The sequence below is a fragment of the Pseudonocardia zijingensis genome (genome assembly GCF_042657305.1).
In the GTDB taxonomy this organism is placed as follows: Bacteria; Actinomycetota; Actinomycetes; order Mycobacteriales; family Pseudonocardiaceae; genus Pseudonocardia; species Pseudonocardia zijingensis.
Map to the genome: position 1 here is coordinate 56594 of NZ_JBHSKO010000013.1, position 114176 is coordinate 170769.

108 protein-coding genes and 1 tRNA gene (2 of these 109 running past the window's edge) are annotated in these 114176 nt (G+C 73.1%); 42 read left to right on the forward strand and 67 right to left on the reverse strand.

The features are described from left to right. The 11 genes from ACFPL3_RS23790 to ACFPL3_RS23840 all read right to left on the reverse strand — a co-directional run. A protein-coding gene (locus ACFPL3_RS23790) for a CaiB/BaiF CoA transferase family protein (protein WP_343945908.1) crosses the window boundary here: on the reverse strand, positions 1-1060 show its 5' portion. 110 nt of this gene lie to the left of the window's left edge; only the first 1060 of its 1170 coding nucleotides appear in the window; it begins with the start codon at positions 1058-1060; its stop codon lies off the left edge, out of view. 94 nt (positions 1061-1154) lie between these two features. Next, complete coding sequence (locus ACFPL3_RS23795) at positions 1155-2552, reverse strand: MFS transporter (RefSeq protein ID WP_379589655.1); 1398 nt, start codon at positions 2550-2552, stop codon at positions 1155-1157. A gap of 48 nt (positions 2553-2600) precedes the next feature. Further along, positions 2601-3092, reverse strand: coding sequence for a MarR family winged helix-turn-helix transcriptional regulator (locus ACFPL3_RS23800; protein ID WP_343945910.1), 492 nt, complete (start codon positions 3090-3092; stop codon positions 2601-2603). Between the two features lie 49 nt (positions 3093-3141). Continuing rightward, positions 3142-5490, reverse strand: coding sequence for an ATP-binding cassette domain-containing protein (locus ACFPL3_RS23805; RefSeq protein WP_343945911.1), 2349 nt, complete (start codon positions 5488-5490; stop codon positions 3142-3144). A gap of 4 nt (positions 5491-5494) precedes the next feature. Continuing rightward, positions 5495-6196 carry an alpha/beta fold hydrolase gene (locus ACFPL3_RS23810; protein WP_343945912.1) on the reverse strand — a complete coding sequence of 234 codons (702 nt, stop codon included), beginning with the start codon at positions 6194-6196 and terminating at the stop codon, positions 5495-5497. Continuing rightward, positions 6189-8387 (reverse strand): phage holin family protein, encoded by a 2199-nt coding sequence (locus ACFPL3_RS23815; protein WP_343945913.1) that lies wholly within the window; start codon positions 8385-8387, stop codon positions 6189-6191. The genes ACFPL3_RS23810 and ACFPL3_RS23815 overlap by 8 nt, the downstream gene beginning before the upstream one ends. Beyond that, entirely contained in the window at positions 8384-8998 is a 615-nt protein-coding gene (locus ACFPL3_RS23820; RefSeq protein ID WP_343945914.1) for a DedA family protein, read from the reverse strand. The genes ACFPL3_RS23815 and ACFPL3_RS23820 overlap by 4 nt, the downstream gene beginning before the upstream one ends. Next, a complete protein-coding gene (locus ACFPL3_RS23825) occupies positions 8995-9804 on the reverse strand; it encodes an MBL fold metallo-hydrolase (RefSeq protein ID WP_343945915.1) in 810 nt (269 codons plus the stop codon). The genes ACFPL3_RS23820 and ACFPL3_RS23825 overlap by 4 nt, the downstream gene beginning before the upstream one ends. 71 nt (positions 9805-9875) lie before the next feature. Then, complete coding sequence (locus ACFPL3_RS23830) at positions 9876-13484, reverse strand: hydantoinase B/oxoprolinase family protein (RefSeq protein ID WP_343945916.1); 3609 nt, start codon at positions 13482-13484, stop codon at positions 9876-9878. A gap of 35 nt (positions 13485-13519) precedes the next feature. Then, positions 13520-13738, reverse strand: coding sequence for a hypothetical protein (locus tag ACFPL3_RS23835; protein ID WP_343945917.1), 219 nt, complete (start codon positions 13736-13738; stop codon positions 13520-13522). A 236-nt stretch (positions 13739-13974) separates the two neighbouring features. Next, positions 13975-15315, reverse strand: a complete 1341-nt coding sequence (locus ACFPL3_RS23840; RefSeq protein ID WP_379589667.1) for an ATP-dependent 6-phosphofructokinase — start codon at positions 15313-15315, stop codon at positions 13975-13977. A 224-nt stretch (positions 15316-15539) separates the two neighbouring features. Here ACFPL3_RS23840 and ACFPL3_RS23845 point away from each other — a divergent pair, with 224 nt between their 5' ends. After that, positions 15540-16964: an MFS transporter gene (locus tag ACFPL3_RS23845; protein WP_343945918.1), complete on the forward strand. Its 1425-nt coding sequence runs from the start codon at positions 15540-15542 to the stop codon at positions 16962-16964. A gap of 31 nt (positions 16965-16995) precedes the next feature. Here ACFPL3_RS23845 and ACFPL3_RS23850 read toward each other — a convergent pair whose 3' ends face one another. The 3 genes from ACFPL3_RS23850 to ACFPL3_RS23860 all read right to left on the reverse strand — a co-directional run bounded on the left by ACFPL3_RS23850 (position 16996) and on the right by ACFPL3_RS23860 (position 18893). Next, positions 16996-17214, reverse strand: a complete 219-nt coding sequence (locus ACFPL3_RS23850; protein WP_343945919.1) for a DUF6199 family natural product biosynthesis protein — start codon at positions 17212-17214, stop codon at positions 16996-16998. A 453-nt stretch (positions 17215-17667) separates the two neighbouring features. Continuing rightward, positions 17668-18033, reverse strand: coding sequence for a VOC family protein (locus ACFPL3_RS23855; protein ID WP_343945920.1), 366 nt, complete (start codon positions 18031-18033; stop codon positions 17668-17670). Next, the gene (locus ACFPL3_RS23860) at positions 18033-18893 is read right to left on the reverse strand and encodes an alpha/beta fold hydrolase (RefSeq protein ID WP_343945921.1); all 861 of its coding nucleotides are present in this window, start codon (positions 18891-18893) and stop codon (positions 18033-18035) included. Before ACFPL3_RS23860 ends, ACFPL3_RS23855 begins: the two co-directional genes overlap by 1 nt. Positions 18894-19009: 116 nt before the next feature. On the opposite strand from ACFPL3_RS23860, the gene ACFPL3_RS23865 reads away from it, so the two are divergent. Then, entirely contained in the window at positions 19010-24646 is a 5637-nt protein-coding gene (locus ACFPL3_RS23865) for an ATP-binding protein (protein WP_379589656.1), read from the forward strand. A 31-nt stretch (positions 24647-24677) separates the two neighbouring features. Here ACFPL3_RS23865 and ACFPL3_RS23870 read toward each other — a convergent pair whose 3' ends face one another. The 7 genes from ACFPL3_RS23870 to ACFPL3_RS23900 form a co-directional block, all read right to left on the reverse strand. After that, positions 24678-25814 carry a glycoside hydrolase family 3 N-terminal domain-containing protein gene (locus ACFPL3_RS23870; protein WP_343945923.1) on the reverse strand — a complete coding sequence of 379 codons (1137 nt, stop codon included), beginning with the start codon at positions 25812-25814 and terminating at the stop codon, positions 24678-24680. 44 nt (positions 25815-25858) lie between these two features. Continuing rightward, the gene (locus ACFPL3_RS23875) at positions 25859-26860 is read right to left on the reverse strand and encodes a glutathione S-transferase family protein (RefSeq protein ID WP_343945924.1); all 1002 of its coding nucleotides are present in this window, start codon (positions 26858-26860) and stop codon (positions 25859-25861) included. A 37-nt stretch (positions 26861-26897) separates the two neighbouring features. Beyond that, positions 26898-27065 carry a hypothetical protein gene (locus ACFPL3_RS23880; RefSeq protein ID WP_343945926.1) on the reverse strand — a complete coding sequence of 56 codons (168 nt, stop codon included), beginning with the start codon at positions 27063-27065 and terminating at the stop codon, positions 26898-26900. Next, positions 27047-27514 (reverse strand): GtrA family protein, encoded by a 468-nt coding sequence (locus ACFPL3_RS23885; protein ID WP_343945927.1) that lies wholly within the window; start codon positions 27512-27514, stop codon positions 27047-27049. Before ACFPL3_RS23885 ends, ACFPL3_RS23880 begins: the two co-directional genes overlap by 19 nt. 197 nt (positions 27515-27711) lie before the next feature. After that, positions 27712-28260, reverse strand: coding sequence for a protocatechuate 3,4-dioxygenase subunit alpha (gene pcaG / locus ACFPL3_RS23890; protein WP_343945928.1), 549 nt, complete (start codon positions 28258-28260; stop codon positions 27712-27714). Continuing rightward, positions 28253-28981 (reverse strand): protocatechuate 3,4-dioxygenase subunit beta, encoded by a 729-nt coding sequence (pcaH, locus tag ACFPL3_RS23895; RefSeq protein WP_343945929.1) that lies wholly within the window; start codon positions 28979-28981, stop codon positions 28253-28255. Before pcaH ends, pcaG begins: the two co-directional genes overlap by 8 nt. Beyond that, positions 28982-30151: a 4-hydroxybenzoate 3-monooxygenase gene (locus tag ACFPL3_RS23900; protein ID WP_343945930.1), complete on the reverse strand. Its 1170-nt coding sequence runs from the start codon at positions 30149-30151 to the stop codon at positions 28982-28984. Between the two features lie 77 nt (positions 30152-30228). Here ACFPL3_RS23900 and ACFPL3_RS23905 point away from each other — a divergent pair, with 77 nt between their 5' ends. Then, complete coding sequence (locus ACFPL3_RS23905) at positions 30229-30981, forward strand: IclR family transcriptional regulator (protein WP_343945931.1); 753 nt, start codon at positions 30229-30231, stop codon at positions 30979-30981. Between the two features lie 12 nt (positions 30982-30993). On the opposite strand, the gene ACFPL3_RS23910 is transcribed toward ACFPL3_RS23905, so the two are convergent. Continuing rightward, the gene (locus tag ACFPL3_RS23910) at positions 30994-31284 is read right to left on the reverse strand and encodes a hypothetical protein (RefSeq protein WP_343945932.1); all 291 of its coding nucleotides are present in this window, start codon (positions 31282-31284) and stop codon (positions 30994-30996) included. 128 nt (positions 31285-31412) lie between these two features. Here ACFPL3_RS23910 and ACFPL3_RS23915 point away from each other — a divergent pair, with 128 nt between their 5' ends. Genes ACFPL3_RS23915 through ACFPL3_RS23930 form a run of 4 tightly spaced genes read left to right on the forward strand, consistent with a single transcriptional unit; the run spans position 31413 to position 34563 of the window. Next, a complete protein-coding gene (locus ACFPL3_RS23915; protein WP_343945933.1) occupies positions 31413-31601 on the forward strand; it encodes a MerR family DNA-binding transcriptional regulator in 189 nt (62 codons plus the stop codon). A gap of 53 nt (positions 31602-31654) precedes the next feature. Next, on the forward strand, positions 31655-32653 hold the full coding sequence (locus ACFPL3_RS23920; RefSeq protein WP_343945934.1) for an acetamidase/formamidase family protein: 999 nt from the start codon (positions 31655-31657) through the stop codon (positions 32651-32653). Positions 32654-32663: 10 nt separating this feature from the next. Continuing rightward, entirely contained in the window at positions 32664-33425 is a 762-nt protein-coding gene (locus ACFPL3_RS23925; RefSeq protein ID WP_343945935.1) for an SDR family NAD(P)-dependent oxidoreductase, read from the forward strand. A 4-nt stretch (positions 33426-33429) separates the two neighbouring features. Then, positions 33430-34563 (forward strand): epoxide hydrolase family protein, encoded by a 1134-nt coding sequence (locus tag ACFPL3_RS23930; protein ID WP_343945936.1) that lies wholly within the window; start codon positions 33430-33432, stop codon positions 34561-34563. Between the two features lie 57 nt (positions 34564-34620). Here the strand turns inward: ACFPL3_RS23930 and ACFPL3_RS23935 are convergent, their stop codons facing one another. Continuing rightward, on the reverse strand, positions 34621-35904 hold the full coding sequence (locus ACFPL3_RS23935) for a competence/damage-inducible protein A (protein ID WP_343945937.1): 1284 nt from the start codon (positions 35902-35904) through the stop codon (positions 34621-34623). After that, positions 35904-36866 (reverse strand): patatin-like phospholipase family protein, encoded by a 963-nt coding sequence (locus ACFPL3_RS23940; RefSeq protein ID WP_343945951.1) that lies wholly within the window; start codon positions 36864-36866, stop codon positions 35904-35906. The genes ACFPL3_RS23935 and ACFPL3_RS23940 overlap by 1 nt, the downstream gene beginning before the upstream one ends. Positions 36867-37545: 679 nt before the next feature. On the opposite strand from ACFPL3_RS23940, the gene ACFPL3_RS23945 reads away from it, so the two are divergent. From ACFPL3_RS23945 to ACFPL3_RS23990, 10 genes are all read left to right on the forward strand, one after another. Next, entirely contained in the window at positions 37546-38532 is a 987-nt protein-coding gene (locus tag ACFPL3_RS23945; protein ID WP_343945938.1) for a 2-dehydropantoate 2-reductase N-terminal domain-containing protein, read from the forward strand. Next, a complete protein-coding gene (locus ACFPL3_RS23950; RefSeq protein WP_343945939.1) occupies positions 38529-39779 on the forward strand; it encodes a glycosyltransferase in 1251 nt (416 codons plus the stop codon). Before ACFPL3_RS23945 ends, ACFPL3_RS23950 begins: the two co-directional genes overlap by 4 nt. Beyond that, a complete protein-coding gene (locus ACFPL3_RS23955; protein ID WP_343945940.1) occupies positions 39776-41989 on the forward strand; it encodes a right-handed parallel beta-helix repeat-containing protein in 2214 nt (737 codons plus the stop codon). The genes ACFPL3_RS23950 and ACFPL3_RS23955 overlap by 4 nt, the downstream gene beginning before the upstream one ends. 208 nt (positions 41990-42197) lie before the next feature. Next, positions 42198-43559 carry a right-handed parallel beta-helix repeat-containing protein gene (locus ACFPL3_RS23960; protein WP_343945941.1) on the forward strand — a complete coding sequence of 454 codons (1362 nt, stop codon included), beginning with the start codon at positions 42198-42200 and terminating at the stop codon, positions 43557-43559. A gap of 503 nt (positions 43560-44062) precedes the next feature. Continuing rightward, on the forward strand, positions 44063-45034 hold the full coding sequence (locus ACFPL3_RS23965) for a 2-dehydropantoate 2-reductase N-terminal domain-containing protein (RefSeq protein ID WP_343945942.1): 972 nt from the start codon (positions 44063-44065) through the stop codon (positions 45032-45034). Next, a complete protein-coding gene (locus ACFPL3_RS23970; protein ID WP_343945943.1) occupies positions 45031-46299 on the forward strand; it encodes a glycosyltransferase in 1269 nt (422 codons plus the stop codon). The genes ACFPL3_RS23965 and ACFPL3_RS23970 overlap by 4 nt, the downstream gene beginning before the upstream one ends. Then, the gene (locus tag ACFPL3_RS23975; RefSeq protein ID WP_379589657.1) at positions 46296-48266 is read left to right on the forward strand and encodes a right-handed parallel beta-helix repeat-containing protein; all 1971 of its coding nucleotides are present in this window, start codon (positions 46296-46298) and stop codon (positions 48264-48266) included. The genes ACFPL3_RS23970 and ACFPL3_RS23975 overlap by 4 nt, the downstream gene beginning before the upstream one ends. Before the next feature lie 27 nt (positions 48267-48293). Next, positions 48294-49646 carry a right-handed parallel beta-helix repeat-containing protein gene (locus ACFPL3_RS23980; protein ID WP_343945947.1) on the forward strand — a complete coding sequence of 451 codons (1353 nt, stop codon included), beginning with the start codon at positions 48294-48296 and terminating at the stop codon, positions 49644-49646. 124 nt (positions 49647-49770) lie between these two features. Further along, positions 49771-50169, forward strand: a complete 399-nt coding sequence (locus ACFPL3_RS23985; protein WP_343945948.1) for an STAS domain-containing protein — start codon at positions 49771-49773, stop codon at positions 50167-50169. An 81-nt stretch (positions 50170-50250) separates the two neighbouring features. Continuing rightward, positions 50251-51621, forward strand: coding sequence for an amidase (locus ACFPL3_RS23990; RefSeq protein ID WP_379589658.1), 1371 nt, complete (start codon positions 50251-50253; stop codon positions 51619-51621). Positions 51622-52999: 1378 nt separating this feature from the next. Here the strand turns inward: ACFPL3_RS23990 and ACFPL3_RS23995 are convergent. The 3 genes from ACFPL3_RS23995 to ACFPL3_RS24005 form a co-directional block, all read right to left on the reverse strand. Next, positions 53000-54373 carry an alkaline phosphatase PhoX gene (locus ACFPL3_RS23995; protein WP_343945121.1) on the reverse strand — a complete coding sequence of 458 codons (1374 nt, stop codon included), beginning with the start codon at positions 54371-54373 and terminating at the stop codon, positions 53000-53002. 137 nt (positions 54374-54510) lie between these two features. Further along, entirely contained in the window at positions 54511-55617 is a 1107-nt protein-coding gene (gene cds1, locus ACFPL3_RS24000) for an L-cysteine desulfhydrase Cds1 (RefSeq protein WP_343945122.1), read from the reverse strand. Between the two features lie 8 nt (positions 55618-55625). Next, positions 55626-56951 (reverse strand): alkaline phosphatase PhoX, encoded by a 1326-nt coding sequence (locus ACFPL3_RS24005; protein WP_343945123.1) that lies wholly within the window; start codon positions 56949-56951, stop codon positions 55626-55628. A gap of 252 nt (positions 56952-57203) precedes the next feature. Between ACFPL3_RS24005 and ACFPL3_RS24010 the strand changes: the two genes are divergently transcribed. The 3 genes from ACFPL3_RS24010 (at position 57204) to ACFPL3_RS24020 (ending at position 59001) form a co-directional block, all read left to right on the forward strand. Then, on the forward strand, positions 57204-58019 hold the full coding sequence (locus ACFPL3_RS24010; protein WP_343945124.1) for a coiled-coil domain-containing protein: 816 nt from the start codon (positions 57204-57206) through the stop codon (positions 58017-58019). A 134-nt stretch (positions 58020-58153) separates the two neighbouring features. After that, positions 58154-58567: an STAS domain-containing protein gene (locus ACFPL3_RS24015; protein WP_343945125.1), complete on the forward strand. Its 414-nt coding sequence runs from the start codon at positions 58154-58156 to the stop codon at positions 58565-58567. A gap of 140 nt (positions 58568-58707) precedes the next feature. Next, positions 58708-59001 carry a WhiB family transcriptional regulator gene (locus ACFPL3_RS24020; protein WP_142105004.1) on the forward strand — a complete coding sequence of 98 codons (294 nt, stop codon included), beginning with the start codon at positions 58708-58710 and terminating at the stop codon, positions 58999-59001. Positions 59002-59066: 65 nt separating this feature from the next. On the opposite strand, the gene ACFPL3_RS24025 is transcribed toward ACFPL3_RS24020, so the two are convergent. Together ACFPL3_RS24025 and ACFPL3_RS24030 are read right to left on the reverse strand one after the other, a co-directional pair. Continuing rightward, a complete protein-coding gene (locus ACFPL3_RS24025; RefSeq protein ID WP_343945126.1) occupies positions 59067-59570 on the reverse strand; it encodes a hypothetical protein in 504 nt (167 codons plus the stop codon). A 232-nt stretch (positions 59571-59802) separates the two neighbouring features. Continuing rightward, complete coding sequence (locus ACFPL3_RS24030; protein WP_343945127.1) at positions 59803-61521, reverse strand: SpoIIE family protein phosphatase; 1719 nt, start codon at positions 61519-61521, stop codon at positions 59803-59805. 81 nt (positions 61522-61602) lie between these two features. Between ACFPL3_RS24030 and ACFPL3_RS24035 the strand changes: the two genes are divergently transcribed. Then, positions 61603-62325: a FadR/GntR family transcriptional regulator gene (locus tag ACFPL3_RS24035; protein ID WP_343945128.1), complete on the forward strand. Its 723-nt coding sequence runs from the start codon at positions 61603-61605 to the stop codon at positions 62323-62325. Between the two features lie 125 nt (positions 62326-62450). On the opposite strand, the gene ACFPL3_RS24040 is transcribed toward ACFPL3_RS24035, so the two are convergent. From ACFPL3_RS24040 to ACFPL3_RS24055, 4 genes are read right to left on the reverse strand one after another with little or no spacing between them, the layout of a single operon-like run. Next, positions 62451-63854 carry an Nramp family divalent metal transporter gene (locus ACFPL3_RS24040; RefSeq protein ID WP_343945129.1) on the reverse strand — a complete coding sequence of 468 codons (1404 nt, stop codon included), beginning with the start codon at positions 63852-63854 and terminating at the stop codon, positions 62451-62453. Positions 63855-63905: 51 nt separating this feature from the next. Then, complete coding sequence (locus ACFPL3_RS24045; RefSeq protein WP_343945130.1) at positions 63906-65414, reverse strand: tripartite tricarboxylate transporter permease; 1509 nt, start codon at positions 65412-65414, stop codon at positions 63906-63908. Between the two features lie 6 nt (positions 65415-65420). Next, positions 65421-65903 (reverse strand): tripartite tricarboxylate transporter TctB family protein, encoded by a 483-nt coding sequence (locus ACFPL3_RS24050; RefSeq protein ID WP_343945131.1) that lies wholly within the window; start codon positions 65901-65903, stop codon positions 65421-65423. Beyond that, entirely contained in the window at positions 65900-66913 is a 1014-nt protein-coding gene (locus ACFPL3_RS24055; RefSeq protein ID WP_343945132.1) for a Bug family tripartite tricarboxylate transporter substrate binding protein, read from the reverse strand. Before ACFPL3_RS24055 ends, ACFPL3_RS24050 begins: the two co-directional genes overlap by 4 nt. Before the next feature lie 155 nt (positions 66914-67068). On the opposite strand from ACFPL3_RS24055, the gene ACFPL3_RS24060 reads away from it, so the two are divergent. Then, the gene (locus tag ACFPL3_RS24060) at positions 67069-68019 is read left to right on the forward strand and encodes a 2-hydroxyacid dehydrogenase (RefSeq protein ID WP_343945133.1); all 951 of its coding nucleotides are present in this window, start codon (positions 67069-67071) and stop codon (positions 68017-68019) included. A 1105-nt stretch (positions 68020-69124) separates the two neighbouring features. On the opposite strand, the gene ACFPL3_RS24065 is transcribed toward ACFPL3_RS24060, so the two are convergent. From ACFPL3_RS24065 to larE, 8 genes are all read right to left on the reverse strand, one after another. Beyond that, on the reverse strand, positions 69125-69508 hold the full coding sequence (locus ACFPL3_RS24065; RefSeq protein ID WP_343945134.1) for a DoxX family protein: 384 nt from the start codon (positions 69506-69508) through the stop codon (positions 69125-69127). Positions 69509-69605: 97 nt separating this feature from the next. After that, on the reverse strand, positions 69606-71381 hold the full coding sequence (locus ACFPL3_RS24070) for an IlvD/Edd family dehydratase (RefSeq protein ID WP_343945135.1): 1776 nt from the start codon (positions 71379-71381) through the stop codon (positions 69606-69608). Continuing rightward, positions 71378-72175: an SDR family NAD(P)-dependent oxidoreductase gene (locus ACFPL3_RS24075; protein ID WP_343945136.1), complete on the reverse strand. Its 798-nt coding sequence runs from the start codon at positions 72173-72175 to the stop codon at positions 71378-71380. Before ACFPL3_RS24075 ends, ACFPL3_RS24070 begins: the two co-directional genes overlap by 4 nt. Further along, positions 72151-73698, reverse strand: coding sequence for a UxaA family hydrolase (locus tag ACFPL3_RS24080; protein ID WP_343945137.1), 1548 nt, complete (start codon positions 73696-73698; stop codon positions 72151-72153). The genes ACFPL3_RS24075 and ACFPL3_RS24080 overlap by 25 nt, the downstream gene beginning before the upstream one ends. Beyond that, complete coding sequence (locus tag ACFPL3_RS24085; RefSeq protein WP_343945138.1) at positions 73689-74996, reverse strand: nickel pincer cofactor-dependent isomerase, group 22; 1308 nt, start codon at positions 74994-74996, stop codon at positions 73689-73691. Before ACFPL3_RS24085 ends, ACFPL3_RS24080 begins: the two co-directional genes overlap by 10 nt. A gap of 58 nt (positions 74997-75054) precedes the next feature. Beyond that, positions 75055-76203 carry a nickel pincer cofactor biosynthesis protein LarC gene (gene larC, locus ACFPL3_RS24090; protein WP_379589659.1) on the reverse strand — a complete coding sequence of 383 codons (1149 nt, stop codon included), beginning with the start codon at positions 76201-76203 and terminating at the stop codon, positions 75055-75057. Continuing rightward, on the reverse strand, positions 76200-76880 hold the full coding sequence (gene larB, locus ACFPL3_RS24095; RefSeq protein ID WP_343945141.1) for a nickel pincer cofactor biosynthesis protein LarB: 681 nt from the start codon (positions 76878-76880) through the stop codon (positions 76200-76202). Before larB ends, larC begins: the two co-directional genes overlap by 4 nt. Continuing rightward, complete coding sequence (larE, locus tag ACFPL3_RS24100; RefSeq protein WP_343945142.1) at positions 76877-77704, reverse strand: ATP-dependent sacrificial sulfur transferase LarE; 828 nt, start codon at positions 77702-77704, stop codon at positions 76877-76879. Before larE ends, larB begins: the two co-directional genes overlap by 4 nt. Before the next feature lie 79 nt (positions 77705-77783). On the opposite strand from larE, the gene ACFPL3_RS24105 reads away from it, so the two are divergent. From ACFPL3_RS24105 to ACFPL3_RS24120, 4 genes are all read left to right on the forward strand, one after another. After that, a complete protein-coding gene (locus tag ACFPL3_RS24105; protein ID WP_343945143.1) occupies positions 77784-78155 on the forward strand; it encodes an STAS domain-containing protein in 372 nt (123 codons plus the stop codon). Between the two features lie 79 nt (positions 78156-78234). Then, positions 78235-78675: an ATP-binding protein gene (locus tag ACFPL3_RS24110; protein ID WP_343945144.1), complete on the forward strand. Its 441-nt coding sequence runs from the start codon at positions 78235-78237 to the stop codon at positions 78673-78675. Continuing rightward, positions 78672-79451 carry a SigB/SigF/SigG family RNA polymerase sigma factor gene (locus ACFPL3_RS24115; RefSeq protein ID WP_343945145.1) on the forward strand — a complete coding sequence of 260 codons (780 nt, stop codon included), beginning with the start codon at positions 78672-78674 and terminating at the stop codon, positions 79449-79451. Before ACFPL3_RS24110 ends, ACFPL3_RS24115 begins: the two co-directional genes overlap by 4 nt. 34 nt (positions 79452-79485) lie before the next feature. Beyond that, positions 79486-80721, forward strand: coding sequence for an NAD(P)/FAD-dependent oxidoreductase (locus tag ACFPL3_RS24120; protein WP_343945146.1), 1236 nt, complete (start codon positions 79486-79488; stop codon positions 80719-80721). A 503-nt stretch (positions 80722-81224) separates the two neighbouring features. Here ACFPL3_RS24120 and ACFPL3_RS24125 read toward each other — a convergent pair. Beyond that, positions 81225-81446 (reverse strand): DUF3618 domain-containing protein, encoded by a 222-nt coding sequence (locus ACFPL3_RS24125; protein ID WP_343945147.1) that lies wholly within the window; start codon positions 81444-81446, stop codon positions 81225-81227. Between the two features lie 81 nt (positions 81447-81527). On the opposite strand from ACFPL3_RS24125, the gene bcp reads away from it, so the two are divergent. Beyond that, a complete protein-coding gene (gene bcp, locus ACFPL3_RS24130) occupies positions 81528-81995 on the forward strand; it encodes a thioredoxin-dependent thiol peroxidase (RefSeq protein WP_343945148.1) in 468 nt (155 codons plus the stop codon). Between the two features lie 3 nt (positions 81996-81998). On the opposite strand, the gene ACFPL3_RS24135 is transcribed toward bcp, so the two are convergent. The 4 genes from ACFPL3_RS24135 to ACFPL3_RS24150 are packed head-to-tail and all read right to left on the reverse strand — an operon-like array spanning position 81999 to position 84761. Next, entirely contained in the window at positions 81999-82403 is a 405-nt protein-coding gene (locus tag ACFPL3_RS24135; protein WP_343945149.1) for a PIN domain-containing protein, read from the reverse strand. Continuing rightward, entirely contained in the window at positions 82391-82657 is a 267-nt protein-coding gene (locus ACFPL3_RS24140) for a type II toxin-antitoxin system Phd/YefM family antitoxin (RefSeq protein ID WP_343945150.1), read from the reverse strand. Before ACFPL3_RS24140 ends, ACFPL3_RS24135 begins: the two co-directional genes overlap by 13 nt. Positions 82658-82680: 23 nt before the next feature. After that, a complete protein-coding gene (locus tag ACFPL3_RS24145; protein WP_343945151.1) occupies positions 82681-84003 on the reverse strand; it encodes a 6-phospho-beta-glucosidase in 1323 nt (440 codons plus the stop codon). Beyond that, positions 84000-84761, reverse strand: a complete 762-nt coding sequence (locus tag ACFPL3_RS24150; RefSeq protein ID WP_343945152.1) for a DeoR/GlpR family DNA-binding transcription regulator — start codon at positions 84759-84761, stop codon at positions 84000-84002. Before ACFPL3_RS24150 ends, ACFPL3_RS24145 begins: the two co-directional genes overlap by 4 nt. A gap of 152 nt (positions 84762-84913) precedes the next feature. On the opposite strand from ACFPL3_RS24150, the gene ACFPL3_RS24155 reads away from it, so the two are divergent. From ACFPL3_RS24155 to ACFPL3_RS24170, 4 genes are read left to right on the forward strand one after another with little or no spacing between them, the layout of a single operon-like run. Next, positions 84914-86056, forward strand: coding sequence for a carbohydrate kinase family protein (locus ACFPL3_RS24155; RefSeq protein WP_379589660.1), 1143 nt, complete (start codon positions 84914-84916; stop codon positions 86054-86056). Between the two features lie 11 nt (positions 86057-86067). Beyond that, entirely contained in the window at positions 86068-87435 is a 1368-nt protein-coding gene (locus tag ACFPL3_RS24160; protein ID WP_343945153.1) for an extracellular solute-binding protein, read from the forward strand. Then, positions 87428-88315: a carbohydrate ABC transporter permease gene (locus ACFPL3_RS24165; protein WP_343945154.1), complete on the forward strand. Its 888-nt coding sequence runs from the start codon at positions 87428-87430 to the stop codon at positions 88313-88315. The genes ACFPL3_RS24160 and ACFPL3_RS24165 overlap by 8 nt, the downstream gene beginning before the upstream one ends. Next, entirely contained in the window at positions 88312-89112 is an 801-nt protein-coding gene (locus ACFPL3_RS24170; protein ID WP_343945155.1) for a carbohydrate ABC transporter permease, read from the forward strand. The genes ACFPL3_RS24165 and ACFPL3_RS24170 overlap by 4 nt, the downstream gene beginning before the upstream one ends. Positions 89113-89122: 10 nt before the next feature. Here the strand turns inward: ACFPL3_RS24170 and ACFPL3_RS24175 are convergent, their stop codons facing one another. From ACFPL3_RS24175 to ACFPL3_RS24195, 5 genes are read right to left on the reverse strand one after another with little or no spacing between them, the layout of a single operon-like run. After that, entirely contained in the window at positions 89123-89917 is a 795-nt protein-coding gene (locus tag ACFPL3_RS24175; protein ID WP_343945156.1) for a DeoR/GlpR family DNA-binding transcription regulator, read from the reverse strand. Between the two features lie 58 nt (positions 89918-89975). Next, positions 89976-90992, reverse strand: coding sequence for an NAD(P)-dependent alcohol dehydrogenase (locus ACFPL3_RS24180; protein WP_343945198.1), 1017 nt, complete (start codon positions 90990-90992; stop codon positions 89976-89978). Between the two features lie 25 nt (positions 90993-91017). Beyond that, positions 91018-91932: a carbohydrate ABC transporter permease gene (locus ACFPL3_RS24185; RefSeq protein ID WP_343945157.1), complete on the reverse strand. Its 915-nt coding sequence runs from the start codon at positions 91930-91932 to the stop codon at positions 91018-91020. Next, positions 91932-92831 carry a carbohydrate ABC transporter permease gene (locus ACFPL3_RS24190; protein ID WP_343945158.1) on the reverse strand — a complete coding sequence of 300 codons (900 nt, stop codon included), beginning with the start codon at positions 92829-92831 and terminating at the stop codon, positions 91932-91934. The genes ACFPL3_RS24185 and ACFPL3_RS24190 overlap by 1 nt, the downstream gene beginning before the upstream one ends. Next, entirely contained in the window at positions 92828-94282 is a 1455-nt protein-coding gene (locus ACFPL3_RS24195) for an extracellular solute-binding protein (RefSeq protein WP_343945159.1), read from the reverse strand. The genes ACFPL3_RS24190 and ACFPL3_RS24195 overlap by 4 nt, the downstream gene beginning before the upstream one ends. Positions 94283-94416: 134 nt before the next feature. On the opposite strand from ACFPL3_RS24195, the gene ACFPL3_RS24200 reads away from it, so the two are divergent. The 3 genes from ACFPL3_RS24200 (at position 94417) to ACFPL3_RS24210 (ending at position 95567) form a co-directional block, all read left to right on the forward strand. Further along, entirely contained in the window at positions 94417-94779 is a 363-nt protein-coding gene (locus tag ACFPL3_RS24200) for an MmcQ/YjbR family DNA-binding protein (protein ID WP_343945160.1), read from the forward strand. A gap of 67 nt (positions 94780-94846) precedes the next feature. Further along, on the forward strand, positions 94847-95527 hold the full coding sequence (locus ACFPL3_RS24205) for an HNH endonuclease signature motif containing protein (RefSeq protein WP_343945161.1): 681 nt from the start codon (positions 94847-94849) through the stop codon (positions 95525-95527). Next, a tRNA-Leu gene (locus tag ACFPL3_RS24210) sits at positions 95490-95567 on the forward strand. The genes ACFPL3_RS24205 and ACFPL3_RS24210 overlap by 38 nt, the downstream gene beginning before the upstream one ends. Positions 95568-95571: 4 nt before the next feature. Here ACFPL3_RS24210 and ACFPL3_RS24215 read toward each other — a convergent pair. Further along, positions 95572-96249: a TVP38/TMEM64 family protein gene (locus ACFPL3_RS24215; RefSeq protein ID WP_343945162.1), complete on the reverse strand. Its 678-nt coding sequence runs from the start codon at positions 96247-96249 to the stop codon at positions 95572-95574. A gap of 93 nt (positions 96250-96342) precedes the next feature. Here ACFPL3_RS24215 and pcaC point away from each other — a divergent pair, with 93 nt between their 5' ends. Continuing rightward, the gene (pcaC, locus tag ACFPL3_RS24220; RefSeq protein ID WP_343945163.1) at positions 96343-96738 is read left to right on the forward strand and encodes a 4-carboxymuconolactone decarboxylase; all 396 of its coding nucleotides are present in this window, start codon (positions 96343-96345) and stop codon (positions 96736-96738) included. 187 nt (positions 96739-96925) lie between these two features. Here the strand turns inward: pcaC and rdgB are convergent, their stop codons facing one another. Continuing rightward, on the reverse strand, positions 96926-97522 hold the full coding sequence (rdgB, locus tag ACFPL3_RS24225; RefSeq protein WP_343945164.1) for an RdgB/HAM1 family non-canonical purine NTP pyrophosphatase: 597 nt from the start codon (positions 97520-97522) through the stop codon (positions 96926-96928). Between the two features lie 46 nt (positions 97523-97568). Next, on the reverse strand, positions 97569-98321 hold the full coding sequence (rph, locus tag ACFPL3_RS24230; protein ID WP_343945165.1) for a ribonuclease PH: 753 nt from the start codon (positions 98319-98321) through the stop codon (positions 97569-97571). Between the two features lie 57 nt (positions 98322-98378). Here rph and ACFPL3_RS24235 point away from each other — a divergent pair, with 57 nt between their 5' ends. Then, positions 98379-98873, forward strand: a complete 495-nt coding sequence (locus tag ACFPL3_RS24235) for a DUF2231 domain-containing protein (RefSeq protein ID WP_343945166.1) — start codon at positions 98379-98381, stop codon at positions 98871-98873. Between the two features lies 1 nt (position 98874). Here the strand turns inward: ACFPL3_RS24235 and ACFPL3_RS24240 are convergent, their stop codons facing one another. From ACFPL3_RS24240 to ACFPL3_RS24260, 5 genes are all read right to left on the reverse strand, one after another. Then, complete coding sequence (locus ACFPL3_RS24240; protein ID WP_343945167.1) at positions 98875-99660, reverse strand: MBL fold metallo-hydrolase; 786 nt, start codon at positions 99658-99660, stop codon at positions 98875-98877. A 9-nt stretch (positions 99661-99669) separates the two neighbouring features. After that, the gene (locus ACFPL3_RS24245) at positions 99670-100071 is read right to left on the reverse strand and encodes a hypothetical protein (RefSeq protein ID WP_343945168.1); all 402 of its coding nucleotides are present in this window, start codon (positions 100069-100071) and stop codon (positions 99670-99672) included. Next, the gene (locus ACFPL3_RS24250; RefSeq protein ID WP_343945169.1) at positions 100064-100426 is read right to left on the reverse strand and encodes a hypothetical protein; all 363 of its coding nucleotides are present in this window, start codon (positions 100424-100426) and stop codon (positions 100064-100066) included. The genes ACFPL3_RS24245 and ACFPL3_RS24250 overlap by 8 nt, the downstream gene beginning before the upstream one ends. An 81-nt stretch (positions 100427-100507) precedes the next feature. Beyond that, positions 100508-101329: a glutamate racemase gene (murI, locus tag ACFPL3_RS24255; protein WP_343945170.1), complete on the reverse strand. Its 822-nt coding sequence runs from the start codon at positions 101327-101329 to the stop codon at positions 100508-100510. A gap of 9 nt (positions 101330-101338) precedes the next feature. Then, positions 101339-101947: a rhomboid family intramembrane serine protease gene (locus tag ACFPL3_RS24260; RefSeq protein WP_343945171.1), complete on the reverse strand. Its 609-nt coding sequence runs from the start codon at positions 101945-101947 to the stop codon at positions 101339-101341. 140 nt (positions 101948-102087) lie between these two features. On the opposite strand from ACFPL3_RS24260, the gene ACFPL3_RS24265 reads away from it, so the two are divergent. Beyond that, positions 102088-102750 (forward strand): hypothetical protein, encoded by a 663-nt coding sequence (locus ACFPL3_RS24265; protein ID WP_343945172.1) that lies wholly within the window; start codon positions 102088-102090, stop codon positions 102748-102750. Positions 102751-102757: 7 nt separating this feature from the next. On the opposite strand, the gene ACFPL3_RS24270 is transcribed toward ACFPL3_RS24265, so the two are convergent. From ACFPL3_RS24270 to ACFPL3_RS24280, 3 genes are read right to left on the reverse strand one after another with little or no spacing between them, the layout of a single operon-like run. Next, complete coding sequence (locus ACFPL3_RS24270; protein ID WP_343945173.1) at positions 102758-103708, reverse strand: PLP-dependent cysteine synthase family protein; 951 nt, start codon at positions 103706-103708, stop codon at positions 102758-102760. Between the two features lie 57 nt (positions 103709-103765). After that, the gene (locus tag ACFPL3_RS24275; RefSeq protein WP_343945174.1) at positions 103766-104059 is read right to left on the reverse strand and encodes a MoaD/ThiS family protein; all 294 of its coding nucleotides are present in this window, start codon (positions 104057-104059) and stop codon (positions 103766-103768) included. 45 nt (positions 104060-104104) lie between these two features. Beyond that, positions 104105-104683, reverse strand: a complete 579-nt coding sequence (locus ACFPL3_RS24280) for a M67 family metallopeptidase (RefSeq protein ID WP_343945199.1) — start codon at positions 104681-104683, stop codon at positions 104105-104107. A gap of 77 nt (positions 104684-104760) precedes the next feature. Between ACFPL3_RS24280 and ACFPL3_RS24285 the strand changes: the two genes are divergently transcribed. Further along, positions 104761-105039 carry an Rdx family protein gene (locus ACFPL3_RS24285; protein ID WP_343945175.1) on the forward strand — a complete coding sequence of 93 codons (279 nt, stop codon included), beginning with the start codon at positions 104761-104763 and terminating at the stop codon, positions 105037-105039. A 10-nt stretch (positions 105040-105049) separates the two neighbouring features. Here ACFPL3_RS24285 and ACFPL3_RS24290 read toward each other — a convergent pair whose 3' ends face one another. Further along, positions 105050-105598, reverse strand: a complete 549-nt coding sequence (locus ACFPL3_RS24290; RefSeq protein ID WP_343945176.1) for a DUF2017 domain-containing protein — start codon at positions 105596-105598, stop codon at positions 105050-105052. After that, positions 105595-105891 carry an ATP-dependent Clp protease adapter ClpS gene (gene clpS / locus ACFPL3_RS24295; protein WP_343945177.1) on the reverse strand — a complete coding sequence of 99 codons (297 nt, stop codon included), beginning with the start codon at positions 105889-105891 and terminating at the stop codon, positions 105595-105597. The genes ACFPL3_RS24290 and clpS overlap by 4 nt, the downstream gene beginning before the upstream one ends. 56 nt (positions 105892-105947) lie before the next feature. Here clpS and ACFPL3_RS24300 point away from each other — a divergent pair, with 56 nt between their 5' ends. Next, positions 105948-107249, forward strand: coding sequence for a nicotinate phosphoribosyltransferase (locus ACFPL3_RS24300; RefSeq protein ID WP_343945178.1), 1302 nt, complete (start codon positions 105948-105950; stop codon positions 107247-107249). Next, on the forward strand, positions 107246-107800 hold the full coding sequence (locus ACFPL3_RS24305) for a nicotinamidase (protein ID WP_343945200.1): 555 nt from the start codon (positions 107246-107248) through the stop codon (positions 107798-107800). Before ACFPL3_RS24300 ends, ACFPL3_RS24305 begins: the two co-directional genes overlap by 4 nt. A 786-nt stretch (positions 107801-108586) precedes the next feature. Here ACFPL3_RS24305 and ACFPL3_RS24310 read toward each other — a convergent pair. After that, positions 108587-109459 carry a thioesterase family protein gene (locus ACFPL3_RS24310; RefSeq protein ID WP_343945179.1) on the reverse strand — a complete coding sequence of 291 codons (873 nt, stop codon included), beginning with the start codon at positions 109457-109459 and terminating at the stop codon, positions 108587-108589. Positions 109460-109589: 130 nt separating this feature from the next. On the opposite strand from ACFPL3_RS24310, the gene ACFPL3_RS24315 reads away from it, so the two are divergent. Next, the gene (locus tag ACFPL3_RS24315) at positions 109590-111605 is read left to right on the forward strand and encodes an ATP-dependent DNA helicase (protein WP_343945180.1); all 2016 of its coding nucleotides are present in this window, start codon (positions 109590-109592) and stop codon (positions 111603-111605) included. A gap of 330 nt (positions 111606-111935) precedes the next feature. Here the strand turns inward: ACFPL3_RS24315 and ACFPL3_RS24320 are convergent, their stop codons facing one another. Continuing rightward, on the reverse strand, positions 111936-112373 hold the full coding sequence (locus ACFPL3_RS24320; RefSeq protein WP_343945181.1) for a MarR family winged helix-turn-helix transcriptional regulator: 438 nt from the start codon (positions 112371-112373) through the stop codon (positions 111936-111938). Between the two features lie 77 nt (positions 112374-112450). Here ACFPL3_RS24320 and ACFPL3_RS24325 point away from each other — a divergent pair, with 77 nt between their 5' ends. Then, positions 112451-113386: an SDR family NAD(P)-dependent oxidoreductase gene (locus ACFPL3_RS24325; RefSeq protein ID WP_343945182.1), complete on the forward strand. Its 936-nt coding sequence runs from the start codon at positions 112451-112453 to the stop codon at positions 113384-113386. Between the two features lie 173 nt (positions 113387-113559). On the opposite strand, the gene ACFPL3_RS24330 is transcribed toward ACFPL3_RS24325, so the two are convergent. Further along, positions 113560-114176, reverse strand: partial view of a peptidyl-tRNA hydrolase gene (locus tag ACFPL3_RS24330; protein WP_379589661.1) — the 3' portion only. Its footprint extends 97 nt past the window's final position; only the last 617 of its 714 coding nucleotides appear in the window; its start codon lies off the right edge, out of view; it ends in the stop codon at positions 113560-113562.

Genomic DNA, 114176 nt, shown 5'->3' on the forward strand with positions numbered 1-114176 from the left:
TGGGCACCCCGCCCGGCTCGACCACCGGCTCCAGGCCGAGGCGGTCCGCCAGGGCCAGGCCCTCGTCGATCGTGTTGATCGGCCCGCACGGCACGCCGGCGGGCGCGAGGATGTCGAACCACTCCTGCGCCGTCTTCGTGGCCAGCCGCGCGAGCAGGAGCGGCCGCAGCTCGTCGCGGTGGGCATTGCGGGAGCCCATCGAGTCGAACCGCGGGTCGTCGAGCAGCTCCGGTGCGCCGATCGCGATGGCGAGCTTGCGGAACTGGCCGTCGTTGCCGGCGATGACGATCAGCGCGCCCTCCCCCGTGGGCAGCGGCTCGTAGGGGAACAGCGACAGGTGGGCGTTGCCCAGCCTGCCCGGCACCACCCCGCCTGCCAGCACCGCCGACGTCTGGTTGACCAGCCCGGACAGGGCCGCGGACAGCAGGTTGGTCTCCACCTTCTGCCCCTCGCCGGTGCGCTCGCGGTGGTGGAGCGCGGCCAGGATCGCGAGCGCGGCGTGCAGCCCGGTGATCACGTCGAAGACCGCGACGCCCGCGCGGTACGGCGGGCCGTCGGCGTCGCCGGTGAGGCTCATCAGCCCGGACGTCGCCTGCACGAGCAGGTCGTACCCGGGCAGCGCGGCCCCGCCCGCCGTGCCGAACCCGCTGATCGAGCAGTACACGACGCGCGGGTTGGCCGCCGAGACCGTGTCGTGGTCGAGCCCGAACCGCGCGAGACCGCCGGGCTTGAAGTTCTCGATCAGGACGTCGGCGCGGGCGGCGAGCCGCTGCGCGACGTCGAGGTCGGCGGGGTCGGCGAGGTCCAGCACGATCGACCGCTTGTTCCGGTTGATCGACAGGTAGTACGTGGCCGTGCCGTCCTCGCTGGTGGGCGGCACCCAGGTGCGGGTGTCGTCGCCGGTGCCCGGGCCCTCGACCTTGATCACCGTGGCGCCGAGGTCGGCGAGCAGCATCGTGGCGTAGGGCCCGGCGAGGATGCGGGAGAAGTCGGCGACGAGCACCCCGGCGAGTGGCCCGGTGACCGGGGTTCCGTCGACGAGGTCGTTGGCATTGCTCACGCGTCGATCCTAGGAACCGAATGCCTGCAAGGTGGCTTTGCCGGCGCAATGTGCCGGCAAAGCCACCATGCTGGCGTTGGGCGGGGCGGGCGGGCTACCGGCGGGGCACCAGCGTCGCCGTCACCGCCGCGGCTGCGGCCACCGCCACCGCGCTCGCGACGAAGGCCAGGCGGTAGCCGCTGCTGAGGGCGTCGGCGAGCGGTGCGCCCGCCGCCGTGGCGGCGTCCGTGGCGGCCGCGGCCAGCGCGGCGAGCACCGCCGTGCCCAGCGCGCCCCCGACCTGCTGGCTGGTGTTCGCCAGGCCGGACGCGAGGCCCGCGTCCTCGGGGGTGGCGTCGGACATCATCACCGTGGTGACCGCGGGCAGCGCCAGACCCGCACCGAGGCCGAGCACCAGCATCGACGGCAGCACGTCCAGCACGTAGGCGCCGGTCGCCGGGCGGGCGAGCAGCAGCAGGCCGGCCACCAGCAGGACCTCGCCGACGAGCAGCACGCGCCGCGAGCCGGAGCGGGCGATCAGCCGGCCCGCCAGGGTGAGCGACACCAGCGCGATCGTGAGCGTGATCGGCAGCAGCGCGAAGCCGGTCTGCGCCGGGGCGTACCCGAGCGCCCGCTGCAGGTACAGCGCAGCCACGAACTGGAAGCCGAGCATGCCCGCCACCATCAGCAGCTGTGCCGTGTTGCCGCCGGACACCGCACGCGACCGGAAGATCCGCAGCCGCACGAGCGGCTCGGCCGCCCGCCGCAGCCGGGCGACGAAGCCCGCGAGCAGAGCCACGGCGGCCGCGGCCATCGCGAGCCGCACGACGAGCGGCGACGAGTCGACGATCGTGAACACGGTGAGCACGAGACCGGCCGTGACCAGCAGCCCGCCGAGGACGTCCGGGCGCGCCGAGCGGTCCGCGGGGCCGTCGGCGGCGACGTAGCGCAGTGCGAGCAGCACCGCGGCCACCCCGATCGGGACGTTGACCAGGAAGATCCAGCGCCAGCCGACGGTGTCGGTGAGCACGCCGCCCAGCAGGGTGCCGATGGACGCGCCGGCCGCGCCCACGAACGCGTAGACGCCCATGGCGCGGGCCCGCTCCCCCGCCTCCGGGAAGAGCGCCACGACCATCCCGAGCACCACGGCCGAGGCCATCGCGGCGCCCACGCCCTGCACGAACCGCGCTGCGATCAGCATCGCGGCGTCGATCGCGAGCCCGCAGGCCAGTGAGGCCAGGACGAACAGCGTGAGGCCCGAGAGGAGCATGCGGCGGCGGCCGTAGAGGTCGCCGAGCCGGCCCGCGAGCAGCAGCAGGCCGCCCAGCGGCACGAGGTAGGCGTTGACCGTCCAGGCGAGCCCTGCCGTGGTGAAACCGAGCTCGGCCTGCAGGACGGGCAGCGCGACGCTCGTGATCGTGCCGTCGAGGATGATCATGAGCATGGCGCCGCAGAGCACCGCGAGGGCGAGCCAGCGCGACGGCGCGGAAGTCGGAGCGGTCGAACTCGTCATGAGCAGGACCGTAGCGGATCGTTTGTTAACAGACAATCCCAGTCGGGACTATCGTGCGCTGCGCTTCCGGCGTGGCGCGTGCGGGTTCGGCTCGACGGCCGACAGCGGGCCGTCGTGGGTGACGAGCGCCATCAGCGCGTCCAGCAGTGCCGAGCGCTGCGCGGTCGGGAGCACGCCGAGGACCTCGGCGTACAGGTCGTCGATCACTCCGCGCGCCTTCGCCACCGCCTCGTCGCCCGCCTCGGTGGTGCGCACGATGCGCACGCGCCGGTCGGTGGGCGAGGGGGTGCGCTGCGCCAGCCCGGCCTTCTCGAGGTGGTCGCACGTGACGACCATCGTGGTCTTGTCCAGCAACGCCAGCTCGGCGAGCTCGCTCTGGGTGAGCTCGTGCTCGGCGGCCTTGGACAGCACGCAGTAGTCGCGCACGGACATGCCCAGCTCGCCGAGCACGGTGCCCATCCGGGAGGCGAGCGCCTGGCTCGCCTTGTCGAACAGGTAGGAGAGGTCGGCGCGGATCTCGTCGTCGCTGCGCGTGTCCATGCGGCAACGATACAGACGATCCGGCACGGGACGATCCCGAACGGAACGGCTATCGGCGCACCGGGTCCTGCCTGCGCAGGAGCCAGGCCGCGACGCCCAGCAGCACCACCAGCTGCGCGGCGAGCACGCCCACCGCGAGCAGCCACGACCCGGCCGTGTGCTCCCACAGCGGGTCGGGGTCGCCGCGGACGTTGGGGTTCAGGTCCACCGTGGACGCCCCCATCGCGTACGCCCACCGCGACGGCACGAGCCACGCCACCTGCTCCAGCACCGCGCGCCCGTGCACCGGGAACAGCCCGCCGCTCACCACCAGCTGCAGCATCAGGACGAGGACGAGCAGCGGCATGCCGCGGTCGGCGTTGTCGATGAACGCGGAGATCACCAGGCCGACGACCATCGTCAGCACGGTGACGGCGACGACCGCCAGCAGCACCTCGAGCACGCCGGAGCCGAACACCACCGGGGCGTCGGGCGCGGGGTGGCCCACCAGGGACAGCACCGTGAACACGGCGGCCTGCACCGCGGCGACCACGCCGAGCACCAGGACCTTCGAGGTGAGGTAGGCACCGAGCGAGAGCCCGATGGCACGTTCGCGCCGGTAGACCGCGCGCTCCTTGACCACCTCGCGGATCGACGCGGCGATCCCCATCAGCGCCCCGCCGAGCACCAGCACGAGCAGGAGCTGGTTGGGCTGCCCGGACCGCTCGGCCACCGCCGTGGTGGACGAGAGTCCCGCCGTGCCGGGCACCAGCCGCGCGAGCAGGCTCAGCACCAGCGGCAACAGCACGATGAACAGCGCGTACTGGCGGTCGGCCGCGATCACCGCGAGGTAGCGGCGGCAGAGCACGCCGAGCTGGGTGAGCCGGCTCTGCTGGCGCGGCGCGGTGCGCGGCTGCCCCGGGCGCTCCGGCACCGGGGGCAGGGCGGCGGTGGGCGCGGCCACGTAGCGGTGGTGCTGGGCCGACGCCCGGAACCGGGCCGCGAGCACCGGGCCGGGCACGCGGTCGAGTTGCAGGAACATGTCGGCGAAGTCGCGCTCGCCGAAGTACCCGAGCGCCTCGCGCGGCGGCCCGAAGTACGCCACGTGCCCGCCCGGTGCGAGCACGAGCAGCAGATCGCAGACGTCGAGGTTGAGCACGCTGTGGGTGACCACCACGACCGTGCGGCCCGCCCCGTCGGCGCCGTCGGCGAGACCGCGCAGCGTGCGCATCACCGACCGGTCCAGGCCGGGGTCCAGCCCGGACGTCGGCTCGTCGAGGAAGAGCAGCGAGGGCTTCGTGAGCAGCTCGAGGGCCACGCTGGTGCGCTTGCGCTGGCCGCCCGAGAGCGTGTCGATGCGCTGGTCGGCCTGCGCGGTGAGGCCCAGCTCGGCGATGACCTCCTCCAGGCGACGCTCGCGGTCGGCCGCGGGGACGTCGTCCGGGAACCGCAGGCGCGCGGCGAACCGCAGCGCCCGGCGCACCGTGAGCTGCGGGTGCAGCACGTCGTCCTGCGGCACGAGCCCGATGCGGTGGCGCAGCTCGTCGTAGCCCGCGTAGAGGTCGCGCCCGTCGTAGCGGACATGGCCCTGGTCGGCGGGACGCGACCCGGTGAGGGCGCGCAGCAGCGTGGACTTGCCCGCGCCGCTCGGCCCGACGATCGCGAGCAGGCAGCGCCCGGGCAGCGAGAACGACACGTCGTCGAGGAGCTTCTTGTCCTGGCCCACGGTGACCGAGAGCCCGTGCGCGGCGAACGCCACGTCGCCCGAGTCGACCACGGCCACCAGGCGGTCGCCCTGCAGCCGCAGCATCGTGCGGCCGACGCCGATCAGGTCCGCCGGGGTGACGAGGGCCCGCGCCGTGCGCGTGCCGTTGACGAAGGTGCCGTTGCCGCTGCCGAGGTCACGCAGCTCCCACGCGCCGTCGGGGCGGCGTTCCAGCACCGCGTGGCGCCGGGAGGCGAGCAGGTCGTCGACCACCACGTCGTTGTCGGGGAGCCGGCCGATCGTGAGACGCGCGGAGGTGACGATGTGGACCGTGGTGTCGCGGCCCGGCTGGTCGTGGACCACCGTGGGCGCCGACGGCACGAGTGGCGCGGGCGACGCGGGCGGAGGTGGAGCCCCGGCCACCGGGTGCAGCTCCACCGTGGTGGCCCCGCTACCCCGGCCCAGCCGCACGACCACCGGCCGTTCCAGCCGCAGCACGGTGATCCGGTCCTCCCCGAGGTAGGTGCCGTTGGCGGAGCGGTCGGTGAGCGTCCAGCCCTCCGCGGTGTGCTCCACGACGGCGTGCCGGCGCGACACCCGCGGGTGCGGCAGGTCGAGGTCGGCGTCCGGGCCGCGCCCGATGACGAACGGCCGTCCGACCGGCACGCGCACCACACCCCCGGCGTGGCGCACCTCCAGCCCCCCGGTAGCCACCGGCTCAGCCGGTGAGGGCCCGGGCCGTTGCCTCGGGGGCGCTGACCATGGCGTCGTGCCCCGCGGCCAGTTCCCGCAGCTCCCAGCCCTCGCGCCGGGCGATGGCGTGCGCGCCGTGGACCGCAGGGTAGGCCGGGTCGGTGCAGGCGATGTAGGTGACGGGCCGGCCGCCGCCCAGCGGCCCGTGGAGCGGGAACGGCTCGGCGTAGGTGCGCAGCGGGTGCGGGGTGAGCCTGCGGCCGACCCAGGCGATGTCGTCCGGGTCGGTCAGGCCGAACGCCGCCGCTCCCGGTGGTGGGATGGCCAGACCGCCGGACGCCTCGGCCGCCGCCGTGCGGGCTGCCACCGACTCCGGCGGGAGCGCGGCGAACCCGGGCTCGCCCGCCTCGACCACCAGGCCGTCGAGCAGCACCACCCGCCGCAGCCGGTCCGGGCAGCGCTCGGCCACGGCGAGCGCGACGAGCGCGCCGAAGCTGTGCCCGACCAGCACGACGTCGTGCAGCTCCTCGCTCTCCAGCACGCCGACGACGTCCTGCACGAGCGTGTCCGGGCCGACGTCGGCGCCGAGCAGGTGGGCGCGCGCCCCGAAGCCGGTGAGCGTGGGCGTGAGGACGTCGTGGCCGGCGTCGCGCAGCACCCGGGCCACCCGGCGCCAGCACCAGCCGCCGTGCCAGGCGCCGTGGACCAGTACGAACCGATCACTCACCCGGATGATCCTCGCACGGCGCCCCCGGAAGTTCAGGAACGCCACGTTCATGAACCTGCAGGACAGCAACGTGGCGTTCCTGAACCTGCCCATCGGCCGGCCGCGGCTCCGGGTGCCCGAGGTGCGTGAGCCACCCGCGCAGCACCCGGTGCAGGGCCTCCGCGCCGACGATCTCCCTGGGCGGCGGCAGCTCCGCCGGGTGCAGGAGGAACCCGCGCGACTGCGCCCCGCCCAGTCCGCCGTGCGAACCCACGTGCGGTTCGAACGGCGACGCCTCGTCGCGCACGGGGTCGTACCGGCTGTTGATCATCAGGTCGGCGCAGTGCGGGAAGGTGTCGACGCGGCGCACCAGGTCGGCGGCGTGCGGGCCGTAGGGCTCGAGCGGGTCGTCGCCGATGACGACGCCGGTGGCGAGCCTGCGCAGCCCATCGCGTCCGAGCACGACCGGCCCGAACTCGGCGCTGCGCACCAGCACGAAGCCGACGCCGGGGTGGTCGACGAGCGATGGCAGCAGCTCGGGGTACTCGCGCTCGATCGTCTCCAGCTCCACACGCCCCTCGTGCCGGGTGAACGACACGGTGGCGAGGTGCCCGGACGCGACGACCACCACGCCCGGTGCCACGCGCTCCGCATCGGCCGGGCCCCCGTCAGGCGGGCGCGGCCGGTCGACGGCGCCCGCGCGCTCGACGCGGGCGCGCAGCCTGCGCGCGATCGGACCACCACCCGACGAGACCTCGGCGAGCACGGCGTCGATCTGCCAGCGCTCGGCCGAGCGGCCCGCGTCCAGGTGCGAGCCGCGCCGCGGGTCGGGTTGCGGCTCGCCGACGAGCCGGCCCACCAGCGCCCCGATCGACTCGCCGAAGCGGTCGGTGAACGCCCATCCCTGGGTCTGGCCGTGGTCGGAGAGCACGACGATGTGGTAGCGGCGGGGCGCCAGCTGGGTGGCGCGGTGCAGGCGGCCGATCTGGCGGTCGATCCCGCGCAGCACGGCCAGCGCGTCGAAGCGTTCGACGCCGGAGTGGTGGCCCACCTCGTCGTAGCCGAGGAAGTCGGCGTAGACGACGGCGCGGCCCGCCAGCATGTCCTCGATGATCGCCGAGACGACGACGTCGCGCGCGATCACCGTGGTGCCCGCGCGGGCCAGCGGGTAGAAGCCGCCCCGCTTCACGCGCGGCCGCACCCCGGCCCGGCGCTGCCGCACCGCCGCCGAGATCTCCCGTCCCACGTCGACCAGCGCGCCGGCCACCGTGCGGAGCGCGTTGGCGGGGTTGGCGAAGTAGGCGTAGTAGCCCGCGCCGACCCCGTCGATGCCGCGGCCACGCCTGCCTGCGCCGCTGATCAGGGGCAACGCGCTCAAGGTGAGGCTCGTGTGCGCGGCGTCGCCGGTGAAGAGGCTGGCCCGCGCCGCACCGTCGACGGCGAGCAGGCCGCACCCGTCGGAGTGCCTGCGCTCGATCTCCGCGGCGTCCTCCGGGCTGGAGCACGCCATGACGTGGTCGCGGTCCTTCTCGTACCAGCGGAAGCCGATGATGTCGTCGTTGCGCCCGTGCAGCATGCCGCAGACGCTGGCCCCGGTCTGCGAGCTCCAGTCGGTGTGCCAGCCGGTGAGCCGGTGGCTGCCCTCGTCGAGCATGCGGGCGAGCGACGGCATGTCCCCGTCACGGACCGCGCGGCGCACCGTGTCGAACCCGAGCCCGTCGACCTGCAGGAACAGCACGCCCGGTGGCATCGAGCCGTCGCCGGTCGTGCCGCTCCGGACACCGCGGCGCGCGGCCCGCCGGAAGAACAGCTCGTCCTCGTCGAGACCCACCAGGCCGCTCACCACGGACCCGAGCGCCGCCACCGCGACGGCCACCACCACGGCCGTGCCGAAGTCGGTGATCACCACGCCGGGCACGGCGAACGAGATCGCCAGCACGCCCGCGCCGAGCAGCAGGAACGAGCCGATCCCCAGCGTGAACACGGCCACCGGCAGCGCGACGCGCAGCACCAGCGGCCACACCACCGCGCTCAGCACACCGAAGAGCAGCGCGCAGACGGTGGGCTGCCACCACTCGGGCATCCGGAATCCGGTGAGCCACTCGTCCAGCAGCATCAGCGCGCCGGCCGTGAGGACCCACACCAGCAGGGCGCGCGCCACCTCCCGGCCACCGCGCAGCAGCCGCCCCCCGCCCCCGGCCGACGCCCTCACCGCACCACACCCGAGCGGGCGCGCCTGCGCCTGCGCCGCCACGCCGACACCAGCGAGCCGAGCCCGGCCACCGCGAGCACCAGCAGCGCCGCCAGCGTGGTGGCGAGCACCGGGTCGTCGAACAATCCGCCGGACAGCACGCCCAGCAGCGCGTACGCGACCGCCCACAGCACGCAGCCGAGCGCGGCGGCGGGCACGAGGCGCCGCCACGGGTACTCCAGCGCCCCCGCCGCGAGCAGCACCGGGATCCGGCCTGCGGGCATCAGCCGCCCGATCACGATGATCACGCCGCCACGGCGCTCGAACTGCGCGCGCGCCGCCGCCAGCTGCTCAGGAGTCTGGCGATCGGTGACCCAGCGCTGGGCGACCGAGCTGCCCGCGTGCGCCACCGCGAACGTCACGAGGTCGCCCAGCAGCGCCCCGACGACCGACAGCACCAGCACGAGCGGGAGCGACATGCTGCCGGTGGTCACGGCGATCGCCGCGGCGGCCCCCACCACCGCACCGGTGGGCACGATCGGCACGATCGACCCGATCAGGACCCCACCGAACAACGCCGAATAGCCGAGCGCCGACGGGTCCGTCCACCCCGCGGCCTGGGCGACCGTCATTGCGGCACCGGCTGGGCCCCGTCAAGCGCGACCACGGCACCCGGCTTCGTCACCAGCACCTTCGTGCGCACACCGGCCTTCCGCACGGCCGCGGCGAACCGGTGCGGGGGCTCCACCAGCAGCCTGCGCATCCGCGCGCCGATCTGCCCGGGCAGCCGCGGCAGGCCGCCCACGGCGAGCGTGCCCCAGTGCACCGGGACGGCCACGCGCGGGTTCAGCAGCCGGACGGCCTCAGCGGCGCCGTGGGGGTCGAGGTGGCCGGGCCCCAGCGACAGGCCCCACCCCCACACCGGCAGCAGGGCGGCGTCGATCCGCCCGAGCCGCGCCATGCCCGGGAAGAGGTCGGTGTCGCCCGCGGCGTAGACGCGGTGGGTGGCGGACTCGATCAGGTGCCCCATCGCCGCGGCCTGCGGCCCGTGGGTGGACCGGGGTCCGAACCGGTGCCCGCTGTGCACCGCGGGCACCCCGTGCACGCGGAGGCCGCCGTGCACGAGCTCCTCGCCGGGGGCCAGCTCGTCGACGTTGCGGATGCCGCGCCCGCGCAGCCACCGCCCCGCGCCCCGGGGCACCACCACCCGCGCCCGGCGCGGCAGCCGGCGCAGCGACGGCAGGTGCAGGTGGTCGCCGTGCAGGTGCGACAGCAGCACGAGGTCGGTGTCGGCGAAGTGCTCCCGGCCGGGCTGCGGGCCCACCCGCGTCAGGGGGCCGACGCGGCCGGTGAGCACCGGGTCGGTGAGCACGACGGACCCGGCCAGCTCCAACCGCACCGTGGAGTGGCCGAGGAAACGCATCGCGAGCCCGTGCACACCCCCAGTATCGCTGCCCGGCCGGGGGTGACCACGACCGCCGTCAGCCGCACACGTCGCTTCCCGGCCCGTCAGCCTCCATCGGGTGCGCCGAACCCGCCGCCGCCCGGGGTGCGGATCTCCAGCACGTCGCCCGGCCCGAGGTCGATCGAGTCGCAGCCGCGCAGCTCCACGACGGTGCCGTCCGCGCGGTGGACGCGGTTGCGGCCGAGCTCCCCGGGCGCGCCACCGGCCATGCCGTAGGGCGGGACGCGCCGGTGGCCCGACAACGTGCTGGCGGTCATCGGCTCGCGGAACCGGATGCGGCGCACGGCCCCGTCGCCGCCGTGCCACCGCCCGGCGCCTCCGCTGCCGCGGCGGATGGAGAACTCCTCCAGCACCACGGGGAACCGCCATTCGAGGACTTCGGGGTCGGTGAGCCGGGAGTTCGTCATGTGCGTCTGCACCACCGAGACCCCGTGGAAGCCGTCGCCCGCACCGGATCCCGAGCCGAGGGTCTCGTAGTACTGGTGGCGCTCGTTGCCGAACGTCACGTTGTTCATCGTGCCCGACCCTTCGGCCTGCACGCCGAGCGCGGCCAGCAGCGCGCCGGTGATCGCCTGGGAGGTCTCGACGTTGCCCGCCACCACCGCGGCGGGGTGGACGGGGGCGAGCATCGACCCGTCGGGGATGACGAGTCGCAGCGGGCGCAGACAGCCGTCGTTGAGCGGGATGTCGTCGGCCACCAGCGTGCGGAAGACGTAGAGCACCGCAGCGGTGGCCACCGAGGACGGCGCGTTGAAGTTCGTGGCCAGTTGCGGCGACGTGCCGGAGAAGTCGATGGTCGCGCCCCGGGCGTCGCGGTCGACGGTGATCTTCACGGAGATCACCGCACCGGAGTCCATGGTGTAGCGGTACTCGCCGTCGGTGAGGGTGTCGATGACCCGGCGGACCGCCTCTTCGGCGTTGTCCTGCACGTGCCGCATGTAGGACTGGACGACGTCGAGCCCGAAGTGCTCGATCATCTTGCCGACCTCTTCGGTGCCCTTGGCGTTGGCCGCGATCTGGGCGCGCAGGTCGGCGAGGTTGGTGTCCGGGTTGCGGGACGGGTAGGGCGCCTCGGTGAGCAGCCGCAGCGTCTCGGCCTCGCGCAGCCTGCCGTTCTCGACCAGCAGCCAGTTGTCGAACAGCACACCTTCCTCGTGGACCTCGCGGCTCGTGGCGGGCATCGAGCCGGGGGTGATGCCGCCGATCTCCGCGTGGTGGCCGCGGGAAGCCACGTAGAAGAGGATGTCGTCGCCCTCGGTGTCGAAGACCGGGGTGATCACGGTGATGTCGGGCAGGTGGGTGCCGCCGTGGTACGGGTCGTTCACCGCGAACACGTCACCGCGCTTCATCCGGCCGGCGCGCCTGCGGATCACCTCCTTGACGCTCGTGCCCATCGAACCGAGGTGCACCGGGATGTGGGGGGCGTTCGCGACCAGGTTGCCGTCGGGATCGAACAAGGCGCAGGAGAAGTCGAGCCGCTCCCGGATGTTCACCGACTGGGACGTCGCCTCCAGCCGGGTGCCCATCTGCTCGGCGATCGACATGAACAGGTTGTTGAAGATCTCCAGCAGCACCGGGTCGACGGCGGTGCCCGCGCTGGTGTCCTCGAGCGCCGCGACGCGTTCGACGAGCAGGTGGCCGGCCGTGGTCGGCGTGGCCCGCCAGCCGTCGTCCACCACGGTGGTGGCGTTGGCCTCGGCGATGATCGCCGGGCCGGTCACGACGTCACCCGCGCCCATCCGTTCGCGCTGGTGGAGGGGTACCTCCCGCCACGCGCCGCGGACGTGCAGGCGCACCGTGTCGACCGGCCCGGCGCCCGGCTCGGCCCCCTCCTGTTCCCCGAGGTGGGACAGGTCCGGCGGGCTGGTGAGACCGGTGGCCTCCACCGAGATCGCCTCGACCACCAGCGGCCGGTCCATCAGGAACGAGTACGTCTTGCGGTGGCTCGCCTCGAACTCCGCGACCATCGCGTCGAGCTCGGCCAGCCGGACGGGGACGACGGTGTCGGTGCCGTCGTAGCGCAGCTGGGCACGATGGGTGACGCGGATCCGCTCGGCGGGCACCCCTTCGTCGAGCAGCTCGCCGCGGGCCGCCTCCTCCAGGCTGCGCGCCACCTCCTGCAGCCGCGTCATGGTGGCCGGCTCGAGCCGCGTCACCACGGACTGCTCGCGCATCGCCGTGGTGTCGGCCAGGCCGATCCCCAGCGCGGACAGCACGCCGGCCATCGGCGGCACCAGCACCGATCGGATGCCCAGCGAGTCGGCCACCGCGCACGCGTGCTGCCCGCCCGCGCCACCGAACGTCGTCAGCACGTAGCGGGTGACGTCGTGGCCCTTCTGGACGGAGATCTTCTTGACCGCGTTGGCCATGTTCGCCACCGCGATCCGCAGGTAGCCCTCGGCCACCTGCTCGGGCGAGCGGTCGTCACCGGTCTGCGCGTGGATGTCGGCGGCGAGCCGGTCGAACCGCCGCCGGACGGTCTCGGCGTCCAGCGGCTGGTCGCCGTCGGGGCCGAACACGGAGGGGAAGTACGCCGGCTGGATGCGGCCGAGCATCACGTTGGCGTCGGTGACGGTCAACGGCCCGCCTCGCCGGTAGCAGGCCGGTCCCGGGTTGGCACCCGCCGAGTCCGGGCCGACCCGGTAGCGGGCGCCGTCGAAGTGCAGGATCGACCCGCCGCCCGCCGCGACGGTGTGGATGTCGAGCATCGGGGCCCGCAGCCGCACTCCGGCGATCTCGGTGGTGAACACCCGCTCGTACTCGCCCGCGTAGTGCGCGACGTCGGTGGACGTGCCACCCATGTCGAAGCCGATCACGTGGTCGAACCCGGCGATCGCCGACATGCGCGTCATGCCGACGATGCCGCCGGCCGGGCCGGACAGGATCGCGTCCTTGCCCCGGAAGTGCCCGGCCTCGGCGAGGCCCCCGTTGGACTGCATGAACATCAACCGCACGTCCGGGAGCTGGTCGGCCACCTGGTCGACGTACCGGCGCAGCACCGGGGACAGGTAGGCGTCGACCACCGCGGTGTCCCCGCGCGGCACCAGCTTCATCAGCGGGCTGACCTCGCTGGACAGCGAGACCTGGGGGAATCCGATCCGTTCGGCCAGCTTGCCGATCTCGTGCTCGGCCGCCGGGAACAGGTGGCTGTGCATGCAGACCACGGCCACGGAGCGGATCCCGTCGTCGTAGGCGCGTTGCAGGTCGTCGGCCAGCGAGACGAGGTCCGGCGCGCGCAGCACGGTGCCCTCGGCGGTGACCCGCTCGTCGACCTCGATCACCCGCCGGTAGAGCATCTCCGGCAGGACGATGTGCCGGTCGAAGATCCGCGGCCGGTTCTGGTAGGCGATCCGCAGCGCGTCGCGGAACCCCTTCGTGATCACCAGCACGGTCGGCTCGCCCTTGCGTTCCAGCAACGCGTTGGTGGCCACCGTGGTGCCCATCCGGACCGCCTCGACCCGGTCGGTGGGAATCGGGTCATCCGGGGCGCCGCCGAGCAGCGCGCGGATACCGGCCACGGCGGCGTCCCGGTAGCGCGCCGGGTTGTCCGAGAGCAGCTTGTGCGTCAGCAGGGACCCATCGGGCCTGCGGGCCACGATGTCGGTGAACGTGCCGCCACGGTCGACCCAGAACTGCCATCCTGCGCCGGTCACCGGGCCTCCCCCGTCCTCACGTCACCGCCATCAGGTCACCGCCTGGCCAGTCGCGCCAGCGCCACCGCGCGGCCCGCGCACATCTCGTACAGCCTGCCGACCAGCGCCACGTCGATCGCACCACCCACATCGGCGTCCCCGCACTCCGAGAGGAGGCGCCACTGCAGCCTCTCCACCTCGGCCCGGCCGGCGTGCAGCTCCGCCATGGCGGGCACCACACCGGTCTCCGCGGCCTCGACGACCCGGGCGAACATCCGCTGAAGGCGGGGAAAGCGGACGAGGCCTCCGCGCCACCGTCGAACAGCGCCGTCGACGCGGCGCCGAGCGCGTCGTGGGCGAGCCGGAGCAGCTGCAGGTCGAGCCGGGTTCCCCCGCCTCGTCGCTCCATCGCGCCCGTCGGGTTCATCGGGCCCTCCCGCCGCACCGCTGCTCGCCCCACGGCGACGCTACTACCCCGGTACGAGCCGAGACAGGTCGTCGGATCGGGCGGTCAGCCGAAGCGGACCGGCTGCCCGGTGGACTCCAGCACCGCCGTCCACAGGTCGCCGTGCGGGTCGACCTGGTTGCGCCTGCTCACCGCCACGTGCATCGGGATGTGGACGAAGCGGCGCCGGTAGCGGCCCACCACCATCTCGGTGCGCCCGGACATCGCCGCGTGCACCGCGGCCTGCGACAGCCGCACGCAGTACACCGAGTCGTAGGGGTTGGCCGGCACGCTGCGGATGGCGTAACTGGGGTCGATGTAGCGGATCGAGGTCTCGATCCCCGCGTCGGAGAAGTGGTCGGCGATGCGCCGCCGCAGCCAGGGGCCGATGTCGTGCAGGCGGGCGTTGCCGGACGCGTCCCGCGCGTCCTCGTCGACCCCGCCGAGCAGCTCCTGGCCCGCTCCCTCGGCGACGACCACCACCGCGTGCCCGCGCTCGCGGACCCGCCGCCGCACGTGCGCGAGCAGCCCCTGCTCGCCGTCGAGCGCGAACGGGACCTCCGGGATCAGCACGGCGTCGGCGCCGCTGCGGGCGAGCGCGGCGTAGCAGGCGATGAAGCCGGAATGCCGCCCCATCAGCTTGACGAGCCCGATGCCGCCCGCCGTGGACTTCGCCTCCACCTGCGCGGCCCTGATGGCGTCGCTGGCCAGGCTGAACGCGGTCTGGAAACCGAAGCTCTGGTCGATGTAGGGGATGTCGTTGTCGATCGTCTTCGGGATGCCGACGACCGCGATCAGCAGGCCGCGGTCGGCGATCGTGCGCGCGATCTGCATCGCCCCGCGCATCGAGCCGTCGCCACCCACCACGAACAGGATGTTGACGTGCAGCCGCTCCAGGCAGTCGACGATCTCCTCGGGGTCCTGCGGGCCGCGGGAGGTGCCGAGCACGGTGCCGCCGTCGGTGGCGATGTCGCGCACCGACTCCGGGGTGAGGTCCACGACGTCGTGGCCGTAGCGAGCCACGAACCCCTGGTAGCCGTTGCGGATGCCGACCACGCGGCGCACCCGGTAGTGGTAGGTCAGCGTGCGGACGATGCCCGCGATCACGTCGTTGAGCCCCGGGCACAGGCCGCCACAGGTGACGATCGCCGCGCGCGTCTTCGCCGGGTCGAAGAAGATCTTGCGGCGGGGCCCGCACGGCTCCATGCCGGGCAGCTGGTCGGCCGCGAGGCCACGGGCCGAGATGCCGCTGAGGGTGTCGTCGAGCAGTACCCGGTCGTTCTCGTTGATGTAGTGCTCGGTGGTGCGGGTGGCGTCCAGCAGGGGCGCCATCGGCGACGTGATGCGGGCCGTTCCCAGCGTGTTGATCGTGAGGTCCGGGGGCGGCTCGAGGCGCGGCAGCTCCACGACTGTGGCTTCGTGCCCCGGCCCGTCGGGCTCCTCGGTGTAGGCGGTGCTCACGGCGCTCCCTGCATCGGCGGCAAGGTCGACCACGCCGCGGCGCTGGGGACGGTGGCCCACTTGACCGGTACAGGATGCCCGGTCGCGTCCGCTCGGACCAGACCGGAGCGGCAGGTGTTCCCCATTCCACATGCTTGCTATTGACAACGAACGCGTGCTCATCTGGAGGTGTGACCTCCCCCCGCCCGTTCCTCGTCATCGGCGTGCTCGCGTCGTGCGGGCTGGCCGTGTCGCTGATGCAGACCCTCGTCGTCCCGCTGCTCCCGCAGTTCCCGCAGCTGCTCTCGGCGTCGCCGGCGACGGTGGCGTGGCTGGTCACCGCCACCCTCGTGTCCGCGGCCGTCTGCGCCCCGGTCATGGGGCGGCTCGGCGACATGTACGGCAAGCGGCGGATCCTCCTCGCCGGCCTCGCGATCGTCACGGTCGGCTCGGTGCTGGGCGCCGTCGCACCCGGCATCGGCGTGCTCATCGCCGCCCGGGCGCTGCAGGGCATCGCCATGGGCGTGATCGCGCTCGGCATCAGCGTCATGCGCGACGTGCTGCCCCCGGACCGCGTCGGGAGCGGCATCGCCCTGATGAGCTCCTCGCTCGGCATCGGGGGCGCGATCGGGCTGCCGATCACCGGGCTGGTGGCCCAGCACGCGAGCTGGCGGTGGCTCTTCGCCGGGGCCGCGGTGCTGGGCGCCGTGCAGTTCGTGCTCGTGCTCCTCGTCGTACGCGAGTCGAGGCTGCGCTCGGGCGGCCGGTTCGACGTGCTGGGGGCGGTGGGCCTGTCGGGCGCGCTCGTCTGCCTGCTGCTCGCGATCTCCAAGGGCAACGAGTGGGGCTGGGGCAGCCCGCTGGTGATCGGCCTGCTCGTGGCCTCGGCCGTCCTCTTCGGGGTGTGGACCGCCTGGGAGCTGCGGGTCCGCAGCCCGCTCGTCGACCTGAGGGTGTCCGCCCGCCCCACCGTCCTGTGGACGAACGTCGCCTCCATCATGGTCGGCTTCGGCATGTTCGCGGGCTTCCTCGTGACGACCCAGATCCTGCAGGCCCCCCGCGAGACCGGTTACGGGTTCGGCATGTCGCTGGTGGCGGCGGGCGTCGCGCTCCTGCCGATCGGCGCGGCCATGACGATCTTCTCCCCGGTGTCGGCGCGGGTCTCGAAGCGCCGCGGCGCGCGCACCTCGCTCGTGCTCGGCGCCGTGGTCCTCGCGCTGGGCAACGTGCTGATGGCGATGCTCCCGGCGTCGATCCCGCTGGTGGTCGCGGCCTCCACCACCACGGCGATCGGCGCGGCACTCGCCTACTCCGCGATCCCCCTGCTGATCATGGACGGCGTGCCCGAGGGCGAGACCGCGGCCGCCAACAGCCTCAACACCCTGATGCGGATGCTCGGCACGTCCTCGTGCAGCTCGTTCGTCGCCGCGATCAGCACCGGTCTGACGACCACGGTCGCCGGTCGCCTGCTGCCCGCGGCGGGGGCGTACACGGTGATCTACCTGGCGGCCGCGGCCGCGGCGGCGCTGGGCGCGACGATCGCCGCGCTCACCCCCCGGCCCGCCGCCGACGCCATCCCGCTGTCGACGCGGACGAGCACGGCGCGCGCGGCCTGACTCGGCGCTGCGCAGTTTGTTGCATCATCGGTCACAGGGTCCAGAAGGTGAAGGCGGCCCAGAAGAAGAACAGGGCGGAGACGACCAGGCCAACCCTGCTGAGCGCGAGAGCCGCGTCGGATGGCTCGTTGGCCTCGGGGTTCCGGTACTGCCATGCCGCAGTGGCTCGCCAGAGGGCACGCTGATCGACCACCGCCAGCAAGAGCATGACCACTCCCATGATCAACACGAACACGGCCGCACCGGACATCGCGATCTCCCGTCGAGTAGGACATCCGGGACGACCACGAGCAGGCTCCCGCGGTTGGGGTCGTTCACGAACTGATCGCCGGACCTCGCCGGCCCCGGGCGCCCAGGGCGCTCACACACAAGGCTCATCGCTCACACACCGACTGCAACCGATGTGCCGACCCCACAGGTCGTGTGCGAGCCGCCCGACGGCGACACCCCAGCCGCTCACACACCACCACACGCGCTCACACACCGACTGCAACCGGTGTGCCGGCACCACCGGTGGTGTGCGAGCCCCCGAAGGCCGACAGCCGAGCCCCACACCGGCTACAACCGATGTGCCGGCACCACAAGTCGTGTGCGAGCCGCCCGACGGCGACACCCCAGCCGCTCACACACCACCACACGCGCTCACACACCGACTGCAACCGGTGTGCCGGCACCACAGGTCGTGTGCGAGCCCCCGGGCCGCTCAGCGCTGGTCGCGGCGGATCGGGTGGTCCTCCGGCACCTGGACGAGGACGATCCGCGTGCCGTCCGGGTCGGCGATCCACATCTCGTGCAGCCCCCACGGCTCCTGCCGCGGCTCGCGCACGACGTGGTCGGCGAGCTCGCGGTGGGCAGCCTCGAGGTCGCGGACCTGCATCCACAGGGCCACGGCGGGCCCGGGCGGTGCCTCAGCGCTGCCGGAGAGCTCCAGGTAGCCGCTGCCCATGAAGAACACGGTGCCGCCGGGGAACTCACGGGCGATCGCGAGCCCGAGCACGTCGCGGTAGAACGCGAGGCTGCGCTGCATGTCGACGGGCCGCAGCAGCACCCGTCCGGAGAGGATCTCCATCAGCCGGGGTACTCCGTGAGGTGTTCGAGCACGAGTTCGGCCAGCTGGTCGGGGGCCTCGTCGGGGATCCAGTGGCTCACGCCGCGCAGCTCGGCGTACCGGAACGGCCCCGCGACGTGCTGGTGCACGAGCTCGATGGACTGGCGGGTGAGCGCGCGGTCGCCGTCGCTCCAGACGAACAGGGTGGGCACCCGCACCGGCGGGTCGGGCTCCCCGGGCGGTCCCGCGAACATCCCCCGGTACCAGTTGAGCGCCGCGGTGAGCGCCCCCGGGTCGGCGAGCCCGGCCGCGTCGCGCTCGGCGGCGTCCTTGGACTGGCCGGTGCGGCGCAGGGCCGCGACGAACCGGCGCGAGAACGGCGCGCCGTTCGCGGCGAGCAGCCGCTCGGGCAGCCAGGGCAGCTGGATGGCGTAGACGTACCAGGACGCCAGGCCCTGCCGGGTGGTAAGGAGCGAGCGCAGGTACGCCGCGGGCGGGGGCACCGAGACGGCGGTCAACGTGCGGAGGCGGTGGCCGTGGCGGGCGGCGAGCCGCCACGCGACGGCCGCGCCCCAGTCGTGCCCGACGAGGTGCACGCGGCCAGCCGGGCCGGCGAGGCCGTCGATCACGGCGAGCGCGTCGGCGACCATCTCGTCGAGGCGGTAGGCGTCGCGGCCGGTGGGGCGGGCGCGCGGGGAGTAGCCGCGCTGGTCGGGGGCGAGCGTGCGATAGCCCTTCTCGGCGAGCCGGGCCGCGACCGTGTGCCAGGAGTCACCGCGCTGCGGAAACCCGTGCAGGAGCAGGACCGGGTCACCGTCGGGCGGGCCCGCCTCGTGCACGTCGAAGATCAAGCCGTTCCGGTGTGCGGAGGCGTTGGCCACGGTCACATTCTGCCGTGTGGTCCCCCGCCTGTCGGTTGTGCGACTCGGGTGACGTCGAGTTGGGTGGGCGCGGCGTACGGTGCATCGGGCCACCAGCGACAGGAGTGAAGAAGATCGTGACGCAGTTCCAACGGGTCGCCATCGTCAACCGCGGCGAGCCGGCGATGCGCCTCATCCACGCGGTGCGCGAGTGGAACGCCGAGCTGGACGAGGGAGACGGCGCCGCCCCGCTGCGCACGATCGCCTTGTACACGGCCGTCGACCGGCACGCGATGTTCGTCCGCGAGGCCGACGAGGCGGTGCTGATCGGCCCGGACGACCCAGAGCAGGCGTTCGCCGCGAGCCCGTACCTCGACTACGCCGAACTGGAGAAGGGGCTGCGCGCCGCCCGCGCCGACGCCGTGTGGCCGGGGTGGGGTTTCGTGTCGGAGAAGGCCGACTTCGCCCGGCTGTGCCGCGACCTCGGGATCATCTTCATCGGCCCGTCGCCCGAGGTGATGGAGCGGCTCGGCGACAAGATCGCGTCGAAGGTGCTGGCCGAGGAGGTCGGCGTGCCCATGGCCGCGTGGAGCGGCGGGCCGGTGGCCGACCTCGACGCGGCCCGCGAGCACGCAGAGCGGATCGGGTACCCGCTCATGGTCAAGGCCACCGCGGGCGGCGGCGGGCGCGGCATCCGGCGCGTCGACGCCCCCGAGCAGCTGGCGGAGGCTTTCGAGCGGGCCAGGTCGGAGGCGTCCAAGACCGCGGGCGACGCCACCGTGTTCCTGGAGCGCGCGATCCCCGGCGGACGCCACGTCGAGGTGCAGGTGGTGGCCGACGCCTCCGGTGACGTGTGGACGCTCGGCGTGCGCGACTGCTCGGTGCAGCGGCGCAACCAGAAGGTGATCGAGGAGTCGGCGTCCACCGCACTGGACGCCGAGCAGGAGCAGCTGCTGCGCTCGTCGGCGGCGGAGCTGGTGCGCGCCGCGGGCTACGTCAACGCGGGCACGGTGGAATTCCTGTACGAGCCGCGCGAGCGGCTCCTGTCGTTCCTCGAGGTCAACACGCGGCTGCAGGTGGAGCACCCGGTCACCGAGGCCACCACGGGCGTCGACATCGTCAAGCTGCAGCTGCACGTGGCGGGCGGCGGCAAGCTCGCCGACGTCGCCCCGGAGGCCCCGCAGGCGCGCGGGCACGCGATCGAGGCCCGGCTCACCGCCGAGGACCCCGAGCAGGGCTTCGCCCCGGCGCCGGGGCGCATCGAGCACCTCGCGCTGCCCAGCGGGCCCGGTGTCCGGGTCGACACCGGGGTCGCGTCGGGGGACGTGATCCCGCCCCAGTTCGACTCCATGATCGCCAAGGTGATCGCGTGGGGCCGCGACCGCGACGAGGCGCGCGCCCGGCTCTCCCGCGCGCTCAAGCAGACCGCGGCCGTGATCGACGGCGGCACCACCAACAAGGCGTTCCTGCTCGACCTGCTCGATCGTCCCGAGGTGCGCTCCGGTGACGTCGAGACCACCTGGCTCGACCGGATGATGGCCGACGGCTACGAACCGCCGCGGCGCCTGGACGTCGCCCTGCTCGCCACCGCGGTGGAGGCGCAGGACGCGCACGTGGCGCGCCAGCGCGAGCGGCTGTTCGCCTCGGCGGAGCGCGGACGTCCCGAGGTCGGCCACGAGACCTGGTACCAGGTGGACGTTCGGGCGGCGGGTGAGTCGTACCGGCTGCGGGTGGCCCAGTCGCGCGGCTCCCGCTACCACGTGGAGCTGGACGGCAAGGCGGTCGACGTCGACGCGGAGCGCACCGGCCGGTTCGAACGCAAGCTCACGGTGGCCGGGCGGTCATTCTCGGTGCTCTCGGTGCCGCAGGGATCGGACTTCCTCGTGGAGGTCGACGGCGCGGTGCACCGGATCTCCGGCGGCGAGGCCGGGATCGTGCGCGCCCCGGCACCCGCGGTGATCGTCGCGATCCCGGTGGCGCCGGGCGACGCCGTCGAGGCGGGCGACGTCGTGGCCGTCGTGGAGAGCATGAAGCTGGAGACGGCGCTGCGCGCTCCCGTGTCGGGGCGCGTGCGCGAGGTGCTCGTCTCCGCGAACACCCAGGTGGACGGCGGCACCAAGCTGGTGCGCCTCGAACCCGACGGCGACCCGGCCGCCGCCGCGACCGGCGAACGCGCCGACTTCAGCGAGCTGGCCGGCCCGCCGGTCGCCGGGTCCGACGCGGCCGCGCGGGCCGCCGACGCGCTCCGCTCGCTGCGCTTCCTGGTGCTCGGGTACGACATCGACGAACGCGACGCCCAGCCGCTGCTCGCGGCGCTGACGGCGGCCCGCGGGGAGCTCGCGCCCGACGACCCCGGCGTGCTGGCGGGCGAGATCGCGGTGCTGCGGATCTTCGCCGACCTGTGCGCGCTCTCGCGCAACCGCCGCGGCCCCGAGGACGAGACCCAGCAGGTCGACCCGGCGGGCGAGGAGGCGCGCAACCCGCAGGAGTACCTGTACGCGTTCCTGCGCTCGCGCGACGCCGACGCCGAGGGGCTGCCGGAGTCGTTCCGCGAACGGTTGCGCCGGGCGCTCGGGCACTACGGGGTGCCGGACCTGGCGCCGTCCGACACCGTCTCGACCGACGCGCTGCACAGCGCGCTCTACCGGATGTTCCTGGCGCACCGGCGGGCCACGGCGCACGTGCCGGTGGTGCTGGCGCTGCTGGAGTGGCGGCTCTCCCACCCCGAGTCGCTCCCGGAGGGCGACCGCGTGGAGTACCAGCGGGTGATCGACCGGCTCGTCACGGCCACCCAGCTGCGGCACCCCGTGGTGGGCAGTCTCGCCCGCCGCGTGCGCTACACGCTGTTCGACGCCCCGGTGATCGCGGCCGAGCGCACGGCCGGCCAGGCCGAGGTGCGGGCCGAGCTCGACCGGCTCTCCACCGACCCGGCGGAGCGGGCGCGTCAGATCGACAAGATCGTGTCGGCCGGCGAGCCCATCCTCGGCGTGTTCGGCGCCCGCCACCACGCGGCGATGCTCGAGGTGATGACGCGGCGCTACTACCGCATCCGCACCCTGCACGACCTGCAGGTCACCGACCGCGGCGGCCGCCCGCTGCTCACCACCACCTACGAGCACGAGGGGCGGGAGCTCGTCGTCCTCGCCACCACGGTGCACACCGCGGCGGACGCGCCGTCGTGGGGCGAACCGATGGCCGTGCAGGGCGACCTGCGCCGCCTCATCGCGCAGCGCACCGACGAGCGCACGGTGCTGCTCGACCTCTACGTCATCGCGGGTGAGGCCCCCGATTCCGACCCCGAGCGCTCCGCGGAGAAGATCCGCGCGATGCTCGGGCGGCTGCCGGAGCGGCTCGCGCGCGTGGCCGTGGCGGTGCGCCGCCCGCACGGCGACGAGCGCTCCGCCTGGTTCACGTTCACGCCGGGTCCGGACCGCAGGCCGGTGGAGGACCGCACGCTGCGCGGGCTGCACCCCATGGTGGCCGAGCGGCTGGGGCTGTGGCGCCTCGCCGACTTCGAGCTGACGCGGCTGCCCTCGCCGATCGACGTCCACCTGTTCCGCGCGGTCGGGCGCAACGTTCCCGACGACAAGCGGCTCATCGCGATGTCGGACGTCCGCGAGCTCACCGTGCTGCGGAACGGAGAGAGCGGGGAAGGGCGCATCCGCGCGCTGCCCCAGCTGGAGCAGGTGCTCGACTCCTGCCTCGAGGCCATCCGCTCCGCCCGGGCCGCCCACCGCGACGACGCGCGGCTCGACTGGAACCGGGTGCTGCTCTACGTCTGGCCGGTGGTCGACGTGCCGCTCGAGGAACTCGACTCCGTGGTGCGGGTGCTCGCGCCCCGCTCGGTCGGGCTCGGCCTGGAGCAGGTCGTCGTCCAGTTCCGGCACGCGGGCGACGGCAGCGCCGATACGCGCTCCGCTGACGCTGCGCGCGGCGGAGAGCCGACGGAGCTCCTGCTGCGGATGTCGCGCCCGCCGGGCGCCGGCCTCACCGTGCAGATCACCGAGCCGCCCACGGAACCCTTGCGCGAGCTCGATGCCTACGCGCAGAAGGTGATGCGGGCGCGCAGGCGCGGCGCCGTCTACCCGTACGAACTGGTGCCGATGCTGGTGCGCAACCCCGATCGCGGCGGGCCCACCGGCACGTTCACCGAGTACGACCTCGGCCCGGACGGGGCGCCCGTCCCCGTCGAGCGCCCGGCGGGGCAGAACACGGCCAACATCGTGCTCGGCACCGTCACCACGCCCACGCGGCGCTACCCGGAGGGCATGACGCGGGTGGTGCTGCTCGGCGACCCGACGAAGGCCCTCGGCGCGCTCGCCGAACCCGAGTGCGCGCGCGTGCTCGCCGCGATCGAGCTGGCCCGGCGCCTCGACGCGCCGATCGAGTGGTTCGCGGTGTCGGCGGGCGCGAAGATCGCCATGGACTCCGGTGTGGAGAACATGGACTGGATCGCCCGGGCCCTGCGCGGCATCGTCGAGTTCACGCAGGCCGGCGGCGAGATCAACGTCGTGGTCACCGGCATCAACGTGGGCGCGCAGCCGTACTGGAACGCCGAGGCCACGATGCTCATGCACACCAAGGGCATCCTGGTGATGACGCCGGACAGCGCGATGGTGCTCACCGGCAAGCAGGCCCTCGACTACTCCGGCGGCGTCTCCGCCGAGGACAACTTCGGCATCGGCGGCTACGACCGGATCATGGGACCGAACGGGCAGGCCCAGTACTGGGCGCCGGACCTGTCCGGGGCGGTGGACGTGCTGCTCGCCCACTACGAGCACACCTACCGCGCGCCCGGCGAGCGGTTCCCGCGGCCGGCGCCCACCACCGACCCGGTGGACCGCGACATCTCCGACTCCCCGCACTCCGGTCCCGGATGCGACTTCACGCGCGTCGGGGAGATCTTCTCCGCCAACCCGGAGCGCAAGAAGCCGTTCGACATCCGCTCGCTGCTGCGGGCGGTGGCCGACGCCGACCACCCCACGCTCGAACGCTGGGTCGACATGATCGACGCCGACGGCGTGGTCGTGCTCGACGCGCACCTGGGCGGGCAGCCGATCTGCCTCATCGGCGTCGAGTCCCGCCCGCTGCCCCGGCGCGGGATCGTGCCGATGGACGGGCCCACCACGTTCACCGCGGGCACCCTGTTCCCGAAGTCGTCCAAGAAGATGGCCCGGGGGATCAACGCGGCCAGCGGCAACCGCCCGCTGGTGATCCTCGCCAACCTCTCCGGCTTCGACGGCTCCCCCGAGTCGCTGCGCCAGCTGCAGCTGGAGTACGGCGCGGAGATCGGCCGGGCCGTCGTGAACTTCGACGGGCCGATCGTGTTCTGCGTGGTCTCCCGCTACCACGGCGGCGCGTACGTGGTGTTCAGCGGCACCCTCAACGACAACATGGAGGTCGCCGCCGTCGAGGGCTCCTACGCGTCGGTGATCGGTGGCGCGCCCGCCGCGGCCGTCGTGTTCGCCGGGGAGGTCAACAAGCGCACCGCCGCCGACCCGCGCATCGCCGACCTGGAGGCCCGCATCGCCGAGGCCCGCCAGAACGGCGCCGACGAGGAGGCCGCCCGGCTCACCAACGAGCTCGCCGTCCTGCGCCCGGGCGTGCGGGCGGAGGTGCTGGGCACGGTCGCCGACGAGTTCGACGCCGCCCACAGCGTGGAACGCGCGCAGCGGGTGGAGTCGGTGGATGTGATCGTCCCGGCGCCGGGCCTGCGCCCGTACCTGGCAGACGCGGTCCAGCGTGGAATGGAAAAGGCGGGCGCGAAGCGCTGAGGGAGGCCCGACGGGCGCGGGGCCGGCCGGCTCAAGAGCACACGCGCTTCGCGCGCAGCACCCTCTCGACGGCGGCGTCGTTCGCGGCCGGATCGAGGCCTGCCCGCTCCAGGTGGTCCAGCACCGGGGTGATGCGGCCGCCGCTGGACCACAGCGCCATGTCGGCGCCGGCCTCCAGCGCCGTCTCGACGGCCTCGGGCAGCGTGAACTCGTCGGTGACTGCGTCCATGGCGCCGAGGTCGTCGGTGAGCACGAGGCCGTCGAACCCGATCTCCTCGCGCAGCAGCGCGTACACCTCGGGGGTGAGCGAGCTGGGCAGGTCCTTCGTCAGGCCGGGGACGTCCAGGTGGCCGACGAGCACGCCGGTGCGCCCGTCGGCGAGCGGGCCTCCGGGGCCGAGCAGGGTGGCGTAGGGCCGCAGGTCGTCGGCGCGCATGTCGTCGAGCGCGGGGGTGGTGACGCGCCCCTTGTGCGAGTCGCCGTCGGCGCGGCCGTGCCCCGGGAAGTGCTTGAGCACGGTGTAGACGCCGGCCGCGCGCTGGCCTTCGGCGAAGGCCCCCGCGTAGTCGGTGACCGTCTCCGGATCGTCGCCGAAGGACCGGTCGCCGATGGCGGCCGAGCGCCCGGTGACGTCGACGGTCGGGGCGAGGTTCACCGTGATCCCCCGCGCGAGCTGCTCGCGGCCCCGCTCCTCGCCCAGCGCCCGCACCTGCTCCGGGGTGCGGCTGCGCGCCATGGCGCGCGCGCTGGGCATGTCGCCGTCGAGGTCGTCGATGCGCTGGACGCGCCCGCCCTCGTCGTCGACGGCCACGGCGAGCGGGATCCGAGACATCGCCTGCACGCCGCGCAGCGCCTGGTCGGTGAGCAGCGCGGTGGCGTTGCCGCCGATGAAGATCCCGCCGACCTGGGTGGTGCGCACGTTCTCGGCGGTCGAGCGGGGATCGGTGCCCTCGACGCCGACCATGAGGCGCTGGGCCAGCCGGTCGCGCGGCGACATCGCCGCCACCACGTCCGTGCAGCGCGGGAGCCGATCGGGACCCAGGTGCTCCCCGGTGAGCGGGGGCGGAGCTGGTGGTGGGGGCGCCGGGGTGGCCGCCGCGGGGCCTGCGCCGAGGACCACGCCGACCAACGCCGCGAGCAGCGCCGCGCAGAACTTGCGAACCGTCATCCCGGCCCATCCTCCTCCGCCCGGGAGCGCCGGCCCGTCCGGGCTCAGACGAGCGGCGGAACCCGTTCCCCCTCCGGCGGCGGACCGGGCGGGGTGCCGTCGCCGAACGGCCGCCCGCCGAGCTCCTCGCGCCCGTGCGGCGTGAGCCAGCCCCGCGGGTCGGGGCCGAGCGGGACGATCCCGGTCGGGTTCACGGTCCGGTGCACCCCGTAGTAGTGCTGCTTGATCTGCTCGAAGTCGATCGTGTCGCCGAAACCGGGGGTCTGGAACAGGTCCCGCGCGTACGCCCACAGCACCGGCATCTCGGTGAGCTTCTGCCGGTTGCACTTGAAGTGGCCGTGGTAGACGGCGTCGAAGCGGACGAGCGTGACCCACAGCCGGATGTCGGCCTCGGTGATGGTGTCGCCCACCAGGTAGCGCCGCGTGGCCAGGCGGTCCGAGAGCGCGTCGAGCCGGTCGAACAGCGCCCGGTAGGCCTTCTCGTAGGCGTCCTGCCCGGTGGCGAACCCGCACTTGTAGACGCCGTTGTTGACGTCGTGGTAGACGGCGTCGTTGATCTCGTCGATCTCCTCCCGGTGCGCCTCCGGGTACAGGTCGGGCGCACCGTCGCGGTGGTGGGCGCGCCACTGCGTGGACAGGTCGAGCGTGAGCGCCTGGAAGTTGTTGGTCACCGCCTTGCCGCTCGCGATCTCGACCACGGTGGGCACGGTGACGCCGTCGTCGTAGCCGGGGTGCGCGGCCTCGTACGCCTCGCGCAGGTACTCGATGCCGAGCACCGGGTCGCGGTTGTCGGGGTCGTTGTGGAACCGCCAGCTCCGCTCGTCGTGCAGCGGGCCCGCGATCCCCATCGACAGCACCGGCTCCAGGCCGAGCAGGCGCCGGACGATCACCGACCGGTTGGCCCACGGGCAGGCCCGCGCGACCACGAGCCGGTACCGCCCGGGCTCGACGGGCCACGCCGACGACCCGTCCGACGTGATCCGCTCGGTGAGCGCGACGGGCTCCCGTTCGAACGCCCCGGTGCTGCTGGACTGGGTAGCGGTCATGCGCCCGAATGTATGCGGCGCTCGCCCGTTCCGCCGGTCAGTCGTCGTCCCCGCCGTCGTCGTCGCCGTCCTGCTGGGTGACGCCGGGCGCGCCCTCGCCGTCGTCGTCGCCCTCGCCACCGCCGCACGAGCCGGCCGAGGTGAGCACGAGCGCCGCGGCCGCGAGGACGGTGGCGATGGTGCGGGTCAGGCTCGTTCGTCCCATGTGTCCACCTTGCCAGGCTCGGGACCGAAGACCCAGTAGCGCATCACGAGGAACCGGGCGGCGCCGCCGAGCACGCTGGCCGCGACGAGCACCGCGGTCTGCTCCAGCGGGGTGGGCGCGTCGACCACCAGGCCGAGGAGCAGCAGGACCGCCGAGCTGTAGAACGCGTAGAACAGCACGGTGCCGCCGACCTGAACGCGGGAACGCCAGCGGTGTGCCCCCGATGCCCCGAACGTGAACCGGCGGTTGGCCTCCGTGCTCACCGCTGTGCTCACGAGCAGGGCGACGATGTTGGCGGGCACCGCCTCCACGCCGGCCGTGCGCAGGGACAGGAACGCCGCGGCGCTAACCGCCGTGCCGAGACCGCCCACCATCACGTAGCGCACGACCTGCACGAACAGGGGGTGGCGCAACCGGAAGCGAGCCGCCGCGACCAGCGGGCTCACCATCTGCACCACACCCCTCCCGGCCGCTCCGCGTGGATCACCTTTATCCCATCGGCGGCTTGGGACGCGCTGTCCCACACCTGTGGGAACGCCGTGCGCGGAGCGTCATTCCGGGGTGTGCCTCCCCCGAAGGGCAGGAAAGCCACATTCAGGGCCGGAGCGGCCCTGAATGTGGCTTTCCTGAACTCCCGGGGGACGCGTCAGACCTGCAGGAACACCGTCTCCCCCTCGCCCTGCAGCCGGATGTCGAACCTCAGCACACCCTCCCCCGCCTCCTCGGCCACCAGCGTGGCCGCCCGCTCCGGCGGGAGGGAGGACAGCAGCGGGTCGGCGGCGTTGGCCTCGGTCTCGTCCGGGAAGTAGATGCGCGTGGTCAGGTGCTGCAGCAGGCCGCGGGCGAGCACCGTGACGTCGATGTGCGGGGCCTGGCCGTCGCCGATCGCGCCGGGCTTGACCGTGACGATCCGGAACCGCCCCTCGTCGTCGGTCGAGCAGCGGCCGAAGCCGGCGAACCCGGAACCCGAGGCGCCGCGCGGGTCGTCGGGGTGGTCGAAGCGGCCGTCCGGGTCGGCCTGCCAGGTCTCGACCACGCCGTCGGGGACGGGGGCGCCGGCGCCGTCGAGGAGCACGCCCTCGATGCGGATCGCCCCCGGGCTGCCCTCCGGCACCACGAGGTGGCCGTCGGCCCAGGTCAGCCCGAGCGAGAGGAACGGGCCGACGGTCTGCGACGGGGTCACCAGGTCACTCATGGGGCTCCTCGAACGGGGTCTGCTCGCGGCCGCGCAGCACGATGTCCCAGCGGTAGGCGAGCGCCCAGTCGGGCTGGGTGGCCTCGAGGTCGAACGTCGAGATCATGCGTTCGCGGGCCTTCGGGTCCGGCACGGAGTTGAAGATGGGGTCCTGGCCGAACAGCGGGTCGTCCGGGAAGTACATCTGGGTGACGAGCCGCTGCGTGAACGCCCGCCCGAACAGCGAGAAGTGGATGTGCGCGGGCCGCCAGGCGTTGCGGTGGTTGCCCCACGGGTAGGCGCCGGGCTTGATGGTGGTGAAGGAGTACTCGCCCTTGTTGTCGGTGAGCACCCGCCCGCCGCCGGTGAAGTTCGGGTCGAGCGCGCCGGCCCAGTTGTCGTTCTTGTGCGGGTAGCGGCCGGAGGCGTTGGCCTGCCACACCTCGACGAGGGTGTCGGGCACGGGCCGGCCGTCGCTGTCGAGCACGCGCCCGAACACGATGATCCGCTGGCCGATCGGCTCACCCGCGTGCTGCGTGGTGAGGTCGTGGTCGCTCGGGCCGATCAGGTCGTTGTGCCCGGCCGTCAGCAGCGGGCCGGTGACCTCGGTGAGCCGGTGCCGCAGCACGATCGGCGCCTGCGACGGCGCCCGCAGCGACGTGCTCTTGTAGCCCGGGTAGTCGAGCGGCGGGTGGGTGCCCGGCGGGGGCGGGCGGTAGCCGGCGGGGTGCGCGAGCGTCATTCAGCATCCTCCTCCATGAGGTAGGCCGGTGTAGTTCTCGGCCAGGCTGGTGGCGGCGGCGCGGGAGGCCACCGTGTAGCGCAGCTGTGACAGCTGCAGCCGTCGCGTGAACGGGTCGCCGTCGGGCGAGTTGTGGAGCATCGACGTCATCCACCACGAGAAGTGCTCCGCCCGCCAGACGCGCCGCAGGCAGGTGTCGGAGTAGGCGTCGAGGCCGGTCTCGCCGCCGCCTGCGAACCAGGCGGTGAGGGCCTCGGCGAGTACGCGCACGTCGGCGATGGCGAGGTTCATGCCCTTCGCCCCCGTCGGGGGCACGATGTGCGCCGCGTCGCCGGCCAGGAAGAGCCGCCCGTGGCGCATCGGCTCGGCCACGAAGCTGCGCATCCCGGTGACGCCCTTCTCCAGCACCGGGCCCTCGTTGAGGGTGAACCCGTCGGCGGCCAGGCGCGTGCCCAGCTCGTCCCAGATCCGGCTGTCGGGCCAGTCGGCGACGTCGGTGTCCGGGGGCACCTGCAGGTACAGCCGGGTGATCTCCGGGCTGCGCATCGAGTAGAGCGCGAACCCGTTGTCGTGGCTCGCGTACGCGAGCTCGTGCCGGGTGGGCGCGGCCTTGGCGAGGATCCCCAGCCACGCGTAGGGGTACTCGCGGTCGAACACCTCCGGCCGGTAGGCGGCGCGGCTGATGCCGTGGAAGCCGTCGCAGCCCGCCACGACGTCGCAGCGCAGCTCGTGACGCGCGCCGTCCGGGCCGGTGTAAGAGATCACCGGCGCGTCCGCGAGCCCGGAGAGCGCGACGTCGGAGACCTCGAACCGCAGGTCGCCACCCGCGGCCAGGCGGGCCGCGATGAGGTCCTTGACCACCTCCTGCTGCCCGTAGACGGTGATGCCGCGGCCCACGAGGTCGATGAAGTCGATGCGGTGGTCCACGCCCTCGAAGCGCAGCGACACACCCTCGTGCGGCATGCCCTCGCGGTCGAGCCGGTCGGCGAGCCCGACCTCGCGCAGCAGCTCCACGGTGGGGTGCTCGAGCACGCCCGCCCGCACGCGGTGCTGCACGTACTCGCGGCTGCGCACCTCGAGCACCACAGAGTCGATCCCGGCGCGGGCGAGCAGGTGCGACAACAGCAGGCCCGCCGGTCCCGCGCCCAGGATCCCGACCTGCGTACGCATGCGGGAAGCCTGACGCACCCGGAGCGCGACCTCGACGCGCCTTCCGGCCAGTGGAAGACGCACGGCAGACTTGGCGGGTGGCCGAGACGGTGACGGGACGCGTGCTGCGGGTGCTCGCGGCGTTCAGCGCCGAGCGCCCGGAGCTGGGGCTCACGGAGCTGTCGCGCCGCGCGCACCTCCCGCTCAGCACCACGCACCGGCTCGTCGGCGAACTCTCCGAATGGGGAGCCCTCGAACGGGGCACGGACGGGCGCTACCGGGTCGGGCTGCGACTCTGGGAGGTGGGCGCGCTCGCCCCGCGCGGGCTGGGCCTGCGCGAGTCGGCGATGCCGTTCCTGGAGGACCTCTACGAGGTCACCCGCCAGAACGTCCAGCTCGCGGTGCTCGACGGCACCGACGTCGTGTTCGTCGAGCGGATCTCCGGCCGCGGCGCCGTCAACGTGATCACCCGCGTGGGCGGCAGGCTCCCGCTGCACGCCACCGGTGTGGGGCTCGTCCTGCTCGCGTACGCCCCGCCGGAACTGCAGGAACAGGTGCTCGCCTCGCCGCTGAAGCGCTACACGGAACGCACGATGTGCGACCCGGACGAGCTGCGCCGCGCGCTCGCCGAGGTCCGGCGCACCGGGGTGGCCGTGAGCGACCGGCAGATCGAGCTGATCTCCCTGTCGGTCGCGGCTCCCGTCCGCGGGGTGCAGGACGAGGTGGTGGCCGCGCTGTCGGTGGTGGTGCCCGCGGAGACCTCGGACGCCCGCGCGTACGTCCCGGTGGTCCGGGCGGCGGCGCGGGGCATCTCCCGCGTCCTCGGCGCCCCGGAGCCCCGCCGCCGGTGACGGGAGGGGCGCTCAGTCCGGCGGGCGCTGCCAGAGGCCGCGGGGCCGCACGCGGCGGGTGCCGCGGTGGGGCCGGTTGAGCGCCTCCGCCACGAACCACCAGGCCTCGTCGCGGGTGTCGGCCCAGCCGTGGGACGTCTTCCCGTGGTCCAGGACCACCGTCCAGCGGTACCGGCCGGTGCGCTCGTGGAACGTCACCGACCCCCGCTGCTGTGACTCGATCATCCGCCGCGCCGCCGCCTCGTCCGGGGCCTCGCCCATCGCGAACCCGCCTCCCGGGAGCGCCGTCATCCAGAACGCCATGCGGTCAACGATAGCGGTAACCACGTGCAAACGCGACAAGTGCGAGTCATTCTGAGTTAAGACGCGTGATCTGCAGTGATCACGACTTAATAGCGCCAGCTGCGACTACCTGCGCATATGGTCGAACCATGACGACACCGCGCCTGGTCACCACGGGTGAGCTCGCGCGTGCGCTGGGGCTCCATCCCAGGACCTTGCAGCGCTACCGGAGCCTGGGCGTCCTCGTTCCCGAGCTGGAGTCCCCCGGCGGCCACGCCCGATGGGACGTCGAGAAGGTCAAGCAACAGCTCCGGGAGCTGCGCCGCAAACCCGAGTGATCCTCCCCCGGACCGGGCTTGCGCCCACCCCGCCATGGGCCCACGATCGCCGCGTGGACGTCCTGGAGTTCCGCCCGAAGCCCGATCAGTACGCGTGGACGTTCGGCGGTGTCGCCCCGACCCACCGGATCACCCCCGGCACGGCGCTGAAGCTGTGGACCGAGGACGCGTTCTCCGGCCGGCTGCAGCGCACGAGCGACCGGCCGTCGCAGGTGCTGAACATAGCCGAGGTGAACCCGCAGACCGGTCCGTTCTACGTCGAGGGCGCCGAGCCGGGTGACACGCTCGCGCTGCACATCGTGGACCTCACCCCGGCGCGCGACTGGGCGGCGTCCACCACGATCCCGTTCTTCGGGGCGCTCACCGGCACCGACCGCACCGCGCTGCTCAACGACCCGCTGCCCGAGCAGACGTGGATCTACGAGCTGGACCGCGCCCGCGGCATCGTGCGCTACGAGGCGCAGCGCAGCTCGTTGTCGCTGGAGCTTCCGATCGCGCCGATGCTGGGCACGGTGGGCGTGGCCCCGCCGGGCCGGGAGGTGCGGTCGAGCCTCGTGCCCGACACGTTCGGCGGCAACATGGACACCCCCGAGATGCGGGCGGGCACCACCTGCTTCCTCGGCGTCAACGTCGAGGGCGCCCTGTTCTCCGTCGGCGACGGGCACTACCGGCAGGGCGAGGGCGAGAGCTGCGGCACGGCGGTCGAGGGCGCGATGGACGTCACGCTGATCGTCGAGCTGATCAAGGGGCACGCCCCCGCGTGGCCACGGCTGGAGCACGACGAGCACTACGCGGTGGTGGGTTCGGCCCGTCCGCTCGAGGACGCGTGGCGCGCGAGTCAGGTCGGCATGATCGCCTGGCTCGGCGAGCTGTACGGGCTCGACCCGCTCGACGCCTACCAGTTGCTCACCCAGATCAGCCGCTCGCCGCTGGCGAACGTGTGCGACACGAACTACAGCGCGGTGACCAAGGTCGAGAAGTCGCTCCTGCCCGCCGCCGACGCCTTCGACGGCATGCACCGCCACCTGCGCGAGCAGGCCGCAACCCTCTAGGAGGAACTCCGTGGATCTGCAACTCGCCGGCAAGACGGCCCTGGTCACCGGCGGCACGAAGGGCATCGGGCGCGCGATCGTCGAGGGGCTCGTGGCGGAGGGCGCCAAGGTCGCCTTCTGCGCCCGCACCGACGCGGACGTCAAGGCCGCGGAGGAGACCTTGCGCGAAGCCGGCCACGACGTCGCCGGCACGGCGGTCGACGTCGCCGACGGGTCGGCGGTCCGCGCATGGGTGGAGGCGTCGGCCGAGCGGTTCGGTGGCATCGACATCGTCGTCGCGAACGTCTCGGCCCTCGCGATCGGACCGGGCGAGGCGAACTGGCGGGCGAGCTTCGAGGTCGACCTCATGCACACCGTCCACATGGTCGAGGCGGCCCTGCCCCACCTCGAGCGCAGCGACGCCGCGTCGATCATCGCTGTGTCGAGCGTGTCCGGCCGAGAGATCGACTTCGCCGACGGGTCGTACGGCGTGATGAAGGCGGCGCTCGTGCACTACGTGTCGGGGCTGGCCTACGACCTGGCCCCGAAGGGCATCCGGGCCAACGCCGTCTCCCCCGGCAACGTCTACTTCGAGGGCGGGGTCTGGCACAACGTCGAGCAGAACAACCGCGAGCTCTTCGACCACGCGCTCGGCCTCAACCCCACCGACCGGATGGGCACGCCCGAGGAGACCGCCTACGCCGTGGTCATGCTCGCGAGCCCGCGCGCGTCCCGGATCAGCGGCACCAACCTCGTGGTCGACGGTGCCCTCACGCGAGGGGTGCAGCTCTAGCGCCATGCGCGAATTCCGCATCGAAGTCCCCGAGTCGGAGCTCGACGACCTGCGCGAGCGGCTCGCCCGCACCCGCTGGCCCGACCCGGCCACCGCGCCGGGGTGGGCGCAGGGCGTGCCGCTGGACTACGCCCGCGAGCTGTGCGACCACTGGGCCCGCCGCTACGACTGGCGCCGCTGCGAGGCGCAGGTCAACGCGCTGCCGAGCTTCCGCACGGGGCTGGACGGCGGTGGGGACGACACGGTCGAGGTGCACCTGCTGCACGTGCGCTCGCCGCACCGGAGCGCGCTCCCGCTGCTGCTCACCCACGGCTGGCCGGGGTCGATCGTGGAGTTCCTCGACATCGTCGAGGCGCTCACCGACCCGCCGGACCCCGCCGACGCGTTCCACCTCGTGATCCCGTCGCTGCCCGGGTACGGGTTCAGCGGGAAGCCGACCGTCCCGGGCTGGGGCGTGGAGCGGATCGCCACCGCGTGGGCCCAGCTCATGGACCGGCTCGGCTACGACCGCTACGGCGCGCACGGCGGCGACTGGGGCTCGATGATCTCCTCCGCGCTGGGCACCGGGGCGCCGGAGAACGTCGTGGGGATCCACCTGACGATGCCGCTCGCGGCGCCTCCGCCCGAGGCCGAGCGGCAGCCGCTGAGCGCGGCCGAGCAGGAGTCGCTGGCCACGCGCGAGACCTTCCTGAAGCGCGGCACAGGCTACTCCCGAGAGCAGGCCACCCGGCCGCAGACGCTCGGCTACGCGCTGGCGGACTCGCCGTCCGGGCAGTGCATGTGGGTCGTGGAGAAGTTCTGGGACTGGACCGACTGCGCGGGGCACCCGGAGAACGTGATCTCACGGGACCGGCTGCTCGACAACGTGATGTTCTACTGGCTGCCGGGCAGCGGCGCGTCCTCGGCGCGGCTGTACTGGGAGAGCTACGACCGCAGGCGCACGGACGAGGTGCCGGTGCCCACGGGGATCACGCTCTTCCCGCAGGAGCTGGTGCGGTTGCCGCGCCACTGGCTGGAGCGCCGGTTCACGGACCTGCGGTTCTGGAACGAGCCTGCGGTCGGCGGCCACTTCGCGGCGCTGGAGCAGCCGGACGTGCTGGTGGAGGACCTGCGCGCGTTCTTCCGCAAGCTCCGCTGACCCCCGTACCAACGGCACCTTCGTCCGATAGAGCGGTACGAGGGTGCCGTTGGTACGTCAGGAACTCCGCGCCGCGCGCAGGAGCAGGTGCATGCCCACGTCCGTGGAGCGCTCCCGGATGTCGGCGCGGCCGCCGGGCAGGCGCGGGTCGCGGGCGATCACCTGGCCGTCGGCCGTGGTGACGCAGAAGCAGACGTAACCCACGGGCTTGGCCTCGGTGCCACCGCCGGGGCCGGCCACCCCGGTGATCCCGATGCCGACGTCGGCGCCGAACCGCTCCCGCGCCCCGTCGGCCAGCGCCCGCGCCACCTCGGGCGACACGGCGCCGTGGGTGGCGATCATCTCGGCGGGCACGCCGAGCAGGTCGGTCTTCGCGGTGTTCGAGTAGGCCACCACGCCGCCCGCGACGTAGTCGGACGACCCGGCCAGGTCGACGAGCCGCGAGGCGAGCATGCCGCCGGTGCACGACTCGCCCGTGGCGACGGTCCACCTGCGCTCGCGCAGTGCGCGGGCGAGCAGCTCGTCGGTGCTGGTGCCGTCGTCGCTCACCAGGTGCCGGGCGTGCCGGCGGCCCAGTTCGGCGTGCAGCGCGTCGGCGACGTCGCCCGCACCGGGTTCCGGACGCATGTCGACCTCGAGCTCCGAACGGCGCAGGCAGGTGGTGATCTCGACGCCGGACAGGTCGCGCTCCGCCCCGATCTCACGCAGGGTGGCGGCGATCTCCGACTCCGGCAGGCCGAAGAAGCGCAGCGACCGGGCGTCGGCGGCGGGCACCCGGGCCAGCAGGTCCCGCACCGGCGGGGCGGCCAGCGCGGCGGGCCACATGCCCTGCAGCTCGCGGGGCGGACCGGGCAGCACCACGACCAGCGGGCCGCCGGGCCGGGGCACCACCAGCCCGGGGGCGGTGCCCACCGGGTCGAGGGCCACCGCGCCCCGGGGCACCATGGCCTGCTTGCGGTTGGCGGCCTCGAGGGCCGGGCCGCCGAAGCCGGTGCGGGCGGCGAACCCGGCGAGGATCCCCGACACCCGCTCGTACACGGCCTCGTCCAGTTCGAGCGGCACACCCGCGAAACCGGCCACCACCTCGGCGGTCAGGTCGTCGGCCGTGGGGCCGAGCCCGCCGCTCGTGACCACCAGCTCGCAGCCCTCCGCGACCGCCAGGTCCAGGGCGCGGACGAGGTCGTCGGGACGGTCGCCGACGAGCTGCACGTGCGCCACCTCGAAGCCGAGCGCGGTGAGCTCGCGCGCCAGCCACGGGCCGTTGCGGTCGGAGATCACCCCGGTCAGCAACTCGCTCCCGGTGACGACGACGGCGGCCCGCGGCCGCGAAGCGGTGCTCATCAGGCGGCTACCGCGTCGAGTGCCGCCACCGCGGACTCGTCGCCGATCCGCACGGCCGCACCCACGCGCAAGGCGTCGACGCACAGCGCGCCCATGCCCGCCGAGCGGGCGGGCCCGATCGCGGCGAGGTGGCCGGGCCCCCGGTCGGGGTGGGCGGCGTCGGTGACCAGGCGCAGGTCGGCGCCGTAGCGGCGGGAGCCCTGCGCGAGCGAGCCGAGCCCGGGAACGAGCCGGTCGAGCGCGCGGGCCCACAGCGACAGGCCTGCGTCGGCGTCGTGGTGCAGGTCGTCGGAGCCCCGGCACAGCAGCACGAGCACGTGGGTGGCGCCGCCGCGCAGGGCCCGTGCCATCGCCAGCGGCTCGGCGACCGACCCGTCCACCCAGCGCCGCCCGCCCCACGGGATCGGCGGTCCGGCCAGGAGCGGGATGGCGGCGCTCGCGCGCAGCGCCTGCTGCCAGTCGGCCACCGTCTCCATCCCCTCCAGGGTGTGGGCGGTCAGGTCGGCGGCGTCGGTGGCCACCACGCGCAGCGGAGCGGGCGTGTGCCCCAGCGCGTGCCAGGCGAGGGGCTTGCGCTCGCCGAGCACGTCGTTCACGAGGTGGTCGAGCGCGACGACGGGCCGCCGGGTGCCGAGCCTGCGCATGTTGATGAAGACGTCGGTGCAGAGGTCCTCGGGGTAGCTCGCCGCGCACGCGGCGGCGTCGCCGGTGAGGAACGCCGCACCGCTGAACCCGCCGGAGGACGCCCCGTAGACCTCGTCGAACGCCGGCACGAGGCCGGCGCGGTCGAGCGCGCGCAGCATCCCGGCCACGTACGCGCCCCGCATGCCTCCCCCGCCGATGACGAGGGCGACCCGGTGCTCGTCGGTGCGGGCACCGGGTGTGCTGCGCGCCGCATGCCGGCGGCACAGGACATCGATGACCTCCCGGTCACCGTGCAGGAAGGGGACGGGAGACTCCATCGGCACCTGACGAGGGTAACGGGACGGGCGCCGGGACCGACCCGATGCCACGGCCGGTGCCCGGGCGATGACGGCGGGCAGCACTCGCCGCGGCTAGTCTGTCGGCGGGCGCTGCGGCCGGCACGGGCGCCGGAACGGCAGGTCGGCACGTCCGGGCGGGGTGAGTCCGAACGGGTGGCGGGCCACCGGGGCCGGCCGGCAGCGGGGAGCACGGGGAGTGACCACCCTCCGTTCCGACTGCTCCATGTGAACGGCGTCCTCGGGCAGAGGTTGCGCCCAACTTCTCGTCGCGCGCCGAGCGGCAAGCCGAGCGCGCCCATTGTCAGGCGCTGGCGGCGAGCGGTTATCGAGAAACGTCGAGCGGTCAGCCAGGAAACGTTACTGCTATTCGGCGACGCATCACAAGATTCCTCCGAGCGAGTGATTAAAACAGTGATCGAGATCACAGGGCTTGGTTACAAAGAGCTGTGACTCTCTCAGGTAGCTCACCCCACTGGATGACGAACCCTCCAGGTACCCTGTCGACGACCTGGGAAAACCCCGACATCCAGGCGCCCGCATCCCGCCTTGCAGTTGCGGAGCGTGACGAAGGACCTGGACGACCGCAGATCGGCGGACTGCGAAACCATCGTCCGCCAGAGGCGACCGGAACGGTCGTCATTGAATTGGAGGGCATTCCATGCAGTCGTCGAGGATCTTCATCGTCGGATCGGGCGTCGTGGGAGCTGCAACGGGTGGCGGCTTCCGGGATGCCGGCCACGACGTGACGTTCATCGACATCAACGAGGCCCGCGTCGCCGAGCTGCGCGAGCGCGGGTGGGACGTCCGCACCGAGATCGACCTCGCCGACGAGCCCGAGTCGATCATCTTCCTGACCCTGCCCACACCGCACGAGGGTCACCGCTACGACCTGTCGGCGTTCAGCGCGGGCACCGCGTCGGTCGGCAAGGCCCTCGCCGGCTCGGCCGCCCGCCACACCGTCGTCGTGCGCTCCACCGTGCCTCCGGGCACCACCGAGGGCCTGGTCAAGAACACCCTGGAGGAGCACTCCGGGATGAAGGCCAACGAGGGCTTCGGGCTGGCCTCGAACCCCGAGTTCCTGCGCGCGGTCTCCGCGGCCGAGGACTTCGCCAACCCGTGGATGACGATCGTCGCCAGCCGCGACCCGCAGAACGTCGAGCGGCTGCGGGAGCTGCTGTCCCCGTTCGGCGGCGAGCTGCGCACCTTCACCAACCCGGCCGAGGCCGAGTTCATCAAGTGCGCGCACAACATCTTCAACGCCACCAAGATCAGCTTCTGGAACGAGATGTGGCTCGTCGCCCAGAAGCTGGGCCTCGACCTCGACCCGATCGCCGCCACCGTGGCGCGCTCGGCCGAGGGCTCGATCAACCCCGAGTACGGCATCCGCGGCGGCGCCCCCTACGGCGGCGTGTGCCTGCCCAAGGACACCTGCGGCTTCCTCGGCTTCGCGTCCAACATCGACGTCGACATGCCGCTGCTCTCGGCGGTCGTTGAAACGAACGATCGACTCGCGGCGATCGTCTCAGAGGAGGTCGACACGGCCACGCACGCTGCTTCACACGCGCAGCTGCGCCAGGCCGCCAGTGGAAAGGAGACGGCTGCTGCCGCCGTGGCGAGCGGGCAGCAGCAGCACGAGCCGGCATGAATCTTCCCGCGTACTACTACGTGCTGGGCACCCCGCTAGGGGTGCTCGGCCTCATCCGGTGGGCCACCTGGTTGGTCCGCCGGATCCCCGCGGTCCTCTACAAGCCGGCGGTGAACAACTACCGGCTACCGATGAGCATCGTGGTCCCCACCTACCAGGAGGACCCCCAGATCTTCGCGATGGCGATCGAGTCCTGGCTGGCGAACAACGTCGAGGAAGTGATCCTCGTCATCGACGCCTCGGACACGACCTGCCAGGAGATCGCTCGCCGGTACCCGGTCCGGATCGTGATCACCGACGTCCCCGGCAAGCGCGACGCGCTGCGCCGGGGCTGGCGGGCGGCGCGCACCGATCTCGTGGCGCTCGTCGACTCCGACACGATCTGGGCCCCCGACGTCGCCGACGAGGTGTGCAAGCCGTTCGCCGACCCCCGCATCGGCGGGGTCGGCACCCGGCAGAGCGTCTACGGGACCAAGGGGTTCCTCGCGCGGATCACCGACATGTTCCTCGACAACCGGTACTACGACGAGAACGCCAGCCAGACCCTGCTGGGCCAGGCCGTCGCGTGCTTGTCCGGCCGTACCGCGATCTACCGCCGCAGCCTGCTGCTGGAGATCGAGGCCGAGTTCATGCAGGAGAAGTTCTGGGGCATCCCCTGCCTGTCGGGGGACGACAAGCGCCTCACCACGCTCACGCTCGAGCACGGTTACCTCACCTACATGCAGCGCACCGCCGTGGTGTGGTCGACGTTCCCCGACAAGTGGCGCATCTTCTTCAAGCAGCGGGTGCGGTGGGCGCGCAACACGTGGCGTTCCGACATGCGCGCGCTGTCGAAGGCGTGGGTGTGGAAGCACCCGTTCCTCGCCTACACGATGGTCGACAAGGCGGTGTCGGGCTTCACGGTGCTGCTCGGCCCGATCTTCCTCGTCACGGCGCTGATCGCGCAGGAGTACATCGTGGCGCTCATCCTCGTCGCGTGGTGGCAGGTCAGCCGCGCGGCGAAGTTCCTGCCCCACATCGTGCGCAGGCCGTCGAGCTTCTTCTTCGTCCTGGGCTACGTGGTCGTCTCGTGGCTCATGGCGCTCATCAAGATCCGTGCCCTGATGACGATCCGCTACCAGAAGTGGGGCACGCGCCAGGTTGCCGTCGAGAACGGCCAGGTCGTCCGCACCGCGGGCGCAGGCGGCGGCATGGAGGAAGACGCGACCATCCCGATGCGCGCGGTCGGGGTCGGGAGGGCAGCATGACCAACCCCCGTACTGGCCGGCGACGCCTCGCCAGGATCATCGTGGCGAGCCTCGCCGTCGGCACGCTCGCACTCCCGCTCACGGCCGGTTCGGCCGTCGCGGCCACCGCCGGCGCGGCGGTGGCCCAGACGCCGCCCTCGGGTGGCGACGACACGTCCGGTGGCTCCACGGGCGGGAGCAGCGAGCCCGACGACCCGGGCGGCGACGACGGCGGCAGCGGCGGGGGTGGCAGCGGCGGCGGCAGCGGCGGGAACGACGGCGGCAGCGGCGGGTCCGACGGCGGCAGCGGCGGGAGCGGCGGCAGCACACCGCGGCCGAACCCCGGCGGTGGCGTCACCCCGCGGCCCACCGGCCCCTCGCAGCAGGAGCTGGAGGAGAAGCGCCGGCAGGAGCAGCAGCGCAAGGAAGAGGAGAAGCGCCAGAAGGAGGCGGCCGAGGCGGCCCGCAAGGCCGAGGAGAAGCGCCTCAAGGAGATCGAGCGGCAGCGGCGCGAGGCCGCCGAGCGGGCCGAGCAGGCCGCGAAGGCGCGCGCCTCCTGGGACGAGCGGGGCCGGCCGCGCCAGATGGTCACGGTCCGCACCGACCGGGTCGAGGTCGTGGACAACGGGCGGCTCACCACGCTCGTGCCGCGGCGCCCGGGCACGCTCACCCTCAAGGGCCTCGACGGGATGGTGCCGAACGACTGGATCGTCGAGGACGGCGACACCGTCACGGTCTCCACCACGATCGTCCTGACGCCGGGGGTCTCCTTCGAGATCTCCGACGTCCCCACCGTCCGGCTCACGGGCGGGCCGGAGCTCGCGGACGCCTCCCCGATCTACACCGGTGGCGGCCGGCTGGTGCTGAAGAACACCACCCTCTCCGGGGTCGACCGCGGCGGCCAGCAGCTCCCCATGGAGGCCGTCGGGCGGCCGTTCATCGAGGCCACCAACGGCGGTGAGATCGACGCCACGGACGTCACGATCACCGACATGGGCATGCCCGAGCACGGCCAGGAGAGCGCGGAGCCCGCGGTGGGCTTCAACCCGGGCAGCACCGGCTCGCTCGTGCGCACCACGCTGCAGCGCAACAACATCGGCGTCGAGGTCTCGGGCGCGCAGGGCGTCCAGCTCGACGGCGTCACGGTCTCGGAGTCGGAGGCCGACGGGATCGTCCTCAACGGCGACCGGGGCACGCGGATGGCCAACCTGCGTGCCGAGTCGAACGGCGGCAACGGGATGTTCGTGGGCGGGGAGAACTCCGACCGTCCGATCACCGGCCTCACCACGCTCGGCAACAAGCTCTACGGGCTGGTCGTCACCCAGCAGAAGGGCGCCCAGGTCCAGGGCATCAGCACCGAGGCGGACGAGGCGGGCGGCCTGCGGCTGAACCAGGCCGTCGACGTCACGGTCACCGACTTCTCCGCCGTCGACCAGCCGATCGGGATCTTCACCCACGTCGGCAGCACCGGCATCGTGCTCGACAACATCCGCACGACCGGCGGCCGCCGCGGCGTGGTGGTCGAGAAGAGCACCACGAACCTCGAGCTGAAGAACTCCACGGTCGAGGGCTCGCGGGTGGCCGGTGTCAACATCGGTGGCAAGGAGATCCGGGTCAACGGCGTGCAGGTGTCGGACGCCAAGTCGGCCGTCCGGCTCGAGCGCGGCTCCGGGCACCTCGAGCTCACCGGGATGACCATCGACGGCGGCCGCGACGGCGTGGTCGTCTCGGGTGGTGCCACCGACGTGAAGATCACCGACCTCCAGGCGAACAACGTCGAGGACGACGCGATCCGCACGGCGAGCACGGGCACCACGATCAACGGCGGCACGATCAACGGCGGCACCACCGGCATGGACATCGCCGCGGGTGCCACGATCAGCGCCGTCACGATCAACGGTGCGAGCGAGGGGATCCACGCGCGCACCACGGAGCCGGTGCGGGCCGAGAACGTGGCGATCGATGCCACCGACCTCGGGCTCAACGTCTCGCCCGGCACGCCGTTCACGCTCGCCAACTCCAGCGTCCACGCGCTGGAGGCGGTGCGGGGTGTGTTCGCCCAGGAGGGCACGAACAACATCAGCCTGCCCCCGCTCAACCTGCTGGCGGCGATGGGTGTGCCGCTGATCCTGCTGGCGATCGTGCTGGAGCAGGTGCACTCCTTCCGGCAGCGCCGGGTGGGCGGCAACAAGCGGCGCCTGCCCCCGGCCATCCCGGTGGGAGCGAACTAGCGACGGCGTTCATGTCCCGGTCCACGTCCCGGCGCAGCTCCGCCGCCGCGGTACCCGGCGCCCTTCACGGGGCACCGGGGGCCGCGGCGGCGGTGCGCCGGTGGCGGACGGGCCACCCCGCGGGTGCCGGGTGCGACCGCACCGACGTCCCCGTGCGCATCACGACCATCGGCCCCGGGCCGGTGCCGACCCGAGGATGACCCACACGATGTCTCGACAGACCGCCTTCCACGCTGCCCGCTCCCGTGGCCGCACGACCCTGCTCGGGCTGGTCCTGGCGGTCGCCGCGCTCGTGGCGAGCGCCTGCTCGAACCCGACGCCCCCCGAGCTCAGCCGCAAGGACGCCCCGGCGAACGTCGAGATCGACCCGGCGCAGCCGTGCATCCGGGACGCCTCCTCCGGCGGCGGAGGCGAGGAGGGCGGCCGGGCCACCGCGCGGTTCGACGCCGCGTCGAACACGATCAACCTCACCGGTGGTGAGGGTGTGACGCTGGGCAGCCTCGCGGCGGCGGTGCCCGACAACGTGCTGCGCGAGACGGGCGAGGGTGAGTGGGAGCTGCGCGCCGACATCGCCGTGGCGACCGGCGCGTCGCTGCGGATCGCGGCACCCGAGGTGCGCTGGCTCAAGCTGGTCAGCGACGGTGACAAGTTCGCCTCGCTGAAGCCGTCCGGCCCGGACGCCGTCCTCGACGTCGAGGGCACCTGCATCACCTCGTGGGACGTCGGCGCCAACGCGGCCGACACCAACCTCGACGACGGCCGCGGCTACCTGCTCGCCCGCGACGGCGCCCAGATGAACATCGACAACGCCGAGCTGCGGTTCCTGGGCAACGGCACCGTGGAGTCCTACGGCCTGTCCTGGCGCACCGAGGGCACCACCGGCAAGATCACCAACAGTGACGTCTCGCACAACTACTTCGGCCTCTACAGCTACGAGGTCGGCGGACTCGTCATCACCGACAACGAGTTCCACGACAACCAGCTGTACGGCGTCGACCCGCACACCGGGTCGCACAACCTCACGATCGAGCGCAACGTCGTCCACGACAACGGCAAGCACGGGATCATCCTCGCCGAGGACTGCGTCGACAGCGTCATCCGCGACAACACCGTCTACCGCAACAACCACCACGGCATCGTGCTCTACCTGCGGTCGGACCGGAACACGATCGAAGGCAACGACACCTTCGCCAACGCCTCGCAGGGCATCAACATCAACGAGTCGAACGACAACGTGATCCGCGACAACCGGGTCTACGACAACAACGAGGCGGGCATCGGCATCACCCAGACCTCGGAGAACAACGCGATCGAGGGCAACCAGAGCCGGGGCAACAAGCAGGACGGCGTGCGCGTCGTCAGCGAGTCGTCCCGCACCACCGTCCGCGCCAACACGGTCGGCGAGAACGGGCGGTACGGGGTCTACGTCGACGTCGACGGCGACGTGGACATCGCCGACAACACGATCTTCGCCAACCGCTCGGGGATCATGCTGAAAGGCTCGGCGGTCGTCCCCGACGGCACCAACGCGATCTTCGACAACCTCGAGGCCGCGATCCTCAACGACTGAGCCGCACCCGCCGCTCCCGGCCCGCCCGCTCACCGGACACCCTCGGTGAGCGGGCGGGCCTTTTCGCGACCGCCCGCAAACGCCGGCGTAGCCCGCTGGATGCGCCCGGACGGGGGACGTCGCGCCGAACGGCCACGGAGGGGCGCGCTCGTGCGCCGGGTGGTGCCCGGCGGCCACCCGAACGGCTGTTTCGGGGATGGATACGGGTGGTCGGACAATTGCCCTGGATTCACTTGACCAGGTGTATTTGGCGGTGACCCACGTCACAACGATGGTTACGGATCGTGGACCGTCGCACCCCCTGGCCGTCGCCCATGAGGCCCTCGTAGACCTCATATCGCATCGCTGAGCTGCACGGACAGACTACTGCCCCACCAATTGCCCACAGTGCTCGGATACTCGCCGTAATCGGCAGTTACACGATCGTGGAGCACCGCGATTGCGGAACCATCTTCCTGACGCGAGCAGGTTCGGCCCGTTCGGAATAGGGAAGGTGCATTTCCATGCAGTCGTCGAGGATCTTCATCGTGGGATCGGGCGTCGTGGGGGCGGCGACGGGTGAGGGCTTCCTGGCGGCCGGTCACGAGGTGACGTTCATCGACATCGCCCCCGAGCGCGTGCGCGCGCTGCGCGCGCGGGGCCTGGACGTCCGCACCGAGATCGACCTGACCGCCGAGCCGGATTCGCTGATCTTCCTCACCCTCCCGACACCGAACGACGGGCACAGCTACGACCTGTCGGCGTTCACCGCCGGCACCGCCTCCGTCGGCCGCGCCCTCGCCACCGCGCAGGCCCACCACACCGTGGTCGTGCGGTCCACGGTGCCGCCCGGCACCACCGAGGGCCTGGTCCGCACCGTGCTCGAGGAGCTGTCCGGCCGCACCGCGGGCGCCGGCTTCGGCCTGGCGTCCAACCCGGAGTTCCTGCGCGCTGCCTCCGCGGCGGAGGACTTCGCGCACCCGTGGATGACCGTGATCGCCAGCCGCGATCCCCAGACGGTGGAGCGGTTGCGCACGGTGCTCGCCCCGTTCGGAGGGGAGCTGCGCACCTTCGCCGACCCGGCCGAGGCCGAGTTCATCAAGTGCGCGCACAACATCTTCAACGCCACGAAGATCAGTTTCTGGAACGAGATGTGGCTCGTCGCCCAGAAGCTGGGCCTGGATCTCGACCCGATCGCCGCCACCGTCGCGCGATCCGCCGAGGGCTCGATCAACCCGCGGTACGGGATCCGCGGCGGCGCCCCCTACGGCGGCGTGTGCCTCCCCAAGGACACTCGCGGCTTCCTCGGCTTCGCCGATTCCGTCGGGGTGGAGATGCCGCTGCTGTCGGCCGTGGTCGCGACCAACGACCGCCTCGCGCAGATCGTCGACCACGAGGTGGACACCGCCACCCACGCCGCCGGCGCCGACCAGCTGCGCACCCGCGCGGCCGACCCCGTCGCCGTGACGGGCCGACAGCAGCACGAGCCGGCATGAACCTCCCCGTCTACTACTACGTGCTGGGCACCCCGCTCGGGCTGCTCGGCCTGTTCCGCTGGGGCTGCTGGCTGGTGCGCCGCATCCCGGCCGTGCTCTACCGGCCCGCCATGGACGAGCACCGCCTGTCGATGAGCGTGGTCGTGCCGGTCTACCAGGAGGACCCGCGGATCTTCGCCGCGGCGATCGAGTCCTGGCTGGCCAATGACGTCGAGGAGGTCATCCTCGTCATCGACGCCTCGGACCGGATCTGCCAGGAGATCGCCCGCCGCTACCCGGTGACGGTGGTGGTCACCACCGTGCCGGGCAAGCGGGACGCGCTGCGCCGCGGCTGGCGGAAGGCGACGACCGAGCTGGTGGCGCTCGTCGACTCGGACACCGTGTGGGCGAGCGACGTGGCGATCGAGGTCTGCAAGCCGTTCGCCGACCCCCGGGTGGGGGGTGTGGGCACGCGCCAGTCCGTCTACGGCGGGCGCGGGTTCCTCGCCCGGATCACCGACATGTTCCTCGACCACCGCTACTTCGACGAGAACGCCAGCCAGACCTACCTGGGCAAGGCGGTCTCGTGCCTCTCCGGGCGGACGGCCATCTACCGGCGCCACCTGCTGCTGGAGATCGAGGACGACTTCATGGACGAGTCGTTCTGGGGCGTGCCCTGCCTGTCGGGCGACGACAAGCGCCTCACCACACTGATCCTCGAACGCGGCCACCTCACGTACATGCAGCGCACCGCCGAGGTCTGGTCGACCTTCCCGGACCAATGGCGGATCTTCTTCCGCCAGCGGCTGCGCTGGGCCCGCAACACGTGGCGCTCCGACCTGCGCGCGCTGTCGCGCCCCTGGGTGTGGCGGCACCCCTTCCTCGCCTACACGATGATCGACAAGGCCGTCAGCGGCTTCACGCTCCTGCTGGGCCCGATCTTCATGGTGGTCGCGATCGTCCACCAGAACTGGATCTTCGCGGCCGTGCTCGCCCTGTGGTGGCAGATCAGCCGCTCGGCCAAGCTGCTGCCGCACATCCGCCGCCGCCCCTCCAGCTTCTTCCTGGTGCCCGGCTACGTCTTCGTCTCGTGGGTCATGGCCCTGATCAAGATCCAGGCGCTGCTGACGATCCGCCGCCAGCGCTGGCTCACCCGCCAGGTCGCGGTCGAGAACGGCGAGGTGGTGCGCACGTCGCAGGCGGGCACCGCGCAGGAACCCGTGCAGGAGGAGGCCGGGCCCGCGGAGGAGACCCCGACGGGATCGCGCACGGAGGCCGCAGTATGAGTGCGCGCCACCGGTTGGGGCGGCTCGTCGTCGCGGGCGCCGTGCTCGCGACCGCGGGCGTCCTGCTGAGCGCTGAACTCCTGCCCGGCGTGGCGGTCGCCGCCACCCCCGCCCGTCACGCGAGCCACCCCGCGCTCGCGCCCACCCAGGAACCGCCGGGCGGATCGTCCGGGCCGTCGGCCGCCGAGCGCGCCGCCGCGGCAGCCAAGGCACGTGCGCAGGCCGCCCGGCGGGCGGCCCAGGCGGCCGCCAAGCGTGCGGAGGCCGCCCGCAAGCTCCGGGTGACCTGGGAGTCGCGCGGGCGCCCGCACCGGATGGCGGTCGTGCGCTCGAACCGCATCGACGTGGCGACCGACGGCCGCCTCACCCGCCAGGTCGGGCGCTCCGGCGGCGCCGTCACGCTCACCACGCTCGACCGCGCGCTGCCCAGCGACTGGCTCGTGCGCAACGACGCCACGGCCACGCTCAGCGCCATGATCGTGCTCACGCCGGGGGTCCAGCTGGAGATCGCCGAACCGGGCACGCGGCTGGAACTCGTCGGCGGCGCCACCCCGCAGGACGCGGCATCGATCTTCTCCGGCAGCGGCCGGGTGTCGCTCAAGGGCGTCACGGTGACCTCGATCGACCCGGCCACGGGCCAGGCCGTGGCGCCCGACTCCCCCGGCAGGCCCTACTTCTCCATCTCCGCACGCGGCCGGCTCGACGCCGTCGACTCCACCATCAGCGACCTCGGCACCCCGGCCGCGGGCATCACCGGCGGGAACGCGGGCGTGACGTTCAACCGGGGCAGCAGCGGCTCGCTGGTGCGCACCACGCTGCAGCGCAACACGGTGGGCACGGAGCTGTCGCGGTCGGACGGCGTGCACCTCGAGGACGTCACGTTGACCGAATCCGTCGCCGACGGGCTCGTCCTCACCGGCGACCGCGGCACCACGATGAGCGGCATCCGCGCCACCGGCAACGGCGACAACGGCGTGGTCGTCGACGGCGAGACCACCGGCCGCCCGGTCACCGGCATCTCGACCTCCGGCAACGGCGGGTTCGGCGTGGTCGTCGTCGGCCAGACCGGCGCGCAGCTCTCCGGGATCACCACCGAACGCGACCAGTCGGGCGGGCTGCGCATCAACCGCTCCACCGACCTGCACGTCTCCGACTTCAGCGCCTCCGAGCAGCCGGCCGGCGTGTTCGTCCACGTCGGCAGCTCGCGGATCCTGCTCGAGCAGCTGCGCACGTCGGGGGGCAGGCGCGGCGTCGTCGTCGAGAAGAGCACCGACGGCCTCGAGCTGCGAGACTCGACGATCGACGGCGCGCGCGTCGCCGGCGTCGGGATCGGCGGCAAGCGGGTGGTGCTCAGCGACACGCGGGTGTCCGACTCGCGCGCCGCGGTGCGCGTCGAACGCGGCGCCGTGGGCGTGCGGATGCAGCGGCTCACGGTGGCGGGCGGGCGCGACGGCGTCGTGGCCACCCCGGGCACCCACGGTGTGGTCATCGCGGACCTCGTGGCGCGCGACGTCGCGTCGGACGCCGTCCGGACCGCGAGCACCGACGCCGAGATCATCGGCGGCCGGATCACCGGCGGCGCCACCGGCATCGACGTCGCCGCGGCCACCACGATCTCCGGCACCACGATCGAGGGCGCTGTGGAGGGCATCCACTCCCGCTCGACGGAGCTCGTACGGGCCGACGAGGTGCAGGTGGACACCCTCGAGCTCGGCGTCAACGCCGCACCGGGAACCCCGTTCCACCTGACCGGGTCCAGCGTGCACGCCCTCGAAGCGCTGCGCGGGCCGATCCAGCAACACGGCACGAACGACCTCAGCCTGCCCCCGCTCAACCTGCTCAGCGCGATCGGCCTCCCGCTGGTCCTGCTGGCGGTCGTGCTCGATCAGATCCACGTCACGCGGCAGCGGCGGGCGGGCGTGCGCCCCCGCCGCGCACCGCCGGTACCCGTCGGCGTCACGGGCTGACCCGTGGCTCCGGCCGAGGAGGGGACCATGAAGACCGCGCAGACCCCCGCCCGGGCGGCCCTCCTGGTGGGGACGGTCGTCGTGCTGCTCGCCGCCGTGGTGCTCGCCGTGGTCGGCAGCATCCCGCCCGAGCCGCCGCACCTGGTGCGCCAGGAGGCAGCACCGAAGGTGGCGATCGACCCGGCCAACCCCTGCACCCGGCAGGCGCCCGAGGCGCAGACGCCGCCCCCGCCCGCCGATGTGCAGGCCCGCTTCGACCCGGTGCAGAACGCCGTGCTGCTGTCCGCGGGGCAGGGCGTGACCCTGCCGGCGCTCGCGCAGGCCGTGGGCAACCCGGACCTCCTGCGCGAGGAGGCCCCGGGCGTGTGGCTGCTCGGCGCGGACCTGGCGGTGCTGCCCGGCACGTCGCTGCAGATCGCGGCGCCGACCACGCGCTGGCTCAAGCTGCTGAGCACTGCCGGCCGCTACGCGTCCGTGAAGGCCTTCGGCGGTGGGATCGACGTGAGCGGCTCCTGCATCACGTCCTGGGACCCCGCCACCTCCGCCGTCGACACGGAGCTCGCCGACGGCCGCGGCTACCTGCTCGCCCGCGACGGCGCCCAGATGAACATCGACAACTCCGAGATCCGATTCCTCGGGCACGGCGAGGTGGAGTCGTACGGGCTGTCGTGGCGCACCGAGGGCACCACCGGCAAGATCACCAACAGCGCCGTGTCGAACAACTACTTCGGGCTCTACAGCTACGAGGTCGGCGGACTCGTCATCACCGACAACGAGTTCCACGACAACGTCCTGTACGGCATCGACCCCCACACCGGGTCGCACAACCTCGCCATCGAGCGCAACGTCGTCCACGACAACGGCAAGCACGGGATCATCCTCGCCGAGGACTGCGTCGACAGCGTCATCCGCGACAACACCGTCTACCGCAACAACCACCACGGCATCGTGCTCTACCTGCGGTCGGACCGGAACACGATCGAGGGCAACGACAGCTTCGCCAACGCCTCGCAGGGGATCAACATCAACGAGGCCAACGAGAACGTCGTCCGCGACAACCGGGTCTACGACAACGCGGAGTCCGGCATCGGGATCACGCAGACCTCCCGGGACAACGTCGTCGAGAACAACCAGAGCCGCGGCAACCAGCAGGACGGCGTCCGGGTGGTCAGCGAAGCGGCGCTCACCACGCTGCGCGCGAACACGCTGGGCGAGAACGGCCGGTACGGCGTCTACATCGACATCGACGGCGACGTCGACATCGCGGGCAACCTCATCTTCGCCAACCGCTCCGGGATCATGCTGAAGGGATCGGCGATCGTCCCCGACGGCGACAACGAGATCTTCGACAACCACGAGGTCGCGATCGCCACCGGATGAGCACCCCCACGCCATCCGGGGGGTGTTGTTGTGCCCCCCGGAGGCCCTCCGTAGGGTTGAGCAGCGGCCCGCGAGGACAGACCGCACCCCGAGTCCACGACCCCACATCGAGGAGCCGGTGCGCATGAGCGGCGACATCCCCGCCGAGCACGGAAGCACGGACGACACCGACGAGATCGGCGAGGTCGTCCGGTTCGACGTGGTGAGCCATGGGCCGGACGCGCGGGTCGTCCACGTCGTCGGGGAGATCGACACCCTCACCGCCCCCGTGCTGCGCACGCGCCTCGACGAGCAGGTCGCAGCCGTTCCGCTGCTGGTCCTCGACCTGTCCGACGTCACGTTCCTCGGCTCCGCCGGTCTCGCCGTGCTCGTCGCCGCCAAGGACGAGGCCGACCGCAGGCGGCACACGCTGCGCATCGTGCCCGGCTCACGGATCGTCACGCGCGCGCTCGAGGCCACCGGTCTCCTGGGGATCTTCGACATCGCCGAGGGCGTGCCGCAGGCACTCGAACCGGCCGGCTGAGGCCGCCTCCCACACCCCCGTCCGGGGGTCCGTCCGGCGGGTCATCCCCATGATCAGCGCTTTTGCTGCCATGGTGGAGGAATGGACGCCCCCGACCTGACCGGGCTCACCGCGGCCGAGATCGTGTCGCGGGTGCGTGACGGGCGCAGCAGCGCGGTCGACGTCGCCCGGGCCCACCTCGCGCGGATCGCCGAGCACGACCCGGAGGTCGGGGCCTTCGCCGAGCACGACCCCACGCGCGTGCTCGCCGAAGCGGGCGGCGTCGACTCCCGCCCCGACCGTTTCGCGCTCCCCCTCGCCGGGGTGCCCGTCGCCGTGCCCGACGACGTCGACGTCGCCGGCTACCCCACCCGCCACGGCTCGGCCGCCACCCCGGCCGACCCGGCGCGCCGCGACGACGAGCTGGTGAAGCGGCTGCGCGCCGCGGGCGCCGTCGTCATGGGGAAGGTGCGGATCCCCGAACTCTCCGTGTGGGCGTTCGCGCAGGCCACACAGGCATCCCCGCGCAACCCCCTCGACCTCTCGCTCGATCCCGGCGGGTCGGGCGCCGCCGCGGCGGTCGCCGCCCGGATGGCGGTGCTCGCCCTCGCCACCGACGGCGGAGGCGCGGCCCGCGTCCCGGCCGCGTACTGCGGCCTCGTCGGGCTCAAGCCGGGCCCGCACGTCGTGCCGCTCCCCCGCGGCGCCGACGAGCACTGGTGCGGCCTCGGCGCCACCGGGCCGATCGCGCGCACCGCCGAGGACGCCGCCCTCCTGCTCGGCGTGCTCGCCGCCGACCCGGTCGACCTCGACCTGCCCGGGCCGCGCCGCATCGCGCTGTCGCTGCGCACCCCGTGGCCCGCCCGGGCCCTGCACCCCGACCACCGGGCCGCCGCCATCGGCGCCGCCGCCCGGCTGCGCGCCGGACCCGGCGGCGCGCTCGTCACCTTCGCCGACCCGCCCTACCCCCGCACCCTCGCCCGCCAGTGGATGCGCCGCTGGCAGGCCGGCGTGGCCCAGGACGCCGAGGCGCTCGACCTGGACGTCACCGCCGCGGAACGCTGCACCGCCACCGTCGTGCGCAAGGGCCGCCGCATCCAGCGCTTCGCACCTCCCCGGCCGGACGCCGCCACCGCGTGGCGCGACCGCGTGCTCGCGTGGATGGACGACGGTGGCTACGACGTGCTGCTCGGCCCCGCCACCGCCCAGCCCCCGCTGCGCGCGGGCGCCATGCTCGGGCACGGCTACACCTCGAGCCTCCTCACCGCGGCCCGGCGGCTCCCCTGCACCCCCGCCTGGAACCTCGCGGGCCTGCCCGCCGTGGTGGCCCCCGTCCTCATCGGCGACCGCCCGGTCGGCGTGCAGCTGGTCGGCCGCCCCGGCGCCGAGGCCGCGCTCCTGGCCGCCGCGGCCCGCCTCGAGCGGCGCGTGGTGCCGGTGGCGAGTGCCGCGGCGCCCCGGGTGTACGCCTAGCGGCTCCAGGTCCCACCCGCCGGAGGGCCGGCCGCGCGTGCTTCTCGCGCCCCCGTGACCTCGCCGAGCCGTACACCACCGCGGCCACCCGGGCCGTGAAGTACTGCTCGCGCCGCCCCACCCATGCCGAGCCGCACACCACCGCCGCCACCCGAGCCCTGAGGTACTGCTCGCGCCGCCCCACCCATGCCGAGCCGCACACCACCGCCGCCACCCGAGCCCTGAGGTACTGCTCGCGCCGCCCCACCCATGCCGAGCCGCACACCACCGCCGCCACCCGAGCCCTGAGGTACTGCTCGCGCCGCCCAACCCAGGCCAATAACTCCGAGCCGCACACCAGTGCGATCGAACCCGGTCTGAGGTACTGCTCGCGCAACCGTGACCCCGGCGAGCCGCACACCCGGGCTGCCGGAGCAACATCAACGTGCGACTCGCGCCCTGGGGTCGTCCCGAGCCGCCGGACATGCCCCCGAGCAGCACACCGGTGCGGTGACGCCGACCGGGAGGTACTGCTCGGCCCCGCCGGCCGTGACCGGCCCGAGCAGCACACCTGGGCTCCGCAGCAACACCGACGTACGACTCGCGCCACGCGGCCACCCCGGATCGCCGGCTACATCGGCCGAGCCGCACACCTGCGCAGCCACGCCGACCCCAACGTACTTTTGGCACCGCCCACCTACCCGAGCAGCACACCCGGGCTGCCGGAGGAACCCTGGCGTACGACTCGCACGCACCGCAGCGACCTCAGCCGCCGCACATGCCCGCCGAGCAGCACGCCGGCGCCGTCGCACCGACCCTGACGTACTGCTCACGCCACCCCAGGCCGTGACCGGCCCGAGCAGCACACCAGCGCTGCCCCACCGACCACGAGGTACTTCTCGCGCCACCCGCGACTGCGTCCCCGGACCGTCGGAGCGACGCTGGTGTACGCCTCGCGCCCCAGCCCAGGGGGCCCGCCCACCGAGCAGTACATCAGCGCAGCCACGCCGACCAGGAGGTACTTCTCGCGCCGCCCCACCACCCGAGCAGCACACCCGGGCTGCCGGAGGAACCCTGGCGTACGGCTCGCGCCGACGTGGGCGTCCCGAGCCGCCGCACATGCCCGCCGAGCAGCACGCCGGCGCCGTCGCACCGACCCTGACGTACTGCTCACGCCGCCCACACACACACGCTGGTCACTCCGAGCCGTACGCCACCACGGTCGGGCCAACCCGGAGGTACTTCTCGCGGCACCTCAGCCGCCCGAGCAGCACACCCGGACCGCCGGACCAACCCTGGCGTACGACTCGGGCGCACCGCAGCGACCGGAGCCGCCGCAATGCCCGCCGAGCAGTACGCCGGCGCCGTCGCGCCGACGCTGACGTACTGCTCGCGCCGGCTAGTGCTGGGGGCGCCAGGGGCCGGTGATCGCGTACATGATCCCCGGCGTCTGGACGCTGGCGAACAGCACCTTGCGGTCGTGGGAGTAGACGGGGCCGGCGAACTCGCTGTCGCCCGCCATCTGGTTGCGGGCGAACTCGAACGCCTCGCCGCCCTCGGTGACGCCGACGAGGTGCTGGGTGCCCTCGCCGTCCTCGGCGAGGATCAGCCCGCCCCAGGGCGACACCGTGATGTTGTCCGGGCCGTCGAACTCACCGCCCGGCGCGAAGCGCAGCTTCAGGGTGAGGGTGGCCCGTCGGGGGTCGTAGAACCACACCTGGCCGTCGTGGGGCACGGGGCTCTCCTCCCGCGCGTAGCTCGTGACGACGTACGCCCCGCCGTCGCCCCACCAGGCCCCTTCGAACTTGCGGCCGCGGGTGACCTCGCCCGGGCCGAACTGGTTGCGGGTGGAGGTCGTGCGCGCGTCCCGGTCCGGCACGGGCACCCACGTCACGTCGTAGGTGGTGCCGACCTCGGTGCCGCGCGCCAGGTCGTCCACGTGGGTGCCGGCCGCGTCGGTGCACCGCATCGCGCCGAGGGCGCCGTCGGCCGAGCCGAGCTGCCGCAGCGCGCCCTTGCGCGGGCGGTGACCCCGGGGCGGCTCCCAGCGGTAGAGCAGGCCGTTCGGGTTGGACGCGTCCTCGGTGAGGATGATGTCGCCGCGCTGGGGGTCGACCGCCAACGCCTCGTGCGAGTACCGCCCGAGCGCCTTGATCGGCTGCGGGTCGCGGTTGGCGTCGAGGTCGAACGGGTCCACCTCGAACACGTAGCCGTGGTCCTTCGTCCGTCCCTCCGACCCGGCGCGGTCCTCGGTCTCCTCGCAGGTCAGCCACGTGTTCCACGGGGTGATCCCGCCCGCGCAGTTCGTGGACGTGCCGGCGACCCCGACGTACTCGCGGACGCGGTTGCCGTCCCGGTCGACCTCGACGATCGTGCAGCCGCCCGCGCTGCCCGGGTCGTAGGTGAGGCCCTCGCGGTGCGGCACCGGGAACGGCACGGCGCCGACGGGGGCGCCGATCTCGTGGTTGTAGACGATCGTGGTGCCGCCCGCCTTCCCGCGGAAGGCACCGGCGCCGTCGTGGTGGCTCGGCGTGGGCTCCCCCGTGTCGAGCGTGGTGGCGCCGGCCTCGCTGACGATCGAGTAGCGGAAGCCCGCGGGGAGCGCGAGTCGCCCGGCGGGGTCGGGGACGAGCGGACCGTAGCCGGTGCGCGGGGGTGCGGCGGCGGCGTTGGGCGTGGTGAGGAGCACGTCACTCGCGCCCAGCAGCACGACGCCCGCACCGGCGGCGGCGCTGCGGCTGAGGAACCCGCGGCGGGACAGAGCCTCGGTCATGTCGGATCTCCAGTCGGGGAGCGGCCGGTCGGTATCACCCGACCGGGTGGTGGCCGGCGGAGATCGTGACCGGCGGCTGCGACGAACAGGTGAACGCCACCGGTCCGACGGCGGTCGGTCCGGCGGACGCTGCGCGCTCAGACCTGCTCGGGCGGCTTCCACTCCCCGGTGCTGACGAACCGCTCCAGCGTGGCCGTGTACGGCGCGAGATCCATCCCCTGCTGCCGCAGCCAGGCGTCGTCGTAGTAGCTGTGCCGGTACCGCTCGCCGCCGTCGCAGAGGAGCGTGACGACGCTGCCGCGCACGCCCGCCTCCTTCATCCGCGCCACCACCTGCCAGACGCCCCACAGGTTGGTGCCGGTGGACCCGCCCGCCCACCGGCCGGTGACGTCGCGCAGGTGGCGGGCGGCGGCGACGCTCGCGGCGTCCGGCACCGGGATCATCAGGTCGATCACGCTGGGCACGAAGCTGGGCTCGATCCGCGGGCGGCCGATGCCCTCGATGCGCGAGGGCATGCCGGTGGCGTAGTCGGGGGTGTCCAGGGTCCAGCCCGGGAAGAAGGCCGAGTTCTCGGGGTCGACGACGGCGAGGCGGGTGGGGTGGCGGCGATAGCGCAGGTAGCGCCCGATGGTGGCCGACGTGCCGCCGGTGCCTGCGCCGACGACGATCCACTCCGGCACCGGGAACCGCTCCATCGCCAGCTGCTCGAAGATCGACTCGGCGATGTTGTTGTTGCCGCGCCAGTCGGTGGCCCGCTCGGCGTAGGTGAACTGGTCGATGTAGTGGCCGCCGGTCTCGGCGGCGAGGCGCTCCGCCTCCTGGTACATGTCCGGTGCCGCGTCGACGTAGTGGCAGCGCCCGCCGTACCGCTCGATCAGCTCGATCTTCTCCGGGCTGGTGGTGCGGGGCACCACGGTGACGAACGGGACGCCGATCAGCCGCGCGAAGTACGCCTCCGACACCGCCGTGGAACCGGAACTCGCCTCCACGACCGTGGTGCCCTCGACGATCCAGCCGCTCGCCAGCGCGTAGAGGAACAGCGACCGGGCGAGGCGGTGCTTCAGGCTGCCCGTGGGGTGCACCGACTCGTCCTTGAGGTACACGTCGATGCCCCATTCGGCCGGCAGGGGGAGGACGTGCAGGTGGGTGTCGGCGGAGCGGTTGGCGTCGGCCTCGACGCGCCGGATGGCCTCCGTGACCCAGGCGCGGGTGCGGTCGCAGGATCGGTCGACGGGCTGGGGCACGGCCCCAGTCAACCCCACGGCCCGGTGATCGCGAACATGGTGCCCGGCACCTGGAGGTTCGCGAAGAGCACCCGGCCGTCGGCGCTGAACACGGGCCCGGTGAACTCGCCGCCCCGTTCGCTGCGCGCGACCTGGAACGTCGTGCCGTCCTCCGCGGCCGCGACGAGGTGGTTGGTGCCGCCGCCGTCCTCGGCGACGATCACGCCGCCGTACGGCGACACGCTGATGTTGTCGGGGCCGTCGGCGCCGTCGTCCTCGCCGGTGAACCGCAGCCGGAGCGTGAACGTCGAGCGCTGCGGGTCGTAGAACCACACCTGCCCGCGGTGGCTGCCCGGGCTCCCACCGCCCGAGTAACTCGACACGATGTACGCGCCGCCGTGCCCCCACCAGGCGCCCTCCAGCTTGTGCGCGCGGGTGACCCGGCCGTCGTCGAACTGCTTGCGCACCGACTCCTCACGCGCGTCCCGGTCGGGCACCTCCACCCACTCCACGGCGTAGGTGGTGCCGGGCGCGCCGGCGCGCGACAGGTCGTCGACGTGGCCGCCGCCCTCGTCGGTGCAGCGCATGGCGGCCAGCACCCCGTCGGTGTCGCCGAGCCCGCGCAGGACGCCCCGGCCGACCCGCAGCCCCGCCGGGGGTGTCCAGCGGTAGACGAGCCCGTTGGGCCCCGACGCGTCCTCGGTGAGGTAGATCTGCCCGGTGCCCGGATCCACGGCGAGCGCCTCGTGGGAGTAGCGGCCCAGCGCCTTGACCGGTCGCGGGTCCACGAGGGCGGCCCGGTCGAAGGGATCGACCTCGAAGACGTAGCCGTGGTCGCGCTCGTAGCCGCGCTCGCCCGCCCGCGCCTCGGTCTCCTCGCAGGTCAGCCAGGTGTGCCAGGGCGTCACCCCGCCCGCGCAGTTCGTGGAGGTGCCCGCGATCGCCACGCGGTCGCCGACCCGCCTGCCCGCCGCGTCGGCGGTGACCACCGTGCAGCCGCCCGCCGCGCCGGGGTCGTAGACCAGCCCGTCGAGGTGCGGCACGGCCAGGTCGGTGCCCGCGCCCTCGCGGATCTCGTGGTTGAGCACGAGCACGGTGCCCCCGCCGGGCCCCGGGAACGCGCCCGTGCCGTCGTGGTTGCGCGGGGTGGGCTCACCGGTCTCCAGCGACGTGACCCCGGCCTCGCTCACGATCTCGTACGTGAAGCCCTCCGGCAGCGCGAGCAGCCCCTTCGGGTCGTCGACGAGGGGGCCGTAACCGGCGGGCGGCGCCGCCACGCGCAGCATCGAGGTGCTCCCCGCCAGCAGGACCCCGGCGCCCGCCCGCCGGATGAACGAACGCCGCGTCAGCCCCATGGCATCGATGAAAGAGGACGGGCGCGGGGAACGGTGGGATCCATGCGGGGCGGCATCCGGGGTTCACCACAAGGAGTTACTGATCGTGACGCTCCGCAGTAACCTGTGGTGGTCCGCAGGCCGCAGTTCGGCGACCGCACGCCCCGCAAGCCCGTGTACTGCGGTGATGCCGAACACCGCCGGACGCAGGAAGGCATCCGCCCGCCGACGCCATATGGAGGAACACTGCTTCGAGCGAACACACTACCCGCCGTGACGATCAGCACCCCCCCGAACTCCGTCCACAGCAGTGGGGGCGTCCCGTCCCCCGCCGGCGCGTCGTTCGACATCGTCCGTCGTGGTTACGACCGCGACCAGGTCGATGCCCAGATCCGCGATCTCCGCGACCGTGTCAACGCCGCGGAGACCGCCCGCAAGCAGGCCGAGCAGCACGCGCGTGCTCTCGAGGGCGAGCTGCGCACCGCCCGCGCGCAGCAGGCCGACGGCCCGATCTCCCAGGAGAGCTTCGGCTTCCGCGCGGAGAAGATCCTCAGGCTCGCCGAGCACGAGGCGGCCGACGTCCGCAGCCGGGCGGCCAACGAGGCCACCGCGCTCGTGGAGCAGGCCCGCGCCGACGCCGAGCGCCACCGCCACGAGGTCGAGCAGAAGCTCATCGCGCGGTCGGCCGAGCTCGACCAGGAGGCCGCGCAGCGCAACGTGGCCATCCAGGAGCGGGAGCAGCAGGCCGCGGCCATGTTGGCCGCCGCTCGTGACGACGCCGGCCGCATCACCGACGACGCGCGCGCCGCCGCAGACAAGGTGCTCTCCGAGGCGCAGGCCCGCGCCAAGGAGGTGCTCAACCGCAGCGACCAGGACCTCAAGCGGCGCCGCGAGGCGGCCGAGCAGGAGCTGCGGCGCATCGGCTCCCTGCACGAGGGCGTGCGCAACGAGATGGCGCGGCTGCACAAGCTCCTCGGCGCCGAGCTCGGCGAGAGCGGCACCCGCAGCACCACCACCGGCACCAGCAGCAACACCGGCAACACCAGCTCCGACTCCGCAGATCGCAACGGCGCCGCGGCCCGCGGCTGACACCGCGGTCACGCTGATCGTCCGTTCCGATCCGCATCCCGCGGGCGACCCGGACCGGTCCTTCCGTCCGACCCGTCCGGGTCGCCCGCCGCTCCAGGTGGCATGCAAGGGCGCCGACCCTTACGGTGGCGTCGATGTCCGAGACGCGTGAGAACCTGCAGGCGGACCCCTCGTCGATCCGACACGGGGGAGACGCCGACGACCAGATCACCCTGTCCACCGCGCGGCCGGCCGCAGGGCAGGTCGTCATCACCGTCGGGGGCGAGGTCGACATGCTCACCTCCCCCCAGCTGCGCCTCGCCGTACTCGACCAGTTCGAGCCCGATGCAGGCGTGGAGCTCGTCGTCCTCGACCTGGACGGCGTCACCTTCCTCGGCACCAGCGGTCTCGCGGTGCTGATCGAAGTACGCGAGGCGGCCCACAACGCCGGGGTCGAACTGAGGCTCGCCTGCACCGCACGCCGGGTGCTGCGACCGCTCACGATCGCCGGCCTGGTGCCTCTCTTCGACATCCACGACAGCGTGGACCAGGCACTGGTCGCCACCTGACCTGCGGCGCGTCGCGCCGTCAGGGTGTGAGCTGAGTCACATCAGCTCGGACCGCGCTCTGGCGTGTTTGGTCGACGATCGACCTGGGAATCAGCACCTCGGTCGCCCGGTACGTCGGGCACGAACGACAAGAGGTGACGATGAGCGACGTTTCGAGGCTCCCCGGTCCCATGGACCACGCGTGGCAGTGGCAGCGCCTCGGGGCGTGCCGGGGAATGGACAGCGGCGTCTTCTTCCACCCCGACGGGGAACGCAACCCGTCGCGCGCGCGACGCACCGCGCAAGCCAAGGAAGTCTGCAGGCGCTGCCCGGTGATCGAGCAGTGCCGTGAATTCGCACTCCAGACGCGCGAGCCGTTCGGCGTCTGGGGCGGCCTCGCGGAGGCCGAGCGCCGTGTGATCCTCGAGCAGCGCGGGATCGCCATGGCCAGCTGATCACCCGCGATGCCCACCGGGCAGGTTCTGCGGAACCTGCCCCTCTTCTTTGCGCTCCTACCGGGCTACGAGCCGCTCACCACGGCCAGCTCCAGGCAGCGGTAGCGCAGCAGCGGGATGCCGTAGACCCGCGCGATCCGCTGCACGGCGCGCTCCACCACGGCGCGGGCCGGATCGGCGGGCGCCGGAGCCGGAGCGAGGCAGTACACGCCCGGCTCGGGATCGAACCCCATGAGCTCGCTCAGCGCCGCCACCAGGTCATCCTCCGCCCCGGCCGGCAGCGGGCTGGGCAGGCCGAGCCGGTGGAGCGCGAGCCCGTCGAGCCCGAGGCGGGCGGCACTCGCCCGCAACTCCTCACCCGGGTCGTCGAGGTCGTCGTCCTCGGGGTCGGCCCGGCTGTCGTCGGCCGCCACGAGCAGTTCGACCTGTGGGAAACCCGCGATGAGCTCGGCCAGGTGCGACTCCGGGCGCAGCAGCTCCATCGGGCTGACGGTGACCGCCACGGCCCGGGACGCGGGAACGGCGGCACCGCCGGTGGCGGAGCCCGCCACCGGCTCGGAGACTGTCATCTCCGAAACCGCGACCATCTGCAACATGTCCCCCTCGACCGGTCGTCGCCCCGCCCCCGGGGACAGACGATCCGACGCAGAGTCAACTCCCACCGGGCGCGCGAGGCGCGGCGTACCGGCGGTCCGTACGCCGAGCGGCGTCACGTGATCCGTGAGTGGTGTTTGGACGCGCGATGGGGCGGTGAACGGCGGGTGAACGCCGTTCGGCGCTCCCACCTGCGCAGACTCCGGATCAAGCGTCGAGCCGGACGGCCAGCAACGCCACGTCGTCACGCAGTAGCGGGGGGCAGCACACCTCCAGCACCCCGGCCACGACGTCCTTCGCGGCGGCCCCCCGCGGCAGCCCGACGAGCGTGCGCTCGATCAGTTCGGCCCGGTCGTCGGCGTCCTCGCCCGCGACATCGGTGAGGCCGTCGGTGTAGAGGAGCAGCAGCGTGCCGGGCGGGCAGCGGCGCACGGCCTCCGCCCGGCCGGGGCCGCTGCTGCGCCTGCCCAGGCTCCTGACGGCACCGATCATCGGGGAACGCTGCTCGTTCAGCCGCACCAGCGTGCCGTCCGGCTCGAGCAGCAGCGGGGCCGGGTGGCCAGCGTTGGCGTAGGACAGCACGCGGCTCCCGTCCGGGTCCGGCGCCTCGACCCGGGCGTAGACGGCGGTGGCCATCGCGGCCATGTCCAGGCCCTGCACCAGCTGGTCGCAGCGGTCGAGCACGGAGCCGGGACGGCGACCGTCCCAGGCGTAGGAGCGCAGCACGCCCCGCAACTGCCCCATCGCGGCGGCCGCGCGCAGGTCGTGGCCCACGACGTCGCCGACGGCGAGGCCGAGCGCCCCGTCGGGCAGGTCGAGCACGTCGTACCAATCGCCGCCCACCTGGTTGCCGTCGACGCCCACCAGGTAGCGCGCCGCCACCTGCACGCCCGCGACGTCGGACACCTCGGGCAGCAGGCTGCGCTGCAGCGTGACGGCCGCGGCGTGCTCGGTCTCGTACAGGCGGGCGTTGTCGATCGCGAGCCCGGCGCGGCCGGCGATGTCGGAGGCCAGGTGCAGGTCGCGGACGGTGTAGCGGCGCCCGTAGGGGTGCTGGGTGATCAGCGTGAGGGCGCCGAGCACGCGGCCCCGCGCTCGCACCGGCACCACCATCACCGAGCGCAGGCGCAGCATGTCGTAGACGGCCGCCGCGGCCGAGTCGTCCGGGTAGCGTTCGGCGCCCTGCTCCGGCAGCTCGGGCACGAGCACCGCCTGGTCGCCCGCCAGGACCTGCCCGGTGTCGCTGCCGCCGCCCACGTGGTAGTTGCGCAGCCGGCCGAGCTCGAGCAGCTGCTCTTCGTCGGCGGCGTCCCGGGCGGCCACGGCGAGCCGCCGCGGCACCCCGTGCGCCGGGGTGTCCATCACGTCCACCGCGCACATGTCCGCGAGCTCCGGCACGAGGCTGCGCGCCAGCCGCTCGCACGCGTCCACGACACCGAGCGCCGTGGTCATCTGCGTGGTGGCCTCCGCCAGCATCCTCAGCTGCGCCCGGGCCTCCTCGGCCTCGGCGTGCGCGGCCCGGCGTTCCTGCTCGACGACCACCCGTTCGGTGACGTCGTTCTGCACCCCGACGAAGTTGACGAGCTCGCCCGCGTCGTCGAAGACCGGCGAGATCCCGACCTCGTTCCAGAACGCCGTGCCGTCCCGCCGGTAGTTCAGCAGCACCTCGGTGATCGAACGGCGCTCCCGCAGCGCGTCGCCGATCCGCGCCACCGCGGCCGGGTCGGTGTTGCGGCCCTGCAGGAACCGGCAGTTGCGCCCCACCACCTCCGCGGCCGGGTAGCCGGTGAGGGCCGTGAAGGCCGGGTTGACCCACACCAGCGGGTGGTCCGGCTGCCGTGGGTCGGTGATCGTGAACGAACTGTCGGTGGCCAGGACCGCACGGTCCCGGAGCGCCTCGAGCCGCCGCTCGTCGTGATCCGCCACGCGGTCAGTGTCCCGGACGGTGGGAGCAGGGTCACGCCGTGCTCTGGGTCACGACCGCTGCGTCCCCTCTAAGGTTGACGGATGCGCCCCGGGCGAGCCGATGTGGTGGCCGAACAGCTGCTCGACCTCGTGCTCGACGGCACGTTCCCGATCGGTGGACCGTTGCCGAGCGAGTCCGACCTCGCGGTCCGGTTCGGTGTGAGCCGCCTGACGGTGCGGGAGGCGATCCGCTCGCTCGTCCCCACGCGCGTGCTCGACGTGCAGCAGGGCCGCTCCACGCTCGTCAACCCCACCAGCCTGTGGTCCCCGCTGGACGGCAGGCTGCTGCTCGCCCGCAGCCGCGCCGGCGCCGACCCGCTGCTGCTCCCGCGCAGGCTGATGGAGGCGCGCCGGGCCGTCGAGGTCGCGATCGTCGAGCTCGCCGCCGTGCGCAGGCAGGAGCCGCACCTCGAACGGCTGCGCGCCCTGCACCAGCAGATGCTCGAGGGCCACGCCCGCGAGGACGCCGCCGCCGCTGCCGAGGCCGACCTGGCCTTCCACGCGGCCCTCTTCGACGCCGCCGACAACGTCTTCCTCGACGCCCTGTTCGAGCCGCTCTCCTCGGCGCTGCGCGCCATGCGCCGGGAGACCTCGGCGGTGCGGGACTTCCGCAGCCACGCCCTCGACCGCCACGCAGCGATCCTGCGGGCGGTCGAAGCGGGCGATCCCGTGCAGGCCAGAGCCGCGATGGAGGCCCACCTGCAGCAGACCGAGGAGGACGTCGAGCACTACCTCGACCCCGCCGGCTCGGCTGCCGGGCGGTAGCGGCGCTACGGGCCGGCTTCAGGAGCGACCATTTGCCCTTGATCGCCGTGAGATCCGCCGTTTCGCCCCCTTCAAGGGGAGACAGCCTCCTGGTGACGCCGCGGGCCACCGCCGCGGCCCGCCTCCTAGATGATCCCGATGACGTCGAGCAGGGAGTAGACGCCGAGCAGCGCGATCGCCACGCTGCTCACGGCGAGGCACACCGCGAACGCCCGGCCGCCGTGCAGGCGCGGGTCGGTCTCGTTGCGCCGCAGCCAGTACACCGCCCACACCACGCCGATCAGGAAGATCCCGGTCATCACGCCCGCGATCTGCACCATGATCACCGGGGACTGGATCGTCAGGTAGAGCACGGCCCACAGGAGGGGCAGGGCCACCGTGAAGACCCGGATCCAGCGCAGCCGGGCGACCGGGTCCTGCCAGTCGAGCACCCCGAACGTGGCGAGCAGGTTGGTGTACATCCGCGCCCAGCTGGGGATGGCCGCCCACATCGTGGAGCCGAGCACCGCGATGGCGCCGAGCAGGAAGATGACGTTCGCCCACTCGCCGAGGGTGTCGGTGTACATCCGCGACAGGGTGGTGATCATCCCGTTGCCCTCGGGGGCGAGGCCCTGCGGGTGCAGCACGGCCGCGCCCATCAGGTAGAACGCCAGCGTCCCGAAGGTGTAGATCACCCAGGACATCATCGCGTCCTTGTACATCACCCGGATCCAGCCGTTCGCCCGCCGGACCCACGCCTCGCTGCCGTCGTTCGGGCCGACCCAGCGCGCGTACCCCTTCTCCACGCACCAGTACGTGTAGAAGGTGATCTCGTCGGCGCCGACGCCCGTGATGCCGAACATCGCCAGCGCTGCGCCGAGCGCGCCGGCCGGGATCAGGAAGGTGAGGCCGCTGCCCAGGTCGCCGATCCCGTACGCGAACGGCGTGGCCGGGAGACCGAGCGCGATGATCACGGTGACGGCGGTGAACACCACGACGAGCGTCGCGGCACCGCGCTCGATGAGCGAGTAGCGGTTGGAGTAGAGCAGCGCGATGCTGCCGATCGCGAGGATCGTGGTCCAGAACAGCAGCGACACGAAAGCGAGCGGGTCGCCGCCGATCGGCAGCAGGATGCTGAACGCCACGGCCGTGCCGCCGATGATCCCGCCGAGCTGCAGGAGCTTCGACAGCGCCAGCACCGCCCACAGCAGGTTCACCCAGCCGATCCCGAAGATCAGCGGCGGCACCTTGGCGTAGCCGGTGAGCGCGGGCTGGCCGGTGGCGATCGTCCAGCGGGCCAGCTCGATCTGCACGGCGACCTTCACCAGCGTGCTGATGATCACCAGCCAGAGCAGCACGAACCCGGCCTTCGCGCCGAGCGCCGTGGTGGCGATCAGCTCGCCGGAACCGACGATCGACGCGCTGAGGATCAGCCCGGGGCCCAGGTAGCGGACGCTGTCGCGCCACCCGGTGGGTGGCTCTTTGATCCCGTCCGCCGTGAGCGTGTACGGATCCGCCTTCACGACGGACCGCTCGGTGTTCTCGGACATCCTCGTCCTCTCGGGCTCACTCATCAGATGTCTGGTGGATGGTGGTACCCCTCACCCCGATGAGTCAACGGTCTGGCGCCTCCTGCGTACGAACGCACGGACGGCGGGGTAGGCCAGCGCCAGCAGCGTGATCAGCATCAGGAGCGCGCTGATGGGCCGGGTGAGGAATTGACCGAGGTCCCAGTTCGTCTTGATCACGCTCTGCATGAAGTTCTTCTCGACGATGGGGCCCAGCACGAGGCCGAGCACCACCGGTGCCAGCGGAAAGCCGCTGCGCTCCAGGAGGTACCCGAGTACCCCCAGCACCAGCATGATCACGATCTCGAGGTAGCCGTTGTTGATCGAAAAAGATCCGACCACGCAGAACGCCACGATCACCGGCATCAGCACCGACCCGGGCACCCGGAGGAGCCACCCGCTGCCCCGGATCGCGAGGTAGCCGAGCGGCACCAGCAGCAGGTTGGCCACGATGAAGATCAGGTAGATGCCGTAGAGCAGCGGGGCGTCGGAGTTGAACAGCTCCGGCCCGGGCTGCACGCCCTTCACCAGCAGCACGCCGAGCAGGATCGCGGTGATCGTGTCGCCCGGGATGCCGAACACGAGGGTCGGCACGTACGCCGACGCGAGCGCCGCGTTGTTGGCCGAGCCCGCCGACACGATGGGCTCGACGTGCCCCTCCCCCTTGCCGAAGAGGTGGCTCTCCTTCGAGGTGTTCTTCGTGGCCGCGTAGGACACCCAGGCGGCGATGTCACCACCGGCACCGGGCAGCGCACCGATCGTGCTGCCGATGACGTTCCCGCTCACCATGCCCCGCCAGTACCGCCGCAGCGTGCGCACGGTCTCGCGGAACATGCCCTGGGTGCGCAGGCGCACGACGTCCACCGGGCCGCTGGGCCGCAGCGCGTTGCGCAGCACCTCCGACAGCCCGAAGAGGCCGATCATCGCCGGGATGAAGCTGATGCCCTGCAGCAGGTCGACGCTGCCGAAGGTGAACCGCGCGTACCCCAGCGCGATGTCGATCCCCACCGTGGCCAGCAGCAGACCGATGAGCAGCGAGACGGCCCCCTTGACCTGCGAACCCTCGGAGATGATCACCGAGGCGGTCAGGCCCAGCACGGCCACCCAGAAGTACTCGTACGACGTGAAGAGCAGGGCGAACTCCGCCAGCAGCGGCGCCGCCACCATGAGCACCACCGCGCCGGCGATCCCGCCGATCACCGAGCCGAGCAGTGCCACCCCGAGCGCCCGCGCACCATGGCCCGCCCGGGTCTGCAGGTAGGCGTCCTCGGTGTAGGCGGCGCTCGCCGGCGTGCCCGGCATGCGCACAAGCGCGGACGGCAGATCGCCCGCGAAGATCGCCATCGCCGACATCGTGATCACCGCCGCCATCGCGGGCAGCGGGTCGAGGAAGAACACGAACGGCACCATCAGCGCCGTCGCCAGCGTGGCCGACAGCCCGGGGATCGCCCCGATGAACAGCCCGTACACCGCCGAGGCCAGCACGACCACGATCAGCGTCGGGTCGGCGAGCATCCCCAGCGCGGTCCCGAGATCACCCACGGCCGGCTACCCGAACAGACCCTGCGGGAGCGGCACCAGCAGCAGCTCCTCGAACACGACCATGATGAACCCCGTGGTGGCCGCCGACGCGAGCACCGCCACCACCGGGCGCGCACCCAGCACCCACATGAGCAGCGCCAGCAGCACACCCATAGTCAGCACGAAACCGAGCGTCTCGGCCAGCAGCAGGTAGGCCACCACGAGGCCGAGCACGGCGAGCGCCCGCAGCCGGGCCCGCGGGTCCGCTCCCGCGTCGGGCACGCCGTCCGGTTCCGGCACGGCGGCCCGCCTTCGAGCGAGCACGGCCTTCGCCACCAGCACCAGGCCGAAGAGCACCAGCAGCCCGCCGACCAGCCCCGGGAAGAGCGCCGGACCCGGCTGGCCGTCCGGGAGCTCCGGGAACGTCTGGACGTGCAGCACCACGGCCGCGCCGAGCACGGCGGCGAGCGCCCCGCCGACGACGTCCTGGCGCCAGGAGACCGTCGTCACGCGGCCAGCCCCGCCGCGCGCATGATCTCGCCCTTGTCCGCGTCCTGCTGCGCCATGTACTCGCCGAAGCCCGCGGCGTCGCGCCAGACGATGCCGAACCCGGCCGTGCCCATGAACTCCTCGTACTCCGGGCTGTGCACGATGTCGTCGAGGTGGCAGCTCAGCTCACCCACGACGTCCTCGGGCAGCCCCTCCGGGCCCACGATGCCCCGCCAGGCCGCCATCGTGAAGTCGATGCCCTGCTCGCGCAGCGTGGGCACGTCCGGGTACTTCGGGTCCCGCTCCTCCGCCATCACGGCCAGCGCCTTCGCCCGCCCGGCCTCGATCATCGTCTGGTTCTCGACGAGGCTCGCCGTCGAGATGTCGACCCCACCGGCCACCAGCTCCTGCAGCGCGGGCGCCGCGCCCTCGCTGGGCACCCAGCGGATCGCGTCCGGCGGGAGCCCGGCCTCGAGGAGCATGCCGGCCCGGGAGAGGTCCCAGATCCCGCCACGGCCCGTGCCGGAAGCGGTGATCACCCCCGGCTGCCCGCTCGCCTCGGTGAGCAGCTGCGACACGTCACCCCACGCGGAGTCCGAGCGCACCGTGACGCCCGCCGCGTCCTCGTTCACCAGCGCGATCGGCGTGAGCTGCTCGTAGGTGAGGTCGGTGAGGCCCTGCCAGTGCATCATCGTGATCTCGACCGTCGCCAGGCCGATCGTCGTGCCGTCGGGCCGGGCCGTGGCGATCGCGGTGTGGCCGACGACCCCGCTGCCGCCCGTCCGGTTCACGACGTTCACCTGAACGCCGAGCCGTTCCCCCAGCTCGGTGCCGATGAACCGGGCAACGCTGTCGGTGCCACCGCCCGCCGCCCACGGCACCACCAGCTCGATCTGGCGGCGCGGGAAGTCCTCGGACGTGTCGCACGGCGACGCGGGCGCGTCGTCGCCGCCACCTCCCCCGCAGGCCGCCAGCACCAGGCTGAGCGCGGCCGGGAGAACGGCGAGTCTGATGCGGCGGTGCAGCTGCATGGGTGACGGCTCCAGTCCACGGTGACGGTGCGGCGCTCCAGATGATGTGCACAGATCGCATACCGGTCAATCTCGATCTGCGGCTACCTGTATTCGAGAAGCGGATAACCCGGGCCGGTGCCGTCCACACCTGCGGCGCCGGGGAAAGTAGGGACATGACCCGCCCGACCGTCCTGATGCCCGTCCCCATGCACGACGTCGTGGTGGACGGCTGCGAAGAACGCTTCGAGCTCCTGCGGCTGTGGGAGGCCGACGACCCGGACGCCCTGCTCGAGCAGCGCGGCGCCGACGTGCGCGGCCTCGCCGTGGGCGGGCACTCCCACATCGACGCCGCGCTCTTCGACCGGCTGCCGAAGCTCGAGGTCGTGGCGAACTTCGGCGTCGGCTACGACAGCGTGGACGTCGGCGCGGCCACCGAGCGCGGGATCGTCGTCACCAACACCCCCGGCGTGCTCGACGACGAGGTCGCCGACACCGCGCTCGGCCTGCTCCTCATGACCGTGCGCGAGCTCGGGCGGGCCGAGCGGTACCTGCGCGAGGGCCGGTGGGCCGCCGAGGGCCACTACCCGCTCACCGACCTCACCGTCACCGGCCGCCGCGTCGGCATCCTCGGCCTCGGCCGCATCGGGGAGGCCATCGCCCAGCGCGCCGAGGCCTTCCGCATGACCATCGCCGGCTACCACAACCGCACCCGCAAGGACTCGCCGTACCGCTACTACCCCTCCCTGCTGGAGCTCGCGCGCGACGTCGACACCCTCGTGGTCGTCGTCCCCGGCAACGCCTCCACCCGCCACCTCGTCGACGCCGAGGTGCTGCGGGCCCTGGGCCCCGACGGCGTCCTCGTCAACATCGGGCGCGGCACCGTCGTGGACGAGACCGCCCTCGTCGAGGCCCTGCGGACCCGCACGATCCGCGCCGCGGGCCTCGACGTCTTCGAGGACGAGCCGAACGTGCCCCAGGAGCTGATCGACCTCGACAACACCGTGCTGCTCCCCCACGTCGGGTCCGGGAGCGAGCCGACCCGGCGCGCCATGGCCCAGCTGGTGGTGGACAACCTCGAGAGCTGGTTCGCCGAGGGCCGCGCCCACACCCCGGTCAACGCCTGACCGAGCAGCACACCCGCGCTCCCGCCGGCCGCCCATGATCAGCCCGAGAAGCACGTCACCGCGGGGCGGACGCGCTGAGGTACGCCTCGCGGCGGCCAACCAGGCCGGACCAGCCCGAGAAGCACACCACTGCACCCACCCCCACACTGACGTACGCCTCGCGCCGGGCCGACCAGGCCGCACCGGCACGAGAAGCACACCACCGCGGCGCCGTACGCACTGGCGTACGCCTCGCGGGGTCAACCACCCAGACGCCGGGCCGAGCCGCACACCCCTGCTGCCGCCCCCGCACTGACGTACCGCTCACCGCGGCCGTCTACGCCGGACCTGCCGAGACGCACACCACCGCCCCGGCCTCAGCGCTCACTCACGTCCGCCTCGCCGCCTCAGCCACCCAGAGGGCCGACCGAGCCGCGCCCGACTGCTGCTGGTGGCCGCACACCGGTTCGGGTGCTCGCACATCGGTTGCAGTCGGTGTGTGGGCGTCGGAGGTGATGTGTGAGCCAACGACCGGCCGGCAGCCAGCGCTCACACACCAGCTCACGCACTCACACACCGGTTGCAGTCGATGTGCGGGCAACGGAGGTGATGTGCGAGCCAACGACCGGCCGGCAGCCAGCGCTCACACACCAGCTCACGCACTCACACACCGGTTGCAGTCGATGTGCGGGCAACGGAGGTGATGTGCGAGCGGCAGGCGCCGATCGGAGGTCGCACATCGATCTGGGTGCGCAGACAGAGCTCCCACCCCCGCACTGACGTACGCCTCGCGCCGGCCGACCACGCCACACCGGCGCCAGTCGCACACCACCGCGGGGCCGTACGCCTGACGTACGCCTCGCGCGCCGGCCGACCACGCCAACCGGTGCGAGAAGCACACCACCGCGGCGCCATCCGCACTGACGTACGCCTCGCGCGCCGGCCGACCACGCCACACCGGCGCGAGAAGCACACCACCGCACCCGCCGCGACCTCACGTACGGCTCGCGGCGTCGGTCTCTTGGAGATCGCGCCGAGCAGCACATCGCTGCGGCTGTAGCAGCCGTAGCGTGCTTCTCGCCCCTCGCACCCGGTCACGCCGAACAGCAGACCCGCCGCTGGAGCGTCAGGCGACGAACGGCTCGACGCCAAGGCGGCCCCACGCGACGAAGGCCGCGAGCGCGAGGTAGGCCAGGTTCAGCAGCACGAGGCCGTACTGGCCGAACCGGCCGTGGGTGATCATCGCGCCGACCATGAGCAGGACCCAGCAGACGGCGGTGACCGCCACCATGACCGGTGCGATGCCGAGCACGGCCGGCAGGATCAGGCCGGCCGCGGCCAGGAGCTCGAGGATCCCGAGGGTCTTGACGAAGCCGACGCCGGCGTCGCGGGTCCACCGGCCGCCGTCGTGCGCCGCCAGCTTCTCCTTGGGCACGAACGTCTTGCTGACGCCGCCGGCCAGGGCGACCGCGGCCAGCAGCCCGGCCGCGATCCACAGAGCGAGGTCCATGACCCCTCCTTCGTTCCGGGTACGGCATCGAGACGCCGCCCGGGCGGCCCCTGTGACGGCGCATGAGGCACGTCACGCGGGGCCGCCGAGGAAGGGCTCAGTGGTTGTCGCGGGGCAGCCCCTTGCTCGCCACGCGCTGGTAGGCCACGGCGGGCTTGAGAACCATGCCCTCGGAGAGCTGGTCGACCATGCCGCGCTGGATCTCCTGCCACGGGGTCTGGGAGGCGGGCATCGGGTAGCCGCCGCCCTCCCCCAGGCGCTTGCGGCGTTCGGCGAGCTCCGCCTCGGGCACGAGCATGTCGGCGGTGCCCGCGTTGAGGTCGATGCGCACGTGGTCGCCGGTCTGCAGGAGCGCGAGGCCGCCGCCCGCCGCCGCCTCCGGGGAGGCGTTGAGGATCGACGGGGAGCCGGAGGTGCCGGACTGGCGCCCGTCGCCGATGCACGGCAGCGCGTGCACGCCGCGCTTGATCAGCTCGGCGGGCGGCTGCATGTTCACGACCTCGGCGGCGCCCGGGTAGCCGAGCGGGCCGGCGCCGCGCATGAACAGCAGGCAGTCCTCGTCGATCTTGAGCTCGGGGTCCTCGATGCGGTGGTGGTAGTCCTCGGGTCCGTCGAAGACCACCGCGCGGCCCTCGAGCACGTTCGGGCGCGCCGGGTCGGAGAGGTAGCGGTCGCGGAACTCCTGCGAGATCACGCTGGTCTTCATGATCGCGCAGTCGAACAGGTTGCCCTTCAGCACCAGGAACCCGGCGTCCTCCTGGAGGGCGTTGTCGAACGTGCGGATCACGTCGCGGTCGGTGGCCACCGTGTCGCGGCAGTTCTCGCCGATCGTCTTCCCGTTGACGGTGCGCGCGCCCTCGCGGATCAGGCCGTGGCCCATCAGCTCGTTCACGACGGCGGGCACGCCGCCCGCGCGGTAGAACTCCTCGCCGAGGTACTTGCCGGCCGGCTGCAGGTCGACGATCAGCGGGACCTCCAGCCCGAGCCGCTGCCAGTCGTCCATCGGCAGGTCGACGCCCACGTGCCGGGCCACGGCCGTGATGTGGATCGGGGCGTTGGTGGAACCACCGATCGCGGAGTTGACGACGATGGCGTTCTCGAAGGCCTCGCGCGTCATCACGTCGGAGGGCTTGAGGTCCTCGTGCACCATCTCCACGATCCGCCGCCCGGTGAGGTAGGCGTTGCGGGCGCGGTCGCGGTGCGGCGCCGGGATCGCGGACGAGCCGGGCAGGCTCATGCCGAGCGACTCGGCGAGCGCGTTCATGGTGGACGCGGTGCCCATCGTGTTGCAGTGCCCGGGCGAGGGCGCCGAGGAGGCCACCATCTCCACGAACTCGGCCTGGTCGATCTCCTCGGCGGCCAGCATCTCGCGGGCCTTCCAGACGATCGTGCCCGAGCCGGTGCGCTCGCCGTTGTACCAGCCGTTCAGCATCGGGCCGCCGGACAGCACGATCGCGGGGATGTCGACGGTGGCCGCGGCCATGAGGCACGCCGGGGTGGTCTTGTCGCAGCCGGTGGTGAGCACGACGCCGTCGAGCGGGTAGCCGTGCAGCACCTCGACGAGCCCCAGGTAGGCGAGGTTGCGGTCGATCGCGGCGGTGGGGCGCTTGCCGGTCTCCTGGATGGGGTGCACCGGGAACTCGAACGCGATCGCGCCCATCTCCCGGATGCCCTCGCGCACGCGGTCGGCGAGCCCGAGGTGGTGGCGGTTGCACGGGGCGAGGTCGGAGCCGGTCTGCGCGATCCCGATGATCGGCTTGCCGGACTGGAGCTCCTCCCGCGTGAGGCCCCAGTTCATGTAGCGCTCGATGTAGAGGGCGGTCATCCCCGGGTTGCCGGGGTTGTCGAACCATGCCTGGCTGCGCAGCGTCATGGCGTCAGCTGTCCTCCGTTGATCTCGATCACCTGGCCGGTGACGTAGCCGCTCATGCCGTCGTCGGCGAGGAAGAGGACGGTGCCGACGCACTCCTCCGGGGTGCCGGACCGGCCCATGGGGATCCCGGCGACCATCGCCGCCATCTGCTCGCCCGAGGTGTTCCGCTCGTGGAACGGCGTGACGATGATGCCCGGCGCGATGGCGTTGACCCGGATCCCGTCGCGTGCGACCTCCTTCGCGAGGCCGCGGGTGAAGGTGCTGACCGCACCCTTCGCGGTGGCGTAGGCCACCGAGCCGCCCGCGCCGCCGGTGCGCGCCGCCACCGACGTGACGTTGACGATCGCGCCGGCGCCCTGCCGCTGCATGACGGGCACGGCCTGGCGGCAGGCGGCGAACACCGAGGTGGTGTTGAGGTCCATGACGCGCGCGAATTGCCCGTCGGTCATCTCGGCGATCGGGGTGCGGCCGAGCAGGTCCCCCGCATTGTTGACGAGCACGTCGAGCCGCCCGTGGGCCGCCACGACCTCGTCGACGAGCCGGGTGGCCCCGGCGGGCGACGACAGGTCGGCTGACACGACCGACGCGGCGCCGCCCGCCTCCTGGACGGCGCTCGCCACCTTCTCCGCGCCCTCGCGGTTGTGCCCGTAGTGCACCACCACATGGGCGCCGCGGCGGCCGAAGCCCTCGGCGACGGCGGCACCGATCCCGCTGCCCGCCCCGGTGACCAGCGCGACCTTCCCGGTGAAGTCCAGCATCGACTCGCCCATCACATGACCGCCCCGAGCTGCCACGGCACGAACTCCTCCTGGCCGAAGCCGAGTTCCTCGGACAGCGTCTTACGGCCGGATGCGGTGTCGAGGATCTGCTGGAACAGCCGCGCACCCACCGACTCGACGGACTCGCCCGCGGAGAGGATCACGCCGCAGTCGATGTCCATGTCGCCGGACATCCGCTCGTACATCTCCGTGTTGGTGGCGAGCTTGATGCTCGGCGTGGGCTTGCAGCCAAGCACCGATCCGCGCCCGGTGGTGAAGCACATGACGGTGGCGCCGCCCGCGATGATCCCGGTGACCGAGACCGGGTCGTAGCCGGGCGTGTCCATGAACGTGAAGCCCTTGGCGGTGACCTTCTCGGCGTACTCGTAGACGCCGGTGAGGTTTGTGGTGCCGCCCTTCGCGACGGCGCCGAGCGACTTCTCGAGGATCGTGGTGAGCCCGCCCGCCTTGTTGCCGGGCGAGGGGTTGTTGTCCATCGACCCGCCGTGCTTCGCGGTGTACTCCTCCCACCAGCGGATCCGCTCGACGAGCTTCTCCGCGATCCCGGGGTCGACCGCGCGCCGCGTGAGCAGGTGCTCGGCGCCGTAGATCTCCGGGGTCTCACCGAGGATCGCGGTGCCGCCGTGGCGCACCAGGATGTCGACGGCCGCGCCGAGCGCGGGGTTGGCGGTGATGCCCGAGTAGGCGTCGGAGCCGCCGCAGTTGAGGCCGAGCACGAGCTCGCTCGCGGGGACGGTCTGACGCTCGACCTGGTTGGCCTGCGGCAGCATCTCCTTCAGCGCCGCGACGCCCGCCCGGACGGTGGCGACGGTGCCGCCCTGCTCCTGGATCGTCATCGTGGCGACCGGCCGCGACGGGTCGAGCCGCCAGCTCTCGGACACACCGCGGATCTGGTTGACCTCGCAGCCGAGCCCGAGCATGAGGAACCCGGCGAAGTTGGGGTGCTCGGCGAAGCCGGCGAGCGTGCGGCGCAGCACCGCGATGCCCTCGCCGTCGTCGGCCATGCCGCAGCCGGTGCCGTGGGTGAGCGCGATGACGCCGTCGACGTTCGGGTAGTCGTCGAGCAGCCCGGGGCGGCGGAACTGGTCGGCGATCATCTTCGCGGTGTGCGCCGAGCAGTTGACGGACGTCAGGATGCCCAGGTAGTTGCGGGTGGCGACCTTGCCGTCGGCACGCACGATGCCCTGGAACGTGGCGCGCTCGGCCTTCGGCACGAACCGGGTCTCGGTGACGTCGGCGCCCACGGCGTAGTCGCGCTCGAACATGCGGAACTCGACGTTGTGGGTGTGCACGTGGTCGCCAGGGGCGATCGGCGCGGTGGCGAACCCGATGATCTGGTTGTACTTGCGCACCGGCTCGCCCTGCGCGATCGGGGCGACAGCCACCTTGTGCCCGCGCGGCACGTCCCGGGCCAGCGTCACACCGTCGACGACGGTGCCCGCGGGCAGCGCCAGCGCGGCCACGACCACGTTGTCGGCGGTGTGCAACCGGACGCTCGGCTCCCCGCGCCGCCCGATGCTGATGGGTGTCACTGCCACGGCTGCAGCCGTCCCTCCTCGTCGAACGCCATCGCGACGGCGTCTCCGGTGATCTCCAGGTCGGGGTGGGCGTCCACGGCGGGGCGCAACGACTCGGACACCAGGAGGTGCTCGAGGTCGAGGGTGTTGCGCATGCGGACGAGCGTGACGGCGCCCGCGTCGGCCACACCGCAGGTGGCGACGGCCGCGGCGATCGCGTCCCGGTCGGTGGCGAAGGCCATCGGGATCTGCGCGCGCTGCGGGCCGCCCAGACCGGAGGTCATCGCGTTGATGTAGACGCTGCGCAGGTCGATGCGCTCGAGCAGGCGGAACGGAACGAAGTCGGCGAGGCCGATCCCTACCGCGTTGCCGTGGGAGGCGTCACTGACGTCGAGCACGGCGATGTTGCGGATCCGCGGCCGCTCGAACTCGGCGCTGCCGCGGATCATCATCCGGCCGATGACGTTGGTGTCCATGCCTGCGCCGGAGTAGTTCTTGCCCATCTCGTCGATCACGGCGACGTCGATGTCGTCGAAGGGCAAGGTGGCCATGCGGCGCTTGGAGTCGGCGAGCAGCGCGCTCTCGGCCTCGCCCGCGATGTCCGGGGCGTCCAGCAGTTCGATGCGGGCGGCCCGGTCGTAGGCGTTCTCGACGATCGCGATGCCGCCGAGCACCTTCCCGGTGTCGACGACCCGGCGCGCCACCCGCGGCACCCACACGGCCAGGTTGGCCGGGCCGAACCGGTGGATGCCCTCGGCACCGCGCTGCTTGCCCAGCCCGATCGCGATGATCTTGGCGATGCCGCTCTCGACGTCGCCCTGGAAGTCGGTGTGGGCCTTGACCCGGTTGATCGCGAGGATGCCGTCGGCCTTGGCGGCGTTGGCGTCGAGGTGCACGGCCGGGCCGTCGGCCAGCCGATCGATCTCGACGGTCTCCATCGTGGCGCGGATCGGCATGCCGACGCTCGCCTCGGTGATCCCGAGGTCGGCGAGCAGCTCAACCTGGCCCTCGGCCGTGGCACCGCCGTGGGAGCCCATGGCCGGCACCACGAACGGCTCGGCGCCCGCCGCGCGCAGCCACTCGCCCGCCGCGCGCACCACAGCGGGCTTGTCGTGGATGCCGCGGCTGCCCGCGGTGATCGCCACGGTCATGCCGGGGCGGATCCGCCCGCGCAGCGGCTCGAGCGCCTGCGCCGTGGCCGCGGCGACGTCGGCCACCTGGGCCGGGTCGAACCGCTGCCGCACCGGCAGCAGCCGCGGGAACGGTACGTCGTAGGTCAGGTTCCGGACGGCCTCGAACGGGCCGAGATGCGCGCTCACGACGTACCCCCTTGTGCGTGGCCTGCCGATCCGAGGCTATGTGCGCTGCCACACCCGGTCAACGGAACTCCTCTGATGTGTGAGCGGTAAAACGTCCGATGTCTAGGGCGCGCCGGGACACCTCGCGCAGCGGGAGGCCGAGCGCCGCGGCGGTGGCCGCCACGTCGTCGTGCTCGGGCTTCACCCCCCACGGACCGTGCTTCAGCCGGACGAGGTGCCCCTCGACCTCCACGGTGGTGGTGCGCCGGGGCAGCGCGGCCCGGTCCACGGGCGTGCGCCGCAGGCCGAGGCTCCCGGTCTCGGCGAGCACGATCCGCTCGCAGTCGGCGGCGCGCTCGGGCACCACCAGCACGTGCACGGTGTGGGCCGGCCTGCCCTTCTTCATCACGATCGGGGAGAGCCACGCGTCGGCGGCGCCCGCGTCGAGCAGGCGGCCCACGAGGTTGCCGAGCACCTCACCGGTGACGTCGTCGACGTTCGTCTCCAGCAGCAGCATCGGCTCGGCCGAGCCCGGGGCCTCCCCGAGCAGCGCCGGGAGCACGTTCGCCCGGTCGGCAGGGTCGCGACCGCCCGCGCCGTACCCGACGCCCCGCAGCGCCATCGCGGGCAGCGGGCCGAACCGCGTGCCCGCCGCGACGAGCAGGGCCGCGCCGGTGGGCGTCACGGTCTCGCCCTCGCCCGCCCCCACCACCGGGGCGCCCGCGCGCGCCAGCAGCGCCGCGGTGGCCGGTGCGGGCACCGGCAGCACGCCGTGGCGGGTGGCGACCGTGCCGGACCCCAGCGTGAGCGGGCCGCAGTGCACCTCGGCGACGTCGAGCAGCTCCAGCGCCGCCGCCACGCCGACCGTGTCGACCACGGTGTCCAGCCCGCCGATCTCGTGCAGGTGCACCTGCGCCGGGTCGAGACCGTGGATCCCGGCCTCGACCTCGGCGATCTCGCGGACGGCGCGCGCCGCGACCGGCACGTCGGCCACCCGCGCGAGCAGCTCGGCGGCGTGCCGCTCGGTGGCGGTGTCGCTGACGTCGACCACGGCCCGCGTGGCCCCGATCCCACCGCGTGTGACGCGCTCGGTGCGCAGGTCCCAGCCGTCCAGCCCGGTGCGCGCCACCGCGGCGCGCACGCCCTCGAGCGGGGCGCCGAGGTCGAGCAGCGCACCGAGCAGCATGTCGCCGGACAGGCCGCTGAACGGGTTGAGCCAGAGGATCACCGGGCGACCCGCTGTGCTGCGCGCAGCGCCATGCGGTGGGCCGCGATCGCCGCACCGAACCCGGAGTCGATGTTCACGACCACCACGCCGGCGGCGCAGGAGGAGAGCATCGCCAGCAGCGGCGTGACGCCCTCGAACACCGCCCCGTACCCGACGGAGGTCGGCACCGCGATCACCGGGCAGCCCACCAGCCCTCCGATGACGCTGGGCAGCGCCCCCTCCATGCCGGCCACCGCGATGACCACGTCGGCCGCGGCGAGCGTCTCCGTCTCGGCGAGCAGGCGGTGCACCCCGGCCACGCCGACGTCGCGCAGCTCCCGCACCGGCAGCCCGATCGCCGTGGCGACGGCCGCCGCCTCGGCCGCCACCGGCCAGTCGGAGGTGCCGGCCGAGGCCACCACCACCCGGAAGTCCCGGGGCGGCGCGGGACGCCAGACCAGCAGGCGCGCCACCGGGTCGTACCCGCCGCCCTCGACGGCCGCGACCACCTCGGCGGCATCCTCCGGGGTGATGCGGGTGACCAGCACCGGGCCGTCGTTGCCCGCGAGCAGCGAGCGCACCACGCCGATGACCTGCTCGACCGTCTTCCCGGGCCCGTACACCACCTCGGGCAGGCCGAGACGCGCCTCCCGGCCGGTGTCGGGCCGGGCGTAGCCCAGGTCGTCGAAGTGGGTCATCGGCTGCCCGGCATGCCCAGCAGCACGTTCATCCGGCCGCTCGCGAAGCCCTGCATGTCGAGTGCGCAGAACTCGAAGCCGGCACCGCGGACGGCCTGGTCGAGCTCGGAGCGCAGGTCCGCGGCCCGCGCCACGTCCTCGGGCGGCACCTCGACGCGGGCCACCGCGCCACCGCCGTGCGCCCGCACCCTGCACACCGGGAACCCGAGCGCGCGCACCCCCTCCTCGGCCAGCTCGATCCGGCGCAGCACCTCGGCGGTGACGGGGTCGCCGTAGGCCACCCGCGAGGACAGGCACGCCGCCGCGGGCTTCTCGGCCGTGGCCAGGCCCAGCGCCGCGCTGACCCGGCGCACGTCGGCCTTGCCGAAACCGGCGTCCAGCAGCGGCGCGATCGCCCCGCGCGCGGCCGCGGCGGCCTGGCCGGGCCGGTGGTCACCGAGGTCGTCGGTGTTGGTGCCCAGCGCGATCCGCGCCCCGGACAGCGCCGCGAGCGGCGCGAGCGCGTCGAAGAGCGCCGACTTGCAGTGGTAGCAGCGGTCGCCGCCGTTGGCGACGTACTCGGGCCGCTCCAGCTCGTCGGTGGCGACCTCGACGTGCGCGATGCCGTGCGCGACCGCGAACCGCCGCGCGGACGCCCGCTCGGTGCGGGGCAGGCTCGCCGACACCGCCGTGACCGCCACCGCGCGTTCCCCGAGCTCCTGCGCGGCGACGGCCGCCACGAGCGCCGAGTCGACCCCGCCGGAGTACGCGACCAGCAACCGCGGCTCGGCACGCACGCGCTCCCGCAGGACCGCGAGCTTCACCTCATCAGACGTGTCGGACACGCCCGCAGCCTAAGCGGGTGACGCGCCTCTTGGCACGGTCCGCGCGCGGTAGGGTCGGCCGCCGAGGGGGAGGTGAGAGATGGGCGAGTCGGGCCGGCCCAGCCCGGAATTCCTGGACACCACGCTGAGCCGGCCGTATCCGGACACCGCCGTCCTCGCGGCGCGCGGGGAGGTCGACTCGCTCACGGCGCCCGATTTCCGCGCCGCGATCGAGGAGCTGCTCGAGGCCTCGGAACGGGTGCTCGTGATCGACCTCACCGAGGTGCGGTTCCTCGCCTCCAGCGGCCTCGCCGCGCTCATCGCCGCGGCACACGCGGCGGAAGACCGCGGTATACGGTTGCGCCTGGTCATCTCCAACCGGGCCGTGCGGCGTCCGCTCGAGATCACCGGCACCGGCGAGTTGTTCGACCTGCACACCGACCCGGTGTCCGCCTGCGGGGGGCGCGATTGAACCCGCATGGACCAGGGAGCAAGATGAAGGTCGCCGGTGCGGCGACCGCACCCGACTGACCGGAAGGAGACCCGGCAGCGTGTCCGACCTGGACTCCCCCTCGCCCGCCGACACCCTCGACGGGGCATCGACCGTGGAGGTCCGGACGTCGGCGAGCGCCGCGCTGATCCCGACGATCCGCGCGGTCGCGTCCGACCTGGCCGCACGGGCCGACTTCGACCTCGACGCCATCTCCGACCTGCGGATGGCCGTGGACGAGGCCTGCGCCACGCTCGTCGACGTCGCGGCACCCACCTCGTGGCTGCGCTGCACGTTCCTGGTGCGCCCCGAACGCATCGAGGTGCACGCACAGGTGCAGACCAAGCACGCCGAGGCGGTGGTCTCCACCGACACCTTCGGCTGGCGGGTGCTGCAGACCCTCGCCGACGACGTCACGGTCCACCACGATCCCGGCGTGGACGGCGTCGGGCCCACCGTGGGCATCCGGTTGGACAAGCGCTCCGGCGACGTGATGCGGTGACCCGAGCAGACCCCGAGTACGGCCACCTCTCCCCGCTCCTCGAGCGCTACGCGGCGCTGCCGGCCGACCACCCGGACCGGGAGAAGCTGCGGGACGACCTCGTGCGGGGGTTCCTCCCGGTGGCCCACCACATCGCCCGCCGCTTCTCCAACCGCGGCGAGCCCCTCGACGACCTCGTGCAGGTCGCCACCGTCGGGCTGATCAACGCGATCGACCGGTACTCCCCCGACCGCGGCACCGACTTCTTCTCGTTCGCGGTGCCCACCATCAGCGGCGAGGTGCGGCGCCACTTCCGCGACCTCGGCTGGTCGATGCGGGTGCCGCGGCGGCTCAAGGACCTGCACGTGTCGATCAACGGCGTGGTGTCCGAGCTCTCGCAGAGCCTGGGCCGCGCGCCCAAGCCCACCGAGATCGCCGAGCGGCTCGGCGTGCCGGTCTCCGAGGTGCTCGAGGGCCTGGAGGCGTCCGAGGCGTACCGCAGCTCCTCGCTCGACGAGATGCTCTCCTCCGAGCAGGGCAGCGCCACCGTCGGCGAGCTGGTCGGCGAGGCCGACGCCGAGCTCGACCGCGTCGACTTCCGCCAGGCTCTGCGCCCCGTGCTCGCCGAGCTCGCCGAGCGGGAGCGCACCATCGTGCTGCTGCGCTTCTTCGGCAACATGACGCAGACGCAGATCGCCGACCGCGTCGGCATCTCCCAGATGCACGTGTCCCGGCTCCTCGCCCAGACCCTCGACCGCCTGCGCACCCGCCTGGACCCCGAGACGCGCGTCGGCTGAACACTGGGCGAGAATCGCGGCGAGGGGGGCAGCCATGACCGGTCAGCCGGAGCACGTCGTCATCGTCGGTGCCGGGCTGGGCGGGCTGCGTACCGCACAGCAGCTGCGCTCGGCCGGGCTGCAGGGCCGGATCAGCATCGTCGGCGCCGAGACCCACCTGCCCTACGACCGGCCGCCGCTGTCCAAGCAGGTGCTCACCGGCGAGTGGGAGCCGGAGCGCACCGCGCTGGCGGGCACCGACACGTTCGAGGAGCTGGGCGTCCGCGCTCACCTGGGCAACCCGGCCGTCGCGCTGCGTCCCGGCCACCGCGACCACGAGCTGGAGCTGGCAGACGGCGCGGCACTGCACGCCGACGCCGTCGTGGTCGCCACCGGCCTCGTCGCCCGCGAACTCCCCGGCCAGCCCGCACAGGTCCACACCCTGCGCACCCTCGACGACGCCCTCGCGCTGCGGGGCGCGCTCGACTCGGCCCGCACGCTGCTCGTCGTCGGGGCGGGCTTCATCGGCGCCGAGGTGGCGAGCTCGGCCCGCACGCGCGGCACGGCCGTCACCGCCGTGGAGGCGCTCGAGGCGCCCTCGGTGCGCGCCCTCGGACCCCGCCTGGGCCCGCTGGCGGCCCGGCTGATCACCGAGAGCGGCGTCGAGCTGCACACCGGGGCCACGATCACCCGGTTCGTCGAATCCCCGGACTCCGCCGACGGCGTCGAGGTGGAGCTCGCCGACGGCAGGCGGCTCGCGGCCGACGTCGCCGTCGTGGGCATCGGCGGGGTGCCGCGGCTCGAGTGGCTGGCCGACACCGGCCTCGACACCGCACGTGGCATCGCCTGCGGCCCCACCGGGCGGGTGCACGGCCTGGACGGCGTCTGGGCGGTCGGGGACGTCGCGGCGTGGGACGACCCGGTGAGCGGTGCCCGGCACCGCCACGAGCACTGGACCAGCGCGGGCGACCAGGCCGCCGTGGTGGCCCGGGACGTGCTCGGCGCCCCGCCGCCCCCGGCCACGGTGCCCTACTGCTGGTCCGACCAGTTCGGGCTGAAGATCCAGATCATCGGGCGCCCGGAGCTGGCCGAGGACGTCGTGGCGCTGCACGGCGCTGGCCTGGACAACGGCGGCCCGGTGCGCGGCACCGTCGTCGGTTACGTCGCAGGCGACCGGCTGGTGGCGGTGGCCGGCTTCGGCGCCGCCCGCTACGTGGCCCGCTACCGCCCGCTGGTCGGCGCGGGCGCCCCGCTCGGCGAGGTCCGGGCGACGGCGGAGGCGCTCGGCTGAGGCTCCTGAAGTGGGGCGCCTTCTGCGGAGCCCCTTACGGCAGGCTTCGCGGGCAAGCCAGGGCCTGCCTCGTTGGGCGCAGCGCCACCAGGAGGCAGCCTCCCTCGGAGGGGCGAAGCCGGAGGTTTCGCGGCGATCAAGGGGAGAGGTCGCTCCTGGAGATCATCTAGCGACCATTTGCCCTTGATCGACGACCCCGGGCCACCAATTTGGCCCATGATCAGAGGTTTGGCGCATTCCCGGGTCGATTTCGCCCGGGAACACGCCGAAGCCGTGATCTTGCCCGCGGAACCGGCCTCCGGGCGGGTGCCGCCACCGGAGTCCGTTCAGCACGGCGGGTCGATCCCCAGCCGGTTCCACGCGTGGCGCCAGGTGATCCGCTTCCGGACATCCGGCTCCTCCAGGGACCGCAGGGTGCGCCTGGCCGGGCTCCTCGCGGGGCATGGCGGGGAAGCCGGAGCCGACCAGCAGGCGGTCGGCGCCGAGCAGGTCGACGAGGTGGCTCAGCGGAAGAGCTTGCGCAGCAGCGCCAGCACCAGCACGGCGCCGATGGCCATCAGGCCGTAGCGGATGCGCGGGTCGGCCAGCCGGTGCTGGACGCTCTCCTTGCCCGCGTCCACGAGGTGCTTCGGGTGGGCCCGCTCCGAGAGCTCGTCGAGGCTGTCGGCGAGCGCATCCCTCGCCCGCTCGATCTCGCGCTGGATGGTGTCCGGGTCGCGGGGCACGACGCCTCCTGGTGGTGCGGGTCGACGGTACTGCGGGAGGGTGCCACCGTAGATCAGCGGCAGGGGTGCCAGTATCGCGGCATGACGACCCGTCTGGCCCCCGGCGACACGGCTCCCGACTTCACTATCCCCGATGCGGACGGCAAGCCCGTCTCCCTGTCGGACTACCGCGGCCGCCGCGTGATCGTCTACTTCTACCCCGCGGCAGGCACCCCCGGCTGCACGAAGCAGGCCTGCGACTTCCGCGACAACCTCGCCGAGCTCGGGGACGCCGGGCTGGACGTCCTCGGGATCTCGCCGGACAAGCCGGAGAAGCTGGCGAAGTTCCGCGACGCCGAGGGGCTGACGTTCCCGCTGCTCTCCGACGTCGACAAGGAGGTGCTCACGGCCTGGGGCGCCTTCGGCGAGAAGAAGATGTACGGCAAGACCGTCACCGGCGTGATCCGCTCGACGTTCGTGGTGGGCCCGGACGGGAAGATCGAGCAGGCCCTCTACAACGTCCGCGCCACCGGCCACGTCGCGAAGCTGCGCAAGGACCTGAAGGTCTGAGCCTCACGCCCCGACGACGCGGGCGTCGACGCCGGGGAGCTCACCGAACCTGGCCCGCTTGTCGGTCGTCACGACCGTGCGCCCGCTGCTGCGCGCGATGGCAGCCACGATGAGGTCGTGGACCCCCCGAGGCTCACCGGCCCGCTGGGTGTGCGCCAACAGCTCGGCGTGGTGCTCGGCGACCACCTCGTCGTAGCCGACGACCGGCACGAGCTGCACGAGCTGTTCCATGAACGCTCGATGCGCTGCCGCCCTGGCCGGATCGGTGTCGAGCATCGTTCCGAGGAGGTACTCGGCCACCGCGACGGCGGGAATCGCGATGTCATCCGTGCGTGCCAGTGCGTCGAGGTGTCCGCGGCCCCGCACGCCCGCCACCAGGACGCCGGTGTCGAGGATCAGTCGCGCCACGGGTCGGTGTCCAGGTCGGCGGACACGGACTTCCGGGCCGCGTTCACCCGCGACTCGAAGGCATCGTCGAACGCGGGGTGGCCGCGCCAGCTCTCGAAGAGGTCCAGTACCGCGCCCCCGTTGGCACGGGGCGCGGGCGCGATCAGCGCCACTCGCCGGCCGGACCGCGTGACCACGATCGTCTCGCCGTGTTCCGCCGAGTCGAGCACAGCCGAGAAGTTCCGAGCCGCTTCGGACGCGCTCATCTCCCGCATGTGTTCAGATTATCAGAATCAGATCATCGGAACAGTGCAGCAACGTGCGGCAGCCGTTCGCGGTAGCCCTTGAGCAGCTCCTGCGCCACGCCCACCGAGTCGACGAGCGGGTGCTGCGCGAACGCGCGCAACGCGAGCGTGGGCGAGCCGGTGACCGCGGCCTCGATCGCGTCCTGCTCCACCGCCTTGACCTGCTGAAGCAGGCCCAGCATCGCGCCCGGCAGCGGGGAGGTGGCCAGCGGTGTGACGCCGTGGGTGCCCACCAGGCAGGGCACCTCCACCACCGCGTCGGCCGGGAGCCCCGGCACCGCGGTGCCGTTGCGGACGTCGAGGATCATGGTGCGGGGCTCGCCGCCCGAGAGCGCCGCCATCAGCTCGAGCGCCACCTGCTGGTACCCGCCGCCCGCGACGTCCTCGGCCGCGCGTTCCCCCGCCCCGCTGGCCTCGCGGCTCTCGGCCATGTAGCTCGCGTCGCGCTCGGCGCGCACCCGCGTCCAGCGCTCCAGCGCGCCGGACGGGTCGGCCGCCGTGTCGGCGTAGAAGCGTTCCTGCTGGTCGAGGAGGTACTCGCCGCGGGTGCTCCCCGCCGCGCCGATCGCGGCCACCGCCTCGCGGGCGCGGTAGAAGTAGTAGAGGTACTCGTTGGGCAGCGCCCCGATGGCGCGCACCCAGTCGGCCCCGATGAGCCGCACCTCCTCGATGGAGTCGAGCGCGGCGTCGTCGGCCAGCAGGTCGGGCAGCCGGTCGACCCCGTCCACCCGCAGCCCGCGCAGCCAGCCCAGGTGGTTGAGCCCGACGTAGTCGACGGCGCGCTCGCCCGTGTCCAGCCCCAGCGCCCGGGCGGCCCGGTTGACCAGCCCGATCGGCGAGTCGCAGATCCCCACCACGCGCTCGCCCAGCACCCGCTGCATGGCCTCGGTGATCATCCCGGCGGGGTTGGTGAAGTTGATGACCCAGGCGTCCGGCGCCACCGCGGCCACCCGCTCGGCCACCCGCAGCGCCACCGGCACCGTCCGCAGGCCGTAGGCGATGCCGCCCGGGCCGGTGGTCTCCTGGCCCAGCACCCCGCACGACAGCGCCACCCGCTCGTCGACCGTGCGCCCCTCCAGCCCGTCCACGCGGATCGCGGAGAACACGAACCGGGCACCGGCGAGCGCGTCGTCCAGGTCGGTGGTGGCGCGCACGGCCGGGCCGCCGCCGCACTGCTCGAGCACCGCGCGGATCGCGGCCAGCCGCTGCGGCTCGACGTCGTGCAGGACGACCTCGCTGATCGGGGAGGTATCGCCCAGCGCGCGGTAGACCAGCGGCACCCGGAACCCGCCCCCGCCGAGAACGGTGAGCTTCACCGCGGCGCCAGCCGGATCTCGGTGCCGGCCGCGGCGCACGCGGCGAGCGTGTCGGGGTCGGCCCCCTCGTTGGTGACGATCACGTCGACCTCCTCAGGCCCGCAGACGGTGAGCAGCCCGGTGCCCGGGAACTTGGTGCGGTCGGCCACGAGGACGGTCTGCTCGGCCGCCTCGATCATGGCCCGCTTGACCGGCACCTCCACGAGCGTGGAGTCGCGCACCTCGCCGCCGCGGGCGATCCCGCTCGTGCCGAGGAACAAGCGGTGGGCGCGCACCTCGTGCAGGGCCTGCTCGGTGAGCATGCCGACGAGCGAGTGGTAGTTGCGCCGCAGGATGCCGCCGAGCACCAGCAGCTCCACGGCGGGGTCTGCGCGCAGCTCGTCGACCACGGCGAGGCTGCTCGTGATCACGGTGATCCGCCTGCCGCGCAGCGCCCTCGCGAGGCGCGCGGTGGTGGTGCCGATGTCGAGCAGCACCACCTCGCCGTCGCGGACGAGGGTCGCCGCGAGCCGAGCGACGCGCTCCTTGTCGTCGGCGGCAACCGTGGCCACCTCGGCGAAGGGCACCGGGTCGTCGTCGGCCACCGATCCGGCCCCACCCCGCACGCGACGCAGCGCTCCGTCGGCATCGAGCGACTGCAGGTCGCGACGGATGGTGGACGGGCTGACCCCCAGGTTCTCGGCGAGCGCACCCACCGAGACCACGCCGGACGATCGCACCAGGCGGAGGATCTCCCCGTGACGGCTCGCCGGAAGCACGCGCTATACCGTAGCCGAGGAACGAGCAGCACGACAGCAACTCCACGCAGGACTCGTCACGTCTGCGCAAAATCGAGCACATATGGTTGCCTTGTGCGCACCCCACCGGCACTATCCCGGCAGACGAGCCGATGGACAGGTGGTGCAGGCAGTTGACCAGCGCGATCGCGGACACCCCACACGAGCCGGTGTGGTGGGACCCTCTCGCAGGCCTGCGCGACCAGGGCTCCCCCGCCGTCGACGTCTTCATGTCCGGCACCGTGTTCCTCGACATCGTGTTCACCGGGCTGCCCGCCACGCCCGCCGCGGGCACCGAGGTCTGGGCCACGGGCATGGCCTCCTGCCCGGGCGGCATCGCCAACCTCGCGGTGGCCGCGGCCCGGCTGGGCCTGCGCACCAGCCTCGCCGCGGGGTTCGGCGACGACGTCTACGCCGACTTCTGCTGGCAGACCCTCGCCGACCAGGAACGCGTCGACCTCTCCCACTCCCGGCGCTTCGCCGAGTGGCACTCCCCCGTCACCGTGTCGATGGCCGTGCAGCGCGACCGCAGCATGGTGACCCACGGCCACGACCTGCCGATCAGCGCCGACGAACTCGTCGGCACGCCGCCGCGCTGCCGCGCGGTGATCACGAGCATCGGTGAGGGCGCGGCCGACCCCGTGCTGCCGTCCTGGGTGGCGAAGTCCCGCAGCGACGGCGCGCTCGTGTTCGCCGACGCGGGCTGGGACCCCACCGGTGCCTGGGACAAATCCCTGCTGCGCACACTCGCCGGGTGCGACGCGTTCATGCCCAACGCCGTCGAGGCCATGCACTACACGCGCACCGACAGCCCTCAGGCCGCACTGCGCGCACTCGCCGAACACGTCCCACTCGCGGTGGTCACGCTGGGCGGCGACGGCGCCATCGCGATCGACGGCGTCACCGGCGAGACGGCCACCGTGCCGGCGCTGCCGGTGGACGCGCTGGACCCCACCGGCGCGGGTGACGTGTTCGGCGCGGCGCTCGTGCTCGGCACGATCGCAGGCTGGCCCCTCGAGCACCGGCTCCGGTTCGCCGGGGTGTCGGCCGCGCTCGCCGTGCACGAGATCGGCGGATCCCTCGCCGCGCCCGGCTGGGGCGACATCGGCGACTGGTGGCGGCGCACCCGCGCCTTCGCCGCGGAGGGCCACCCCGAATCCGTCGAGCTGGCCAATCGTTACGGATTCCTCGAAGATCTTGTTCCGCGCACCCACGTCTGCGGGGTCCGGCGGGCCGCCGCCACGATCGCCCGCCACTCCGACGTCACCCGCCCCTGAGGAGTCCCGAAATGACCAGCCGACGCCCACGCACCCGTCGCGCCGCCGTCGCCGCGCTCGCCGGGGCGGTGGCGCTCCTCACCGCGTGCACGCCCGGGTCGGAGAACACCGGGGCCCCACCGCCGGCCGGCCGCGAGGTGCAGACCGACATCGCCGCGCTCGGCCCGGTCACGCTCACGGTGTGGGACCAGGAGGTCCGCGGCGGCCAGAACGAGCAGATGGAGCGGCTCAACGCCGCGTTCCAGGAGCGGTACCCGAACGTCACGATCAAGCGCGACTCGCGCTCGTTCGACGACCTCGCCACCACTCTGCGCCTGGCGCTGTCGGGCAACGACGCCCCCGACGTCGTGCAGGCGAACAACGGCCGCGCCGACATGGGTGCGTTCGTGGCCGCGGGAGAGCTGGTGCCGCTCACCCCGTGGGCGCAGGCCTACGGCTGGGACCAGCGCTACCCCGACTCCGTGCGCCAGTACGTCAGCTACACCCCCGACGGCAAGGTGTTCGGCGAGGGCGAGATCTACGGGCTCCCGCAGGTCGGCGAGGTCGTCGGCATCTACTACAACCCCGCCGAACTGCAGCGGCTCGGCATCGCGGTGCCCACCACGTGGGAGGAGTTCGAGGCGGCGCTCGCCGCCGTCAAGGCGGGCGGGGCCACCCCGCTGCAGCTGGGTAACGTGGAGGGCTGGCCCGCCCTGCACGTCTTCGGCACGGTGCAGGACCAGCTCGTGCCCGCCGACCAGATCACCGACCTCGCCTTCGGCCGCAAGGGTGCCTCCTGGACCACGCCGGAGAACACGCAGGCCGCGCAGCGGGTGACCGACTGGGCGGCCGCGGGCTACTTCAACGAGGGCGTCAACGGCCTCGACGACAACCAGGCGTGGCAGGCGTTCTCGCGCGGCGAGTCGGTGTTCTTCATCGGCGGCAGCTGGTACGCCCCCGACCTCGAGGCCACCATGGGCCAGAACGTGCGCTTCATGCCGCCCCCGCCGCCCGCGGGCAAGCCGGTCTCGGCCACCGGCGGCACCGGCCTGCCGTTCTCCATCACGAGCGCCAGCGATGCCCCCGACGCCGCCGCGGCCTACCTCGACTTCATCACCAGCCCCGACGCCATGAAGGTGCTCACCGAGACCGGCAACCTGCCCGTCGTCGACACCGCCGCGCAGACGCCGCCCGCCGGGCTCTCCCAGGACGTCTTCGCGGCGTTCGCGGCCGTGGCCGACAACGGACAGCTGCTGCCCTACCTCGACTACGCCACCCCGACGATGGGCGACACGATGGGCGCGGCACTGCAGGACCTGCTCGCCGGCTCGCAGCCGCCCGACGCGGTGCTCTCCACGGTGGAGGCCGACTACGCCGCCTTCGTCGAGAAGAATGGCTGACGCCCCACGCACGAGCCACCTCGGCCCGTCACCGTGGCACGCACTGGCCTACGTGGTGCCCGCGCTCGCCGTGTACGCGGCGTTCGTGCTCTACCCGCTCGGCCGCGCCGTGCACCTGTCGCTGTTCGACTGGGACGGGCTCACGCTCGCCACGTTCGTCGGGCTCGGCAACTACGCCGAGGTCGTCACCGACGCCGGCCTGCGGGCCGCCTTCGGGCACGCGCTCGTGCTCATCCTGTTCTTCGCGCTGCTGCCCACTGCGATCGGGCTCGTGCTCGCGAGCCTGCTGACCCGGGCCCGCCTGCGCGGGCTGCCGTTCTTCCGCACGGTCGTGTTCCTGCCGCAGGTCGTCGCCATGGTGGTGGTGGGCGTGGCCTGGCGGCAGCTCTACGCCCCCGACGGCTCGGTCAACGACCTGTTGGAGCTCGTCGGCCTCGGCGCCGTCACCCGGGCCTGGCTCGGCGACCCCACGTTCGCGCTGCCCGCCGTCGGCGTGATCGGCACCTGGGTGCAGACCGGGCTGGTCACCGTGCTGCTGATGGCGGGGATCAGCCGGATCCCGGACCAGCTGTACGAGGCCGCCCGGCTCGACGGCGCGGGCCCGGTGCGGGAGTTCTTCGCGATCACGCTGCCGTCGGTGCGCGCTGAGCTCGCCGTCGCGCTCACGCTCACCGTGATCGCCGCGCTCAAGACCTTCGACCTGATCTACATCACCACCGGCGGCGGGCCGGGCAACCGCACGTCGGTGCCCTCCTACGAGGTCTACAACCGGGCGTTCCGGCTCGGTGAGGTGGGCTCTGCGGCCGCCGTGGGCGTCACGCTCACCGCGCTCATCTTCGTGGTGAACCTCGCGGTGGTGCGGATCGGTGAGCGCCGGTGATCTCCCGCGCCGAACGCTCCGGCAACTACGCCGTCCTCCTGCTCTTCGCGGTGTTCGCGCTGTGGCCGATCCTCACGATCCTCGGCAGCGCCGTCGGACCGGACGACTCCGGCGGCGCGGGCGGCCTCGCCAACTTCCCCGCCGCGTGGGAGCAGGGCCGGTTCGGCACGTCGATGCTCACCAGCATCACCGTGTCCGCCTTCGTCGTGCTGGTGGCGGGCGTGCTGTCGATCCTGGCCGGCTACGCGTTCGGCACGATGCGCGTGCCCGGGGCCGGGGTGCTCTTCCCGCTGTTCCTGCTCGGGCTGATGGTGCCCACCGAGGTCATCGTCGTGCCGCTGTACTTCGACCTGCGCACCTTCGGGCTCACCAACACGTTCTGGGGCATCGCGCTGCCGCAGGTGGCGCAGTCGCTCGCGTTCGGCACGTTCTGGATGCGGGCCTACTTCCGCTCCCGCCCGCGCTCGCTGATCGAGGCGGGCCGCCTCGACGGTGCGGGCTCGTGGCGCATCCTCTGGCAGATCCTCGTGCCGCCCGGCCGGCCCGCGATCGTCACGATGGTGGTCCTCACGTTCATGTGGACCTGGAACGAGTTCCTCATCCCCCTGGTCATGGCCACCGACGAGGGGCTACGCACCGCCCCGCTCGGCCTCGCGTTCTTCCAGGGCCAGCACACCTCCGGCGTCACGCTCCTCGCCACCGGCGCCGTGATCGTGGCCGCGCCCGTGGTGGTGGTGTACCTCTTCCTCCAGCGCCACTTCATCCGCGGCATGCTCGAGGGCGCCGTGCGGGAGTGACCCCGCCCGGTCAGTCGAGGGGTGCGAGCACCACCGTGGTGCCCGTCGCGCGCATGGCGTCCGCCTCCGCGGGGTCCACGCCCCCGTCCACCACCACCGCGTCGAACCGGCCGGTGTCGCACACCAGGTGCGGGCCGGTGCGGGGCGTCTTCGTGTGGTCGATCAGCAGGATCCGCCTGCGCGCCGTCTCGAGCGCCGCCCGCTTCAGGGCGGCCGACGGTTCCAGCGGGTGGTAGCAGCGGCCCTGCGCCACCGCGGGCACGCTGAGGACGGCGACGTCCACGGTGCGCCGGCGCACGGCCTCGACCGCGGCCGGGCCGAAGGTGGCGTCGAGGTCGGGTGAGTAGTCCCCGCCCAGCAGGTGGACGCCGAGCTGCGGGTGCTCGGCCGCCCGCCGCACCACCTCGAGGTAGTTGGTGACGAGCGTGATCGGCCGCCCTCGCCGGCCCAGCGCGGCCAGCAGGGGCAGCACCGAGGTCGAGTCGTCCACCAGCACCGACTCCGGCTCCCCGAGCAGCGGCAGCGCGGCGCGGGCCACGGCCTCCTTGAGGCGCGCACCCGCGCGCATCCGGAACAGGGCGCTCGTCTCCACCCGCAGCGCGGACGGGGCCACCGCACGACCCCGTTCCTTGGTGAGGAAGCCGGCGGCACCGAGCGCGTCGAGGTCGCGGTGGACCGTCATCCCGCTCACCCCGTGCCGACGCGCGAGCTCGCCGATCGCGACGGCACCTTCCTCGAGCACCTGCTCGAGGATGCGCTCGCGGCGTGCTTCGACCGACGCCTCGCTCGACCGGGTGCCACTCACGGGGCCCATCCTCCAGAACCCCCCGCCGGCGGCTCCACCCCGCCGGTGGCCGCGCCGTTCAGGCCGCGGCGCGCGGCTGCACGACGAGCTTGACGTGCCGCTGCCGCGGGTCCGGGGCCAGCGCGTCCTCCGCGTGCTCGAGGTCGACGTGCCCGGTGACCAGCCGGTCGAGCCGCACCGCGCCGGAACCGGCCAGCACGATCGCCGCGGGCCACGTGTTCGCGTAGCGGAAGGTGCCGGTCACCTCCAGCTCGCGGTTCTGCACCAGCGACACCGGCACGGGCAGCTCGTCGGCACCCATCCCGACGAGCACCACCGCGCCGGCCCGCCGGACGGCGCGGAAGCCCGCCCGGACGGCCGCCGGTGCGCCCGAGCAGTCGATGAACGCGTCGACCTCGACACCCTGCTCGACGGGGTCGCCCGCCGCCGGGTCGAGCACGGCGCTCGCCCCGAGCTCGGCGGCGAGCCCCCGGCGTCCCGCGTCGACGTCGGAGACCACGACCTCCGCGGCGCCCAGCGCGCGGGCCACCTGCGTGACGAGCAGCCCGACCGGGCCCGCCCCGGCCACCAGCACGTGCGACCCCACACCCACGCCGGCCTTGCGCCCCGCCCAGACGGCCACCGACAGCGGTTCCAGCAGAGCGGCCGCGTCGTCGGAGAGCGCGTCCGGTACGGGGTGGGCGAAGTCCGCGGGCACGGCCACGTACTCGCAGAACGCGCCGTCGACGGGAGGCGTGGCGAAGAACCGGACCTCCGGGCAGAGGTTGTAGCGGCCGCTGCGGCAGCACTCGCACCGGCGGCAGGGCACGCCCGGTTCGACCGACACCCGCTGCCCGATCCGCTCGGCGGGCACGTCCGACCCGGCGGCGACGATCCGCCCGCCCGCCTCGTGGCCGAGCACCAGCGGCGAGCGCACCACGAACTCGCCGATCCGGCCGTGCTCGTAGTAGTGCACGTCCGATCCGCACACCCCGACCGCCGTGACCTCCACCAGCACCTCGTCCGGGCCGGGGCCGGGCACCGGCCGCTCCTCGACGGCGACGTCCCGAATGCCGCGCAGCACGCTCGCCCGCATCGTCCGCGGCAGCGCCACGCTCGTCTCACTCACCGGTCACAGCTCCCAACGTCAGGCCGGTGACCAGCCACCGGCGCACGGCCAGCCCGGCCACCACCATCGGCAGCACCACGATCGTCCCGATCGCCGTCAGCTGCCCCCAGTCGATGCCCGTCTGGGTCACCAGCTGGCTCGCCGCGATCGGCAGCGTCTGCGAGTCGGGGCCGGCGAACACCGTCGCGAACGCGTAGTCGTTCCAGCTGAAGACCAGGCAGAGCACGAACGTGGTGACGAGACCCGCCTTGCTCAGCGGGAGGATCACGTGCCGGAACGCCTGCCACCGCGTGCAGCCCGCCACCAGGGCCGACTCCTCGATCGAGGGCGGCACCTCGGAGAAGAAGGCGCTCATCAGCCAGATCGCGAACGGCAGGTTGAACGTCATGTAGGCCAGCACGAGCCCCGGCAGGGTGTCGATCAGCCCGGCCACGCGGAACATGAGGAACAGCGGCAGGATCACCGCGGCGATCGGCGCCATCCGGGTGGAGATGATCCAGAACGACAGCCGGTCCTTGTGGCGCATCACCGACCGCGAGAGCCCGTACCCCGCGAGCGTGCCGACCACCACCGACAGCAGCGCGGAGACCACGGCGGCCACGACGCTGTGCCACAGGTACGGGGTCAGGTCGTTCGCGCCGGTGAACAGGTTGCGGTAGTTCTCGAACGTCGGGGCGAAGACGAGGCGCGGCACCGCGGAGGTGACGTCCGCCTGGCTCTTGAACGACCCCAGCACCATCCAGACGAGCGGCACCAGCGTCCACAGGAGCGTCGCGGCCAGCACCACGGCCACGGCCACGCGGCTGCCGGTGCTGCGGCCGTGCAGCGCCGCCCGGGCGCCGCCGGGTGCGGCCGGTGCGCGCGCGGAGTCGTCCCGCGTGCCGGGGGCGAGTGCGGGTGCGGTCATCAGGAGATCCCCCTCGTCCCGAGCAACCGCACGAAGGCCCGCGCGATCGCGATGGTCAGGAGCAGCATCATCAGGCCGATCGCGGCCGCGTAGCCCAGGTCGAAGAAGCGGAAGGCGTTCTCGAACAGCCGGATCGGGATCGTCTTCGTCGCGTCCGCCGGGCCGCCGTTCGTGGTGACGGAGATGATGTCGTAGTAGCGGACGGCGTCCATGGCGCGGATGAGCAGCGCCACGAGCAGGATCCCGGAGATCGAGGGCAGCACCACGTGCCGCAGGCCCGCCCAGTACCCCGCCCCGTCCAGCGCGGCGGCCTCCAGCAGCGACGGATTCACCGAGGTCAGCCCCGCGAGGGCGATCAGCGTGATCAGCGGCGTCCACTCCCAGACGTCCATCAGCACCACCGCCGCGAACGCCGTGCCGGGGCTGCCGAGCACGTCACCCTCCCAGCCCAGCTGCTGCAGGAACCAGGCGTAGAGGCCGAAGGTGGAGTCGGTGAGGTAGCGGCCGAGCAGCCCGACGATCACGGGCGCGACGAACATCGGCAGCAGCACCAGCGACAACAGGATCCCGCGGCCGCGCAGCACCCGGTGCAGCGCCAGCGCGACGGCCAGCCCGAGCACCATCTCGATCCCGAGCGTGAGCACCAGGTAGGCGCCGGTGCGCACCCAGCTCCACCACATGTCGACGTCGGTGAGCACGCGCACCCAGTTGTCGAGCCCCACCCACTCCAGCCGCACCCCGCCGAGCAGGCGCACCCGGCTGAGGCTCATCGCCACCAGCGCCAGGAACGGCAGCACGGACAGCACCGCCAGCAGCGCGACGCCGGGGGTGAGCAGGAGGCCGGGGAACGTGAGGCCCCGGCGGCGGCCCGCCCGGGCCGTCGGCTCCGCCGCGGTCATGCGTGCCACCCCCTCGCAACGATCTGGTCGACGCGCCGGGCCGTGCCGCGCATCGTCGTCTCCGGGTCCTGCTGGCCGGCGATCATCTGGGACAGGCCGGTGAACACCGCGGTGTCGCAGGCGTTCCACATCGGGATCTTGGGCCGCAGGCCGATCCGGTCGGGTTCCCACGCGGCGCGCACGGCCGGCCCCGCGAGCATGTTGGGCAGCTCGCTCGGCCGCTGCTCCGCCCGCACCACCTCGGGCAGCTCGTACACCGATCCGCGCGTGGGCGTGCCGCCGCCCGCGCTGCTGCGCAGGTTGTCCAGCTGCGTGCCCCGCGATGTGGCCCAGTTGACGAAGAGCCAGGCGGCGCCCCGCTCGGCGCCCGACGCGTTCGCCGTGATGCCGATGCCGCAGCCGCCGTACATGTTCGCCGAGCCGGTCGGGCCGCTGGGCAGCGGCGCGTAGCCCATCGCGCCCGGGAACGCCTCCTCGTTGCTCGCGGCGAACTCGTGCCAGTTCGGGCACATCGCGATCTCCCCGGCCCGCAACGCGGCGCCCACGCCGTCCCAGTCCCACGTGCGGGACGCCGGGTGGGCCACCGCGAGCAGCTCGTCGTAGAAGCGCGCGGCCTCGATCGCCTCGGCCGAGTCGAGCGTGCAGCGGCCCGGATCGCGCACCCCGAGCAGGCCGACCTGCTCCCCGGCGTCGAAGTAGTCGCCGCCGTAGGACCACAGCACGTTGCTGAAGTCGCACATCAGCGAGTCGTGCTGCTTCGCCTGGTGTCCGGTGCCGTAGCGCACCTCGTCGACGTTGTCGGTGAACCAGGCCGCGATCCTGCGGTACTCGTCCCAGGTGCGGTCCGGACCCGGCGTCGGATCGAAGCCCAGGTCGTCGGCCATCCGAGCGCCGTGGGCGGCGAAGAGGTCGGCGCGGTACTGCCAGATCATCGTCGGGCAGTCGTAGGGCAGCGCGTAGACCGGTCCCTCCTGCTCGAAGCTGCCCGCCGCCCGCAGCTGCGTGGGGATGAAGTCCTCCAGCCCGCCCTCCAGGACCGGGTAACTGGGGTCCTCGATGAACTCACGCAGGTCGGCCAGCCCGGCGCTGTACGGGGCGAGCACCTGGTAGGGGTCGGCGTAGATCACCTGGTACTGCGACGTGCCCGACGCCATGTCCAGCGCCACCCGCTGCACGAGCGCGGAGAGCTCCAGGTTGACGATCCGCACCGTGATGCCGGTGAGCTCGGTGAACGGCTGCAGGTTCGCGGCGATGGCCGCGGTCGGCGCGGTGTTCTCCGAGATGAAGTTGATCGTCGTGCCGGCGAACCGGCGCCACGGGTCCTGCCCCGGGGACAGCGGCGGTACCGGACGGCGTTCGGCACCACCGCAGCCGGCGAGCAGGCCGGACGCGGTGACCGCACCGGCCGCGGCCGCTCCCCACCGCAGCAGGTTCCGACGGGTGACTGTCATGGGACCTCCGCGTCGTTGGACCCGTACTCGTGATCGACCTGACAATCTCACACAAAATGTGTGAGAACAACCGGATGCGCGCCGCGGCCGGCCGCCGGGAGAATGCGGGGAGCGACGGGGAGACAGGAGGGGCCGTGACCACCGAGGAAGACGTGCGCCGGATCGCGCTCGCGCTGCCGGGCGTCGAGGAGATCCCCAGCGAGGGCTTCGACTTCCGCGTGGGCGGCAAGGGGTTCGTCTGGTCCTACCCCGAACGCGTGCCCGGGCGGCGGCGCGAGATCCGCACCGACGTCGCCGTGCTCTACGTCGGCGACGAGGCCGAGAAGCAGGCCCTGCTGCTCGGCGAGCCCGAGCTGTTCTTCACCCATCCCACCTACGACGGCCTGCCGCTGGTGATGGTGCGGCTCGAACGGGTCGACGAGGCCCGGCTGGAGGAGCTGGTGCTCGACGCCTGGCGCATGCGCGCTCCGGCGGAGCTGGCCGACCGCGTGACCTAGCACTGCTTGTGGACAACTCGCGATCTTCACGGCGGCGCGCGAACGCCCGTTCGATAGCGTCCGGATCATGCCCCGAGCCCGGAGCTGGACGGACGAGCAACTCATAGCCGCGGTGGCGGCGAGCCGGACCCTCAGGGAGGTCCACCTCCGCCTCGGGATCCGACCAGGCAAGTACGACGTCCTGCGAGCGCACATCCGTCGCCTTGGAATCGATGCCTCGCATCTTCCACGGGCCACCGCCGGCTCGCCGCGGACGTCCCGACGCTTCCAGGACGTCGACCTCATCGAGGCCGTGAAGGCCGAACGGACGGTGCACGGTGTACTCCGCCGATTGGGTTACCGCCCGAGCGGCGGCATGTTCCGGTTCGTCGTCGCCCACATCCGACGGCTCGACCTCGATACGTCGCACTTCCTGGGGCAGAGGTGGGCCCGAGGGCTTCGCCGGCCATCCACCAAGATCACACCCCTTCAGGACCTGCTGGTCGAAGGCTCCACGACGACATCGAGCATGCTGCGGAAACGCCTGATCGCCGAGGGCCTCAAGCCGGCACACTGCGAGGAATGCGGCCTGTCGGAGTGGCAAGGCGTGGGCCTCCCGCTGTGCCTCGACCACATCAACGGGGACCACACGGACAACCGCCTCGAGAACCTCCGTATCCTCTGCCCGAACTGCCATGCCACCACCGACACCTGGTGCGGGCGGAACAGAAGCCGGCGTAGCCCAACTGGCAGGAGGCCCTCGGCCTAGGACCGAGACAGTGTGGGTTCGAATCCCACCGCCGGCACCACCGACTACGCGACCCGGCCCGGCCCCGGCTCCGAGTCCGGCGCAGCCCGGGCGGGGCGCCGGGCCGCGATGAGCGCGCCGGTCAGCCCGACCGCGCCGGAGCACACCGACACCAGCAGCATCGCGGGGTGCGGGTTGCCGCCCACCGCGGCGTCACCGAGGATCACGACCCCGATCGTGCCGGGCAGGACCCCCAGCACCGTGCCCACCAGGTACGGCGCGAAGCGCACGCCCGCGAGGGCCGAGGCGTAGTTCATCGCCGAGAACGGCACGGCCGGGATCAGCCGCAGCGACACCATCGCGAGCAGGCCGCTGCGGTCCAGCCGCGCACGCACCCACGTCATCACGCGGTGGTCGGTGTGGCGGCGGGTGAACCGCCCGCCCAGGAGCTTGACCAGCCAGAACGCGACGGCAGCCGCCAGCGACGTGCCCGCCACCGCGAGCAGCACCCCGCCGACCCCGCCGAACAGCACCCCGGCCGCCACCGTGAACACCGTGCGCGGCACCGGCGTGACGGTGATCATCCCCTGCAGGAGCACGAACAGCAGGGGAGCCCACAGGCCCGCCGCCTGCACGGCCGTGCGCACGTCCAGCAGGTCGGTGCCGGTGCGGATCAGCAGGAACGCGACCACCGCGACGACGAGCACAGCTGCGCCCACGGCAGCGATCCGTCCCCAGCTCACCCGACCGAAGGTACCGATGCCGACACCGGAGGGGGCGGGAAGGGGGGTCGTCGACACACTCCGTTCACCTCCGCGACGGTTACGGTGCCTGGCGTGACCACGAAGCCCCCTCTCGACCTCGACCCCGACGGCCTCGCCGTGCGCCGCGAGGTGCTCGGCGCGAACCACGTCGACGCCGCGCTGGCCCGTGCAGACGCCGTCACGGCCGACTTCCAGGAGCTGATCACCCGCTACGCCTGGGGCGGCATCTGGACCCGTCCCGGCCTCGACCGGCGGATGCGCAGCGCCATCACGCTCACCGCGCTCGTGGCGCACGGGCACCACGACGAGCTGGAGATGCACCTGCGGGCCGCCCTGCGCAACGGGCTGAGCCGGGAGGAGATCGTCGAGGTGCTGCTGCAGAGCGCGATCTACTGCGGCGTGCCCGCTGCCAACTCCGCCTTCGCCGTGGCCCGCCGGGTGCTGGCCGAACCCGACCCGACCGACTGACCCACCGCGCACTGCAGGCCGCCAAACGGGAGACTCGCCCCCACAGAACGCGGGACTCACCCACCGAGACGGGAGACTCGCGCTCTGGACTCCGCCCCATGGGGGCGAGTTTCCCGTTCGGGGCCGCGAGTTTCCCCCTGCGAGCGCGAGTCTCCCGTTCGGGGGTGCGAGCGACGCGTTCGGCGGGTCAGGCCAGGGCCTGCAGGTGCGGCAGGAGGGCACGCATCGCGCGGCCCCGGTGGGACGCGGCGTCCTTCTCCTCCGCGCTCAGCTCGGCGGAGGTCCGCTCCTCCCCGTCGGGCACGAAGATCGGGTCGTAGCCGAACCCGTTCGTGCCGCGGGGGGCGCGCACGATCCGGCCGGTCCACTCGCCGTGCACCACGGTCTCCGCGCCGCCCGGCACCACCAGCGCCGCCGCGCACACGAACGCCGCCCGGCGCCGCTCGTCCGGGACGTCCTCGAGCTGGCCGAGCAGCAACTCCAGGTTGGCGGCGTCGTCGCCGTGGCGGCCCGCCCAGCGCGCCGACAGCACCCCGGGCATCCCGTTCAGCGCGTCGACGGTGAGGCCCGAGTCGTCGGCCACCGACGGCAGCCCGGTGGCGGCCGCGGCGTCACGCGCCTTGGCGAGCGCGTTCTCCGCGAACGTTGCCCCGGTCTCGGGGGCCTCCGGGAACTCCGGCACGTCGGCGAGCCCGAGGACCTCCAGCGGGACGCCGTCGAGCATCCGGCGCAGCTCGACGAGCTTGCCGGCGTTGCGGGTGGCGAGCAGGACCTTCACAGCCACATCCTCACAGCCACATCCTCACAGCCACATCCTCACAGCCACGTCCTCACGACTGCCCGGGCAGGTCGCGCGGGTAGGGCTGGGCCAGCACCTCGGCCTGCAGGTCCGACAGCTCGCGGATCCCGGCGAGGGCCATGTCGAGCATGGTGTCGAGCGTGCTGCGGGTGAACGTGGCGCCCTCGCCGGTGCTCTGCACCTCGATGAGGGTGCCCGTGTCGGTGGCCACGACGTTGGCGTCGACCTCGGCGCGGGAGTCCTCCTCGTAGGGCAGGTCGAGCCGCACCCGCCCGTCCACCACGCCGACGCTCACCGCGGCGACCTTGCACGACAGCGGCTTCGGGTCGGCCAGCGCGCCCTGGGCACCCAGCCAGGTGACGGCGTCGGCGAGCGCCACGTAGGCGCCGGTGATCGCCGCGGTGCGGGTGCCGCCGTCGGCCTGGATGACGTCGCAGTCGAGGGCGATGGTGTTCTCGCCGAGCGCCGCGAGGTCGATGCACGCGCGCAGTGAGCGGCCGATCAGCCTGCTGATCTCGTGGGTGCGGCCGCCGATGCGGCCCTTCACCGACTCGCGGTCGCTGCGCGTGTTGGTGGCCGAGGGAAGCATCGCGTACTCCGCGGTGAGCCAGCCGAGGCCGGATCCCTTGCGCCAGCGCGGGACGCCCTCCGTCACGCTCGCCGCGCACAGCACCTTCGTGTCGCCGAACTCGACGAGCACCGAACCCGCGGGGTGCTTCTGGAAGCCGCGGGTGATCGTCACCGGGCGGAGCTCGTCGTCGGACCTGCCGTCTGCGCGTGTCACGCAGCCACCCTATGACCCCGGCTGAACCGATCACCGGGCCCGCCCGTGCAACAGGACATGTGGGTCATCGACGGCATCCCGCTGCATCCGCTCGTCGTGCACGCGGTGGTGGTGCTGCTGCCGCTGGCGGCGCTGGGCGCCGTCGTGGTGGCGGTGCGGCGCTCGTGGCGACGCGTGCTCGGCCTCCCGGTCCTGCTCGTGGCGGTGGCGGGCGTCGCCGCGGTGCCGCTGGCCACCAGCACCGGCAACCAGCTGTGGGCGGTGCTCGGCGCGCAGAACCCGGTGATCGAGACCCACGTGCAGCGGGCGTCGTGGCTCCTGCCGGCCGCCCTCGTCTTCCTCCTGCTGCTGGGCGGCGCGCTGCTCACCGAGCTGGCCTCGGTGCGGGCCGAGGCCGGGGCGCACGCGGCGCCTGCCGCCACCGCCACCCAGTACCGGGTGGCCACAGGGCTCTCGGCGCTGGCGGCGCTCACCGGCCTCGCGGTCACCGCGATCGTGGTGTGGGTCGGACACGCCGGGTCCACCGCCGTCTGGCAGGGGACCGGGCAGTAACTCAGACCGCGTACTGCGCGTCGGGCGCCACCAGCTCGACCGGGCCGGCGAACGCCGCCCGGGCCTCGGCCAGCAGCGTCGCCCCTTCGTGCCACGGGGCGACGTGGGTGAGCAGCAACCGGCCCACCCCCGCCGCGGTGGCGTGCTCCCCCGCCTGTCGCCCGGACAGGTGCACCCCCGGTGGGGGCTCCTCCCATTCGTCCGACACGTGCGGCCACGTGGCCTCGCAGAGCAGCACGTCGGCGCCCCGCGCCAGCTCCACGAGGGCCGCGGACGGCCCGGTGTCGCCGCTGTAGACGAGGCTCCGCCCGCCCGCGTCGACGCGCAGGGCGTAGGCCTCGCAGAGGTGGTCGACGCGGCGCGCGGTGAGCGTGGCAGCCCCCACGCCCGCCCGCGAGCCGTCGACGAGGGGGTGGAAGGCGAACACGTCGGTGAGGTCGGTCTTCGACCGTTCGTCCGCCGAGGGCGCGTACGCCGCGGCGAACCGGTCGGGCGCCTCGGCGGGCGCGTGCACCGGGAGCGGACGCGTGGTGGGGTCGTTGGGGGGCCGCGGGTGGTAGCGGCGGTGCACCACGAGCGAGGCGAAGTCGGCGCAGTGGTCCGGGTGCAGGTGCGAGAACGCCACGGCGTCGAGCTGCCACGGGTCGAGGTGGCGTTGCAGCGCGCCCAACGTGCCGTTGCCGAGGTCGAGCACCAGCCGCTCGTGCCCGGTGTCGACGAGGTACCCGGACGCCGGCGAGCCCGGTCCCGGCACGCTGCCCGAGCACCCCAGCACGATCAAGCGCATCCGCGCACGCTAACGCGGCCGCGTGTGCCGCAGCCACCAGAGGCCGATCAGCGGCAGCACCAGCGGCACGAACCCGTAGCCCCGTCCGTAGACCGACCAGACGGTGTCGCTCGGGAAGTCGCCGGTGTCGAAGACGGTGAGGGTGCCGACGGCGAGCACGCCGACCAGCTCGAACACCACCGCGCACCAGGCGAGCCTGCGCGCTCCCGGGCCGTGCCCGGCGAGCCCGATCGTCGCCAGGATGTAGACCACACCGGCCAGCGCCGACAGCAGGTACGGCACCGGGGCCTCGCTGAACCGGGTGGCGATCTGCACGCCCGCGCGGGCGGTGGCCGACAGCGCGAACACGCCGTAGACGGCGATCAGCACCCGCCCCGGCCCGGACGCGGTGGCGCGGGCTGCCTCAGCCACCGGGGACCCACAGCCCCTGCAGCCGCCAGACCGCCACGGCCGTGGCGATCGCCCCGACGGCGACGACGGCCCCGCCCCACCGGCTGGGTTCGGCCGTGGCGAACTGGGTGGCGATCGGGAGCACGCACACCGAGACGACGAGGTAGATGAGGAACGTCGAGGTCTCGGGCAGCGTGACACCGCCGAACACCTGCACCGCCGCGATCGCGGCCTGCACCACGAGCAGGGCCACCGCGACGCCCACGGCGCGCTTCGTCCAGGCGTCTGGTGGCCGGTTCAGCACGGTGAGGAGCACGCCGTAGACCGCGAGGGCGGCGAGCGCCACGTGGACCACGACGACGAGAGCGCCGATCACGCCGCGACGCTACCGGGCCGCGACACGCCGTACGAACGGCACCCTCGTCCGATAGAGCGGTACGGATGTGCCGTTCGTACGTCAGGTCGCCGTTCCCAGCGGCGCGGGGAGGCCTGCGACGACCCCGATCTCCGGCCCCAGGAAGCGCCTGCCGAGGCGGCGGAACGGCGCGGGGTCGCCCGTGGCGAGGAACCGGTGCGGTGCAGGTGGCGGGGCGTCCGGGTCGCGGGCGAGGTCGTGCTCCATGAGCACCCGCACGACGTCCTTGGCCGTTTCGTCGGCGCTGGACACGAGCGTGACGTCCGGCCCGGCCACGATCTGCAGGACGCCGGCGAGCAGCGGGTAGTGGGTGCAGCCGAGCACGAGGGTGTCGACACGCGCCCGCTGCAGCGGCTCCAGGTAGCCCTGGGCGAGCCCGAGCACCTGCCGGCCACTGGTCATGCCGCGCTCGACGAAGTCGACGAACCGCGGGCACGCGACGGAGGTGACCTCGATGCCCGGAGCGGCGGCGAAGGCGTCCTGGTAGGCACCCGACGCGATCGTGGCGCTCGTGCCGATCACCCCCACCCGCCCGTTGCGCGTGGTGGCGACGGCCCGGCGCACCGCGGGCCGCAGCACCTCGACGACCGGCACCGGGTAGCGCTCGCGGATGTCGGGCAAGCAAGCAGCGGTGGCGGTGTTGCAGGCCACGACGAGCGCCTTGACGCCCTGCTCCATGAGGGCGTCGCCCACGGCGAGGGCGTGGCGTCTCACGTCGGCGATCCGCAGGGGCCCGTACGGTCCGTGCGCGGTGTCGCCCACGTACACCACCTGCTCCGCGGGCAGCTGGTCGATCACGGCCCGAGCAACGGTGAGGCCGCCGACGCCGGAGTCGAAGATGCCGATCGGGGCGTCGGGGAGCACGCGGTGAGCTTAGGCGGGGCGGTCGGCGCGGGCGACGAGCCGGGCCGCCAGGAGCCCGGCCAGCGCCCCGAACAGGTGCGACTGCCAGGAGATGCCCGGCTGCCCGGGCAGGACGCCGAACAGGATCCCGCCCCACACGAGGAACAGCCCCACTGCCAGGAGGATCTGCAGACCGCTGCGGGCGAAGAAGCCACGGGTGAGCAGGAAGACCAGCCAGCCGAAGATCAGGCCGGACGCCCCGATGTGGTAGCCGGAGCCGAACCCGCCGGTGAGCCACACCCCGAGCCCGCCGAGCAGCCAGATCGTGGCCGTGACCATCACGAACTGGCGGAACCCGCCCGCCATCGCGAGGAACCCGAACACCAGGAACGGCAGCGTGTTGGCCACCAGGTGCGCCCAGTCGGCGTGCAGCAGGGGCGCGAACAGCACGCCGTCGAGCCCGCCGGTCTGGAGCGGTTCGATGCCGAAGTTGTGGTCGAGCGCACCGCCCATGACGACGTCGACGGCCTCGACGATGTAGAGCCCGGCCGTGAACAGGAGCATGAACAGCGCCGAACCGATCGGGTTGCGGGGCAGCACGCGGGCGGTGCGGCGCGGGGCGGGCGCAGGGGCGGCCATGCCATCGAGGTTACGCACGTGGAGCGCCGTCACGACAGGTGTGAGCCACGCCACTTTCGATCATCCGATCGTCGATCACTTCCGTCCTCTCGAACAAGGCCGCGAATCGCGGCCCGACCGAAGGACCGGGGGGACCTGCCATGACCCGACACACGATCCGCGCGCTCGCCGCCGCCGGTCTCGCCGCGGCGGCGCTCGTCACCGTCCCGGGCACCGCGCTCGCCCAGTACCGCCCGGCCGCGGTCACCGCCGAGGCCGACGTCGACGGGGACGGCGCGCAGGAGCACGTGACGCTGGAGCAGCTCGCTCCGGGCACGCAGCTGCTGCGCGTGCACCTGCCCAGCGGGTACGTCGAGGACCGGATCCTCGGAGACGAGGGGCTCCCGCTGATCGTCCCGTTCGTGGTGGACGTCAACGGCGACGGGCGCGACGAGCTGGTGATCGCCACCTCCCTCGGCGCCAACACCAACACCCTCCAGCTGTGGAGCTTCGACGACGACCGGCTGCACGCGGTCACCACCGAGGACGGCGCCACGTGGCAGCTGTTCGAGGGCGGCGGGGTGTCGGCCATGGGCATGTACGGGTGCGTGCCCGGCACGCCCGCCCGTCAGCTCCGCGACGTGCAGGCCACGCTCGACGAGGCCGCGTCCACCGACGGCACGACCCGCTACGACGGCACGGCGGTGACCTACACCGTGACGGACGGGATGGCGCACCGGGCGGTGGTGGAGCCCCTGGAGGACGTCACGCGCGACGACCCGCGGGTGCAGGTCGACCCGGCGACCTGCGCCACCGTGGCCTGACGGCCGGTCACGCCCAGAGGTGGCCCTCGATGCCCTCGGCCGCCTCGTCCAGCTCGCCGGAGTAGGCACCGGTGGACAGGTACTTCCAGCCGGCGTCGGCGATGATGATCACGATGTCGGCGGTGTCGCCCGCGCCCGCAGCCTTCTCCGCCACGGCCAGCGCGGCGTGCAGGATGCCGCCGCTGGAGATGCCGGCGAAGATCCCCTCCTGCTCCACCAGCTGCCGGGTGCGGCGCAGCGCGTCGCGGCTGCCCACCGAGTAGCGGGAGGTGAGCACGTCGGGGTCGTACAGCTCGGGCACGAAGCCCTCGTCCAGGTTGCGCAGGCCGTACACCAGCTCGCCGTAGCGGGGCTCGGCCGCCACGATCTGGACGTCCGGCTTGTGCTCACGCAGGTAGCGGCCGGTGCCGACGAGTGTGCCCGTGGTGCCCAGCCCGGCCACGAAGTGGGTGACCGTGGGCAGGTCACGCAGAATCTCCGGCCCGGTGGTGCGGTAGTGGGCGTCGGCGTTGGCCGGGTTGCCGTACTGGTAGAGCATCACCCAGTCCGGGTGCTCCGCGGCGAGGCCCTTGGCCATCGCGACGGCCTGGTTCGAGCCGCCGGCCGCGGGCGAGTTGATGATCTGCGCGCCGTACATCTCCAGCAACTGGCGCCGCTCGACGGAGGTGTTCTCCGGCATGACGCAGATCAGCCGGTAGCCCTTGAGCTTGCAGGCCATCGCCAGCGAGATGCCGGTGTTGCCCGACGTCGGCTCCAGCACCGTGCAGCCGGGCTTCAGCAGCCCGTCCGCCTCGGCCTTCTCGATCATCGCGAGGGCCGGGCGGTCCTTGATGGAGCCGGTGGGGTTGCGGTCCTCCAGCTTCGCCCACAGCCGCACGTGCGGCGCGGGCGACAGCGACGGCAAACCCACCAGCGGGGTGTCGCCCACCGCGTGGATGAGGGACTCGTACCGGGCCATGACGCCTCCTGCAGATGCGCCCGGGTCGGGCCGGGACGTGCCCGGCCCGCGCCGGACTCAGCGCATGCCACCCGCGACGGCCCCACCCGCGACCGCGGGCAGGATCGTGACGGTCGAGTTCTCCTTGACCGGCGCCTGGAGGCCACCGGCGAAACGCACGTCCTCGTCGTCGACGTAGATGTTGACGAAGCGGTGCAGGTTGCCGTCCTTGACGAGGCGGGCCGCGATGCCACCGTGGCGCGACTCGAGGTCGTCGATCACCTCGGCGACGGTGCTGCCCTTCGCCTCGACGGTCTTCTCACCGCCGGTGTGGGTGCGCAGGATGGTGGGGATGGACACGGTCACGGCCATGCGAATGCTCCAGGTGGTTCGGTCGTGGTGCGGGCGGGCGAGGCGTCAGGCCCGGTCCGGGACGTCGTCCGCGCCCGTGTGCGAGAACATGTAACTCTCGACGACCTCGACGTCTTCCTCGGTGACCTCGCCGTCCACGATCCGGAACGACCGGAACTCGTACTCCCCGACCGTGGGCGGGGCCCCCTCGCGAGTGGAGACGATCACGTAGTGGATCCGCGGGTCGCTGAGCGGCCCGGACGCGTAGTCGATGTCGACCTGCGACGGGTACGCGGGGCTGCGCGTGTGCGAGTGGTAGATCACGACCGGCCACTCGTCGCGGTCGTCCATCTCGTCGTTGACGCGCAACCGCTCCTTGCGGTCGAACGTGTAGTACGTGGTGGACGAGCGCTGCTCGCCCTGGTACTCGGCGTGGTCGCCGCTGAGCACCACGGACCGCAGAGCCCGCTCCTCCGCCTCGGCCGCCTCGTCGCCGGAGGGCTTCGCGGCATTGACCATGCGGATGAACCGCTCGGGCCGCTCCGCGCCCTCCGGGCCCGCGATGATCCCGCACGCCTCGTGGGGATGTTCCTCACGGGCGTGAGCCATGACGTCCTCGACGAGGTCGGCCCGGATCACCAGCACGGCGTCCAGCCTACGTTCCGCGTCCACGCGAACGCACATCCACGGGCACGACTCACACCTCTGCCAGACTCGCGGCCATGCCCGCCCCCCGCCTGGAGATCACCTACTGCACCCAGTGCCGCTGGCTGCTGCGCGCCGGCTGGACGGCCCAGGAGTTGCTCACGACGTTCCCGGCCGACCTCGGCGAGGTGGCGCTCGTGCCCGGCACCGGCGGCGTGTTCGAGGTGCGGCTCGACGACGAGGTCCTCTGGGACCGCAAGGCCGAGGGCGGCTTCCCCGAGCTGTCTCGCCTCAAGCAGCTCGTGCGCGACCGGGTGGCCCCGGACCGGAGCCTCGGCCACTCCGACCGGAAGTGAGCAGCCCCGGCTAGCGCACCTGCATGCGCGTCTGCACCAGCGAGTCCTGCACGAACGTGAGCCAGTGGTAGACGCCCAGGTGCGCGGCCCGCGGGTCGTCGACGGGGAGGTCGTCCATGTCCTCGCTGACGTCGAGCGCGGTGCCCAGCGCGAGCCGCACGTCGTTGAGGGCGGTGAGCCACGTGTCGGCCTGTTCGGGCGTGAGCTCGACGCGGCCCCCGGCGTCCGGGAGCGTGTCGAGCACGAGGGCCGCGGCGGCGTCCTTGGCCTCGATGAGCTCCGGCTCGTGCAGCGAACGCAGGCCGGCGGCGAGGTCGGCGTCCTCGGTGGTGAAGTCCGGGAGCAGCCGGGCGAGCACCCGGTCGTCGGGCCGCGTGGACGGCCCGGTGCGCATGCCGGTGAGGACGGCCAGCTCGTCGGCGGGGTTCTCCGCGGAGCGCCCGGCGAGCATCTGCCGGACCTCCGACACCAACCCGCGCAGCACCGCGGCCTCCTGGCCGTCGAAGGTGCCGGCGAGCCGGGTCCTGCCGCCGCGACCTGCCTTCTTCCAGCCGTTCATGCCTTCTGCATCGTGGCCCAGAGACCAGCGGCGTGCAGTTTCGCGACGTCACCCTCGATCTTGTCCTTGTCGCCGGACGACACCGCGGCCTTGCCCTTGTGGTGGACGTCGAGCATGAGCGCGGTGGCCTTCGGCTCCGGGTACCCGAAGAGCTTCTGCAGCACGTAGGTGACGTACGACATCAGGTTGACGGGGTCGTTCCACACGATCGCCTGCCAGGGGACGTCGGCCGTCGAGTCCTCGGCGAAGTCCTGCTCCACCTGGCGGGTGGGTGCGGGTAGCGGCGCGGCCATGCACCCATGGTGACACCTCCCCCATTCGGGCCGCACGGCACATAGGCTCTCGATCCATGACTGGCAGTCCGTCATCGGCCGGGGTGTCCACCGCCCTGTTCACCGACCGGTACGAGCTGACGATGGCGGCCGCCGCGCTCGCCGACGGCACCGCGCACCGGCGCTGCACGTTCGAGGTCTTCGCCCGCAGGTTGCCCGAGGGCCGCCGCTACGGCGTGGTGGCGGGCGTCGGGCGTCTCCTGGAGTCGATCCAGCGGTTCCGGTTCGGCGACGAGGAGCTCGCGATGCTCAGCGACGTCGTCGACGACGCCACGCTGTCCTGGCTGGCCGAGTACCGCTTCTCGGGCGACATCGACGGCTACCCCGAGGGCGAGCTGTACTTCCCGGGATCGCCGATCCTGACCGTCACCGGCACGTTCGCCGACGCGGTGCTGCTCGAGACGATGGTGCTGTCGATCCTCAACCACGACAGCGCGGTGGCGGCCGCTGCGGCCCGCATGGTCACCGCCGCCGCGGGGCGCCCGATCATCGAGATGGGGTCGCGGCGCACCCACGAGGCCGCCGCAGTGGCCGCGGCCCGGGCCACCTACCTGGCGGGGTTCGCCACCACCTCCAACCTGGAGGCGCAGCGCCGCCACGGCATCCCCACCGCGGGCACCGCCGCCCACGCGTGGGTGCTGCTGCACGACGACGAGCTGTCGGCGTTCACCAGCCAGGTCAAGGCGCTCGGGTCGGACACCACCCTGCTCGTCGACACCTACGACATCCGCCGCGGCGTCGCACTGGCCGTCGAGGCGGCGGGCACCGGGCTCGGGGCCATCCGGATCGACTCCGGCGACCTCGGGGTGCTCGCCCGCCAGGCCCGCGAACAGCTCGACGCGCTGGGTGCCACCGGCACGAAAATCGTGCTGTCCGGTGACCTCGACGAGTACGCCATCGCCTCGCTGCGCGCGGAGCCCGTCGACTCCTACGGCGTCGGCACCTCGGTCGTCACCGGCTCCGGCGCGCCCACCGCCGGGATGGTCTACAAGCTCGTCGAGGTCGACGGGCGACCGGTCGCCAAGCGCAGCGAGCACAAGGAGTCGCGCGGCGGCCGCAAGTCGGCCGTGCGTCGCTACAAGCCGACCGGCACCGCGATCGAGGAGGTCGTGCACCCGGCCGCGAACCCGCCCGAGATCGGCCCGCACGACCGGGTCGTCCCGGTGCCGCTGATCCGGGGCGGCGAGCTGGTGGACGGGCTGCCCACCCTGGAGCAGTCCCGCGAGCACCTGCGGGCCGCCCTCGTTTCCGTGCCGTGGGAGGGGCTGAAGCTCTCCCGCGGCGAGCCCGCCCTGCCCACCGTGTTCGAGGGGATCTGATGCGTGCGCTGATCGTCGTCGACGTGCAGAACGACTTCTGCGAGGGCGGCTCGCTGGCCGTCGAAGGCGGGGGCGCGGTCGCCGCCGCGATCACCGACCACATGCACAGCACGGCGTACGACCACGTGGTCGCCACCCGCGACCACCACGCCGACCCGGGCGCGCACTTCTCCGACACCCCCGACTTCGTCGACAGCTGGCCGCCCCACTGCCGCGCCGGCACGCCCGGCGCATCGTTCCACCCCCACCTGGACGTGGCGCCGATCGAGGCCGTGTTCGGCAAGGGCGAGTACGCCGCCGCCTACTCCGGCTTCGAGGGCGTCGAGCCGGGCGGCGCGGGGCTGGCCGACTGGCTGCGCGCCCGCGGCGTCGACACCGTGGAGGTGGCCGGGATCGCCACCGACCACTGCGTCCGCGCCACCGCCCTCGACGCCGCGAAGGCCGGCTTCAGCACCACCGTGCTGCTGGACCTCTGCGCCGGCGTGGCGCCGGAGACCACCGCCAGGGCGCTGGAGGAGATGCGGGCCTCCGGCGTGCAGATCGCGTCCTAGCCGGAGCGAGCAGCACCCCACCGTCGGCGCCCGCCCGGCGCGAGCGACCCGAGCAGCACCACACCGTCGCAGCACCCGCGCGGACGTACGGCTCGGCGCACCCCGCCTGCCCACGAACAGCCCGAGCAGCACATCACGGCGCCCCAGCGACACCCGCGTACTGCTCGGCCTGACCAACCAGCCCGAGGAGCACCTCACCGCGGCGCCGACGACACACATGTGCGACTCGCCCCAACCACCAGCCCGAGCCCGAGGTGGAACACCCGCTGGTCCTCGCGAGCAGCACCACACCGTCGCAGCACCCGCGCGGACGTACGGCTCGGCGCACCCCGCCTGCCCACGAACAGCCCGAGAAGCACCTCACGGCGACCCTGCGACACCCGTGTGCGGCTCGGCTCGATCGACCACCGGCGAGCAGCCCGAGGAGCACCTCACCGCGGCGCCGACGACACACATGTGTGACTCGCCCCAACCACCAGCCCGAGCCCGAGGTGGAACACCCGCTGGTCCTCGCGAGCAGCACCACACCGTCGCAGCACCCACCCGGACGTACGGCTCGACGCGACCAACCGCCCACGAACAGCCCGAGCAGCACCTCACGGCGCACCAGCTACACCTGTGCGCGGCTCGGCTCGATCGACCGCCGGCGAGCAGCCCGAGCAGAACATCACGGTCGCCGAACCAGCAGTCGTGTGCTGCTCGGGCTGATCAAGGACAGCCCGAGAAGTACCTCCCGACTGTCCGGAGACACCTGTGTGCGGCTCGGGGCGGTCGCCGCACCGACCGTCAGACCTCGCGCATGCGGAAGGGCTCCAGCAGTGCGCCGAGGTCGCCGACCACACCGTTCTCGTCGAGCACCCGGTGGGCGCCGACGGCGTCGGCGAGCCCGATGCAGCGGGGGCCGTCGAACAGGCCGCAGGCGTAGCGGGCCGTGGTGTCGTCGAGCTCCTGCACGCCGACGCGGAGCTGGTAGATGCCGGGGTAGTGCACCTCGTCCAGGTACTGGACGGACAGCGAGCTCGGGGCCAGGCCGTCGAGGGGGCCGCCGGTCGGGTAGCCGAGCACGTCGAGGTGCAGCTCCGCGAGGCCGTCGAGGTACCAGCCCGCGAGGCTCACGTTGTTGACGTGGCGGTTGGTGTCGAGGTCGCCGAAGCGGGTGCGCACGTCGAGCCGGAACGGGTACGCCTCGCGCACCCGGCGGGACGGCTCGAGCTCGGGCCGCCGGGTCGCCGGGCCATCGACCCGCAGCTCCTCGAGCGCGGCGCGCACCGAGGCGGGGAGCGGGGCCGGACGGCCGTCGGAGGCGTGGACGCTGACCGACTCGCCCGCCGCGACGCACTCGTCGTCGGCGAAGACGCCGTAGGAGTAGGCGAAGGACGACGTGCCGATGTGCGTCACGCCGACGCCGATGCGGTAGCTGCCGGTGACCCGCAGCGGGGCCAGCACGTCGACGCGCACCGACGCGAGCAGCAGGCGCATGCGGCCGGTCAGGCCGGCGCCGAAACGGGTGCGCTCCACGGTGACCCGGGCGTCCTCGAACCACCGCACGAGCGCGTCCCGGCCGATCCGGCGGCTGGGGTCCAGGTCGCCGTAGCGGGCGTCGTGCTCGAGCAGCACGGGGTAGGACGAGAGGGGGAGCAGAGCTTGCGTGGACGTCACCCGCCCCATGATGGCGACGGGAACGCGGCCGCGGGTTGCGCGTAGTTGTTCATCACGTGTGAACCGCGCAACGTGTACGAGTCCGGGAGTTCCGGCCCGCGGCGTCGGGGTGTGCCGGTAGCCTCGCCGCGTGCCCACCGCCACTGAACTCCCCGGCGTTGCGGAGCTGTTGGAGGCGGCCGTCACGGCGGTCGGGGGTACGCGCCGCGAGGGTCAGGACGCGATGGCCCACGCCGTGCGCAAGGCGCTCGTCAGCGGCGAGCACGTGGCCGTGCAGGCGGGCACGGGCACCGGCAAGTCGCTGGCCTACCTGGTGCCCGCCATCCACCACGCCGCCGCGAAGGGCACCACGGTGGTGGTGTCCACGGCCACGATCGCGCTGCAGCGCCAGCTGGTCGACCGCGACCTCCCGCGCCTGGCCAAGGCCCTCAAGCCGCTGCTGGGCCGGGCACCCACGTTCGCGATCCTCAAGGGCAGGCGCAACTACCTGTGCCTGAACAAGCTGCACGGCGGCGACGAGACCGACCCGGGCGACGAGCTGTTCGACCCGTTCGCCATCTCGGCGATGGGCCGGTCGGTCAAGCGGATCCACGAGTGGGCCGACGACACCGAGACCGGCGACCGCGACGAGCTCGTGCCCGGCGTGCCCGACTCGGTGTGGCGGCAGGTCTCGGTCACCGCGCGCGAGTGCCTCGGGGTGGCCAAGTGCCCGGTGGGTGAGGACTGCTTCGCGGAGAAGGCGCGCGCGGTGGCGGGCCAGGCCGACATCGTCGTCACCAACCACGCCCTCCTCGCGATCGACGCGCTGGAGGGGCGGCCGGTGCTGCCCGAGCACGACGTCGTGGTCGTCGACGAAGCCCACGAGCTGGTCGACCGCGTCACCGGCGTCGCCACGGCGGAGCTCACCGCCGGGATGGTGGCGGCCGCCGCGCGGCGGCTCGGAAAGCTCGTCGACCAGGCCGTCGCCGACCGGCTCGCCGAGGCGGGCGAGGGCCTCGGGTTCGTGCTGGAGGACCTGCCGCCGGGGCGCTGGGAGTCGTTGCCGCGGGCTGCGGCGGGGGCGCTGTCCGCGGTGCGCGACGCCGCGGCCGCCTGCAAGCAGGCGCTCGGATCCGACCGGCGGGAGGATCCTGAGGCCGCCACCGGTCGCAAGATCGCCCAGGCCTCGCTCGACGACGTCGCCGACACGGCGGTGCGCCTGCTCGGCGCGTTCGACGAGCCCGACCCGGCCAAGCGCCACGACGTCGTGTGGGTCGCCGAGCAGGGGCCCGACGGCGCGCGGCACAAGTCGCTGCACGCAGCCCCGCTGTGGGTGGGCGGTCTGTTGCGGGAGCGCCTCTTCGGCCGGTCCACCGTGGTGCTCACCTCGGCCACCCTGGCGCTGGGCGGCAACTTCGACGCGCTGGCCCGGCAGTGGGGGCTGCCGCCGGAGAGCGCGGTGCAGAAGTCGGACGACCCGGTGCCCGACCCCGACGCCCCGAAGTGGTCCGGCCTCGACGTCGGGTCGCCGTTCGCCCACGCCAAGAGCGGCATCCTCTACGTCGCCAAGCGGCTGCCCCCGCCGGGCCGCGACGGCCTGCCGCCGTCCTACCTCGACGAGATCGCCGGGCTGGTCGAGGCGGCGGGTGGGCGCACGCTCGGGCTGTTCTCCTCGATGCGCGCGGCCAAGCAGGCCACCGAGGCGCTGCGCGGGCGGCTCGACACGCCGCTGCTGTGCCAGGGCGAGGACTCCACGATGCAGCTCGTCGCGAAGTTCGCCGCCGACGAGGCCACGTCGCTGTTCGGCACGCTCTCGCTGTGGCAGGGCGTCGACGTGCCCGGGCCGTCGCTGTCCTGCGTGATCATCGACCGGATCCCGTTCCCGCGCCCCGACGACCCGCTGGTGGCGGCCCGCCAGCGCGCCACCGATGCGCGCGGTGGCAACGGCTTCCTGTCGGTGTCGGCCACCCATGCGGCGCTGCTGCTCGCCCAGGGCGCCGGCCGGCTGCTGCGCGGCATGGACGACCGCGGCGTCGTCGCGATCCTCGACTCGCGGCTGGCCACGGCCCGCTACGGCGGGTTCCTGCGCGCCAGCCTGCCGCCGTTCTGGGCCACGGACGACCGGGAGAAGGTGCACGGCGCCCTGCGCCGGCTGCGGGGAGCCTGACGCGCGGCGCCCGGCCAGGCAGCCACGTTCACGACTGTGAACGGCCCGGCCCGCGCATCCCGGCCTGTGACGACGCGGCGGGGTGCCGATGTCGCCGTCAAGCGGCGGGCCGCTGCCCATCCCGTCGACACGCCACAGACACCCTCCTCCGCTGCCCTGTCCCCCGCGAGCTCCGACAACAGCGCGGCGTGCTGGCGTGGCGCTGGAGCAGCTCACTCCAGACGAAGGCCGGCATCCGGGAAGCGAGTTCGTCGAGGTCGAGGCGGGAGTCGGCGAGCACGGAGAGCCACTCGACGTCGTCCGGGGTGGCGGAACGCCAGAGGTCGACGGTCACGCTCGACGCCGGGGGCGACTCTCCAGTGCGGTGGCCAGCAGCTCGTGCAGCGTGCGTTGCTGCTCGACGTCGAGTGCGGCGAGCGGGGAGACCTCGCCCACGCGCTCCATGAGGCTGCGGCGCAGCTGCTCGCCCGCGGGGGTGAGCACCAGGGTGCGGACGCGGCCGTCGGCGGGGTGGGGGCGCCGCTCGGCGAGCCCCTTCTCCTCGAGCCGGTCGGCCAGCAGGGTGATGTTGGACGGGTCGCAGTGCAGCCGTCCGGCGATCTGGCGCAGCGGCATCGGGTCGACGTCCGGGTCGATCGCCCAGACCAGGTGGGCGAGCGAATCGGTGATCCCGGCCTCGCGCACGGCGGCCCGCAGCGCCTCCGAGACCGCCCCGGCCATGCTGAACACCTGCTCGACGAGCGCGGGGGTGAGGTCGGAGCGGATCACCTCACCATGCTAGTGCTTGACAATCTCCTTGAGTCAATCAAGCATTCTCGTTGAGCCCTCAAGGATTAGGAGTTCGCGTGACCACCTGGGACCCGAGCGCCGTCCCCGACCAGCAGGGGCGCCGCGTCATCGTCACCGGAGCGAGCGGGGGCCTCGGCCTCGTCGTCGCGCGCGAACTGGCGCGGCGGGGGGCGCGGGTGGTGATGGCCGCGCGCGACGTCGCCAAGGCCGAACGGCACCGGTCGGAGGTGCTCGCCGAGCACCCGGCCGCCACCGCCGAGGTCCGGCCGCTCGACCTGCTCGACCTCGACTCGATCCGCGAGTTCGCTGCCTCGGTCACGGCCGAGCCCGTGGACGCGCTGGTGAATGTGGCCGGCATCGCCGGTGGACCGCTGCGGCGCAACGCGCAGGGGTGGGAGAGCCACTTCGCGACCAACCACCTGGGCCACTTCGCCCTCACCATGCTCCTGCTCGACGCGCTCGACCGGGGGTGGGAGCCGCGCGTGGTCACGGTCAGCTCCACCACGTACCGGTTCGGGAAGCTGGATCTGGACCGCGACGACCACCTCACCGGCGGGCGCCGCTACTCCCCCATGCGCGCCTACGCGCGCTCGAAGCTCGCCTGCATGCTGTTCGGGCTGGAGCTCGACCGCAAGCTGCGCGCCGCGGGCTCCGAAGTGCGCAGCGTGCTCGCCCACCCGGGCACGGTCGGTGCCGAGATGCAGGTCGACCGCGCACCCACGCTGCTCGGCTGTCTCATGGCGCCGCACACCACCACGACGGCGAGCGCGCCCGAGCAAGCGGCCCTGCCCGTCGTGTACGCGGCCACCGTCAGCGACATCGAGGGCGGCACGTTCGTCGGCACGCGCTCCGAAGGCCACGGCCCGATGCGGGTGGAGCGGCTCCCGGTGCGCGCCCCCGCCGACGACATCCGGCTGGCCGAACGGCTGTGGACGCACTCCGAGGAGCTCACCGGCGCCCGACCCGCGCTCTTCTGCGGTACGCGGCACTGAACTCGAACACCCGCCCACATCGTCGGGCACGTCCCACAGACGCCGGGCGGGTGGCGCGAACGCCCGGGGGAACCCCCGCGTCGACGACGCCGCACCCGGGACGAAACGCGTATCTCGGCTCGTAGGACGCGGGACTCGCCGGGGCGGGGTGGGGGGACGCGTGCCGGGCGACCTCAGGACGAAGTGGCGATACAGGTGATCGTGCCGGGCGCCACCTCGGTGAACCCCGCATCCCGCACCGCCACCGCCTCGCCGCGCCCGGCCGCGGCGCACAGCTGTGCCCACCGGTCGGGCTCAGCGTCGCGCACCGCGAAGTGCGGCACGGAGGTCAGGCCGTGGGCTGCCGCGTACAGCATCGAGGCGTGCCCCACCTGGGCGGCCGCCTTGCCGACCGTCAGGTCCAGCCCTGCGTTCACCCAGATCACCGGCGCACCGGGCGGCACGGGGCCGGGCTCGTCCGGCTCGAGGTCCGTGCCCCCGATCTGCAGCCGGGACACCACCTTCGGCACCTCGTCCACCGGACCCGGCAGCAGCGCCCGCACCTGCGCGCCGTCGACCTCCCACGTGACGCCGGGCAACTCCTGCACGGCCGCCCAGTGCGCGCCGCGGGCCCGGCGGGCGATCTTGCGGATCTGCGTGGCCACCCAGATCGACACGCTGTCGTGCCACTCGCCCCCGGGCTGGGCCCGCGGGTCGAGGCAGACGGCCAACGCGGCGGCGGCCGCGGCCTCCAGCACGGGGGTGCGGGCCGCGGGCGGGCGCTCCAGCCGCAGGACGACCGGCATCGCGC

Excerpts from the sequence above, each read along its gene's own strand:
- ACFPL3_RS23795 (WP_379589655.1), bottom strand. The coding sequence starts at position 2,552 with ATGACGAGTTCGACCGCTCCGACTTCCGCGCCGTCGCGCTGGCTCGCC.
- ACFPL3_RS23800 (WP_343945910.1), bottom strand. The coding sequence starts at position 3,092 with ATGGACACGCGCAGCGACGACGAGATCCGCGCCGACCTCTCCTACCTG.
- ACFPL3_RS23820 (WP_343945914.1), bottom strand. The coding sequence starts at position 8,998 with ATGACGGTCGCCCAGGCCGCGGGGTGGACGGACCCGTCGGCGCTCGGC.
- ACFPL3_RS23835 (WP_343945917.1), bottom strand. The coding sequence starts at position 13,738 with ATGTTCGCCCGGGTCGTCGAGGCCGCGGAGACCGGTGTGGTGCCCGCC.
- ACFPL3_RS23850 (WP_343945919.1), bottom strand. The coding sequence starts at position 17,214 with ATGTCCGGTGCGGCCGTGTTCGTGTTGATCATGGGAGTGGTCATGCTC.
- ACFPL3_RS23855 (WP_343945920.1), bottom strand. The coding sequence starts at position 18,033 with ATGGAGATCCTCTCCGGACGGGTGCTGCTGCGGCCCGTCGACATGCAG.
- ACFPL3_RS23870 (WP_343945923.1), bottom strand. The coding sequence starts at position 25,814 with ATGACGGTTCGCAAGTTCTGCGCGGCGCTGCTCGCGGCGTTGGTCGGC.
- ACFPL3_RS23875 (WP_343945924.1), bottom strand. The coding sequence starts at position 26,860 with ATGACCGCTACCCAGTCCAGCAGCACCGGGGCGTTCGAACGGGAGCCC.
- ACFPL3_RS23880 (WP_343945926.1), bottom strand. The coding sequence starts at position 27,065 with ATGGGACGAACGAGCCTGACCCGCACCATCGCCACCGTCCTCGCGGCC.
- ACFPL3_RS23885 (WP_343945927.1), bottom strand. The coding sequence starts at position 27,514 with ATGGTGAGCCCGCTGGTCGCGGCGGCTCGCTTCCGGTTGCGCCACCCC.
- pcaG (WP_343945928.1), bottom strand. The coding sequence starts at position 28,260 with ATGAGTGACCTGGTGACCCCGTCGCAGACCGTCGGCCCGTTCCTCTCG.
- pcaH (WP_343945929.1), bottom strand. The coding sequence starts at position 28,981 with ATGACGCTCGCGCACCCCGCCGGCTACCGCCCGCCCCCGCCGGGCACC.
- ACFPL3_RS23900 (WP_343945930.1), bottom strand. The coding sequence starts at position 30,151 with ATGCGTACGCAGGTCGGGATCCTGGGCGCGGGACCGGCGGGCCTGCTG.
- ACFPL3_RS23910 (WP_343945932.1), bottom strand. The coding sequence starts at position 31,284 with ATGGCGTTCTGGATGACGGCGCTCCCGGGAGGCGGGTTCGCGATGGGC.
- ACFPL3_RS23915 (WP_343945933.1), top strand. The coding sequence starts at position 31,413 with ATGACGACACCGCGCCTGGTCACCACGGGTGAGCTCGCGCGTGCGCTG.
- ACFPL3_RS23930 (WP_343945936.1), top strand. The coding sequence starts at position 33,430 with ATGCGCGAATTCCGCATCGAAGTCCCCGAGTCGGAGCTCGACGACCTG.
- ACFPL3_RS23935 (WP_343945937.1), bottom strand. The coding sequence starts at position 35,904 with ATGAGCACCGCTTCGCGGCCGCGGGCCGCCGTCGTCGTCACCGGGAGC.
- ACFPL3_RS23940 (WP_343945951.1), bottom strand. The coding sequence starts at position 36,866 with ATGGAGTCTCCCGTCCCCTTCCTGCACGGTGACCGGGAGGTCATCGAT.
- ACFPL3_RS23945 (WP_343945938.1), top strand. The coding sequence starts at position 37,546 with ATGCAGTCGTCGAGGATCTTCATCGTCGGATCGGGCGTCGTGGGAGCT.
- ACFPL3_RS23950 (WP_343945939.1), top strand. The coding sequence starts at position 38,529 with ATGAATCTTCCCGCGTACTACTACGTGCTGGGCACCCCGCTAGGGGTG.
- ACFPL3_RS23955 (WP_343945940.1), top strand. The coding sequence starts at position 39,776 with ATGACCAACCCCCGTACTGGCCGGCGACGCCTCGCCAGGATCATCGTG.
- ACFPL3_RS23960 (WP_343945941.1), top strand. The coding sequence starts at position 42,198 with ATGTCTCGACAGACCGCCTTCCACGCTGCCCGCTCCCGTGGCCGCACG.
- ACFPL3_RS23965 (WP_343945942.1), top strand. The coding sequence starts at position 44,063 with ATGCAGTCGTCGAGGATCTTCATCGTGGGATCGGGCGTCGTGGGGGCG.
- ACFPL3_RS23970 (WP_343945943.1), top strand. The coding sequence starts at position 45,031 with ATGAACCTCCCCGTCTACTACTACGTGCTGGGCACCCCGCTCGGGCTG.
- ACFPL3_RS23975 (WP_379589657.1), top strand. The coding sequence starts at position 46,296 with ATGAGTGCGCGCCACCGGTTGGGGCGGCTCGTCGTCGCGGGCGCCGTG.
- ACFPL3_RS23980 (WP_343945947.1), top strand. The coding sequence starts at position 48,294 with ATGAAGACCGCGCAGACCCCCGCCCGGGCGGCCCTCCTGGTGGGGACG.
- ACFPL3_RS23985 (WP_343945948.1), top strand. The coding sequence starts at position 49,771 with ATGAGCGGCGACATCCCCGCCGAGCACGGAAGCACGGACGACACCGAC.
- ACFPL3_RS23990 (WP_379589658.1), top strand. The coding sequence starts at position 50,251 with ATGGACGCCCCCGACCTGACCGGGCTCACCGCGGCCGAGATCGTGTCG.
- ACFPL3_RS23995 (WP_343945121.1), bottom strand. The coding sequence starts at position 54,373 with ATGACCGAGGCTCTGTCCCGCCGCGGGTTCCTCAGCCGCAGCGCCGCC.
- ACFPL3_RS24005 (WP_343945123.1), bottom strand. The coding sequence starts at position 56,951 with ATGGGGCTGACGCGGCGTTCGTTCATCCGGCGGGCGGGCGCCGGGGTC.
- ACFPL3_RS24015 (WP_343945125.1), top strand. The coding sequence starts at position 58,154 with ATGTCCGAGACGCGTGAGAACCTGCAGGCGGACCCCTCGTCGATCCGA.
- ACFPL3_RS24020 (WP_142105004.1), top strand. The coding sequence starts at position 58,708 with ATGAGCGACGTTTCGAGGCTCCCCGGTCCCATGGACCACGCGTGGCAG.
- ACFPL3_RS24025 (WP_343945126.1), bottom strand. The coding sequence starts at position 59,570 with ATGACAGTCTCCGAGCCGGTGGCGGGCTCCGCCACCGGCGGTGCCGCC.
- ACFPL3_RS24035 (WP_343945128.1), top strand. The coding sequence starts at position 61,603 with ATGCGCCCCGGGCGAGCCGATGTGGTGGCCGAACAGCTGCTCGACCTC.
- ACFPL3_RS24040 (WP_343945129.1), bottom strand. The coding sequence starts at position 63,854 with ATGTCCGAGAACACCGAGCGGTCCGTCGTGAAGGCGGATCCGTACACG.
- ACFPL3_RS24055 (WP_343945132.1), bottom strand. The coding sequence starts at position 66,913 with ATGCAGCTGCACCGCCGCATCAGACTCGCCGTTCTCCCGGCCGCGCTC.
- ACFPL3_RS24060 (WP_343945133.1), top strand. The coding sequence starts at position 67,069 with ATGACCCGCCCGACCGTCCTGATGCCCGTCCCCATGCACGACGTCGTG.
- ACFPL3_RS24065 (WP_343945134.1), bottom strand. The coding sequence starts at position 69,508 with ATGGACCTCGCTCTGTGGATCGCGGCCGGGCTGCTGGCCGCGGTCGCC.
- ACFPL3_RS24070 (WP_343945135.1), bottom strand. The coding sequence starts at position 71,381 with ATGACGCTGCGCAGCCAGGCATGGTTCGACAACCCCGGCAACCCGGGG.
- larB (WP_343945141.1), bottom strand. The coding sequence starts at position 76,880 with ATGACCCACTTCGACGACCTGGGCTACGCCCGGCCCGACACCGGCCGG.
- ACFPL3_RS24105 (WP_343945143.1), top strand. The coding sequence starts at position 77,784 with ATGGGCGAGTCGGGCCGGCCCAGCCCGGAATTCCTGGACACCACGCTG.
- ACFPL3_RS24120 (WP_343945146.1), top strand. The coding sequence starts at position 79,486 with ATGACCGGTCAGCCGGAGCACGTCGTCATCGTCGGTGCCGGGCTGGGC.
- bcp (WP_343945148.1), top strand. The coding sequence starts at position 81,528 with ATGACGACCCGTCTGGCCCCCGGCGACACGGCTCCCGACTTCACTATC.
- ACFPL3_RS24140 (WP_343945150.1), bottom strand. The coding sequence starts at position 82,657 with ATGCGGGAGATGAGCGCGTCCGAAGCGGCTCGGAACTTCTCGGCTGTG.
- ACFPL3_RS24160 (WP_343945153.1), top strand. The coding sequence starts at position 86,068 with ATGACCAGCCGACGCCCACGCACCCGTCGCGCCGCCGTCGCCGCGCTC.
- ACFPL3_RS24165 (WP_343945154.1), top strand. The coding sequence starts at position 87,428 with ATGGCTGACGCCCCACGCACGAGCCACCTCGGCCCGTCACCGTGGCAC.
- ACFPL3_RS24180 (WP_343945198.1), bottom strand. The coding sequence starts at position 90,992 with ATGCGGGCGAGCGTGCTGCGCGGCATTCGGGACGTCGCCGTCGAGGAG.
- ACFPL3_RS24185 (WP_343945157.1), bottom strand. The coding sequence starts at position 91,932 with ATGACCGCACCCGCACTCGCCCCCGGCACGCGGGACGACTCCGCGCGC.
- ACFPL3_RS24190 (WP_343945158.1), bottom strand. The coding sequence starts at position 92,831 with ATGACCGCGGCGGAGCCGACGGCCCGGGCGGGCCGCCGCCGGGGCCTC.
- ACFPL3_RS24195 (WP_343945159.1), bottom strand. The coding sequence starts at position 94,282 with ATGACAGTCACCCGTCGGAACCTGCTGCGGTGGGGAGCGGCCGCGGCC.
- ACFPL3_RS24205 (WP_343945161.1), top strand. The coding sequence starts at position 94,847 with ATGCCCCGAGCCCGGAGCTGGACGGACGAGCAACTCATAGCCGCGGTG.
- ACFPL3_RS24235 (WP_343945166.1), top strand. The coding sequence starts at position 98,379 with ATGTGGGTCATCGACGGCATCCCGCTGCATCCGCTCGTCGTGCACGCG.
- ACFPL3_RS24240 (WP_343945167.1), bottom strand. The coding sequence starts at position 99,660 with ATGCGCTTGATCGTGCTGGGGTGCTCGGGCAGCGTGCCGGGACCGGGC.
- ACFPL3_RS24260 (WP_343945171.1), bottom strand. The coding sequence starts at position 101,947 with ATGGCCGCCCCTGCGCCCGCCCCGCGCCGCACCGCCCGCGTGCTGCCC.
- ACFPL3_RS24265 (WP_343945172.1), top strand. The coding sequence starts at position 102,088 with ATGACCCGACACACGATCCGCGCGCTCGCCGCCGCCGGTCTCGCCGCG.
- ACFPL3_RS24270 (WP_343945173.1), bottom strand. The coding sequence starts at position 103,708 with ATGGCCCGGTACGAGTCCCTCATCCACGCGGTGGGCGACACCCCGCTG.
- ACFPL3_RS24275 (WP_343945174.1), bottom strand. The coding sequence starts at position 104,059 with ATGGCCGTGACCGTGTCCATCCCCACCATCCTGCGCACCCACACCGGC.
- ACFPL3_RS24285 (WP_343945175.1), top strand. The coding sequence starts at position 104,761 with ATGCCCGCCCCCCGCCTGGAGATCACCTACTGCACCCAGTGCCGCTGG.
- ACFPL3_RS24290 (WP_343945176.1), bottom strand. The coding sequence starts at position 105,598 with ATGAACGGCTGGAAGAAGGCAGGTCGCGGCGGCAGGACCCGGCTCGCC.
- clpS (WP_343945177.1), bottom strand. The coding sequence starts at position 105,891 with ATGGCCGCGCCGCTACCCGCACCCACCCGCCAGGTGGAGCAGGACTTC.
- ACFPL3_RS24300 (WP_343945178.1), top strand. The coding sequence starts at position 105,948 with ATGACTGGCAGTCCGTCATCGGCCGGGGTGTCCACCGCCCTGTTCACC.